The 115,343-nt window shown below is 69.7% G+C and carries 85 protein-coding genes (2 of these 85 running past the window's edge); 38 read left to right on the plus strand and 47 right to left on the minus strand.

The window, feature by feature from the left end:
* The 6 genes from ACGFNP_RS05460 to ACGFNP_RS05485 all read left to right on the plus strand — a co-directional run.
* A protein-coding gene (locus tag ACGFNP_RS05460; protein ID WP_358327059.1) for an extracellular solute-binding protein crosses the window boundary here: on the plus strand, nt 1-89 show its final stretch. Its footprint begins 1,276 nt before the window's first position; only the last 89 of its 1,365 coding nucleotides appear in the window; its start codon lies beyond the left edge, outside the window; the stop codon is at nt 87-89.
* Complete coding sequence (locus tag ACGFNP_RS05465; protein WP_358327058.1) at nt 89-970, plus strand: sugar ABC transporter permease; 882 nt, start codon at nt 89-91, stop codon at nt 968-970. The genes ACGFNP_RS05460 and ACGFNP_RS05465 overlap by 1 nt, the downstream gene beginning before the upstream one ends.
* Nucleotides 967-1,869, plus strand: a complete 903-nt coding sequence (locus tag ACGFNP_RS05470) for a carbohydrate ABC transporter permease (protein WP_358327056.1) — start codon at nt 967-969, stop codon at nt 1,867-1,869. Before ACGFNP_RS05465 ends, ACGFNP_RS05470 begins: the two co-directional genes overlap by 4 nt.
* Nucleotides 1,870-1,882: 13 nt before the next feature.
* Nucleotides 1,883-3,793, plus strand: coding sequence for an Ig domain-containing protein (locus tag ACGFNP_RS05475; RefSeq protein WP_393315113.1), 1,911 nt, complete (start codon nt 1,883-1,885; stop codon nt 3,791-3,793).
* On the plus strand, nt 3,790-5,292 hold the full coding sequence (locus tag ACGFNP_RS05480) for an Ig domain-containing protein (RefSeq protein ID WP_393315116.1): 1,503 nt from the start codon (nt 3,790-3,792) through the stop codon (nt 5,290-5,292). Before ACGFNP_RS05475 ends, ACGFNP_RS05480 begins: the two co-directional genes overlap by 4 nt.
* Nucleotides 5,293-5,561: 269 nt before the next feature.
* Entirely contained in the window at nt 5,562-6,794 is a 1,233-nt protein-coding gene (locus tag ACGFNP_RS05485; RefSeq protein ID WP_358327050.1) for a transposase, read from the plus strand.
* A gap of 100 nt (nt 6,795-6,894) precedes the next feature.
* On the opposite strand, the gene ACGFNP_RS05490 is transcribed toward ACGFNP_RS05485, so the two are convergent.
* Nucleotides 6,895-8,280, minus strand: coding sequence for a glycoside hydrolase family 43 protein (locus ACGFNP_RS05490; RefSeq protein WP_393315119.1), 1,386 nt, complete (start codon nt 8,278-8,280; stop codon nt 6,895-6,897).
* A 216-nt stretch (nt 8,281-8,496) separates the two neighbouring features.
* Between ACGFNP_RS05490 and ACGFNP_RS05495 the strand changes: the two genes are divergently transcribed.
* Both ACGFNP_RS05495 and ACGFNP_RS05500 read left to right on the plus strand, forming a co-directional pair.
* On the plus strand, nt 8,497-9,684 hold the full coding sequence (locus ACGFNP_RS05495) for a cytochrome P450 (protein ID WP_358327046.1): 1,188 nt from the start codon (nt 8,497-8,499) through the stop codon (nt 9,682-9,684).
* Between the two features lie 44 nt (nt 9,685-9,728).
* Entirely contained in the window at nt 9,729-10,412 is a 684-nt protein-coding gene (locus ACGFNP_RS05500; RefSeq protein ID WP_358327044.1) for a TetR/AcrR family transcriptional regulator, read from the plus strand.
* Nucleotides 10,413-10,420: 8 nt separating this feature from the next.
* Here ACGFNP_RS05500 and ACGFNP_RS05505 read toward each other — a convergent pair whose 3' ends face one another.
* The 3 genes from ACGFNP_RS05505 to ACGFNP_RS05515 all read right to left on the minus strand — a co-directional run bounded on the left by ACGFNP_RS05505 (nt 10,421) and on the right by ACGFNP_RS05515 (nt 15,733).
* The gene (locus ACGFNP_RS05505) at nt 10,421-11,533 is read right to left on the minus strand and encodes a LacI family DNA-binding transcriptional regulator (protein WP_393315123.1); all 1,113 of its coding nucleotides are present in this window, start codon (nt 11,531-11,533) and stop codon (nt 10,421-10,423) included.
* Nucleotides 11,530-14,391 carry a glycoside hydrolase family 3 C-terminal domain-containing protein gene (locus tag ACGFNP_RS05510; protein WP_393315126.1) on the minus strand — a complete coding sequence of 954 codons (2,862 nt, stop codon included), beginning with the start codon at nt 14,389-14,391 and terminating at the stop codon, nt 11,530-11,532. Before ACGFNP_RS05510 ends, ACGFNP_RS05505 begins: the two co-directional genes overlap by 4 nt.
* A 157-nt stretch (nt 14,392-14,548) precedes the next feature.
* Entirely contained in the window at nt 14,549-15,733 is a 1,185-nt protein-coding gene (locus ACGFNP_RS05515) for an ROK family protein (protein WP_393315129.1), read from the minus strand.
* A gap of 303 nt (nt 15,734-16,036) precedes the next feature.
* Between ACGFNP_RS05515 and ACGFNP_RS05520 the strand changes: the two genes are divergently transcribed.
* From ACGFNP_RS05520 to ACGFNP_RS05530, 3 genes are read left to right on the plus strand one after another with little or no spacing between them, the layout of a single operon-like run.
* Entirely contained in the window at nt 16,037-17,692 is a 1,656-nt protein-coding gene (locus ACGFNP_RS05520) for a sugar ABC transporter substrate-binding protein (RefSeq protein ID WP_393315132.1), read from the plus strand.
* Entirely contained in the window at nt 17,679-18,695 is a 1,017-nt protein-coding gene (locus tag ACGFNP_RS05525; protein ID WP_358327035.1) for an ABC transporter permease subunit, read from the plus strand. The genes ACGFNP_RS05520 and ACGFNP_RS05525 overlap by 14 nt, the downstream gene beginning before the upstream one ends.
* A 2-nt stretch (nt 18,696-18,697) precedes the next feature.
* Nucleotides 18,698-19,588 carry a carbohydrate ABC transporter permease gene (locus tag ACGFNP_RS05530; RefSeq protein ID WP_393315135.1) on the plus strand — a complete coding sequence of 297 codons (891 nt, stop codon included), beginning with the start codon at nt 18,698-18,700 and terminating at the stop codon, nt 19,586-19,588.
* A 44-nt stretch (nt 19,589-19,632) separates the two neighbouring features.
* Here ACGFNP_RS05530 and ACGFNP_RS05535 read toward each other — a convergent pair whose 3' ends face one another.
* The 13 genes from ACGFNP_RS05535 to ACGFNP_RS05595 form a co-directional block, all read right to left on the minus strand.
* A complete protein-coding gene (locus ACGFNP_RS05535) occupies nt 19,633-22,344 on the minus strand; it encodes a cellulose binding domain-containing protein (RefSeq protein WP_358327031.1) in 2,712 nt (903 codons plus the stop codon).
* 177 nt (nt 22,345-22,521) lie between these two features.
* Entirely contained in the window at nt 22,522-25,449 is a 2,928-nt protein-coding gene (locus tag ACGFNP_RS05540) for a glycoside hydrolase family 3 C-terminal domain-containing protein (RefSeq protein WP_393315138.1), read from the minus strand.
* A gap of 11 nt (nt 25,450-25,460) precedes the next feature.
* On the minus strand, nt 25,461-26,273 hold the full coding sequence (locus ACGFNP_RS05545; protein WP_358327027.1) for a carbohydrate ABC transporter permease: 813 nt from the start codon (nt 26,271-26,273) through the stop codon (nt 25,461-25,463).
* Nucleotides 26,270-27,136 (minus strand): sugar ABC transporter permease, encoded by an 867-nt coding sequence (locus tag ACGFNP_RS05550; RefSeq protein ID WP_358327025.1) that lies wholly within the window; start codon nt 27,134-27,136, stop codon nt 26,270-26,272. The genes ACGFNP_RS05545 and ACGFNP_RS05550 overlap by 4 nt, the downstream gene beginning before the upstream one ends.
* On the minus strand, nt 27,126-28,433 hold the full coding sequence (locus ACGFNP_RS05555) for an extracellular solute-binding protein (RefSeq protein WP_358327023.1): 1,308 nt from the start codon (nt 28,431-28,433) through the stop codon (nt 27,126-27,128). Before ACGFNP_RS05555 ends, ACGFNP_RS05550 begins: the two co-directional genes overlap by 11 nt.
* Entirely contained in the window at nt 28,430-30,799 is a 2,370-nt protein-coding gene (locus ACGFNP_RS05560; protein WP_358327022.1) for a TIM-barrel domain-containing protein, read from the minus strand. Before ACGFNP_RS05560 ends, ACGFNP_RS05555 begins: the two co-directional genes overlap by 4 nt.
* Nucleotides 30,800-31,142: 343 nt before the next feature.
* Nucleotides 31,143-32,021: a hypothetical protein gene (locus ACGFNP_RS05565; RefSeq protein ID WP_393315143.1), complete on the minus strand. Its 879-nt coding sequence runs from the start codon at nt 32,019-32,021 to the stop codon at nt 31,143-31,145.
* 77 nt (nt 32,022-32,098) lie between these two features.
* Nucleotides 32,099-33,409, minus strand: coding sequence for an alpha-L-fucosidase (locus ACGFNP_RS05570; RefSeq protein WP_393315146.1), 1,311 nt, complete (start codon nt 33,407-33,409; stop codon nt 32,099-32,101).
* Nucleotides 33,406-36,540 (minus strand): glycoside hydrolase family 2 TIM barrel-domain containing protein, encoded by a 3,135-nt coding sequence (locus tag ACGFNP_RS05575; RefSeq protein WP_393315149.1) that lies wholly within the window; start codon nt 36,538-36,540, stop codon nt 33,406-33,408. Before ACGFNP_RS05575 ends, ACGFNP_RS05570 begins: the two co-directional genes overlap by 4 nt.
* Complete coding sequence (locus ACGFNP_RS05580; protein WP_358044082.1) at nt 36,533-37,360, minus strand: carbohydrate ABC transporter permease; 828 nt, start codon at nt 37,358-37,360, stop codon at nt 36,533-36,535. Before ACGFNP_RS05580 ends, ACGFNP_RS05575 begins: the two co-directional genes overlap by 8 nt.
* Nucleotides 37,360-38,361 carry a carbohydrate ABC transporter permease gene (locus tag ACGFNP_RS05585; protein WP_393315152.1) on the minus strand — a complete coding sequence of 334 codons (1,002 nt, stop codon included), beginning with the start codon at nt 38,359-38,361 and terminating at the stop codon, nt 37,360-37,362. The genes ACGFNP_RS05580 and ACGFNP_RS05585 overlap by 1 nt, the downstream gene beginning before the upstream one ends.
* Nucleotides 38,362-38,375: 14 nt before the next feature.
* On the minus strand, nt 38,376-39,665 hold the full coding sequence (locus ACGFNP_RS05590; RefSeq protein ID WP_358327010.1) for an extracellular solute-binding protein: 1,290 nt from the start codon (nt 39,663-39,665) through the stop codon (nt 38,376-38,378).
* Between the two features lie 2 nt (nt 39,666-39,667).
* Nucleotides 39,668-40,648, minus strand: coding sequence for a carbohydrate kinase family protein (locus ACGFNP_RS05595; RefSeq protein WP_358327008.1), 981 nt, complete (start codon nt 40,646-40,648; stop codon nt 39,668-39,670).
* 142 nt (nt 40,649-40,790) lie between these two features.
* On the opposite strand from ACGFNP_RS05595, the gene ACGFNP_RS05600 reads away from it, so the two are divergent.
* The 3 genes from ACGFNP_RS05600 to ACGFNP_RS05610 are packed head-to-tail and all read left to right on the plus strand — an operon-like array spanning nt 40,791 to nt 45,948.
* On the plus strand, nt 40,791-41,543 hold the full coding sequence (locus ACGFNP_RS05600) for a DeoR/GlpR family DNA-binding transcription regulator (RefSeq protein ID WP_393315156.1): 753 nt from the start codon (nt 40,791-40,793) through the stop codon (nt 41,541-41,543).
* Nucleotides 41,540-42,880 carry a 6-phospho-beta-glucosidase gene (locus ACGFNP_RS05605; protein ID WP_358327005.1) on the plus strand — a complete coding sequence of 447 codons (1,341 nt, stop codon included), beginning with the start codon at nt 41,540-41,542 and terminating at the stop codon, nt 42,878-42,880. The genes ACGFNP_RS05600 and ACGFNP_RS05605 overlap by 4 nt, the downstream gene beginning before the upstream one ends.
* A gap of 8 nt (nt 42,881-42,888) precedes the next feature.
* On the plus strand, nt 42,889-45,948 hold the full coding sequence (locus tag ACGFNP_RS05610; RefSeq protein ID WP_393315159.1) for an alpha-mannosidase: 3,060 nt from the start codon (nt 42,889-42,891) through the stop codon (nt 45,946-45,948).
* A 3-nt stretch (nt 45,949-45,951) separates the two neighbouring features.
* On the opposite strand, the gene ACGFNP_RS05615 is transcribed toward ACGFNP_RS05610, so the two are convergent.
* A complete protein-coding gene (locus ACGFNP_RS05615) occupies nt 45,952-46,761 on the minus strand; it encodes an ABC transporter permease (RefSeq protein WP_393315162.1) in 810 nt (269 codons plus the stop codon).
* Complete coding sequence (locus ACGFNP_RS05620; RefSeq protein ID WP_393315165.1) at nt 46,758-47,747, minus strand: ATP-binding cassette domain-containing protein; 990 nt, start codon at nt 47,745-47,747, stop codon at nt 46,758-46,760. The genes ACGFNP_RS05615 and ACGFNP_RS05620 overlap by 4 nt, the downstream gene beginning before the upstream one ends.
* A gap of 227 nt (nt 47,748-47,974) precedes the next feature.
* On the opposite strand from ACGFNP_RS05620, the gene ACGFNP_RS05625 reads away from it, so the two are divergent.
* The gene (locus ACGFNP_RS05625; protein WP_393315168.1) at nt 47,975-51,118 is read left to right on the plus strand and encodes a S8 family serine peptidase; all 3,144 of its coding nucleotides are present in this window, start codon (nt 47,975-47,977) and stop codon (nt 51,116-51,118) included.
* Here the strand turns inward: ACGFNP_RS05625 and ACGFNP_RS05630 are convergent.
* Nucleotides 51,103-51,279 carry a hypothetical protein gene (locus ACGFNP_RS05630; protein ID WP_393315171.1) on the minus strand — a complete coding sequence of 59 codons (177 nt, stop codon included), beginning with the start codon at nt 51,277-51,279 and terminating at the stop codon, nt 51,103-51,105. The two genes, ACGFNP_RS05625 and ACGFNP_RS05630, sit on opposite strands and share 16 nt — an antisense overlap.
* Before the next feature lie 10 nt (nt 51,280-51,289).
* Complete coding sequence (locus ACGFNP_RS05635; RefSeq protein ID WP_393315173.1) at nt 51,290-51,781, minus strand: TetR/AcrR family transcriptional regulator; 492 nt, start codon at nt 51,779-51,781, stop codon at nt 51,290-51,292.
* An 85-nt stretch (nt 51,782-51,866) separates the two neighbouring features.
* Between ACGFNP_RS05635 and ACGFNP_RS05640 the strand changes: the two genes are divergently transcribed.
* A complete protein-coding gene (locus tag ACGFNP_RS05640) occupies nt 51,867-52,925 on the plus strand; it encodes an FAD-dependent monooxygenase (RefSeq protein ID WP_393315176.1) in 1,059 nt (352 codons plus the stop codon).
* A gap of 164 nt (nt 52,926-53,089) precedes the next feature.
* Here ACGFNP_RS05640 and ACGFNP_RS05645 read toward each other — a convergent pair whose 3' ends face one another.
* A complete protein-coding gene (locus tag ACGFNP_RS05645; RefSeq protein WP_393315179.1) occupies nt 53,090-56,263 on the minus strand; it encodes a S8 family serine peptidase in 3,174 nt (1,057 codons plus the stop codon).
* Between the two features lie 203 nt (nt 56,264-56,466).
* On the opposite strand from ACGFNP_RS05645, the gene ACGFNP_RS05650 reads away from it, so the two are divergent.
* The gene (locus ACGFNP_RS05650; protein ID WP_393315182.1) at nt 56,467-57,384 is read left to right on the plus strand and encodes a UTP--glucose-1-phosphate uridylyltransferase; all 918 of its coding nucleotides are present in this window, start codon (nt 56,467-56,469) and stop codon (nt 57,382-57,384) included.
* 178 nt (nt 57,385-57,562) lie between these two features.
* Here the strand turns inward: ACGFNP_RS05650 and ACGFNP_RS05655 are convergent, their stop codons facing one another.
* Together ACGFNP_RS05655 and ACGFNP_RS05660 are read right to left on the minus strand one after the other, a co-directional pair.
* The gene (locus ACGFNP_RS05655; RefSeq protein WP_393315185.1) at nt 57,563-59,047 is read right to left on the minus strand and encodes an RCC1 domain-containing protein; all 1,485 of its coding nucleotides are present in this window, start codon (nt 59,045-59,047) and stop codon (nt 57,563-57,565) included.
* Between the two features lie 306 nt (nt 59,048-59,353).
* Complete coding sequence (locus tag ACGFNP_RS05660; RefSeq protein WP_393315188.1) at nt 59,354-59,713, minus strand: winged helix-turn-helix transcriptional regulator; 360 nt, start codon at nt 59,711-59,713, stop codon at nt 59,354-59,356.
* Nucleotides 59,714-59,792: 79 nt separating this feature from the next.
* On the opposite strand from ACGFNP_RS05660, the gene ACGFNP_RS05665 reads away from it, so the two are divergent.
* Nucleotides 59,793-60,362, plus strand: a complete 570-nt coding sequence (locus ACGFNP_RS05665; protein WP_393315191.1) for a carboxymuconolactone decarboxylase family protein — start codon at nt 59,793-59,795, stop codon at nt 60,360-60,362.
* A 16-nt stretch (nt 60,363-60,378) separates the two neighbouring features.
* Here the strand turns inward: ACGFNP_RS05665 and ACGFNP_RS05670 are convergent, their stop codons facing one another.
* Both ACGFNP_RS05670 and ACGFNP_RS05675 read right to left on the minus strand, forming a co-directional pair.
* Nucleotides 60,379-61,707, minus strand: a complete 1,329-nt coding sequence (locus ACGFNP_RS05670; RefSeq protein WP_393315194.1) for an MFS transporter — start codon at nt 61,705-61,707, stop codon at nt 60,379-60,381.
* 696 nt (nt 61,708-62,403) lie between these two features.
* Nucleotides 62,404-63,414, minus strand: a complete 1,011-nt coding sequence (locus ACGFNP_RS05675; protein WP_358326980.1) for a LacI family DNA-binding transcriptional regulator — start codon at nt 63,412-63,414, stop codon at nt 62,404-62,406.
* Nucleotides 63,415-63,543: 129 nt separating this feature from the next.
* Between ACGFNP_RS05675 and ACGFNP_RS05680 the strand changes: the two genes are divergently transcribed.
* The 5 genes from ACGFNP_RS05680 to ACGFNP_RS05700 are packed head-to-tail and all read left to right on the plus strand — an operon-like array spanning nt 63,544 to nt 70,448.
* Nucleotides 63,544-64,905, plus strand: coding sequence for an ABC transporter substrate-binding protein (locus tag ACGFNP_RS05680; protein ID WP_393315197.1), 1,362 nt, complete (start codon nt 63,544-63,546; stop codon nt 64,903-64,905).
* Nucleotides 64,905-65,819, plus strand: a complete 915-nt coding sequence (locus ACGFNP_RS05685) for a carbohydrate ABC transporter permease (RefSeq protein ID WP_393315200.1) — start codon at nt 64,905-64,907, stop codon at nt 65,817-65,819. The genes ACGFNP_RS05680 and ACGFNP_RS05685 overlap by 1 nt, the downstream gene beginning before the upstream one ends.
* The gene (locus tag ACGFNP_RS05690) at nt 65,816-66,658 is read left to right on the plus strand and encodes a carbohydrate ABC transporter permease (protein ID WP_393315203.1); all 843 of its coding nucleotides are present in this window, start codon (nt 65,816-65,818) and stop codon (nt 66,656-66,658) included. Before ACGFNP_RS05685 ends, ACGFNP_RS05690 begins: the two co-directional genes overlap by 4 nt.
* 31 nt (nt 66,659-66,689) lie before the next feature.
* A complete protein-coding gene (locus ACGFNP_RS05695; protein WP_393315206.1) occupies nt 66,690-68,750 on the plus strand; it encodes a glycoside hydrolase family 2 protein in 2,061 nt (686 codons plus the stop codon).
* A 48-nt stretch (nt 68,751-68,798) separates the two neighbouring features.
* On the plus strand, nt 68,799-70,448 hold the full coding sequence (locus ACGFNP_RS05700; RefSeq protein ID WP_393315209.1) for a ricin-type beta-trefoil lectin domain protein: 1,650 nt from the start codon (nt 68,799-68,801) through the stop codon (nt 70,446-70,448).
* Here ACGFNP_RS05700 and ACGFNP_RS05705 read toward each other — a convergent pair whose 3' ends face one another.
* From ACGFNP_RS05705 to ACGFNP_RS05730, 6 genes are all read right to left on the minus strand, one after another.
* Nucleotides 70,449-71,321, minus strand: a complete 873-nt coding sequence (locus ACGFNP_RS05705; protein ID WP_393315212.1) for a carbohydrate ABC transporter permease — start codon at nt 71,319-71,321, stop codon at nt 70,449-70,451. It lies immediately after the preceding gene.
* Nucleotides 71,318-72,196, minus strand: coding sequence for a sugar ABC transporter permease (locus ACGFNP_RS05710; protein ID WP_358044062.1), 879 nt, complete (start codon nt 72,194-72,196; stop codon nt 71,318-71,320). The genes ACGFNP_RS05705 and ACGFNP_RS05710 overlap by 4 nt, the downstream gene beginning before the upstream one ends.
* Nucleotides 72,197-72,200: 4 nt before the next feature.
* A complete protein-coding gene (locus ACGFNP_RS05715; protein WP_393315215.1) occupies nt 72,201-73,523 on the minus strand; it encodes an ABC transporter substrate-binding protein in 1,323 nt (440 codons plus the stop codon).
* A 17-nt stretch (nt 73,524-73,540) separates the two neighbouring features.
* The gene (locus tag ACGFNP_RS05720; protein WP_393315217.1) at nt 73,541-75,670 is read right to left on the minus strand and encodes a glycoside hydrolase family 36 protein; all 2,130 of its coding nucleotides are present in this window, start codon (nt 75,668-75,670) and stop codon (nt 73,541-73,543) included.
* Nucleotides 75,671-76,095: 425 nt separating this feature from the next.
* Nucleotides 76,096-78,249, minus strand: a complete 2,154-nt coding sequence (locus ACGFNP_RS05725) for a CBM35 domain-containing protein (protein WP_393315220.1) — start codon at nt 78,247-78,249, stop codon at nt 76,096-76,098.
* Between the two features lie 161 nt (nt 78,250-78,410).
* Nucleotides 78,411-79,463, minus strand: a complete 1,053-nt coding sequence (locus ACGFNP_RS05730; protein ID WP_393315223.1) for a LacI family DNA-binding transcriptional regulator — start codon at nt 79,461-79,463, stop codon at nt 78,411-78,413.
* A 486-nt stretch (nt 79,464-79,949) separates the two neighbouring features.
* Between ACGFNP_RS05730 and ACGFNP_RS05735 the strand changes: the two genes are divergently transcribed.
* Nucleotides 79,950-80,261: an STAS domain-containing protein gene (locus tag ACGFNP_RS05735; RefSeq protein ID WP_358326959.1), complete on the plus strand. Its 312-nt coding sequence runs from the start codon at nt 79,950-79,952 to the stop codon at nt 80,259-80,261.
* Between the two features lie 46 nt (nt 80,262-80,307).
* Entirely contained in the window at nt 80,308-80,724 is a 417-nt protein-coding gene (locus tag ACGFNP_RS05740) for an ATP-binding protein (RefSeq protein WP_393315226.1), read from the plus strand.
* A 111-nt stretch (nt 80,725-80,835) separates the two neighbouring features.
* Here the strand turns inward: ACGFNP_RS05740 and ACGFNP_RS05745 are convergent, their stop codons facing one another.
* Nucleotides 80,836-81,951 carry a hypothetical protein gene (locus ACGFNP_RS05745; protein WP_393315229.1) on the minus strand — a complete coding sequence of 372 codons (1,116 nt, stop codon included), beginning with the start codon at nt 81,949-81,951 and terminating at the stop codon, nt 80,836-80,838.
* 387 nt (nt 81,952-82,338) lie between these two features.
* Here ACGFNP_RS05745 and ACGFNP_RS05750 point away from each other — a divergent pair, with 387 nt between their 5' ends.
* The 5 genes from ACGFNP_RS05750 (at nt 82,339) to ACGFNP_RS05770 (ending at nt 91,341) form a co-directional block, all read left to right on the plus strand.
* On the plus strand, nt 82,339-83,664 hold the full coding sequence (locus tag ACGFNP_RS05750) for an SWIM zinc finger family protein (protein WP_393315232.1): 1,326 nt from the start codon (nt 82,339-82,341) through the stop codon (nt 83,662-83,664).
* The gene (locus tag ACGFNP_RS05755) at nt 83,664-86,819 is read left to right on the plus strand and encodes a hypothetical protein (protein ID WP_393315235.1); all 3,156 of its coding nucleotides are present in this window, start codon (nt 83,664-83,666) and stop codon (nt 86,817-86,819) included. The genes ACGFNP_RS05750 and ACGFNP_RS05755 overlap by 1 nt, the downstream gene beginning before the upstream one ends.
* Nucleotides 86,816-89,644, plus strand: coding sequence for a hypothetical protein (locus ACGFNP_RS05760; protein WP_393315238.1), 2,829 nt, complete (start codon nt 86,816-86,818; stop codon nt 89,642-89,644). The genes ACGFNP_RS05755 and ACGFNP_RS05760 overlap by 4 nt, the downstream gene beginning before the upstream one ends.
* A 44-nt stretch (nt 89,645-89,688) precedes the next feature.
* Nucleotides 89,689-90,027: an ATP-binding protein gene (locus tag ACGFNP_RS05765; RefSeq protein WP_393315241.1), complete on the plus strand. Its 339-nt coding sequence runs from the start codon at nt 89,689-89,691 to the stop codon at nt 90,025-90,027.
* Nucleotides 90,028-90,225: 198 nt separating this feature from the next.
* Entirely contained in the window at nt 90,226-91,341 is a 1,116-nt protein-coding gene (locus tag ACGFNP_RS05770; RefSeq protein WP_393315244.1) for a methyltransferase domain-containing protein, read from the plus strand.
* 225 nt (nt 91,342-91,566) lie between these two features.
* Here ACGFNP_RS05770 and ACGFNP_RS05775 read toward each other — a convergent pair whose 3' ends face one another.
* Nucleotides 91,567-93,096 carry an isopeptide-forming domain-containing fimbrial protein gene (locus ACGFNP_RS05775; protein ID WP_393315247.1) on the minus strand — a complete coding sequence of 510 codons (1,530 nt, stop codon included), beginning with the start codon at nt 93,094-93,096 and terminating at the stop codon, nt 91,567-91,569.
* 311 nt (nt 93,097-93,407) lie between these two features.
* Between ACGFNP_RS05775 and ACGFNP_RS05780 the strand changes: the two genes are divergently transcribed.
* Together ACGFNP_RS05780 and ACGFNP_RS05785 are read left to right on the plus strand one after the other, a co-directional pair.
* Complete coding sequence (locus tag ACGFNP_RS05780) at nt 93,408-94,127, plus strand: DUF4429 domain-containing protein (protein ID WP_393315250.1); 720 nt, start codon at nt 93,408-93,410, stop codon at nt 94,125-94,127.
* Nucleotides 94,128-94,269: 142 nt separating this feature from the next.
* The gene (locus ACGFNP_RS05785) at nt 94,270-95,454 is read left to right on the plus strand and encodes a DUF2786 domain-containing protein (protein ID WP_393315253.1); all 1,185 of its coding nucleotides are present in this window, start codon (nt 94,270-94,272) and stop codon (nt 95,452-95,454) included.
* A 796-nt stretch (nt 95,455-96,250) separates the two neighbouring features.
* Here the strand turns inward: ACGFNP_RS05785 and ACGFNP_RS05790 are convergent.
* The 3 genes from ACGFNP_RS05790 to ACGFNP_RS05800 form a co-directional block, all read right to left on the minus strand.
* Nucleotides 96,251-96,538: a hypothetical protein gene (locus tag ACGFNP_RS05790; RefSeq protein WP_393315256.1), complete on the minus strand. Its 288-nt coding sequence runs from the start codon at nt 96,536-96,538 to the stop codon at nt 96,251-96,253.
* Between the two features lie 56 nt (nt 96,539-96,594).
* The gene (locus tag ACGFNP_RS05795) at nt 96,595-96,939 is read right to left on the minus strand and encodes a hypothetical protein (protein ID WP_393315259.1); all 345 of its coding nucleotides are present in this window, start codon (nt 96,937-96,939) and stop codon (nt 96,595-96,597) included.
* A gap of 138 nt (nt 96,940-97,077) precedes the next feature.
* Nucleotides 97,078-98,112 (minus strand): RHS repeat-associated core domain-containing protein, encoded by a 1,035-nt coding sequence (locus ACGFNP_RS05800; protein ID WP_393315262.1) that lies wholly within the window; start codon nt 98,110-98,112, stop codon nt 97,078-97,080.
* On the opposite strand from ACGFNP_RS05800, the gene ACGFNP_RS05805 reads away from it, so the two are divergent.
* Nucleotides 98,041-98,694 carry an IS3 family transposase gene (locus ACGFNP_RS05805; RefSeq protein WP_393315264.1) on the plus strand — a complete coding sequence of 218 codons (654 nt, stop codon included), beginning with the start codon at nt 98,041-98,043 and terminating at the stop codon, nt 98,692-98,694. The two genes, ACGFNP_RS05800 and ACGFNP_RS05805, sit on opposite strands and share 72 nt — an antisense overlap.
* A gap of 116 nt (nt 98,695-98,810) precedes the next feature.
* Here ACGFNP_RS05805 and ACGFNP_RS05810 read toward each other — a convergent pair whose 3' ends face one another.
* From ACGFNP_RS05810 to ACGFNP_RS05825, 4 genes are all read right to left on the minus strand, one after another.
* The gene (locus ACGFNP_RS05810; protein ID WP_393315267.1) at nt 98,811-100,433 is read right to left on the minus strand and encodes an FAD-dependent oxidoreductase; all 1,623 of its coding nucleotides are present in this window, start codon (nt 100,431-100,433) and stop codon (nt 98,811-98,813) included.
* A gap of 223 nt (nt 100,434-100,656) precedes the next feature.
* Nucleotides 100,657-101,421 carry an MFS transporter gene (locus ACGFNP_RS05815; RefSeq protein ID WP_393315270.1) on the minus strand — a complete coding sequence of 255 codons (765 nt, stop codon included), beginning with the start codon at nt 101,419-101,421 and terminating at the stop codon, nt 100,657-100,659.
* On the minus strand, nt 101,415-101,648 hold the full coding sequence (locus tag ACGFNP_RS05820) for a hypothetical protein (RefSeq protein ID WP_393315273.1): 234 nt from the start codon (nt 101,646-101,648) through the stop codon (nt 101,415-101,417). The genes ACGFNP_RS05815 and ACGFNP_RS05820 overlap by 7 nt, the downstream gene beginning before the upstream one ends.
* Nucleotides 101,649-101,686: 38 nt before the next feature.
* Nucleotides 101,687-102,484 carry an alpha/beta fold hydrolase gene (locus ACGFNP_RS05825; protein WP_393315276.1) on the minus strand — a complete coding sequence of 266 codons (798 nt, stop codon included), beginning with the start codon at nt 102,482-102,484 and terminating at the stop codon, nt 101,687-101,689.
* Between the two features lie 160 nt (nt 102,485-102,644).
* Here ACGFNP_RS05825 and ACGFNP_RS05830 point away from each other — a divergent pair, with 160 nt between their 5' ends.
* A complete protein-coding gene (locus ACGFNP_RS05830) occupies nt 102,645-102,851 on the plus strand; it encodes a 2TM domain-containing protein (RefSeq protein WP_393315279.1) in 207 nt (68 codons plus the stop codon).
* A gap of 3 nt (nt 102,852-102,854) precedes the next feature.
* Nucleotides 102,855-103,454, plus strand: coding sequence for a class I SAM-dependent methyltransferase (locus tag ACGFNP_RS05835; RefSeq protein ID WP_393315282.1), 600 nt, complete (start codon nt 102,855-102,857; stop codon nt 103,452-103,454).
* A 23-nt stretch (nt 103,455-103,477) separates the two neighbouring features.
* On the opposite strand, the gene ACGFNP_RS05840 is transcribed toward ACGFNP_RS05835, so the two are convergent.
* On the minus strand, nt 103,478-106,051 hold the full coding sequence (locus tag ACGFNP_RS05840) for an FAD-dependent oxidoreductase (RefSeq protein ID WP_393315285.1): 2,574 nt from the start codon (nt 106,049-106,051) through the stop codon (nt 103,478-103,480).
* A gap of 164 nt (nt 106,052-106,215) precedes the next feature.
* Here ACGFNP_RS05840 and ACGFNP_RS05845 point away from each other — a divergent pair, with 164 nt between their 5' ends.
* Complete coding sequence (locus ACGFNP_RS05845) at nt 106,216-106,929, plus strand: alpha/beta fold hydrolase (protein ID WP_393315288.1); 714 nt, start codon at nt 106,216-106,218, stop codon at nt 106,927-106,929.
* Between the two features lie 108 nt (nt 106,930-107,037).
* Here ACGFNP_RS05845 and ACGFNP_RS05850 read toward each other — a convergent pair whose 3' ends face one another.
* Nucleotides 107,038-110,073 (minus strand): BTAD domain-containing putative transcriptional regulator, encoded by a 3,036-nt coding sequence (locus ACGFNP_RS05850; RefSeq protein WP_393316600.1) that lies wholly within the window; start codon nt 110,071-110,073, stop codon nt 107,038-107,040.
* On the opposite strand from ACGFNP_RS05850, the gene ACGFNP_RS05855 reads away from it, so the two are divergent.
* Entirely contained in the window at nt 110,065-110,232 is a 168-nt protein-coding gene (locus ACGFNP_RS05855) for a hypothetical protein (RefSeq protein ID WP_393316645.1), read from the plus strand. The genes ACGFNP_RS05850 and ACGFNP_RS05855 overlap by 9 nt on opposite strands.
* Before the next feature lie 91 nt (nt 110,233-110,323).
* Here the strand turns inward: ACGFNP_RS05855 and ACGFNP_RS05860 are convergent, their stop codons facing one another.
* From ACGFNP_RS05860 to ACGFNP_RS05875, 4 genes are all read right to left on the minus strand, one after another.
* Complete coding sequence (locus ACGFNP_RS05860; protein ID WP_393315291.1) at nt 110,324-111,214, minus strand: bile acid:sodium symporter family protein; 891 nt, start codon at nt 111,212-111,214, stop codon at nt 110,324-110,326.
* Between the two features lie 312 nt (nt 111,215-111,526).
* Complete coding sequence (locus ACGFNP_RS05865; protein ID WP_393315294.1) at nt 111,527-112,201, minus strand: GntR family transcriptional regulator; 675 nt, start codon at nt 112,199-112,201, stop codon at nt 111,527-111,529.
* Nucleotides 112,198-113,346, minus strand: coding sequence for a CaiB/BaiF CoA transferase family protein (locus ACGFNP_RS05870; RefSeq protein WP_393315297.1), 1,149 nt, complete (start codon nt 113,344-113,346; stop codon nt 112,198-112,200). The genes ACGFNP_RS05865 and ACGFNP_RS05870 overlap by 4 nt, the downstream gene beginning before the upstream one ends.
* Nucleotides 113,343-114,788: an aldehyde dehydrogenase family protein gene (locus ACGFNP_RS05875; RefSeq protein ID WP_393315300.1), complete on the minus strand. Its 1,446-nt coding sequence runs from the start codon at nt 114,786-114,788 to the stop codon at nt 113,343-113,345. Before ACGFNP_RS05875 ends, ACGFNP_RS05870 begins: the two co-directional genes overlap by 4 nt.
* Nucleotides 114,789-114,856: 68 nt before the next feature.
* Between ACGFNP_RS05875 and ACGFNP_RS05880 the strand changes: the two genes are divergently transcribed.
* Nucleotides 114,857-115,343: the 5' portion of an acyl-CoA dehydrogenase family protein gene (locus ACGFNP_RS05880; protein WP_393315303.1), read on the plus strand. 674 nt of this gene lie beyond the right edge of the window; the window shows 487 of its 1,161 coding nt (coding positions 1-487); its start codon is at nt 114,857-114,859; its stop codon lies beyond the right edge, outside the window.

Genomic DNA, 115,343 nt, shown 5'->3' on the forward strand with positions numbered 1-115,343 from the left:
GCAAGCGCCCGGCGGCCGAGATCCTCAAGGCCACCGCGCCGAAGATCACCGGGATGCTGCAGGGCTGGCAGCACACGCAGGCGCTCTGATGCGCAGGTTCGAGACGCGATGGGGCATCCTCATGGCGTTGCCGGCCATCCTCGGGTTCGCCATCTTCACCATCGGCCCGATGGTCGCCTCGTTCTTCTTCAGCCTGACCGACTGGCAGATCGGCGGCAGCCCGTCGTTCGTCGGCCTGGACAACTACACCGCGATGGTGAACGACGAACTGTTCTGGAAGTCGCTGAGCGCCACGACGTACTACACGCTCGGCGCGGTGCCGCTCACGCTGATCGTCAGCTTCGCGGTCGCCATGCTGCTCAACCAGAAGGCCCGCGGTCTGTCACTCTGGCGGACGATCTTCTACCTGCCGACGCTGGTCCCGGCGATCGCCAACGTGGTGCTCTGGATCTGGATCTTCAACCCGGACTTCGGGCTCCTCAACTCGCTGCTGCGCCAGGCCGGGCTGCCGACCTCCCAGTGGGTCTACAGCGAGCAGATGGCCATCCCGTCGCTGATCATCATGAGCACGTGGGGCTTCGGCAACACCATGGTGATCTTCCTGGCCGGGCTGCAGGGCGTGCCGCGCCACCTGTACGAGGCGGTCTCGATCGACGGGGGCGGCCCGCTGCGCCGCTTCTGGCACGTGACGCTGCCGATGATGACGCCGACCATCTTCTACAACCTGGTGGTGGGCGTGGTCGGCACGTTCCAGGTGTTCAACCAGGCGTACGTGATGACCGAGGGCGGCCCCAACCACGCCACGCTCTTCTACGTCTACTACCTCTTCCGCAAGGCCTTCACCGAGAGCGAGATGGGCTACGCCAGCGCGCTCGCCTGGGTGCTCTTCATGATCATCATGGTGGTGACGTTCCTGATGTTCCGCAACGCCCGCCGCTGGGTCTACTACGAGATGGCAGGTGCCCGATGACCACGCTGGCGGCGCGGGAGAGGACCCGCGCGAAGGGCGTGGCGCCGACCCAGGGCCTGCGGCGGCCACGCAAGTACGGCAGGGCGCTGCTGTACGTGGCGCTGGTGGCGGGCTCGATCCCGACGCTGCTGCCGTTCGTCTGGCTGGTGCGCAGCGCGCTGATGGCCGACAGTCAGATGTTCGTCGCCCCGCCCGAGTGGATCCCGCGCCCGTTCCAGTGGTCGAACTTCAGCGAGGCGCTCACCGCCCAGCCGTTCGGCCTCTACCTGGTCAACACGGTGATCATCGCGGTGATCTGCGTACTCGGCACCGTGTTCACCTGCTCGGTGGCGGCCTTCAGCTTCTCGCGGCTGCGCTGGCGGGGGCGCAACGTCGTGTTCGCGCTGCTGCTGAGCGGCGTCATGCTGCCGTACGCGGTGACGATCATCCCGACGTTCGTCATGTGGCAGGAGCTGGGCGCGCTGGACACGTTCGTCCCGCTCACGGTGCCGGCCTGGTTCGCCGGGGCGGGCGGGGGCGTGTTCAACGTGTTCCTGCTGCGGCAGTTCTTCCTGACGATCCCCTTCGAGCTCGACGAGGCCGCCTACATCGACGGGGCGTCGCCGTGGCGGGTGTACTGGACGATCGTCATGCCGCTGTCCAAGCCGGCGATCATCGTGGTCACCATCTTCACCTTCATCGGCACGTGGAACGACTTCCTCGGCCCGCTGCTCTACCTGCAGGACGAGGAGAAGTACACGCTCTCGCTCGGGCTGGCCTCGTTCCAGAGCGTCTTCATCACGCAGTGGGGCTACCTGATGGCGGCCTCGGCGGCCGTCATCGTGCCGATCGTGGCGCTGTTCTTCTTCCTCCAGCGCTACTTCATCGAGGGAGTCACACTCACCGGCATCAAGAACTGAGAGGTGGCACACCATGAAGCGATTAACCGTCGCGCTCCTGTTGCTGAGCTCCTTGTTCGTCGGAGTGCAGCCCGCGCACGCCCTGTCGGCGGCCCAGGTCGTCGACATGTTCGGCAGGACCGTCAACACCTACGGCGTCAAGCTCGTCGACTGGGAGGGCTACCTGGCCAACCCGTACATCCAGCTGACCGTCAAACCCCCGCAGGACGCCCAGTTCCCCGTCACGATCGACCTCAAGGCCGAGGGCACCTCCCGGCTGATGATGGACCTGCCCAGCCAGCTGACCGCGACGGGCGCCACCAAGACGCTGACGTTCGCGAACGCGTCGGAGCAGAAGACGTTCAAGCTGGAGATCGCCTCCAAGCGCGGCGCGGGCCAGGACGAGCTGCACACGCTGCGGCTGGCGATCAGGGACGGGAGCGGCGCGACCCTCCAGCAGTCGATGCCGATCAGGGTCCAGCAGGACGAGAAGACCGCCCTGCAGCCGACGATCCCCATCACCTTCGACTACCGCTATGACACGATCACCGGCTACTTCAACGCCCCGGCCTTCAGGACCGCCGCCGAAGAGGCCGTCAAGGACTGGTTCAGGTTCTTCGACGTGGCACCCTTCGACACGGTGGCGGCCGGGACGGAGAACAACCACCTGCCGGGCAACGACTGGCAGAACGAGATCACGGTCACCAACAACGCGGCCTACAACGGCATGTACGTCTTCTTCAGGGGCATCCAGTCGCCCTACTCGACCGGCTACCCCGCCGCGAACGGCAAGTACTCCACCCGGAACGGCCAGCAGGTCGCGGGCCCGATGCACCGGTCCACCGCGATGATCTTCGAGTACGACGAGGCGAACAAGCAGCTCTTCACCTCCCTGGCCGACGAGGACTGGTACAAGACGGACATCGCCGGCTCGGTGCTCGACGTGCACGGCCTGGTCATGCACGAGTACGGCCACGCGGTCGCCTACCACAGCGACTGGGCCGGGATGCGCTCCTACGTCGCCGGCGGCGGCAACGACCCCGACGTCGTCGCCTATCAGGGCCGCGCCGTGCCGCTGGACAGCAGCTACCACATCCCCGGCGACCAGCCCAACTGGGACCGGCTCAGCGGGCAGAGCGGCGGCTGGACGCACCTGTTCCCGACCCGCAGGTGGATGCTCACCAAGCTCGCCCTGCTGGTGGCCGAGAACGCGGGCTGGAAGCTCAACCGCAACCTCACCCCGTTCCTGGCGCCGTCCATCGTCACCACCTCCCTGCCCCAGGCCACGCCGGGCACCGCCTACCAGCAGACGCTGTCGGCCAAGGGCGGCGTGCCCTTCTACGACTGGCAGGTGACCAGCGGCTCGCTGCCCGCCGGGCTCAGCCTCGACCGGTTCACCGGCACGATCAGCGGCACGCCGACCACGGCCGGGACCTCGGCCTTCACCGTGCAGCTGCGTGACTACGACAGCAGGAGCACGCCGGTGACCAGGTCGTTCCAGCTCCAGGTCGGCGGCACCACCACGCCGACGAACCTGGCCAGGACCGCGACGCCGTCCGCGTCGTACACCTCGCCGTGGGAGAGCGTCGCGGCGATCAACGACGGCATCGACCCGCCCGGCTCGAACGACACCGTCAACCGCCGCTGGGGCACCTGGCCCAACACCGGCCAGCAGTGGGCCGAGCTGACCTGGCCGGCCGCGCAGACGATCCGCTCGGCGGACGTGTACTTCTTCGACGACAACGACGGCGTGCGCCTGCCCGCCTCCTGGAAGCTCCAGTACTGGAACGGCACCGCGTACGTGGACATCCCCGGCACGTACCCCACGGCGCTCAACGCCTACAACCACGTGAACTTCGGACCGGTCTCCACCACGCGGCTGCGCGTGGCCCTGCAGAGCGGACAAGCGTCCATCGGACTCCTGGAAGTGAAGGCTTTCGCTTGAGGAAGATCATCATCACCACCGTCCTGGCCGGGCTGGCGGGCGCGCTTTCCGTGCCCTCCCCCGGCCTGGCGGCCCGCCAGGCCGCCCCCGCCCTGGACGTGTTCGACATCTTCTACCGCAACGTCAAGGACTACGGCGTCAAGCTCGTGGACTGGCAGGGCTACCTGGCCAATCCGTACGTCGAGCTGACGGTCAGGGCGCCCAAGACGCCCGGCATCGCCTACCCGCTGACCGTGGACCTGAAGGCCGAAGGCACCTCCAGGCTGATGCTCAACATGCCGAGCGAGCTGACGGCGACCGGCGCGACCAAGACCTTCACCCTCACGGGCCCGGCCGACCGCGAGGTCGTCCGGCTGGCCATCCACTCCAAGCAGGGCCCCGGCCAGGACGAACGCCACAAGTGGGTGATGCGGACGACTGACGCGACCGGCGCCACGATCACCCAGAGCATGCCGATCATGGTCCAGCAGGACGAGAAGAAGAAGCTCGAGCCGACGATCCCCATCGACTTCGACTACCGCTACGACACGATCACCCGCTACTTCTCCGGCCCGGGCGTGCGCACGGCCGCGGAGACGGCGGTCCGGAACTGGTTCGCCTTCTTCGACCTCAAGCCGTTCGACACGGTGCCCGCCGGTGACGAGGTCAACAAGCTGCCGGGCGACGACTGGCAGAACGAGGTCGAGGCCACCAACGCCAAGCCGTACAAGGGCATGTACGTCTTCTTCCGTGGCATCCAGACGCCGTACTCGACCGGCTACCCGACGATCAACGGCAAGTTCCACACCCAGAACGGCAAGCCCACCCCCTACCACCGCTCGACCAGCATGATCCTGGAGTACGACGAGCAGCTCATGAAGCTGGTCAGCTCGCTGGCCGACGAGGACTGGTACAAGACCGACCTCGGCCAGGTCATCGACGTGCACGGCCTGGTCATGCACGAGTACGGCCACGCGGTCGCCTTCCACAGCGACTGGGAGGGGATGGCGAAGTACGTCGAGAGCAAGGGCAGGGACGACCAGGAGGTCATCGACTACCAGGGCTACCCCGTCCCGCTCGACACCAGCTATCACGTGCCCGGTGACGAGCCGTACTGGGACCGGCTGAGCGGCCAGAGCGGCGGCTGGCGGCACGTCTTCCCGACCAGGCAGTGGGAGCTGACCAAGCTGACGCTGCTGATCGCGGAGAACGCCGGCTGGAAGCTGAACAGGAAGCTGACCCCGTTCCTGGCGCCCTCGATCGAGACCGCCTCGGTCAAGGCGGGCAAGGCGGGCGCGGCCTACGACCAGCGGCTCCAGGCCAAGGGCGGCGTGCCGTTCTACGACTGGCAGGTCACCGGCGGCGCGCTGCCCGAGGGGCTGACGCTCGACCGGTTCACCGGCGCGATCACCGGCAAGCCCGTCAAGGCGGGAACGTCGGCCTTCACCGTCCAGCTCAGGGACTACGACAAGCTGAGCACGCCGGTCACCCGCGAGTACTCGCTCAGCGTCAGCGCCTGAGAAGCGCGGTGGCCCCAGTGGCCGCCGCCCCTCCTTGGTCCTACAGCCCGTAGCGGCTCTTCAGGTGCCGCCACCAGTCGCGGAGCATCCACGCGTCGAACTCGGTGATCGAAGTGGCGCTGCCGCTTTCATCTGAATTGTGGCGCGGAGACTCGGCCTTTCAGGGCCGGGAGGAAGCGTCACGCCTCCTTTCGAAAACAGTATGGAAAGACTCGGTCACGTTCGGTAATGTGTGCGGTGGGTGAGAGCAATGTGACAGGAGGTGCGCAATGGCGATCCGCCGCTCCGCCACCAAACGCCACGGCCTGCCCACCGTCGTGCAACTGCGGCTCACACCCACCCTGGCTCAGGCCGAGGCGCTGGCTGCGGCGGTGCTGCTGCTGTGCAATCAGGCGGCCACTGTCGTGTCCCGGCTGGCCTGGCAGCACCGCACCTTCGCCGTGGTGGAGTTGCATCGGCTGGCCTACTACGAGGTGCGGGCGCAGGTGGCCGGGCTGGGTGCGCAAGCGGCGGTGCGGGCGATCGCCCGGGTCGCCGGCGCGTACACCAACCGGCGCGCCACCAAGAAACGCGCCCACATCTTCCGGCCGCACGGCGCCGTCCCCTACGACGCCCGGCTGCTCAGCTGGAACCGTGACGCCCGCACGGTATCGCTGTGGACTCCCACCGGCCGCGTCACCGTCCCCTACACCGGCCGACCAGAAGATCTCAAGGCCGTGGATACGCTGCCGGTGGGAGAGGCCGACCTGATCTGCCGGCGCGGCGTGTGGCTGCTGCAGGTCGCCCTTACCCTGCCCGCACCGGCGGTGCGTGAGCCCGCAAACGGCTTCGTCGGGGTGGATCAAGGGGTGGCGAACCTGGCGGTCACCTGCGACGGCGCGGTGCTGCCCGGCCCCGCGCTGCCGGGGCCGATTGGTGGTAACGGCCACGTCCGCACCCTGCGGGAGCGACGGCACCGGCAACGCCGACGGTTGCAGAAGAAGGGAACGTCGGCGGCGCGGCGGGTACTGCGCCGCCTTGCCGGGCGTGAGCATCGGATGATGACCGACCTCAACCATCAGATCAGCACGTTTGTGGTGCGTGAAGCCGAACGCACCGGCCGCGGTGTCGCCCTGGAAGACCTCCAAGGCATCCGCGGGCGGGCAAGGGCTCACCGGCTCCAGCGGCGCACCCTGCACACCTGGTCCTTCGCCCAGCAGATCACCTTCACCCGCTACAAAGCCGCACGAGCCGGAGTCGCCTTCGTCCTGGTCGACCCCGCCTACACCTCGCAGGGGTGTCCGGAGTGCGGGAACGTGGCCAGGGCGAATCGGCCGGCGCGGGGCCGGTTCGTCTGCACCCGGTGCGGCCTCGCTGGGCACGCCGACCACATCGCGGCCCGCAACATCGCCACACGCGGCGTAGCGGGCTGGGCTGCTGTCAACCAGCCACACGCAACCGGCCTCCCCTCACCCAGACGGGACCGCGAGAGCAAACCACCGGCTTCAACCGGTGGTAGTTGACCAGGAAGCAGCACACCCCCATGGGAGTCCAGTCGTAGAAGTCATCCAGACCGAACCCTGCGTGGGAAGAAGCAGTTTCATCGCACCTCTGGTGAGGGGGTCATGCCTGAGCGGTCCACTCCAGGACGCCGGTCGAGAAGCCGCTCCTCGACGTGATGCTGAGCCGGAGCCTGGTCGTCGAGACCGCCGGGAACGTCGTGGTGTTGAAGGTGTTGGCCGCCACCCCGCAGGCCGACTGTCCCGGCACGTCCACGTACGCGCTGCCGTTCCAGTACTGGACCTTGCAGGAGGTCGGCAGGTCGATGCCCTGGTCGTCGTCGAACCAGTAGACCCCGACCCGGCCGACGGTCTGCGCGGACGGCCATTGGTATTCCAGCCACTCGGTGCCCTGGTGGTTCCAGTTGCCGTAGGCGCCGTGGCTGTGGTCGGCCGAGTTCGCCGGGGTGAAGCCGTCCTTGATCGCGCCGAGGGTCTCCCACGGCGAGACGTACGAGGTGGACGCCGTCGCGCTCAGCGCCAGGTTCGAGCTGGTGGGACCGGTCGTCTGCACGACCTTCTGCATGGTGCCGTCGGCGTTCCAGTAGAGCTTGTCCAGGGTGACGGAACGGCGGAAGTTGCCACCGCCGGGGCTGTTGGCGTTGTGGTAGACCATGTACCACTGGCCCTTGAACTCGATGATCGCCGGGTGGTTGGTGGTCGAGGTGACCTGGTCGAGCACCACGCCCCGGTGGGTCCACGGCCCCAGCGGGTTACTCGCGGTGGCGTAGCGGATGCACGCGTAGCCGGGCGCGGAGCAGGCCGAGTCGTTGGCGGAGTAGGCGAGATAGTAGGTGCCGTTGCGCTTGAACATCCAGGGGGCCTCCCAGAAGTTCGACACGCCGCTCGGGGTGACCACCCCTCCGTCGAGGTTGATCATGTCGGGCTTGAGCTTGGCGGCGCGCAGGCCGTAGTAGGAGCCCCAGTAGATGTAGGCCTGGCCGTCGTCGTCGGTGAAGACGGTCGGGTCGATGTTGAGCGGGGAGGAGTTCGGGGTGCTGTCGCTGATCAGCGGGCCGCCCTTGGCGTCGTGGAAGGGGCCGAGCGGGCTGTCGCCGACCGCCACGCCGATGTCCATCCAGCCGGCGCCGTTTCCGTTGACGGGGGCGTACCAGTAGTACTTGCCGTTGCGCGGCTCGACCTCGCCCGCCCACGCGTCGGCGCCCGCCCACGGGAAATCTGAAAGTTTCAGCTTCGCGCCCTGGTCCGTCCAGGCCGTCGCGTCGCCGGAGGTGAACACGTGCCAGTCGCGCATGACGAAGTTCGTGCCACCGGCGGGGGCCTCGTCGTGGCCCGTGTAGAGGTACATCGTGTCGCCGACCACCAGGGCGGCCGGGTCGGCGGTGTAGATCGAGGTGGTGATCGGCGCGGCGGCGGGCGCCGGAGCTGCGGTGATGAGGACCAGCCCGGCGGCGGCCGCGGAGAGGGTCACGGCTCTCAGGCGTAACATGGCAACGAACTCCCTATTAGAGCTAGCGGTAGCTTGGTTAGCGCTAACATTTTGACTGCCGGATATGCGGCGGTGTCGGGGCGTGTTGAGTGTTAGCGATACCACAAAGATCGTCAAGGCCTAATGTTTGCGCTCGATGCTCTTGCGGCTAAGCGATAGGTTGCTATCGTTTCTTGTCAGGGCACTTCATGACGACTGGTCATTCCTGGGGGTTGTATGAGCGACATCTCGACGCTGCCTCTGTACATGCGGCGAGCGCAGTTCGATCCCGTTCCCGAGCTGGCGGAGGTGCGGGAGAAGGAAGGGATCACCCGCGTCACCACCTCCTTCGGCATCGAAGCCTGGATGGTGACCCGCTACGCCGACTCGCGTGCGGTACTGGGCGACGCCGAGCGGTTCAGCAGCGCCCGTCAGACCTTCTTCCAGCCGCCCGGCGCGTCGGAGGAGGAGATCGCCGCGCTCCGCGCCGGCAACCTGCTCGCCTTCGACCCGCCCGAGCACACCCGGCTGCGCCGGTTCCTGACGCCGGAGTTCACCATCCGGCGGATGCGGCGGCTGGAACCGCGGATCAAGGACATCGTCGAGCAGCACCTCGACGCCATGGAACAGGCCGGCTCGCCCGTCGACCTGGTGCAGTCGTTCGCACTGCCGATCCCGTCGCTGGTGATCTGCGAACTGCTGGGCGTGCCGTACGAGGACCGCGCGGACTTCCAGCGCAGGACCGGCCGGCTGCTCGACGTGTCGCTGCCCATGGAGGAGCGTTTCAAGCTGCAGCTGGAGTCGCGCGCGTACATGACCGAGCTGGTCACCCGCATCCAGGCCGACCCCGGCGAGGAACTGCTGGGCATGCTGGTGCGCGAGCACGGCGACGACCTGACGACGAACGAGCTGATCGGCATCGGCAACCTCCTCCTGATCGCCGGGCACGAGACCACCTCCAACATGCTCGGCCTGGGCACGCTGGCCCTGCTCCGGCAGCCGGACCAGCTCGACCTGCTCCTGAAGGAGCCCGAGCGGATCGACGCCGCCGTGGAGGAGCTGATGCGCTGGCTCAGCATCCTGCACGCCAGCCTCGCCCGGGTGTGCACCACGGAGACCGAGATAGCCGGTCAGACGATCAAGCCCGGCGAGGTGGTGGTCTGCTCGCTGCCCCTCGCCAACCGCGACCCGGCCTTCATGGAGGAGGCCGAGGGGCTGGACATCACCCGCGGCGCGCCCGGCCACCTCGCCTTCGGCCACGGCGTGCATCACTGCCTGGGCGCGCCGCTGGCCCGGATGGAGATGCGGATCGCCTTCCCCGCCCTGTTCCAGCGCTTCCCCACGCTGCGTGCCGTCACGCCCGTCGCGGACTTCCGCTCCTTCCACCTCGTGTACGGCGTGGCGTCACTCGAGGTGGCCTGGTAACGCTGCCATGGAGTGACCGCGTGGATGCTGCTAGCGTTCGGCGTGTGCCAGAGCAGCGACGTCGTGCGGACGCACTGCGTAACTCCGACAGGATCGTCAGGGCGGCGATCACGGCCCTGCACGAGTCGGGCACGGCCGTCCCGCTGGAGGAGATCGCCCGCCGCGCCGGGGTCGGCATCGCCACCGTCTACCGGCGCTTCGGCGACCGCGACGGCGTGATCAGGGCGTCCTTCGAGACCTACTTCGCCGAGGAGATCGAGCCGGTCGTCCAGGCCGCCCGCGTGGCCGCCGACCCCAGACAGGGGCTGGCCGACGCGCTGGCGGCCACGGTCGGCACGCTGGCCGGCCACCGGTCGCTCCTGTCCGCGGCGAAGGAGGCCGGGGCGTTCACGATCGGTATCGCCGAGCGGTTCATGGGACCGCTCGGCGACGTGCTGGCCACCGCGCGGGAGCGCGGGCTGGTCCGCGACGATCTGCAGGTCCGCGACCTGGCCGCGATCGTGGTGATGGTGATGGCGACGACCGTCCACCGAGGGGCCGACGACGGCGCCGACCAACAGCGCTACCTGGCGCTGCTCCTCGACGGCACCCGCCCGTCGGACGTGCCGCTCCCCCACCCCTCCGCCGTCTCCCTGTTTCCCCCCGAGGCGTTTCCCTCCGAGACGTTTTCCCCCGAGACGACGGACCGCTGCCCGGCGAAGGGCGCCACGCGGCACCGCCGCGCCTGAGCCGATGCTCAGGTGCTCGCCCGTACGGTCAGGCGCGGGACCAGCAGGGTCGCGGCCGGCACCGTGCGGCCCGCCAGTTTCTCCATCAGCAGCCCGACCGCCTCCCTGCCGACCTCCTCGGCCGGGATCAGCACCGAGGTGAGCCGGGCGGGCTCGGCGATGTCGTCGGGGCAGATCGCCACCACCGCGAGGTCCTGCGGCACCTTGCGCCCCAGTTGCCGCAGCGAGCTCAGCACGTGGTTGACGGCCGCCTCGTTGTGCACGACCAGCCCCGACAGGCCGGGCCGGGCCGCCAGCAGCCCGCTCACGGTGGCGTGCACCTCCTCGAAGGTCTCCTCGCACGGCAGCGCCGTGCCGTCGAGCCCGTGCTCGGCCAGGGCGGCGGTGAAGCCTTCGAGCGTGCGGCGGGCGAACCCGGTCCCCCGCTCGTAGACCACCGACGGCGCGCCGAGCAGGGCCACCTCGTGGTGCCCGCGCTCGGCCAGGTGCGCCACGCACAGCTCCCCGGCGGCGGCGAAGTCGAGGTCCACGCAGGTCACCCCGGCAGGATCGGCGGGGAAGCCGATCAGCACGCTCGGCTCGGCGAGCCGGCGCAGCAGCGGCACCCTGGGGTCGTCGAGTTCGACGTCCATCAGCACCAGGCCGTCGACCAGCGCGCTGGCCGCGGCCCTGCGCAGCCCGTCGAGGCCCTCGTCGGCGGTCAGGAGCAGCACGTCGTGGTCGAAGTGGCGGGCCGCGGTGACCACCGAGGTGGCGAAGCGCATCAGCACCGGCACGTGCATCCCGGCCCGCAGCGGCAGCACCAGCGCGATCACGTTGGCCCGCTTGCTGGCCAGCGCCCTGGCGCCGGCGTGGGGGTGGTAGCCGAGGGTCCGCACGCTGTCGAGCACCCGCCGCCGGGTGCCCGCCGAGATCGCCCGCTTGCCGCTGAGCACGTAGGACACCGTGCTCACCGCGACGCCCGCGTGCCGGGCGACCTCGACGATGGTGACCGCCCTGCCGGTCGCGTGCCCGCCCTCGCCGGGCCCACCTGCCGAGCCGTCCGCCCCGTGACCGCCTGGCACGTGGCCGTCCGCCCCGTGACCTGGCACGTGGCCGTCCGCCGGGTGACCGTCTGTCATGTAGCCGCCCGTCCGGTGCCGGCGCGGCCTCTGCCCATGCGCCCCCTGCCTGCTCGTCCCCGGTCGGCGCGTGCGGCGCCGGTCGTTCTGAGGCCCGCCCGTCCGGTGCCGGTCAGCTCCAGACGGCCCAGCGTGATGCCCACGTTCTCGAACACGACATAAAGATCGTGCACCCCCGAGGCTTCCGCAAGCTCGGCCGAGGTGGCCGCCGGCGCGTAGCGCCCGGCCGGGGGCACCGGGATCGCGCCCAGCGTGGGGCCGTGCAGGAGGTCGTCCAGCCGGAGCGTGACGACGCCGCCCTCGGTGCTCGCGGCCTCGATCAGGCACGCGGCGGCCCCGGTGAGCTCGACGTCGCGGAACAGGATCCACGCTCCCTCGGCCTCGGACCGCACGGCGTCGCCCGCCACCTTGGCCGCGTCGACGAAGGCGACCGCGTCGTAGGCGTCGTGGTCCGCCGCGGGCAGAGCGCCCCTCCTGGGCGGGATGGTCTCGCCCTCGACGTGGAAGGCCGCGCTCAGCCGCAGGTCGGTCGCGCTGCGGCCGACCATGAGCTGGTGCGGCGCGTCCTCGACGGCGAACCTGCCGCGGGTGACGTCCCAGAAGGCCAGGTCCCGTACGGGGAAGGTGAGCGTGACGGTACGGCTCTCACCGGCCGCCAGGCGGGCCCGCTCGAAGCCCCGCAGCCGGCGCAGCGGCTGCTTGACCCGGGAGCGCCGCTGGTGCGTGTAGAACTGCACGACCTCGGAGCCGGGGCGCGAGCCGGTGTTCGTGACCGTGACCGTGGCGGTGACGCTCTCGCCGTCGACGGCGACGGTCAGGCCGGAGTAGTCGAACGTCGTGTAGCTGAGGCCGTGGCCGAACGGGTACAGCGGGGTGCCCCGGTAATAGAGATAGGTGGCGTCCGTGGCGATGACGTCGTAGTCGAGCAGGTCGGGCAGCTCGCTGGCCGAGCGGTACCAGGTCTGGGTGAGCCGCCCTTCCGGGTCGGCGTCGCCGAACAGCACGTCGGCCAGCGCGTGGCCGTACTCCTGGCCGCCGTGGGCGGACCACAGCACCGCGGGCACGTCCGGGTCCGTCCAGGTGACGGGGTAGCCACTGGTGATCACCATGACCGTGCGCGGGTTGGCCGCCCGTACCGCCCGGACGACCGCGTCCTGGGCCGGGGCCAGGGCCAGGTCCGCACGGTCCTCGGTCTCACGGCCGTTGACCAGCGGGTGGTCCCCCACCACCACGACCGCCACGTCCACGGTGGCCGCCAGCCGGGCGGCCGCCGCGGCGCCGCTCTCGACGACGTCCACGGTCAGCCAGGTGGCGGCGTCGGCGTCGTCCACCAGCCGGAAGACCCCGTCGGAGGCCAGGCCGATATAGCGGCCCGTGGAGATGTGGCGCAGGACGACGGCGCCGCGGGTGCGCTGTTCCAACCGGAACGTCTGGCGCACCTCCCAGCCGTTGGGGCCCGGCTGGTCGTTGACCAGCACGCCGTCGTCGTCCACGGACAGGAAGCGGCCGGTCGCGACCGCGCGGAACGCGAAGGACCCGCCGCCCCAGTCGAACAGGTCGAACCGGCCGCCCGGCGTGCCGATGCCCAGGGGGCCGCCGTCGAGGCCGGCCACCACCGGGCCCGCGTCGGCGGTGAGTGTGACGCGGTCGACGGCCTCGCAGAAGATCGTCTCGCCGCGTTCGGCCAGACCGGCGCGGGCGGTCACCTCGTACGGCAGCGTGCCGCTGTACCAGTCCTCCATCAGGGTGTCGCCGAGCTGGCCGATCACCGCGATCCGGGCCGGCGCCCCCAGGGGCAGCAGGCCGTCGTTCTTCAGGAGCACGATCGAGCCGCGGGCCGCCCGCCGGGCCAGTGCCTGGTGTTCGGGGCAGTTGACGACCGCCTCGGTGATGTCGTCGTACGGCGTGGCGGGGTCGAACTCGCCGAGCCGGAAGCGGATCGACAGCGTGTGCCGCACGGCGGTGTCGATGTCGGCCTCGGTCAGCAGGCCGCGCTCCAGCGCCGCGCGCAGGTGGCCGAGGGTGGCCTCGGCGCGGTCGTCGTCCTGGGTGAAGCTGTCGAGCCCGGCCCGTACGGCATGCGCGTACGCCTCGGCGGGGTCGTCGTAGTAGCCCTGCAGCCCGGTGAGGTTGCCGGGGGCGTAGGCGTCGCTGACCACGAGCAGGTCGTCCGGCGCCCAGGCCCGCAGCACCTGCTCGATCAGCGGGCTGAGGTGCGCCGGGCGGCCGTTGACCAGGTTGTAGGAGGGCATGATCGCGACGGCGGCGCCGCTCTCCAGGGCCGGCCGGTAGGCGGGCAGCTCGTACTCGTGCAGCACCCGCGGCGGCAGGTTGCTGGAGGTGACGCAGCGGTAGGTCTCGTTGTTGTAGCCGAGGAAGTGCTTGAGGGTGGGCGCGGTCCGCATCACGGGAGCGCTCCCACGCAGCCCGTGCGCGTAGGCCGTGGCCATGACCCCGGTCAGCAACGGATCTTCGGAGTAGCCCTCCTCGTTGCGGCCCCAGCGGGGATCGCGCAGGAGGTTGACCACGGGGGCCCACACGTTGCGCCCGGCGCCCGACGGGTCCTTGTGGTGGAAGGCCAGGACCTCCTCGCCCGCGGCCTCCCCCACCCTGCGGACCAGCTCCGGGTCCCAGGTCGAGGCCAGCCCCACGGCCTGCGGGAACACCGTCGCCGGCCCCAGCCAGGCCAGGCCGTGCAGGGCCTCGGTGCCGGTGCGGAAGGCGCCCACGCCGAGCCGTTCGACCGGCGCCTGGTACTGGTGGAGCAGGCCGAGCTTCTCGGTCACGGTCAGGCGGGCCTGCAGATCGGCGATCCGCTCGGCGAGGGGGAGGTCCGGGTCGCGGAACGGTTCGTTCATGGAGCCATCCTCTGAGAGCGTCGAAACGCTTCGACTAGCGGGCGGGAGCGCGCCTCTGTCGAAGCGCTTCGATAGCCGGTCCAGAAAAACCCCGCCCGGTTACACGAGTGTTTCGGAACGGAGTTCTTCTGAAGGGTGCACGCGTCCGCGAGCGGGGTCAAGAGATTCGCGGCAATCTTCCTGAATCGACGGAGTCGAGCACCCGGGCCGCCCCGCCGAGCGCGGCCGCGTCATAGCCGAGGGACGACATCACCACCTGGCAGCCGCCGGCCTCCGGTGCGATCGTGCGCTCGCGTACCTCGGCCTGGACCGCGGGCAGCAGCCAGGGCGCCAGCGGCACGTAGTAGCCCCCGAGGATCACCACCTGGGGGTTGAGCAGGTTGGCCAGGATGGCCACCCCGCGGCCGAGGTCGCGGCCCACGCCGCCGAGCAGGGCGAGGGTGCGGGCGTCGCCCGCGCGGGCCCGCCGGACGACCTCCTCGATCTCCAGCTCCACCTCGACCGGCGAGGGCGAGGCGTGCTCCAGCACCGCGCCGATGCCGGCCACCGCTTCGAGGCAGCCGATCCGGCCGCAGCGGCACTCCGGGCCCTGCGGGTCGATCTGGATGTGGCCGATCTCGCCGCTGTAGCCGCGGCCGCCGCGCCGCAGCCGCCCGTCGAGGATGACCCCGGCGCCCACGCCCATCTCACCGGTGAGGTAGACCAGGTCGGAGACCGCCCCGTGGGGGCCGAACCGGTGCTCGGCCAGGGCGCCGAGGTTGGCGTCGTTGTCGGCCTGGATGGGGAAGCCGGGATCGCGCAGCGCCTTGGCGAGGTCGCCGCTCACGTCGGTGTCGAGCCAGCCGAGGTTGGGCGCCACCCGTACGACGCCCTGCCCGTCGACCAGGCCGGGCACGGCCACGGTCAGGCCGAGGATCTGCTTGTCCTCCTTGGCCATGCGGTTGACCACCCGCCGGACGATCGCGGCGACGGCGGCCACGGAGCCGGGGAAGGCGCGCCGCCAGGACAGCAGCCGCTCCCCCGCCAGGTCGACGGCGACGGCCGTCACGTAGTCGACGTTGATCTCCAGCCCGATCGCCGCGTACGGCGAGCCGTCCAGCACCAGCATCGTGGCCGGCCTCCCCACCCGGTTCTCGGTCAGGCCGGTCTCCCGGACGAGCCGGCGGTCGATCAGGTCGGCCACCAGGCTCGACACGGTCGCCTTGTTCAGGCCGGTGGAGGCCGCGATGTCGGCCCGGGAGCAGGGCGCGTGCTCGCGGACGAAGCGCAGCACGACGGCCAGATTGGTGGCCCGCACATCGGCGAAGTCGGCCGGCTGCGGGTCGGTCGATGAGGTGATCACAGTCAGTCCCGTCCGTCAGGCCGTCGCGGGCGGTCATGCCGCGCTACCAGTGTGCGCCGTTCCTGGGTGTTCCCACGCCATCGGCGAGAGCCGGGCGGGCCCTCGTGGGCGGCGGCAGCTCTCCGGAGGGAGCCGGCAGGGAATCTCATCTCACTCCCGACATCAATCTGTGACCGGCGGCACACCTTGTGGTGAGCGTGGCCTCGGGTTTAGTTTGTTTGGTCATTAGACGAACTAATTCTAGCCCGTAGGCATCCGGTTCCGACACCCCTCATCCTGCTCCGACGAACGAAGGGAGCCGTCATGACACCGTCGATGACTCGCCGTGGATTTCTCGGCCTGGCCGGTCTCACCACACTCGCCGCCTGCTCCGCCCCGACCGGGACCAGGCCCGGCTCGAGCGGCGCGACCGCGGCGGCCGCCGACAAGCTGACCAAACTGGCGCCGGCCTACATCGAGTTCGCCGGCGTCAAGCCCGATCTGGCCGGTACGGTCTCCAACCTGCCGGGCGTGCCGGGCATCGCCGGCGGCTTCACCACCTACCCGGCCAGCCCCACCGCGGCGCTCACCCAGAAGGCGGGCAAGGGCGGCAGCTACAAGGCGATGACCCCGCTGTGGGGGCCGCCGCCGCCCGGACTGGCGAGCAACTCCTACTTCCAGGCGGTCAACGCCGACATCGGCGCGACGCTCGAGTTCCAGATCGCCGACGGCAACACCTACGCCGACAAGGCGATCGCCCGGCTGGCCTCCGGCGACCTGCCCGACATCTTCGCCCTGCCGAGCTGGGAGATCGACAAGATGGCGGACTTCAACACCGCCGTGGACAAGGCGTTCGAGGACCTCACTCCCTACCTGCAGGGCGACAAGGTCAAGCCGTACCCGCTGCTGGCCAACCTGCCGACCGCCTCATGGGAGTGGTCGGTGTGGAACGGCAAGCTGATGGCGGTCCCCTACCCCACCGAGCCCTTCCCGTACGGCCTGCTCTACCGCAAGGACCTGTTCGAGAAGAACGGCTGGAACCAGAACCCCAAGACCGCCGACGAGCTCTACCAGCTCGGCAAGACGATCACCGACCCGAAGGCCAAGCGCTGGGCGTTCGGCGACATCCACGAGATGGCCTGGCCCATCTTCGGTGTCCCGCAGGAGTGGCGCTACGCGGGCGGCAAGCTGGTGAACAAGTACGAGACGCCGGAGTTCGAGGAGATGCTGGCGTGGATGCGCAAGCTCTTCGCCGAGGGGCTCATCCATCCGAACGTCGCCAGCAGCAAGGGCGCCAACGAGAAGGACCTGATCGGCGCGGGCCAGATCACGGTCTACCGGGACGGCTTCGGCGCCTGGAAGGAACTGCTCCAGCAGCACACCGCCAAGAACCCCGACTTCGCGCTGGGCGTCTTCCCGCTGTTCGCGCATGACGGCGGCACGCCGATCATGTACCACAACAACGCGGCGGGCATGTTCACCTTCATCAAGAAGGGGCTGCCGAAGGAGAAGGTGGAGGAGATCCTGTCCATCTTCAACTGGTGCGCCGCGCCGTACGGGACCAAGGAGTACGAGCTCTCCAACTTCGGGATCAAGGACAAGCACTTCACCCTGGACGCCAAGGGCATCCCGCAGAGCACGGACCTGGGCCGCAAGGAGGTCGCCTACACCTACGGCTTCCTGGGCGGCCGCCCCCTCTACGTGGACTGGCCCTTCCCCGAGGCGGCCAAGGCCAACATCGAGTGGCAGAACACCTCCTTCAAGTACATCGAGAAGACGCCGTTCGACGGGATCAGGATCCAGCGGCCCGCCAAGTACGCGGGTCTGCAGGTGCCGACCGAGGACAAGTTCACCGACATCATGCGTGGCCGCCGGCCGGTCAGCGACGCCAAGCAGATCGCGGCGGAGTGGCGGCGCGACGGCGGCGACGAGGCGCGCGAGTTCTACATGAAGGTCCTGCGGGACAATGGCCGCGCCTGACCACGTCGCGGTCGAGCGTTCCCCGGCCGGAACTCCGGCTTCACCCGGCCGCCCGCGCACCACCCGGACAAGGGCTCAGCAGCGGGCCAAGCACGGCTCGCTGCGGACCCGGTTCCGGCGCGACTGGCAGCTGCTGCTCATGACCGTGCCGGCGATCGGGCTGCTACTGCTGTTCCACTACGTGCCGCTGCTCGGCAACGTGATCGCCTTCCAGGACTACTCCCCCTACGTCGGCATCAAGGACAGCCCGTGGGTGGGGATGTCGAACTTCCAGTGGCTGATGTTCGACGAGAGCTTCTGGGACGCGACGATCAACACGCTGTCGATCACCACGTTCCAGCTCATCTTCTACTTCCCGCTGCCGATCCTGCTGGCCATCCTGCTCGACAGCGTCGTACGTCCCCGCCTGCGGCTGTTCATCCAGGGCATCGTGTACATGCCGCACTTCTTCTCGTGGGTCCTGGTCGTCACCCTGTTCCAGCAGATGTTCGGCGGCGCGGGGCTGCTCGCGCAGATCCTGCGCGACCACGGCTTCTCGGGCCTGGACATCATGACAAATCCGGACACGTTTATGCTGCTGGTCACCGCTGAGACGGTCTGGAAGGACGCGGGCTGGGGGACGATCATCTTCCTGGCGGCGCTGGCGGCCATCAACCCCCACCTCTACGAGGCCGCCGCCGTGGACGGCGCCTCCCGCTGGCGGCGGCTGTGGCACATCACGCTGCCCGGCCTGCGCCCGGTGTTCGTGCTGCTGCTGATCCTGCGGCTGGGCGACGCGCTCAACGTCGGCTTCGAGCAGTTCTTCCTGCAGCGCGACGCCGTCGGCCGGGACGCCGCCGAGGTGCTCGACACGTTCATGTACTGGCGCACACTGCTGACCGGCGAGTGGAGCTACGGCGCCGCGGCCGGCCTGGTCAAGGGCGTGGCCGGGCTGATCCTGATCCTCATAGCCAACAAGGTCGCCCATCGGTTCGGCGAGCAGGGAATCTACAAACGATCATGACTATGCCTGCCTGGGCCGAGCGGCCCACCCGGTTCGGCGCGAGTGTCAAGGGGCTGGTGCTGGCCCTCATCGTGGCCGCCGTGCTGTTCCCGATCTACATGGTCGTGCTGACCAGCCTGTCCACGCAGGAGACGGTGTCGAAGGCGGGTGGCCTGGTCACCGTGCCGGGCGAGCTGTCCTTCGCCGCCTACGAGCAGCTGTTCGCGGGCGGGGTGGTGAGCCGGTCGATCGCGGTGAGCCTCGGGGTGACCGTCGTCGGGACCCTGCTCAGCCTGTCGGTCACGGTCCTGGCGGCCTACGGGCTGTCGCGGCCCGGTTCGCTGCTGCACCGGCCGATGCTGTTCCTCGTGCTGCTGACCTTCCTGTTCGGGCCCGGCATGATCCCGAGCTACCTGCTGGTCAGCTCGCTGGGGCTGATCGACTCGTACTGGGCGCTGATCCTGCCGACCGCCGTCACCGCGTTCAACCTGGTCGTCATGCGGGCCTTCTTCATGAACATCCCGGAGGAGGTCACCGACAGCGCGCGGATCGACGGGGCGAGCGAGTTCCGCATCCTGTGGCGGATCGTGCTGCCCATGTCCAAGGGCGTCACGGCGGTGATCGGGCTGTTCTACGCGGTCGGCTACTGGAACGCCTTCTTCAACGCGACCCTCTACCTCAACGACAACACCAAATGGCCGCTGCAGGTGGTGCTGCGGCAGTTCGTCCTGCAGGGGCAGTCGATGTTCGTCGGCCAGACGGGTGACACCGCCGTCGGGGGGCACGCGCTGCCGCCGAGCCTGGCCATCCAGATGGCCATCGTGACGCTGGCGCTGATCCCGGTGCTGGTGATCTACCCGTTCGTGCAGAAGCACTTCACCAAGGGCGTCATCATCGGGGCCGTCAAGGGCTGACCGAGGGAGGGGCGCCGGGGACGGGCCCCTCCCTCTTCGTGTTGTCAGGCGGGCGTGCAGGTGACTGTGGTGGGTGGGTTGTTGGCAGTGGTCCAGCTGCCGTTGAAGCCGAACGTCGTGCTGGCACCGGAGTCCAGCGCGCCGTTGTAGCCGGCGTTGACGACCTTGACGGCGGCGCCGGTCTGGGTGTGGACGCCGTTCCAGAGCTGGGTGATCGTCTGGCCGCTGGGGAAGGTCCAGTTGACCGTCCAGCCGGTGATGGCGACCGTGCCGGAGTTCTTCACCGTCACCCCGGCCGAGAAGCCGCCCTGCCACTGGGTGCCCGGCGCGTAGGTCGCCGCGCACGCCTTGCCCGGAACCGGCGTCGGCGTGGGTGTCGGGGTGGGCGTGGGTGTCGGCGTCGGGGTGGGCGTCGGGGTCGGGGTGGGCGTCGGGGTCGGGGTGGGCATGGGGCCGGTGCGGTCGCCGTAGATGATGCCGCGGCCGTTGGTGCCGAAGTAGACGCGGCCGTAGATACGCGGGTCGCCGGTGAGCGCCTCGCCCATGTTGGCGTACTGGTGCTTGTCATCGTTGATCCGCACCCATGAGGCGCCCGCGTCGTCGGAGCGGAACAGCCCGTGCACCCCGTCGACCAGGCCGACCAGATAGATCGACAGGTAGGAGGCGCCGGGTGCCGCCTTGCCGAAGCCGACGTTCTCGGCTGCGGTGACGTTGGCGAGCCTGGTGAAGGTGGCGCCGGAGTCGGTCGAGCGCCACAGGCCGTACGTGCCCGCCGGGTCGTACTTGCCGGTCGACGGGGAGCCGCCGGCCAGCCAGATGTGGCCCTCCTTGCCGGGTACGGCCTTGAACTTGACGGTGGCGGCGCCGGTGGGCAGACCGGTGGCGGCGGACTGGGTGAAGGCGGCGCCCGCGTTGGTGCTGACGTAGAACTTGCCGCCGGACCAGCCGTAGAACTTGTTCGGGTTGACCCGGTCGGAGCGCACCTGCGCGGCGGCCGGGATGCCGGTGGAGGCGGTCCACGAGCTGCCCGAGTCGGTCGAGCGGCTCACCGCGCCGCCGGTGGGCGACCACACCGTGGCGCCGGCGTTGGCCGAGATCGCGACGCTGCCGCCCTGGGTGACCCCACCCGGTTCGCTGCTGGCCTGCCACCAGTTGGCGCCACCGTTGGAGGAGAAGCCGAGGCGGGTCACCCCGGCCGTGTCGTTGTCACCGGCGCGGACCATGTTCGACGGGCTGAGCTCGGCGTAGTCCATGCTCCTGGTGGTGACGTGGTTGGGCTGGGTGTACATCATGGGCGGCACGGCGTCGAGGTTGCTGTGCACGAAGCCGCCGATGTCGCCGACCGCCGAGAGCAGCGGCGCCCCGGACGGCGGGCTGATCAGGTCGAGGACGGCGGTCTCCTCCAGCCCCTCGATGAACGGCTTGATGGTGATCTTGCCGCCGGCGACGTCCCACTGCTTGAGGTTGGTGGTGCCGTAGATGGTGGCGCCGGTGCCGTACAGCAGCCGGTTGGAGTCGAACGGGTCGATCTCCATCGCCTCGGTCATCCAGCCGAGCTTGGGGGTGATCTCGGGCGGCTGCGGGTTGCCCATGGCCAGCCACGGATGCGAGGAGACGTCCTGGGTGTAGCGGAAGGTCCGGTTGGGGTAGCCGTTCCAGTCCCAGATCCGCGTCCAGGTGGCGCCGCTGTCGGTGCTGCGGAACATGATGTTGTCCGGCCACCACGACACCTGGCTGGCGACCATGATGGTGCTCGGGTTCTGCCGGTCGATGGTCATGCCGCTGAAGCCGTAGTAGCGGTCGGCGTCGGGGGTCGGGGTGATCTCGGTCCAGGTGCCGGTGGCGGTGGCGTAGCGCCACACCTCGCCGTCCTCGCCCACGTACGGGCCGCCGGTGTTGCCGGTGGCCAGGTAGAGGTAGCCGTTGACGGCGTCGAGCACGCCCTTGTGCGGGATGTAGCCGGTCGGCTGTCCGGCCACCCGGCTCCAGGTGGCGCCGCCGTCGGTGGAGCGGTAGACGTTGTTGTCCTTGTCCGCCACCCCGGCGTAGATCGTCTTGGTGGCGGTGCCCGCCGAGCCGGTGCGCGGGTCGAAGGTGATCCAGGGGATGCCCTGGGTCATCGTGTTGTAGTTGTAGGTGGTGTCGTTCGGGTCCTGGGCGAAGTTGCCGACGTTCGGGAAGCTGGTGACCTTGGCCCAGGTGACGCCGTAGTCGGTGCTCTTCCACAGGCCGTTCTTGTTGGCGGTGCCGTAGAACAGGATGTTGTTCTTGTTCGGGTCGATGACCAGGCGCTCACCCATACCGCGGCCCGGCATGTTGCCGAAGCCCTTGAACGGCAGCTCGGTGGCGGCCCAGGTGGCGCCCCGGTCGGTGGAGCGCAGGATCGCGCCGTTGTTGGGGTCCCAGTCGTTGGTGTACATGCCGGTGGCGACGTAGACCCGGTTCGGGTCGACGGGGTCGGTGGCGACGCTGACGCCGCCGACCCAGTTCCACTTGTCCCAGCCGATCGAGTCGAGCAGCGGCACCCACTTGGTCTTGTCCCAGCGGTAGACGCCGCCGATGTCGGTCCTGGCGTAGATGAGGTCCTTTTCCTTCTGGTTGAAGATGATGCCGGGGACGAAGCCGCCGCCGCCGATCTTCACTCCCTTGAACGCGTACGGATCCGCGGCGACGGCGCCGACCGGCGCCATCCGCACGACCACCATCGTCACGACGACGGCGGCCATCGCGAGCAGGCTGAACAACCTTCTTCGCATGAGCGGTTTCCCTCTCCGGGGCGTGCGGGCCCCACAGCAGCAGATGACCGCCATGCACGACCGGGTACAGGACCCTGCCGTCGCCGTTCCAGCGCGCATGGTATCGAGGCCCCGAAACCTCACTCAGAGGCTCACACAGCCTCCGAGTGAGGTCAATAGTTTGGTTATTAACCAAACTTACTTCGTGAGTGCCAGATCCCTGATCCGCAGGTCGCCCTTGAAGACCACGTAGAGGTCCCGGACCCCGGTGGCTCCGGACAACCTCGCCGACGCCGTGCCGTACTGGTAGATGCCGCCCGTGGCCGGGACCGCGACGGTGGCGAGCAGCGCCCCCGACGGAGAGCCCGAGCGGACCTCGAAGGAGCCGCCGGCCACCGAGGACACGCCGGCGGTGATGCCGGTGAGCCCGCCGCGCAGGTCGGCGCCGGCGAACTTCAGCCAGTCGCCGGCGGACGCCCCGATCGCTTCGCCGCGCTCCTTCGAGGTGTCGACCAGGTCGACGCCGGAGTAGTCGTCGAAGTCGATCGCCCGGGTGCTCCTGGTCAGGTCGCGGGGCGGGATCCGCTCGCCGCTCACCTGGAGCGTCGTGCGCTGCCTGATGGCCGAGGAGGAGGAGCCGACCAGGACGTCGTGGGTGGCCGTCTCCACGGCCCACTTGCCACGGGTGACGTCCCACAGAGCCAGGTCGGCCTTCTTCACGGTCAGCTTCACCGTACGGCTCTCGCCGGGCCGCAGCGAGACACGGGTGAAGCCGCGCAACTGCTTGATCGGCTGGCTCACGCGCGAGCTCTGCTGGTGGGTGTAGAGCTGGACGACCTCGTCACCGGCCCGCGACCCGGTGTTGGTGACCTTGACGGTGACGTCGTAGGAGTCGCCGCGCGGGGTCACCTTCAGGCCCTGGTAGCCGAAGCTGGTGTAGCTGAGGCCGTGGCCGAAGGCGTAGAGCGGGTCACCCCGGTGATAGAGGTAGGTCATCCCGGTCTTGGTGATGTCGTAGTTCAAAATGTCGGGCAGGTCGTCGGACCGGTACCAGGTCTGGGTCAGCCGGCCGCCCGGGTCGCGGTCGCCGAAGAGCACGTCGGCGAGCGCGTGCCCGGTCTCGGCACCGGCGTGGGTGGTCCAGAGCAGGGACGGGGTGTCCACGTTCATCGTGGTGGGGTAGCTGTCCTCCAGGACGACCACGGTGTTGGGGTTGGCCGCCCGTACGGCCTTGATCAGCTCCTGCTGGCCCTGGCCGAGCGCGAGACTGGACCGGTCGTGGTTCTCCCGGCCGTAGACGAACGGGTTGCTGCCGACCACGACCACCGCCGCGTCGGCGCCCTTGGCCGCGGCCGCCGCGGTCTCGGCGCCGCTCTGGACGACCTCCCTGGCGAAGTGCGCCGCGGCGGCCTTCGTCCCGGTGCCGAGCGTGCCGTCCGCGCCGACGGTCACGTAGTGCTCGGGGAAGGGCCACCAGCCCTCGTTGACCTCGTAGCCGACGTACTGGATCAGGTACGTGCCGTCCGCCTGGCGCTCCATCCGGAACTGCTGCTGGACGAACCAGCCGCCCGGTACGTCGGAGTTGGTGACGTACGGCCCGAAGTTGCCGGTCAGCAGCTTGCCGTTGCCCGCGTTGCGCAGGGTCGAGACGTCACCGGTCCAGTCGGTCTGGTCCCAGGTCGAGGCGCCGCCGGGGGCGGTGTCCGACACGACGACGTTCTGGCCCGTGGTGCCGGTCGCGGTCACGTACTTGCCGCTGGCCAGGTCCTTGAGCGCGATCCGGTCCAGCGCGTCGGCGCCGGTCACCGCCGCGTTCGCGCCGAGCCGCTCCTTGATGCCGTCGAGCGGGGTCACCTGGTAGGGCATGGTGCCGCCGTACCAGTCGCTGAACAGGGTGTCCTGCAGCGGCCCGAGCACCGCGACCTTCTTGAGGGAGGGCGAGAGCGGCAGCGTCTTACCGGAGTTCTTGAGCAGGACCATCGCCTTGCCGGCGGTCTCCCTGTTGAGCCGCTGGTTCGCTGCCGAGTTGATCACGTCCTTGGTGATCTTCGCGTACGGCCCGCCGTCCGGGTCGAGCTGGCCGAGCCGGATCCTGATCGACAGCACGTGCCGTACGGCCTGGTCGATGTCGGCCACGGTGATCAGGCCCTGGGAGAGGGCGGCGGTCAGGTTCGCGGTCATGGGGGCGGGGTCGTCGCTGTTGACCGTGAAGCTGTCGAGCCCGGCCTTGAGCGTCGCGGCGACGGCCTCGGGCTTGGTGTCGTAGTAGTGCTCGTACTCCTGGAGCGCGTCGGGCGCCCAGGCGTCGCTCACGTTGTAGAGGTCCTTGTCCGTCCACGAGCGCACGACCTCGTCGAGGTCGGGGTTGACCGTGTTCGGGCGCCCGTTGACCAGGTTGTAGGAGGCCATGACGCCGGTGGCGGCGTCGGCGGAGATGGCCGGCTTGAAGGCGGCCTCGTCGTACTCGTGCTTGACCCGGGGCCGCAGGTTGGAGGAGGTGAGGCCGCGCAGGTACTCGTTGTTGTTGGCCAGGTAGTGCTTGAGCACCGGCGCGGTCTTGAGGTAGACGGGGTCGTCGCCGGACAGGCCCTTGCCGTAGGCGGTGGAGATGGCGCCGGTCAGCAGCGGGTCCTCGGAGTAGCCTTCCTCGTTGCGCCCCCAGCGTGGGTCGCGCAGCAGGTTGACCACCGGCGCCCATACCTGGGTGCCCCACAGGACCGGGTCGATCGCGTTGTAGCCGCGCACCTCGTCGCCCACGGCCGAGCCGACCCGCTTGATCAGCTCCGGATCCCAGGTGCTGGCCAGGCCGACGGCCTGTGGGAAGACCGTGCCGCTCGCCAGCTTCTGGTTCCAGGCGTCGTTGTGGTCGTTGGACCAGGCGACGCCGTGCAGGGCCTCGGTCCCGGCCTTGAAGTACGGGATGCCGAGCCTGGGGATCGCCCGCTGCGACTGGTGCAGCAGCGAGATCTTCTCGTCGAGGGTGAGCCGGCCCAGCAGGTCGCCGACGCGCTGGTCGAGCGGCAGGGCCGGGTTCTGGTACGGCAGGACGTCGGCGGCACGCGCGGCGTTGACGGGCGCCCCGCCCATGGTGACCGCCAGTAAGACGGCCGCTAGGACTCGCTTCATTGTGGAAGCTCCTACTTGATGGCGCCGACCGTGATGCCCCGGGTCAGCGTCCGCTGGAAGATGAGGAAGAAGGCGACGGCCGGGACGATGCCGAGCAGCGCCGAGGCGCTGGACATGGTGGCGTCCATGTACTTCTCGCCCTGCAGCACGCCGAGGGCGACGGGGACCGTCTGGGTGTCGTTGGAGACCAGGAAGATGAGCGGAAGGAAGAACTCGTTCCAGGTCCAGATGAAGAAGAAGATCACCAGGACCGACAGCGTGGGCCGGCTGATCGGCACGACGATCCGCCACAGCGCCAGGAACCGCCCCGCGCCGTCCATCCGCGCCGCCTCGAGGATCTCGCGCGGGAACTGGCCGAGCACGGCGCTGAGCAGATAGGTGCCGAAGGCGGCCTGGATGACGGTGAACACGATGATCACCGCCAGTTTGGAGTCGTACAGGCCGGCCGCCTTGGCCAGGTAGTAGAGCGGGTAGGCCAGCGCCTCCTGCGGCAGCGTGTTGGCCACCAGGAACAGCACCAGGATCCAGAGCCGCCCCCGGACCCGGCCGATGCCGAGGGCGTAGGCGTTGAGCACCGACAGCACCACGGCGAGCACGGCGACGGAGCCGCTGATCACGAGGCTGTTCAGCAGCTTCTCGCCGAAGTCGACCCGGGTCCAGAACGCGATGATGCCGTCGAGGTCCAGGCCCTGCGGCGGGCTCAGCGGGCTGCCCGCCGAATACTCGGCGGGCGTCTTGAAGGCGTTGAACGTGACGATGACGAACGGGAACAGCATGACGGCGGCGAGCACCGTCATCGCGGCCAGGATCGGGTAGCGTCTCACGACTCCCGCTCCTGGACCCGCAGGAAGGCGAAGGTCACCACGACGATGATCAGCGCCAGGATGGTGGCGATGGCCGAGCCGTACCCGACGTTGGACTTCTGGAAGAAGTTCAGATACGAGAAGTACGAGGGCACCATCGTGGCGTTGGCCGGCCCGCCCCTGGTGAGCACGAAGATCGGCCCGAACACCTTGAGCGCGGCGATCGTGCAGGTCAGCAGCACGACGAAGATCTCAGGACGGATCTGCGGAATCGTGATGTGCCAGAACCTGCGCCACCACGAGGCCCCGTCGATCTCCGCCGCCTCGTGCAGCGCGGGATCGGCCCGCTGCAACCCGGCCATGAAGATGACGACCGGGTAGCCGAGCTGGAACCACACCATCACCGCCATCACGGTGGCCAGCGCGAAGTCCGGATCGCCGAGCCAGTTGACCTTCAGCCCGAAGATCTGGTTCACCGCGCCGTAGGTCGGGTGCAGCATCCAGCCCCACACCACCCCGGCCACCGCGACGGGCAGCACCTGCGGCAGGTAGTAGGCCGCCCGCAGGGCCGAGGCCGTGCGGGGGCCGAACCTCTTGCCGATGTAGTCGAACAACGCGGCGGCCAGCACCAGGCCGAGCACCGTGGGGATGATCGCCATGGCGACGATCAGCGCCACGTTGTTGGCGAACGACGTCCAGAACCGCTCGTCCCGGAACAACCGGGTGTAGTTGTCCACTCCGATCCAGGTGGGGGTGCCCACCCCTGACCAGCGGGTGAAGCTCGTCGCGACGTTCATCACGAACGGCACGACGATGACCGCGGTGAACAGCACCGCGCTGGGGATCAGGTACGGCCAGTAGCCGCGTGCCGCTCTAGTTGCCAAGGTCCGCGAGGTTCTCGGTGTAGGGCTGGGCGATCTCGTCGAGCACCTTGGCCGGGGGCTTGCTGCCGTTGATGAGGTTCTGGACGCCGGCCACGAGGACGTCGTAGTAGCCGGGGGCGGGCCAGTCGGGGTAGAAGGCCAGCTGGTCCTGCGAGGTCAGCTTGTTGAAGTTGTCGATGAGCTCCTTGCTCTTGGGGTCGGTGATGGCGGCGGCGTCGGCCGCGACCGGGACGCCGCCGGAGTTGCCGAGCAGGTTCTGGATCTCCTTGCTCATCGTGATGTCGATGAAGTCGTAGGCCAGGTCCTTCTGCTTGGACTTCTCGGGGACGACCCAGATGTTGCCGCTGGAGCCGGGGGCGAGCTGGTTGCCGGGCCACAGGAACGAGCCCCACTCGAACTTCTTGATCTCCGTCTGGAACCTGCCGTACCACCAGCTTCCAGACACCATGATCGGGAACTTGCCGCCGATGAACGCGGTGGCCATGTCCTCGGCCTTGATCCCGGCCGAGTCCTTGGCGATGTAGCCCTTCTTCACCCAGTCGGCCATGGTGTCGGCGGCGTAGGTGAACTCGGGACCGTGGAAGTCGACCTTGCCCTTGTAGAGCTCGTAGGAGTCGACCCAGGCCCGGTTGGCCTTGCTCAGCGCGAGCAGGTAGAAGATCTGCTGGGCCGGGTACTCGGCGCCGGCCGTGGAGATCGGCGTGACGCCGGCCTTGGCGAACTTGTCGAGCACGGCCGTGAACTCGTCGAAGGTCGTCGGTACCGTGACGCCGTTCTTCTTGAACAGGTCTTTGTTGTAGTAGACCATCACGTACTCGCCGTAGTTCGGCACCCCGAACCACTTGCCCGAGCCCATGATGCCCCGGTCGTCATATTTGGCGGTGGTCTGCAGGCTGGCGGAGAGCAGCTTGTCCCAGCCGCGCTTCGTCGCCTGCTCCGACAGGTCCGTCAGCAGGCCCTGCTTCGACAGCAGTCCGGCGGTGGCGTTGCCCTTGTTGTACTCCATGATGTCGGGCGCCTCGTCGGAGTTGAGCACCATGCTGGCCGTCTTCTGGATCTGCTCGAAGCCCTTCTCCTCGAACTTCACCGTCACACCGGGATGGGTCGCCTCGAACTTCTTGATCGCCGCCGCCCAGGCCTTGCCCATCGCGCCTTCGGCGCTCTCGTAGTGCCACAGCTTGAGCACGCGCGGCTGGCCGCTCGCGGCGGGCTCCTGCTTGTCCGAGCCGGAGCCGCAGGCCGTCAGGGTCAAGGCCGCGACGGCGAGCGCCGCCGCGGCACTTCTCAGCTTGATCATGGTGTCTCCTGGGAGGTGATGACCGCGCGGACCGGGGCGCCCGCCACGGGGGCGAACTCGACCCCGGCGATCCGCTTCGGCCCGGTGACGGTGACGTGCAGGGTGTCGCCGTCGCGGGTGGCGTCGACGACGGTCTCGCCGTCGAGATCGTGGACTGTGGTACGACTGTCGCCGCCCCCGAAGGCGACAAGCGTGATCTCCGAGGGGACGTCCACGGTGTCCCCAGGCGTGTCCTCGGGCGTTTTCCCGGACACGTCTCCGGGCGTTTTCCCGGACATGTCCCCGGGCGTTTTCCCGGACGCCGTAACCGGGATGAGCGCGCCGTACCGGACGAACAGCGGGATCCGGTCCAGCGGCGCGGAGACGGCACGGTAGCGCCCGCCCTCCAGCACCTCTCCGGTCCAGTAGTCGACCCACCGACCCTCCGGCAGGTACACCTGCCGGGTGCCGTCGGGCGAGGTCATGGGCGCGACCAGCAGGTCGCGGCCGAGCAGATACTCCAGGTCGGCCTGCCAGGCGACGGGGTCGCCCGGATGGTCGACGCACAGTGCCCGCATCATCGGCGCACCGGTCCGCGCCGCCTCCACGGCCGCCGAGTAGAGGTAGGGCATGAGCCGGTACCGCAGCCGCAGCGCGGCCACCGCCTCGGCCTCCACCTCGGGGAACTCCCACGGCTCCCGGCTGGTGGTGCCGTGCAGCCGAAGCAGCGGGGAGAGCGCGCCGAACTGAGTCCAGCGGACATAGAGGTCGTCAGCCGGGCGGCCGGTGAAGCCGCCCGCGTCGTGGCTCCAGAACGGCACGCCCGACAGGCCGTGGGCCAGGCCGCCGCGCAGCGTGCTGCCCATCGCCGGGTAGCTGGTGTAGGTGTCGCCGCCCCACTGGGCCGAGTGCCGCTGGCCGCCCAGGAACGACGAGCGGGCCCAGACCAGGCCGTGCCCGTTGATCTCGCGGGTCACCTCGGCGACGGCGTCGTTGAACAGCAGTGTGTAGACGTTGTGCAGGTCAGTGCCGGTCATGCCGTTGAAGGCCGTCGCGTCGTGCGGCACACCCTCGGCGAAGTCGGTCTTGAACGCCTGGACGCCCTGCTGGAGCAGGGGGCGGAGCAGGCCCTGGAACCACGCGACGGCGGCCGGATTGGTGAAGTCGACGATGCCGCAGGCCGGGTAGGAGCCGTGCCAGCAGTCGGCGACGTACGCCTCGCCGTCCGGATTCTTCAGGAAATATCCGGCTTCGGCGGCGGGGGTGAAGGCCGGGCTCAGGTGGGAGATGTAGGGGTTCATCCAGAGGCAGACCTTGAAGCCCATCCCGTCGAGCTCGTCGAGCATCCCGGCCGGGTCCGGGAAGCGGGCTTCGTCCCAGCGCAGGTCGGACCAGTGGCCGTCGGTCTGCCAGTAGGTGTCCAGGTGCAGCACGTCGCACGGGATGCCGCGCTCGCGGATCTTCCGCGCCCGCGTCATGACCCGCTCCTGGCTGTCCACGAAGAAGCCCGAGGAGATCCAGGTGCCGAACGCCCACTTCGGCGGCAGCGCCGGGCGGCAGGTCAGCCGGTCGTAGCGGTCGAGGATCTCCGGCGGCGTCGGCCCGGCGAGCACGTAGTAGTCGATCAGGTCGTCGGGGACGACGATCTGCACGACGCTGTGCGTGGACTGGCAGACGTCGAACTCCGTCGGCGCCCCACTGTCGACGACGATGCCGTATCCCCTGCTCGACTGGTAGAAGGGCACGTTCTTGTAGGCGCGCTGCGACTCGGCGCCGAAGGCGTCGAAGTTCCACATGACGGGCCGCTGGCCGCGCTTGTTGAGTGGGGTGAACGACTCCCCGAACCCGGCGAACGCCTCGTCGGCCGGTGCGGCGAAGCTCTCGTGGTAGGCCACCGTGACGCCGTCGGCGTGGGAGCGCCCGAACGGCAGCGTGCGCATCCGCCCGCTGATGTCGGTGTGCCCCGGGTCCTGCTCCACCAGCGTGGCACCGGCCGCGTCGGTGAACCGCAGCCGCCACGGGTCCAGGGTGATCTCCGCGCGCAACGAGCCCGCGTCGATGGTCAGCCCGCCGGACCGGGTCTCCACCCGGGCTTGCGCGTACGTGCCCGGGGTCACCAGGGAGATCGCCCGCGCCGAGCGGGTGCGGGCGTCCACGTCCTGGCCGAGCCGGACCCGGATCACCCCCTCGCCCGCCACCCGCACCTGCACGACCAGGCTCTCCTCCGCCGAGGTCACGCCCTTCAGCGTCACCCCCGAGTCGTCCACCGCCACCGGCTCGGCGGCGGTCAACGCGGACAGGCCCTGTTCGCCACGTGTACGGACCGGCAGCTCCGGTGGGTCGGCGACGAAGTACTCGTGCGCGACCAAGGGCGGGCGGTAGGGCATGAAAGCTCCTTCAACTGACCGGCACAGGCTCGCGAGTTAGTTTTCCGTCCCAACGAACAAACGTCAACGGTCGTCCGCCCATTAGTTTAGGTGCCAGCCAAACAAAGGAAGAGGTCATGCGATGGCCCGGACTTCGGCGCGCGGCCCGCAGACGCACGGGCGCACAGGTCCGCACACCCGCACACCCGCACACCCGCAGGCGACTGGACCACCGCGAGCTGACCACCCAGGCCGCGCTGGACGCATGGGTCCTCGCGCAACGCCCGGGTCCTCACCGTAGGCGCGGGTCCTCACCCCGACGGTGGGTGCTCGACACAGACGCGGGTCCTCGCCGTAGGCGCGGTCAGAGTCTCCGGATGCAGGTGATCGCCGGGTAGGGATCGGGGCCGAAAGGCAGCCCGTACGTGGTGGTCGAGCTCGTCACCGAGTAGTCGGCGGGCCGCCGGCACTCCAGCTCGATGCTGACGTACCCGACGACCTTGCCCCACGCCTTCTTGGCCTTGCAGGACACCTTCTTCAGCCCGCCGACGATGGCGTTCTCGGTGCCGAAGACCGTCTTGCGCTTCTTGGTCTTGGGCGCGGTCAGGCAGGTCGCGAGCTCGTACTGAGGGCCGACCTTCTTGGCGTCCTCGCCCGGACCGACGCACACGTAGGAGCCTTGCCACTTGTAGGCGTAGGACCAGATCTTGCGCGTGCACGCCTTCTTCGTCTTGGTGAAGGACCTGACCCTGCCGGGGCCATGACCGTCGAAGCAGGCCCGCTCCTCGACGCTGACGACAGGCTCGTCCTCGATGAGCGTGCAGTCACCGACGCGCAGGATCCCACCGCCCTTGCCGACGTCCCCGGGGTGCGGGGCGCGGCGGTTGCGCAGGCAGGCCGTACGCGGCGGCTGCTGGCCGATCGGGGTGTCCAGCATCCCGTCGGTGTCCTTCGGGCACTCCACCGGGCCGTTGCCCTGGTAGACGAGCTTGGTGATCTGGGCTCCGGCCGTCGAGCAGTCGGCAAGCGCGGGGACCTGGCTGTCCGGCTTGGGCAGGTGAACGTCGAGGCAGAGCCCGGCCGCCCAGGTGGTCGGCTGGGTGGGGGACGGGGGCGGATTCGGCGGGAGCGAGCTCGCGGCGGAGGGCTTGGGCGTGTCCTTGGGCGGGGTGTCAGCGTTACAGGACGGCATGGTCATGACGACCGCCACGAGGGCCGCTACCGTCCATAACCTGCTGCTCACGTCCCGCCACCCCCGCCAGATCGCCGTCGGGGAGATCATCGTCCACGGCCCGCCACCTGACAAGGCGCCGCCGGTGGCTACTCACCCCTTAGTAGGGCGAATCGAACCACCGCGGGCAGCGGTCCGCCGAGTCCGGCGGACGTGACCAGGATGCCGTCCGGCACGGCGTCGGCCTGTACGGGACGGCTGTCCAGGCGGACCGCCGTGGCGGGATCCAGCAGTCCCGGCCGGGCCCTCAGCAGGACCTGGCCGCGGGAGACCGGGACGTCGGCCAGGAACGCGTAAGCATGACGGTCGTCGCGGGTCCAGCGGATCCACGGGGTGCCATCGCGAGGCATGGCCGCATCGGGCGCCAGCGGCCTGGTCGCGTACACGGCGCCCTCGTGGCCGGCCGTCCACGACGCGATGCCCTCCAGGACGGCGCGCTGCTCGCCGGGCAGGGTGCCGTCGGCCTTCGGGCCGACGTTGAGCAGCAGGTTGCCGCCGCGAGAGACGACGTCCACCAGCAGGCGGACGGCGGCCGCCGGGTCCAGCAGGTGTTCTGGGCCCTCGTTGCGGTTGTAGCCGAAGGACAGGCCGATGCCCCGGCAGTTCTCCCAGTGGGCGGCCGCCTCGTTCTGGCGGTTCGCCTGGTATTCGCTGGTCAGGTAGTCGGCGTGGGCACCGTCCCAGCGGTCGTTGACCACGCCCTCCGGGACGGTGGCGTAATAGTGGGCGAACAGGTCCGGCAGGTCGGCCATGCCCATGTCGGGCCAGCCGATGTCGTTCCACAGCACGTCCGGCCGGTAGCGGTCGATCAGGTCGCGCACCTGACGCAGCGCGTAGGCGGCGTAGGCGGCCTCGTGGGGACGGCCGTAGTCGTCGATCAGATCCTCGTGCCGGATGACGGCCCGGCGTCCGGCGTACCAGTCGAGGCCGCCGGAGTAGTACGCGCCGAAACGCAGGCCCCGGGCCCGGACGGCGGTGGCGAGATCGGCGACCAGGTCGCGGTGCGGGCCGCGGCGGACCGTGTTGCGGGTGCCGGTGCCGGGAGCGTCCCACAAGGCCACGCCGTCGTGATGCTTGGTGGTCGCCACGACGTAGCGGGCGCCGGCGCGGGCGAACAGCTCGATCCAGTCCGCGGGGTCGAAGGACTCGGCCTGCCACGCGTCAAGGAAGTCGTCATAGGGGCGGCCGCCGTGGACGGCGCGGTGGTGTTCGCAGGCGGGGCTGCCCTCGATCTGGCTGGTGTTCCAGTACCACTCGGCGTACGGGTTGTGGGCGAACCACCTCTCCGGGTCCACGGCCCCCAGCTCACCGGTGGGCTCGGCCCACGCCGGCACCGAATACGGACCCCAGTGGATGAACACCCCGAACTTGGCGTCGGTGAACCAGCCGGGAACGGTCATGGCGCGCCCCATTCTCCATCACTCCAGGACAGGATCCAGGACCATCGGTGGGCACCGGGCCCGATACGGTACGGCGGCAGCGTGTCGGGGCCGCAGGAGGCGGTGCCCAGGCCGCGGTGGGCGGCGTCGATGTGCACCACGCACCGCTCGCGCCGGACGAGCTCGTCATGGTGGGCGGCCGCGTCGAGGTCGGCCGCCCGGAAGCGGGTGATGCCGACCTGCCCCGGCTCGTCAAGGTGCACCGCGATGCCCCGCCCGCTCCCCCTCAGCTCGAACCGGCGTACGGCGTGCCGTCCACCGCTCTCCTGCGGCCGGAGGTACGGCGTGAAGAGGTCGTCGACGCGGGCCCGGTAGCCGCCTACCGGCGCTCCGGTGCACCGATCGGGATAGCTCTCCCACGGGCCCTGTCCGAACCACTCGACCTCGTCGAACCCGGCCACCGTCTCCCAGACGACGCCCACGCGGGCCACGTCGTCGAGCTCGCCGGGCAGTATGGCGAGCTCATGGATGAGCAGGCCGTCGCGCAGCGGGACCAGGACCTGTTCGTGCGGGACGACGATCCCGGCACCGGTCCGGTAATCAGCACGAACGGTGATCCGGCCGTCCCGCCGTACGACCTCGACGAGCGAGCGGGACAGCTCCGGCAGGCCCTGTGCCGCCCAGCGGGCCGCGTGCCCGCCGAGGCGGTCGTTGTCGGTCGGCGCGCGCCAGAGGCTGAGCATCGGAGGGCTCGCGAGCAGCGGATGCGCGATCAGCCCGTCGTGATCGACCTCGACCGGCTGCCAGGGAATACCGCTGTCACGGGCGTGGACCGCCCCCGCCCCGGTGTCGCGGGCGTGGACCGTCCCCGCCCTGGTCAGCAGGTCACGATCCTCCGCCCGCAGGCGGATCTGGGGCATACAGACGACGCTTCCCGCGCCCGCCCAGAGCTCGTCATCGCGGGTGGTCGCCACGAGCGTGAGCCAGGCTTCGCCTCTGGCGGGCAGAGCGGCCATCAGCCGGGCGGGCAACTCGACGACCGCGGACGCGCCCGGCTGGATCGCCGGCAGGTCGGCGGCCCAGGTCAGGCAGTCCCGGTGCCGAGTATCCAGGCCGTCCCGGTCCCGAGCATCCAGGCCGTCCCCTCGCCGGTCGGGTGAGTCCGTCACCAGCTTCCATTCACCCACGAGCCAGGACAAGTCGCGGAACTGCTGCCGATTGTGCACACGCACGAGGCCGTCGCCGACGAGCGTCAACCGGATCGGCGTGGCCAGCTCCCGGTGCTCGTACATCACCGGCTTGGGTGTGCGGTCGGGGAACACCACACCGTCGGCGCAGAAGCCACCGTCGTTGGGCACGTCGCCGAAGTCTCCCCCGTACGCCCAGCGATGGCCGGGCGGCACGACGCCCTCGGCACCTCCACCGGCATCGGGTTCGACGCCCGGGCGGCCGTCCGACAGCCGCTGCGACAGGCCGTGGTCCCAGAACTCCCAGATGAAGCCACCTTGCAGGCCGGGCGTGGACTCGATCGCCGTCCAGTAGTCGGCGAGCGAGCCGTTGCTGTTGCCCATCGCGTGGGAGTACTCGCACAGGATGAGCGGCCGGTTCTGCCGGCCGGATCGGGCGTGGCCGACGATTTCCTCGATCGAGGCGTACATGGGGCAGACGATGTCGCTGGCCGCCGCGCCGTCGGTGAAGTCGTACTTGATCGCGCCCTCGTACTGCACGGGCCGCGTCGGGTCATGGTGACGCAACCAGCCGGCCGCGGCGGCGTGGTTGGCTCCGAAGTCGCTCTCGTTGCCGAGCGACCAGATGATGACGCTCGGGTGGTTGCCGTCCCGCAGGGCCATCCGGGACACCCGGTCGAGGAAGGCGGGCAGATAGGCCGGATCATCGGCGATCTCGACGGCATGGGCGTGGCTCTCGATGTCGGCCTCGTCCACGACGTACAGCCCGAGCTCGTCGGCCAGATCGAGCAGCGCCGGATCGTTCGGGTAGTGCGAGGTGCGCAGGGCGTTGAAGCCGAAACGCTTCATGGTCACCAGATCGGCCCGCATGTCCTCGACGGACACCACGCGCCCGGTGACGGGGTGGAAGTCGTGCCGGTTGACGCCTCGCAGGAGGACCCGCGTGCCGTTGACGAGCAGGTCCCGGCCGTCGATCTCGACGTCCCGGAAGCCGACGCGCAGGCGGGTCTCGTCCGCGACGGTCCCGTCGGGACGGTGCAGGCGCACGGTGAGGCCGTACAGCACGGGGGTCTCGGCCGACCAGGGCTGGACGCCGGGCAAGCCCGCGCGCAACCGGGTCCGCCCCAGCCACGGAGAGTCCTGCTCGCGCTCGGCGAGCAGCGCGGCGAACTCCTCGTCCACCCGCAGGTACACACGCTCGGCGTTACATGGGCCCGTGGGGCGAACCGGACCGGTCAGCGACGCGGCAGCCCACCAGCCTTCGGGCAGCGACCCGGCCGCCGAGCGCGCCGTCGCCTCCACCGACAGCTCGCCGTCGGAACGGGCCGTGACGCGCACGTCGGCGAGATGGAGAGGGTCGGTCGAGTAGAGGAACACCGAGCGGGTGATGCCGCCGTGCCACCACTGGTCCTGGTCCTCGATGAAGCTGGCGTCGGACCATTTGACGACCGTGAGCCGCACGGTGTCGACCTCGCCAGGTCGTACGACCTGCGTGACGTCGAACTCCGCGGCGAGGTGGGAGTCCTTGCCGATCCCCACCTGAACGCCGTTCACCTGGGCGATGAGCACGCTCTCCGCCGCGCCCACGTGCAGCACGATCCGGCGCCCGGCCCACTCGGCGGGCACCTCCACCGTACGTTCGTAGACGCCGGTCGGGTTGGCGGGCGGCGGCGCCGGCGGCAGCTCGGGCCAGGGCATGGTGACGTTGGTGTACTGCGGCAGGTCTCTGACACCGTGAATGTCGTCGAAGTCGCACATGGTCCAGCAGGACGGCACCTCGATCGACGTCCAGTGGGCCGACAAGGGTGCCTCGGGGCACGGCAGCAGTTGGAACCGCCACCGGCCGTTCAGCGACGTCCCCGTGCGCGGGACCGCGTGGGCGGGCAGGCGCCGCAGGCCCGTGAGCTCCGGCGCCGACCAAGGGCGGGCCAGTGGGACCGGGCCTCCGGCATGAAGATCACCCACGCAGCGCGCCTTTCATGGCGTCGCGGATGAAGCCTCGGGCGAACAGGACGAACATCACCGCGAGCGGCACCACGCCGAGCAGCGCTCCGGTGAGGACCAGGCTGTAGTCCAGGGCGTGGACGGTGTTCAGCTGGGAGAGCGCGACCTGCAGGGTGAGGTTCGACGGGTCGACCAGGACGATGAGCGGCCAGGTGTAGTCGTTCCAGGCGCTGATGAACGTGGTGATGCCGAGGAAGGCCAGGCCGGGACGGATGGCGGGCAGCCCCACGTGCCAGTACTGCCGGAAGAAGCCGCAGCCGTCGATGCGCGCCGCGGCGAGCACCTCGTCGGGCACCGCCCCCGTGATGTACTGGCGCATCCAGAAGATGCCGAACGCGTTCGCGGCGGCCGGGATGATCAGCGCGTTCAGCGTGCCCACCCAGCCCAGCTCCACCATGATCACGAATTGCGGGATGAGGGCGAGCTGCATCGGCAGCATGTACGTGAGCAGGAGCAGCCCGAACAGGATCCGCCGCCCGGGAAAGTGGTACTTGGCGAAGGCGAAGGCGGCGATCGAGTCGAAGAACAGGACCAGAGCCGTCGTGCCGCACGCGACGATCAACGTGTTCAGCATCGAGCCGAAGAAGTCGATGGAGCCGAGCAGTCGCCCGATGTTCTCGAACAGGGCCGGGCCGAAGGTCACCTTCGGCGGCATCCGGTACATGTCCTTGGTGGTGTTGGTCGCCATGACGGCGGTCCAATAGAACGGGAACAGCGAGATGAGCGCACCCGCGACCAGGCAGAGGTGCAGGGCGGCGCCCCTGAGGCGCGTGGCGGTCATCACAGGCCCCGTTCCCGGCGCTGCACGAGGCGCCAGTTGATCGCGGTGAACAGCAGGATGACCACGAACACGGCCCACGCGATCGCGGCGCCGTAGCCGTAGTCGTTGTTGTTGAACGCCTCGCGGTAGAAGTACAGGATCGCGGTGAGCCCGGCACTGCCCGGCCCGCCCGAACTGGCGTTGTTGGCGGAGTTGATGCCGAACAGCACCTGCGGCTCGGTGAAGGTCTGCATGCCGTTGATCGTCGAGACGACCACCGTGAACAGGATGATCGGCCGCAGCATGGGGATCGTGATGCGGAAGAAGAGCTGCACGGGGCCCGCGCCGTCGATCCTGGCGGCCTCGTACAGCTCGCTGGGCACCGCCTGCAGGCCGGCGAGGTAGATGATCGCGTTGTAGCCGGTCCACTGCCAGCAACTGATCGCGGCGATGACCATCTTGATCGTCCACTCGTTGACCAGCCACGGGACCGGCGAGGCCGACAACCACTGCAGGATGGCGTTGATCAGGCCGAAGTTCGTGCTGAACACCGAGCCGAAGAAGATCGTGACCGCCACGACGGAGGTGACGTTCGGCACGAAGTAGGCGATCCTGTAGAACCCGCTCAGCCGGACGGCCGAGTTGAGCATGTTCGCCACGAGGAGGGCCAGGAACAGCGTCGGGACCGTGGACATGAACCAGATCAGGAACGTGTTCTTCAGCGAGAGCCAGAACGTCTGGTCCTGCAGCAGCGACTCGAAGTTCTGCAGGCCGACGAACTTCATCTCGCCCAGGCCGTTCCATTTCTGGAACGCCAGATAGAACGAGAACAGCACCGGCACCAGCATGAACACCGCGAAGAGCAAGAAGAACGGTGAGATGGACAGGTACTGCGGCCAGTACCGGCCCAACAACCCCTTCGGCCGGGCCCGCCGGGCATGGGCGGGGCCGCCGCGGCCGGACGCGGCCGAGGCGGGGTCCGGCAGTCCGGCGGACGCCGGCGCGGATGTGCTGGCGGACATGCGTGACACCCTTCTCAGCTCACGCCCTGCCGCCCGGCGATCTGTTTGGCCGCGCTCACCGCGTCGTTCCACGCGGTGGCGGAGTCCTTGTTCTTGGTCCAGATGTTGACGATCTCGTCCTTGAAGGGCTGGGCCACGGCCGTGTCAGCGGGCGCCTCGTACTGGATCGGGATCTTCTTCGCGGCCGGCCCGAACACCTCGATCGTCTTCTGGCCCCCGAAGAACGGGTCCCCGCCGGTCAGCGCCGGCATGTCATAGGAGGCAGGCGTGGAGGGGAACAGCGCCGCGTCGGTGAAGCCGCGGGCCTGGTTCTCCGCGTTGAGCAGCCAGGTGACGATCTGGAACGCCAGCTTGGGGTCCCGGCAGTCCTTGGTCAGCGCCAGGAACGACCCGCCGATGTTCGCCGGTCCTCCCGGCATGGGGGCCACCCGCCATTTGCCCGACGTCGCCTCCACGCCGCTCTTGAGGTCCAGCGCGAACCAGGCGGCGCCGACGGTGCCGGCCACCTTGCCCTGGGCGGCGGCGGCGTTCCAGTCCGGGCCGTCGTATTTGGGGGCGACGATGCCCATCTCATTGGCCTTGACCGTCATGTCCCAGGCCTGGCGGATGTGGTCCTGGTCGCCGATGAACTTGTTGCTCTCGTCGATGAAGCGCTTGGTCCCCTGGCCGAGCATCTTGTCGAAGAGCCCCTCGGCCGAGTCGATGATGAACGCTTCCGGGTTGGCCTTCTTCAGCTTCACCCCGGCCTCGAAGAACGCCTCCCAGGTGGACATGGACGTGCCGACCTCGGCGGGGTCCGCGGCCAGGCCCGCCTTCTCGAAGATGTCGTGGCGATAGAACAGCGCGGTGGGTCCGATGTCGATCGGAAAGCCGATGAGCTTGCCGTCGGTGGTGGAGCCCTGCTTCCACTTCCACTCGACGTACTGTGAGGCCAGCTTGCCGGCGCCGAGGCTGTTGAGGTCGATGAACCGGTCGGGCTCGGCCAGCAGGGAGGCGATGTTCTCGCCCTTGATGCCGGTGATGTCGGGCACGAACTTGCGGCCGTTCATCGTGGCGATCAGCTTCTGCTTGAAGTCGCCGCCGATCACCGACGGCTTGATCTTGGTCTGGGCGAACTGCTTGACGGCGTCGGCCACGACCTTGTCGCTCAGGCCGCCGCCCCAGTACCAGAGGGTCAGTTCCGCGGCGCCGCCACCGCTCGCGGCGCTGCCCCCCGAGCCGCCGCAGGCGGCCGTGCTCCCTGCGCCTGCCGCCGCGAGGGAGAGCAGTCCGGCACGAATCAGCCCTCTGCGCGAAAGTTCCATTTCTAACCCTCCGGGTTATGGGGGATGACATCGAGGATGAAGCCGTAGTCGCGGCGCAGCCGCTGGTCGGTGAGGTCGCGCCACCAGCCGGCCACGTCGGCCCAGCGGGGCGCGGAGGGTGCGCCACCCACCCGCCGTACGGACAGGGCCGCGACGAGGTTGGCGAACCGGATCCGCTCGGCGAGCGGCCAGCCGGCCAGGGTCGCCGCGACGAGGCCGGCGCCGAAGACGTCTCCCGCGCCGGTGGGGTCGCGGACGTCCACCGGCAGCGCGGGGATGTCCGCCGCCTCGCCGGTGGTCGCGTCGACCGCGAGGACGCCGTCGCCCCCGCGGGTGACGACCGCGAGCGGCACCAGGTCCCCCAGCCTGGACAGCGCCGCCGCGGGGGTGTCCGTTCTGGTGTAGCTCATGGCCTCGTAGGCGTTGGGCATGAAGGCGTGGCACCAGGCGAGCTGTTCGAGCATCGCCGACGACCACTCCTCCGTGGGATCCCACCCCACGTCGGCGAAGACCAGACCACCGGTCTTCGCCGGCCACGCGACGGGCTGCGGGCCCAGGTGGACGATCGCCGCCCGGGCCGCCGGAGGATCACCGATCATCTCGTCGGGCCCCATGGGCGGGGGGAAGCCGTGGGTCACCAGCGCGCGGTCGCCTTCGTAGGCCAGGGAGGCGGTGGTCGGGGTGGGCCAGCCAGGCAGCAGCCGGGACCGGCTGAGATCCACTCCCTCTTCCACGCCGAGTGCCGTCCAGCAGTATCGGCCGAAGGGATCGTCGCCGAAGGCCGCCGCGACACCGGTCCGCAGGCCGAGCCTGGCCAGCGTGAACGCGAAGTTCGCGATCCCGCCGGGTCCCGAGGTCATTTCGGTGGTCCAGATCTCCGTTCCCGGCTTGGGCCCCTGCTCCAGACCGGCGAAGGCCACGTCGAAGAAGAGCAGGCCGGACACGAAGACATCGAGCTGTGGCTGGAGCGCGTGGTATGGCATCACTTCGCCTACTTCCGGCGCATTAGCACCTTTCGATTTAGGCAGGATCGTGCACCCTCGGTGAGCGACTATGCAAGAGTTCGCTCGAAAATTTTCCAATTCCCTCTGGAGATGATCGAGTTTGCGCGCTACTGTCCGTGTCATGCTCCGGGACCGACGCCACGAACTGATCGTGCACATCCTTCGCTCAGAGGGCACCGCCACTGTCGAGGCGCTGGCCGAGCGCCTCGACGCCAGTCCCGCGACGATCCGCCGGGACCTCGTCCAGTTGCACGAAGACGGCCTGCTCCGGCGGGTGTACGGCGGCGCCATGCCGATCGACGAGCGAGACGACCCGTTCGTCGACGTGGCGGCGGTACGCGGAGCGGAGAAGGACAAGATCGCGCAGAGGTGCGCAGAGATGGTCAAGGACGACGAGACGGTGTTACTCGACATCGGCACGACCGCGCACCGCGTCGCCACCCACCTGCGCGGCCGGTCCCTCACGGTCGTCACCAGCAGCCTCGCCGTCTTCGAGGAGCTTCAGGACGAGGAGGACATCCAGCTCATCATGCTGGGCGGCATGGTCCGTCGCGACTACCGGTCGCTGGTGGGCTTCCTGACCGAGGACAACCTCCGCCAGATCAAGGCCGACCGGCTCTTCCTCGGCACCAGCGGGGTGCGTCCCGGCGGGCACGTCATGGACACCACCGTGGTGGAGGTGCCGGTCAAGCGCGCCATGATCGCGGCGAGCGACCAGGTGATCCTGGTGGCGGACGTCGGAAAGTTCCCCGGCACCGGGATGGCCCGGGTCTGCGGCCCCGAAGATCTCGATGTCATCGTCACCAACGCCCCAGGCGACCAGGAAACGCTCACCGCCATGCGGGAGGCGGGAGTCAAGGTGATCACAGTATGAGGCTGACCATTCTCGGCGGCGGCGGGTTCCGCGTCCCGCTCGTCTACCGCGCCCTGCTCGCCGATCGTGGCAAGGGCCGGGTCACCCACGTGACCCTCCACGATCTCGACTCCTCCCGGACAGCGGCGATCCGGCGGGTGCTGTCCGAGCTGGCGGAGGGCGTGCCCGACGCGCCCGAAGTCCACGCGACCACCGACCTGACCGAAGCCGTCACAGGGGCCGACTTCGTCTTCTCCGCCATCCGGATCGGCGGTCTCGAGGGCCGGGCCATCGACGAGCGGGTGGCGCTCGACGAGGGCGTGCCCGGCCAGGAGACCGTCGGCGCCGGCGGCATCGCGTACGGCCTGCGCACGGTCCCCGTCGCCCGCGAGCTCGCGAAGCGCATCGCCGAGGTGGCCCCCGAGGCGTGGGTCATCAACTTCACCAACCCGGCGGGCATGGTCACCGAGGCGATGTCCCACTATCTCGGCGACCGGGTCATCGGCATCTGCGACTCGCCGATCTCGCTGGGCCGGCGGGCGGCCTGGGCGCTCGGCGTGGACCCCGCGACGGTGTGGCTCGACTACGCCGGGCTCAATCATCTCGGCTGGCTGCGCGGCCTCCGCGTCGAGGGCCGCGACCTGCTCCCCGGCCTCCTGCGCGATGACGACGCGCTGGGCTCCTTCGAGGAGGGCAAGCTCTTCGGCGCCCGGTGGCTGCGCGCCCTCGGCTGCATCCCCAACGAATACCTGCACTACTACTACTTCACCAGGGAGGCGGTGGCCGCCGCGCGCGCCGCCCGGCAGACCCGTGGCTCCGTGCTCATCGAGCAGCAGCGGCGCTTCTACGCGGACACCGGCGGCCCGGCGCTGGCGGCGTGGGAGAGCGTCCGGCTGGAGCGGGAGGTCACCTACATGGCCGAGGCCCGCGAGGCCTCGGGTGTGGGCGAGCGGGCGCCCGGCGACCTTGAGTCCGGCGGCTACGAGCAGGTCGCCCTGGCCCTCATGCGCGCGATCGCGCTGGACGAACGGACCACGCTCATCCTCAACGTCCGCGGCCGCGGCGCGATCGGCGTCCTCGATCCGGACGCGGTGGTCGAGGTGCCCTGCTTCGTGGACGCCAACGGCGCCCGCCCCCTCTCGGTCGATCCGCTCCCCGGCCACGCGCTCGGCCTGGTGTCCGCCGTCAAGGCGGTGGAGCAGGCGGTCATCGAGGCGGCCGCCACGGGCTCCCGGGCGGCGGCGCTGCGCGCCTTCGCCATCCACCCGCTGGTCGACTCCGTCGCGGTGGCCGAGCGCCTCCTCGACCGATACCAGCGCGAGCACCCCCAGCTCGACTACCTCCGTGGAAGGAGCTGACGTCCCCGATGCACGACGACAGGAAACTCGTCGAAGAGCGGATCGACCGGGTGCTCCGGGAACGCGTCACACCCGCCCTGTACGCCGAAAGCAGGCCGCTGGAGCTGGCCGCCTGGCACGTCCCCGACGAGCCGGTGCCCGTCGCGCAGGCGCTGGCCGCCCGCTACGAGCCGTTCGAGGTGGGCTCGCGCTGGGGGCGGCCCTGGTCGACGACCTGGCTGCGGGCCACCGGCTCCGTTCCGGCGCGGTGGGCGGGACGGCGGGTGGAGGCCGTCTTCGACCTGGGCTTCGTCGGCGACTGGCCGGGCAACCAGGCCGAGGCGCTCGTGTACGACCTGACGGGCCGGCCGATCAAGGGCATCGAACCGCGTAACCAGTACGTCCCGATCGCCGGGGACCAGGCAGGGCTGCTGCTGGAGATGGCCGCCAACCCGGACATCCTCGCGAACGGCTTCCTGCCGACCCCCCTGGGCGACAAGGCCACGGCCGGCGACGAGCCGCTCTACCGCCTCGCCCGCGCCGAGCTCGCCGTCCTCGACGAGGAGGTCTGGCACCTGCGGCTGGACCTCGAGGTGCTGCGCGAACTGATGGCCGAGCTGCCGATCGGCGATCCCCGGCGGCACGAGATCCTCCGCGCGCTGGAGCGGAGCATGGACGCCCTCGACCTCCACGACGTGGCCGGTACGGCGGGGGCCGCCCGCTCCCGCCTGGCCGCCGTGCTGTCCTCTCCCGCCCATGCCAGCGCCCACACCATCTCGGCGGTCGGCCACGCGCACATCGACAGCGCCTGGCTCTGGCCGATCCGCGAGACCAAGCGCAAGACCTCGCGCACCTTCGCCAATGTCACCGCCCTGGCGAAGGACTATCCGGAGTTCGTCTTCGCCGGGCCGCAGGCCCAGCAGTACGCGTGGGTCAAGGAGCGTCACCCGGAGATCTTCGAGCGCATGCGCGAGGCGATCAAGGCAGGGCAGTGGGTGCCGGTCGGCGGCATGTGGGTGGAGGCCGACGGCAACCTGCCGGGCGGGGAGGCCCTGGCCCGGCAGCTCGTGCACGGCAAGCGCTTCTTCATGGAGGAGTTCGGCGTGGAATGCCGCGGCGTGTGGCTGCCCGACTCCTTCGGCTACACCGCGGCCTACCCGCAGATCGCCCGGCTCGCCGGGATGGACTGGTTCCTCACCCAGAAGATCTCCTGGAACCAGACCAACAAGTTCCCGCACCACACCTTCTGGTGGGAGGGCATCGACGGCACCCGCATCTTCACCCACTTCCCGTCGGCCGACACCTACAACGGCACGTTCGAGGGCGCCGAGCTCGCGCACGCCGTACGCAACTATGCGGAGAAGGGCGCGGGAACCCGCTCGCTGCTGCCCTTCGGGCACGGCGACGGGGGTGGCGGTCCCACCCGGGAGATGCTGGAGAAGGCACGGCGGCTGCGCGACCTGGAGGGCTCCCCGGCCGTCGTGATCCAGAGCCCGGACGAGTTCTTCGCCGCCGCCCGCGCGGAGCTGGGGGACGCGGCCGTCTGGTCCGGTGAGCTCTACCTGGAGCTGCACCGCGCCACCTACACCAGCCAGGCCAGGACCAAGGCCGGCAACCGGCGCAGCGAGCATCTGCTGCGCGAGGCCGAGCTGTGGGCGGCGACCGCCGCGGTGCACGCGGAGTTCCCCTACCCGTACACGGACCTGGACCGGCTGTGGAAGACGGTGCTGCTGCACCAGTTCCACGACATCCTGCCCGGCAGCTCGATCGCCTGGGTCCATCGTGAGGCCGAGGCCACCTACGCCCGCGTACGCACGGAGCTCGAGGAGATCATCACCGCGGCCGTCTCCGCCATCGCCGGCGACGGCGAGGCGACCTGGGTCTGCAACGCCGCGCCACGGCCGCGCGCCGAAGTGGTGACCGCCCCCGACGGCTCGGCCGTCTTCGTCGAGGTCCCGGCATCCGGCGTGGTCCGCCTCAGCGCGGCACCGTCCCCGGCTCCCGCTCCCGTCACCGTGACGACCAGCGGGACCGGCACGGTGCTCGACAACGGTCTGATCCGCGTCGAGTTCGACGCGGCCGGTCTGTTCTCGTCGGTCCTCGACCTGACGACCGGCCGCGAGCTGCTCGCCGCCGGCACCCGGGGCAATCTGCTGCAGTTGCACACCGACCTGCCCAACCAGTGGGACGCCTGGGACATCGACGCGCACTATCGCCGTCAGCGCACCGACCTCACCGACGTCGACGCGATCACCATCGTCGAGTCGGGCCCGCTCATCGGCGCGGTACGCGTCGAGCGTTCCTTCGGAGCGTCCAGGGTCGTCCAGACGGTCCGCCTCGCGGCGGGCGGTTCCCGGCTGGAGATCACCACCGAGATCGACTGGCACGAGCGAGAGAAGATCCTCAAGGTCGCCTTCCCGTTCGACGTCCATGCCGACCGCACGGCCGCCGAGATCCAGTACGGCCACATCTTCCGGCCCACGCACACCAACACCAGCTGGGACGCGGCCCGGTTCGAGATCTCCTGCCACCGCTGGATCCATCTCGGGGAGCCGGGGTACGGCGTCGCGCTGGCGAACGACGCCACCTACGGCCACGACGTGACGCGCACCACCCGGGCCGATGGCGGCACCACGACCACGGCCCGGCTGAGCCTGGTCCGCGCGCCGCGCTGCCCCGATCCGGAAGCCGACCAGGGCCGCCACGAGATGACCTACTCGCTGGTCCCCGGCGCGACGATCGGCGACGCCGTGGCGGCCGGCTACGCGCTGAACCTCCCGCTCCGCGTGACGAGCGGCGGCGCGGTCACGCCGCCGCCACCGCTCGTCACGCTCGACGGCACCGCCGCCTGCGTCGAGGCGGTCAAGCTCGCCGACGACCGGTCCGGTGATGTCATCGTCCGGGTCTACGAGGCGCTCGGCGGCCGGGCCACCACCCGGCTGCGCGCCTCCTTCCCGGTCACCGGTGTGACGATCACCGACCTGCTGGAACGTCCGCTGCCCGGACAGCCGGTCGCCGTAGCGGCCGACGGCGCCGTTCCGATCTCCCTACGGCCGTTCCAGGTGCTCACGCTGCGGCTGTCCCGGTGACCGTTATGTCGCCTTCCGGTAGGTCCGGAACGCCCGTGTGGCCAGGAACCCCATCACGAGGACTGCCGCCGTGAGCAGCCCCAAATGGGTCCAGACCGTGCTCCAGTCGGTGCGCGCGAGCATCGCCTGCCGTGCCGCGACGACCGCCAATTCCATGGGGTTGTACCTGGCGACGTCCCCGACCCAGCCCGGTGCGAGATGGAGGTCCATGACGGCGGAGCTCAGGAACATCAGCGGCAGCGTGGTGAACTGGGAAATCGCGATCAACGTCGCCTGCTGACGGGTCAGCAGGGCGACGGCATTGGACAGTGCCGAGAAGATCAGCGTCAGCAGCACCGCCGCCAGGACGGTGACGCCGACGCCGGCGATGCCACCAGGGAAGCGGGCACCGGCGACCAGCGCGATGACCACGATGATCAGGCTTTGGATGACCGTCTGGATCGCCTGGTAGGCCATGGTCGCGTACATCATGGCGCTTCGGCTGGCAGGTGAGGTGAGCAGCCGGTCCATCACGCCGCGGTCGATGTCCTGAAGGTAGGTCGTCCCCGCCCACGCGCTCGCGAACAGCGCGGTCATCATCACCACGCCCGGTGTGAGGAACCGCAGGAACCCGCCGCCGTACGCGAACCCCGGCAGGTTCACCACCGAGCGGAACAGCTGCCCGAACAGCAGCAGCCAGATCACCGGCTGTACCAGCCCGATCACCAGGAAGGTGGGCATCCGCCACAACGTGCGCAGCAGACGGCCGGTGAGGAACGCGGAGTGCGTGATCATGCTCAGCGGACGCGTGCCGAAGACGTTCGCCGTGGTCATTTCGCCACCTCCAGGCGCTTCGGGCCCTCTGCGTCCCCGGTCTCAAGGCTGTGGCCGGTGTGCCGGAGGTAGACGTCATCGAGCGAGGGGCGGGCGAGCGTCGCGGAGGTCACGACGATGCCTGCTTCTTCGAGCGCGGCCAGCACCGGCGGCAACGCCCGCGCTCCGTCATCGGTCCGGCCACGGACCGTGCACCCGTCCATGGTGATCTCCCGTAGCTCCGGCACTCGTCGCAGCACCGCCGGCGCCGTGCTGTCGGCCTCGGCGAGCTCCACCAGTACCGCGTCGCCGCGCAGGTCGCTCTTGAGCTCTTCCGGAGTGCCCGCGGCGACCACCGCGCCGTTGTCGACGATCGCGAGCCGGTCGGCGAGGTGATCGGCCTCGTCGAGGTAGTGCGTGGTGAGCAGTACCGTCATCTGCTCGTCACCGGCCATCCTGGCGATCTCGTGCCACATCTCGCTCCGGGCCTGGGGATCGAGGCCCGTGGTCGGCTCGTCGAGGAACAGCACCTGCGGGCGGTGCATCAGCCCGAGCGCGACGTCCAGCTTGCGCGCCATGCCACCGGAGTACGTGCGCACCAGCCGGTCCGCGGCTTCGGACAGACCGAACTTCTCGATGAGCTCACGAGCCCGCGCCTTGGCGTCCCGGCGGGACATGCCGTGGAGGCGGCCCGCGAGCAGCAGGTTCTCGGTCGCGGTCCCCATCGGGTCCGTACCGGGCTTCTGGGCGACGAACCCGATCGCCTGGCGTACCCGGTCCGGCCTCGCCGCGACGTCGATGCCGGCGACGCGTGCCGATCCCGAGTCGGCGACCGACAGCGTGGAGAGAATCTTCACCGTGGTGGACTTACCTGCCCCGTTCGGGCCGAGCAGCCCGAAGACGGTCCCCTTCGCAGCGGAGAAGCTCAGCCCCCGCAACGCTGTGACCGGGGGTCTGTTCCTGCCTGCCGAGTAGGTCTTGACAAGATCAACGGCTTCCAAAGCCATTTCTGCTCGCCGAAACGCAACCATCGCCGCACACCTTTTCAGAATCTGGTGTGACTCCCACCTTCCTGGTGTCACTGGACACGAGGAGGCTTGATGGCGAGGGCGGAACCCTACGGTGAGATGTCGCAGCCGACCCTAGCAGGTGCAAACGGCGCCCATGAACCCGAATGCGGCCTTCGGCGAATACAGGAGAGGAAGATCGCTCTCCTACGTCTATGAGGTAGCTCGTGACTTTAGGCAAGTCGCTCATCGCCGCTCTCGCGGCGGGGGCCATCAGTGCCACACCGGCGCCGGCCTCGCCTCCCCAGGGGGACGGGGTGACTCTGATCACCGGTGATCGGGTGGTGGTCACCGGGCGGGGGCACCTGGTGAAGCCCGGTCCCGGCAGGCAGGTGGATTTCACGAGTCAGGTGCTCGGAGGCCACCTGTACGTGATTCCCGCCGACGCCACGCCGCTGATCGCCCAGGGTGTGCTGGACCGGCGGCTGTTCGACGTCACCCAGCTCCTGGCCTGGAAGTACGGCGACGCCGACACCCCCGACATTCCCGTGATCTCTCAAGCGATCTCCGGGCAGGCCATCGCACCGCAGGGCGCTCAGCGCGTCCGGCAGTTATCCGGTCTCGGCATGAGCGCGGCCCGCGTGCCAAAGGCGAACGCCGCCCAGACCTGGAAAGACCTGACCGGCGGCGGCACCCGCGCCCTGGCCGCCGGACGCACCAAGCTATGGCTGGACGGCCGCAGAACGTACCTGCTGGATGAGAGCGTCAAGCTGATCGGCGCCCCGCAGGCGTGGCAGCAGGGCATGACCGGCAAGGGCGTCACGGTCGCGGTGCTCGACGGCGGTTACGACCCCGACCACCCGGACCTGAAGGACGCGGTGGCGCAGGAGCGCAACTTCACCAAAGACCCCGACATCCGCGACTCGAAGGGGCACGGCACCCATGTGGCCTCGATCGTGGCGGGCCGGGATGAGAAGTACCGAGGCGTGGCACCGGAGGCGACGCTGGCCATCGGGAAGGTGGGCACCGCCGCGGGGCTCATCGAGTCGGACATCATCGCCGGCATGGAGTGGGCGTCCGCCGAGGTCAAGGCCAAGGTCGTCAACATGAGCTTCGGCGCTCCGGACACCCCCGAGCTGGACCTGGTGGAGCAGGCGGTCAACACGCTGTCGGAGCAGACCGGCACGCTGTTCGTCGCGGGGGCCGGAAACGACGGCCGCGAGCAGTCGATGTACAGCCCCGCCAGTGCGGACGCGGCTCTGGCCGTGGGCTCGGTGGACAAGCAGCGCGTGATGGCGCCGGACTCCAGTGCGGGGCCGCGCGTGGGCGACCACGCGATCAAACCCGAGGTGACCGCGCCCGGTGTGGCCATCACGGCGGCAGCCATCGGGGGCGGCTACGTATCGAAGAGCGGCACCTCGATGGCCAGCCCGCATGTGGCCGGGGCGGCGGCGATCCTGGCGCAGCGCCATCCGGACTGGACGGGCGCGCAGCTCAAGGCCGCACTGATCGGCAGCGCCGCGCCCGCCCAGGGCCCGACGCTCTATCAGCAGGGAGCCGGGCTGATCGACCTGGTACGCGCGCTGAAGCAGCAGGTCGTGGCCGCGCAGGGCAACGTATGGGCGGCCTTCCCCTGGAACGCTTCCGGCGAGCGGGTGGCCACCAAGACGATCACGTACGCCAACGCGGGCGACACCCCGGTCACCCTGAACCTGTCAGCGCAGGGCGAGGCACTGAAACTGCCGGCCGATCAGGTCACGGTCCCGGCCAAGGGCGAGGCCTCGGTCACGCTCACCATCGACGCCACCGGCAAGGCCCCGGGCGACTACCCGGGAACCGTCACCGCCAAAGCAGGCGACACAGTGATCCGCACGCTCGCCGGCGCCTACGTCGAGCCCGAGTCCTACGACGTCACCCTCACCGTCATCGGCAAGCAGGGCCAGCCGGTCGATCCCTGGATGAGCGAGATCTACGACGCGAAGACCGGGAAGAAGTATGACCTGTTGTTCGCCGACGGATCTGCCACGGTACGGCTGCCCAAGGGCGACTGGAACCTCTTCGCCAAGATCGCGGAGACGGTCGACGGAAAGCGGATCAGGACGGTCGCCGTCTCCCCGTTCAAGGTCGACGGCGGTGGCCGGCGAGTGACGGTGGACGCGCGCCAGGGCAAGCAGGCCAAGGTCGCTCTCGACGACCCGAGCGCCGCGCTCCAGAGCGGTTACACCTTCGAGCTGACGCATGGGGCTTGGAACGACTCGGCGTCGACCAACGGAGACGCCAACAGCGAGCTCTTCGTCGTTCCCATCCGTCTGCCGGGTCTGGACTACACACTGGAGACTGTTTGGCTCAGCAAGGACATCTCGCCCAGCCCGTACGTCTACAGCATCGTCGACCACCGCACCGGCGGCATTCCCGACGATCCCACCTATCGCGCCAAGCAGCAGGATCTCGCGAAGGTCACCACAACCTACCGAGCGCTGGGAGCGACGGCGACGGGCTCGGCGATGGTCTCGCTGGGGAGCGACAACGCCTCTGCCAGCTCGTTGACAGCGCTGGTCGAAAATATCCCCCTGCCCGGCACGCTCATCCACTACCGCACCCCCGGGATGACCTACCAGAGTGGGCTCGAGGTCGGCACCTCGCTGATCTTCGACGTCGGCCGGCTCGCCAAGCGCGGCGAAACCCGCGAAGTCTGGAACGCCGCGGTCATCGGGCCGTCGTTCCTGCTGCCGGGCGGTAACCGTACCGGTGACAAGCTGACCTTCTCCGCGGCGGGACTGTTCGCCGACGGGCAGCCTGGTAGATCGGGGTTCGACACCGGCGCCACCGGCACTGCCACCCTCGCCAAGGACGGGCAGGTGCTGGCCACCGCCGACCTCGCCAACTGCGCGGTCTACGAGCCGGAAGGGTGCGAGTTGCGCGCCGACCTGCCCGCCGGGTCCGGGTCCTACACGCTGACGGCATCGATGCGTCGGCAGGCCACGCTCTCCACGGAGGTGAGCACGGCCTGGACGTTCCCGTCCGCGACCACCGCCAAGGAGCAGCCGCTGCCGTTGACCGCGATCCGTTACAGCCCGCAGGGCCTGGACACCTCGAACCGCGCCAAGCCGGGCAGCGTGACCAGCATGCCTCTGTGGGTTGAGCGCAATCCCGGCGCCGCGAAGGCGGAGGCGAAGTCGATCCGGCTGGAGATGTCCGCCGACGACGGCAAGAGCTGGCGGTCCGTCCCGGTCACCCGCACCGAGTCGGGCTGGACCGCCGGGGTGCCGAACCCCCGTACGGCCGGGTTCGTCTCCCTGCGCGCGGTGGTCACCGACAGCGCCGGCAACGGGGTGACCCAGACGATCACCCGCGCCTACGCCGTCGGCTGACCGGCGACCACACCCCCAGGTCCTGCCCTCACCGGCCGGGCCTGGGAACCCGCCCATCCGACCTTCCGGTGGATGCGCACGCCGTACTTGGCGGGGGCCGGTACGGCGTGCTTGCCGAAGCTGGAGCAGGCGCCGTTGATCGATGAGAGGAGGACGTCCACCGCTCCGCTGTCAGAGTTCGGTGGCGAGTGATCGAAGCTCGGCGATCACATCCGCGCCGCTGGGCGCATGGTCCGGGTCCACCAGCCACTGCAGCATCAGGCCTGTCAGCAAGGCGAGCGGTACCGAGCCGCCGAGTCCCTCGCGTGCCTCGCGCTGCCCTTTGGCGAGGTGTTCGCGTACCTCCGGTGACCGCTCGGCCTGCACGACGGCCTCGAGTTGGGCCACCCACAACGCCCGATGAGTGGTGAAGCTGTCGATCAGCGCCTGCCAGCGCTGGTCCGGCTCGTCGGACGGGGTGCGCCGGGCGAGTTCATCGCCGAGCTCGTCGACCGCTTCCACCAGGGCTTGGGTGAGCAGGGCGTCCTTGGAGCCGAAGTGATAGCCGATGGCGGCATGGCTGACTCCGGCGGCCGAGGCGATGTCCCGGACGGTCGTGTGAGCCCAGCCGCGTTCGATCAGGCACCGCTTGGCGCCGGCCAGCAGATCCTCTCGGTTTCCCATGCAGAGCAGCATATCGGAGTGCTTGACCAAACGGTCTATCCATATGGTTTGACCAAATGGACAAGAAATGGCTACGGTCGTACCCATGACCAAGACGAAAGTTCTGATCTCGGGCGCGAGCGTGGCGGGACCCGCCCTGGCCTACTTTCTGCACCGCGACAAGTACGACGTGACCGTGGTCGAACGCGCGCGGGAGCTTCGCGACAGCGGCTACGCGGTGGACTTCCGCGGCGAGGCGCTCGACGTGCTGGAGGAGATGGGCATCCTCGCCGAGCTTCGCGGGCACGACACGAAGATGAGCGGCACCGTCCTGGTGGACGAGCGGGGCGTGGAGACCGGGCGACTGCCCGCGGAGGCGTTCGCCGGCGAACTGGAGGTGCCGAAGCAGGACCTGACCCGGATCCTGCACCGGATCACCGCCGACGGCGTGAAGTACGTGTTCGACAACTCGATCAGCGCGCTGACCCAGCACGAGTCCGGCGTGACGGTCGAGTTCGAGCGCGGCGCCGCCGGCGAGTTCGACCTGGTGATCGGAGCCGACGGCGTGTACTCGAAGGTTCGGCAGCTGGCCTTCGGCCCGCACGCCGACGCGCTGCGGCACCTGGGTCTTTCCGGCGTCGGCTTCAGCACCGCCAACTACCTCGGCCTGAGCCGCAACGGACTGCTGCGGCAGACCCCGGACACGGCAATCTACCTGTTCAGCCTCGGCGCGGCTGAGCGGCTCACGGTCAGCCTCTCCTTCGCCACCGCCTCACCCGCGCTGGACCGATGCGGCCGGGACGAGCAGGAGAAGGCGGTGCGCGCCGCCTTCGCCGGGCACGGCTGGGAGACGCCCAGGCTGCTGGAGGCGATGAGCGAAGCGGACGACTACTACTTCTCCTCGACCTGCCAGGTCCACCTGGACCACTGGTCACGCGGCCGGATCACGCTGGTCGGCGACGCGGGGTACTGTGCGGCGCCGACCAGCGGCATGGGCACCTCCCAGGCGCTGATCGGCGCGCGTACCCTCGCCCGAAACCTGGCCTCGGCGGGCGGCGACCATGCGACCGCGTTTGCCACGTACGAGGCGGAACTGCGGCCCTACGTCGCGGAGAACCAGGCGACAGGCCGGCAGACCGCGAAAATGTTCGGCGGTGGAGTGTAGCTCGCAGGCTCACCACCTGCTACGCCGCCGATGCTGGAGGTCACGCCCACGGACATGGTGTACGCCCATCAAGGCCCCAGCGCGGCGAGCATTGTCCGCGAGAAACGGGCCGGGTTCCCGGGCCCGGCCGGTGAAGGGCCGGGCCCGGGTGGTGTCGTCGCCGGTCAGCCGACGGCGTAGGCGCGGGTGATCGTCTGGGTCACCCCGACGCCCGCCGTGTCGGTCACCACCGCGCGGAGTGAGACGAATCCGGCCGTAGCCGGGTTCGGCACCGTGGCGGTCCAGCCCGAGCCGGTGCGGACGACCGGGATCTTGCGCCAGTTCGCGCCGTCGTCGGTGGACATCTCCAGCCGGATCGACTTCGCCTCCGCCTTCGCGGAGCCGGGGTTGCGTTCGATCCGGACGGGCACGCGGGTCACGCTGCCCGGCTTGGCACGGTTCGAGGTGTCCAGACCCTCGGGGCTGTAGCGGACCGCGGTCAACGGCAGCGGCTGCTCCTTGGCGGTGGTCGCGGATGGGAACGTCCACACGGACTCCACGCCGGTGGACAGCGCCGAGTGCTGGACCTGCCTGCGCATCGACGCGGTCAGCGTGTACGAGCCGCGCCCGGAGGGAAGGTCGGCGCGCAGCTCACACCCTTCCGGCTCGTAGATCCAGCAGCCGGCGAGGTCGGCGGTGGCCAGCACCTGCCCGTCCTTGGCGAGGGTGGCTCCGCCGGTGGCGGCGGTGTCCGACCCCGTCTTGCTCGCTCCCCCGTCGGAGAACAGCCCCACTCCGGAGAAGGTCAGCTTGTCGCCGGTACGGTTACCGCCCGGCAGCAGGAACGACGGCCCGGTGACCGCGGTGTTCCAGACCTCGCTGGTCTGGCCGCGCTTGGCGAGCCGGCCGCCGTCGAACATCAGCGAGGTGCCGACCTCGAGCCCGCTCTCGAAGGTCAGCCCGGGGGTGCGGTAGTAGATGAGCGTGCCGGGCAGGGCGATGTCGCCGACGAACGGCGTCAGTGTCGCGCCGGGGAAATCAGGGTCGCGCAGGCCGCTCAGCGGCGCACCCGTAGCCGCCACTCCTGAGGCCCTGTAGGTCGCGGTGACCTTCGCCAGGTCCTTCTGCCTGACGTTGTAAGCAGGATCTTCGGGGAAGCCGTCGGTGCGATGGTCGACGAGTTGGTAGACGTACGGGCTGGGGGAAGTGTCCTTGCTGAGCCACGTGGTCTCCAGACCGTACGTCAGACCTGGCCGGTGGCTGGGAACGACGAAGAATTCGGTGTTGACGTTGCCATTTGTCCACCACCAGGAGTTCCACGCGCCGTGGGTCAGCCCGAGGGCGTAACCGCGCTGAAGTTCGGCGCTCGGATCGTCAAGCGTGATCTTGGCCGCCTTGCCCTGGCGCGCGTCCACCGTCAGCTGCTGGTCGCCGCCGTCGATCTTCAGCACGGGGTCGGCGATCGTCGTGAACCAGTTCCCGTCGATCTTCTCCAAGGTCTCGGTGTAGACGTTCCAATCGCCCTCGGGCAGTCGTACCTTGGCCACACCGTTCCGGAAGGCCGGCTGGTGGATGGTGCCGGTCTTCGCGTCGTAGATCTGGCTGTCCCTGGGGTTGATCGGCCGGCCCTGCTTGCCGATGACGGTGAGGGTGACGTCGTAGGACTCGGGCTCGACGTAGGCGCCGGCGAGCGTGCGGATCACTGTGTCGCCTGCTTTGGCGGTGACGGTTCCCGGGTAGTCGCCCGGGGCCTTGCCGGTGGCGTCGATGGTGAGCGTGACCGAGGCCTCGCCCTTGGCCGGGACCGTGACCTGATCGGCCGGCAGTTTCAGTGCCTCGCCCTGCGCTGACAGGTTCAGGGTGACCGGGGTGTCGCCCGCGTTGGCGTACGTGATCGTCTTGGTGGCCACCCGCTCGCCGGAAGCGTTCCAGGGGAAGGCCGCCCATACGTTGCCCTGCGCGGCCACGACCTGCTGCTTCAGCGCGCGTACCAGGTCGATCAGCCCGGCGCCCTGCCGGTAAAGCGGGACGCCCTGGGCGGGCGCGGCGCTGCCGATCAGTGCGGCCTTGAGCTGCGCGCCCGTCCAGTCCGGATGGCGCTGCGCCAGGATGGCCGCCGCCCCAGCCACATGCGGGCTGGCCATCGAGGTGCCGCTGAGCGCCCGGTGGAGGCCACTGGCGGTGCCCGCGGCGGCCGCGGCAACAATGTTCACGCCCGGTGCGGTCACCTCGGGTTTGATCGCGTGGTCGCTCACTCGCGGCCCCGGGCTGGAGAACTCGGCCAGCAGGCCCTTCTTGTCCACCGCGCCCACGGTCAGCGCCGCCTCAGCGCTACCGGGGCTGCTCACCTTGCTGTCAGCGCCGCCGTTTCCCGCCGACACGACGAACAGCGTGCCGGTCTGCTCCGACAGCGTGTTGACCGCCTGCTCCAGCGGGTCCAGATCGGGGCCGTCCGTGTCGCCGAAGCTCATGTTGACGACCTTGGCCTTGACCTCGACGGCCGCCCACTCCATGCCGGCGAGGATGGCCGAATCGGTCGGGCCCGAGGCGGTGCCCACCTTCCCGATGGCCAGCGTCGCCTCCGGCGCCACGCCCCGGTACTTCTCATCCCGGCCTGCGACGATCGAGGCGACATGGGTGCCGTGGCCGAGGGTGTCGCGGATGTCGGGGTCGTCGCTGAAGTTGCGCTCCTGCGCGACCGCGTCCTTCAGGTCGGGGTGGCCGGCGTCGTAACCGGAGTCGAGGACCGCGACGGTGACGCCCTTGCCGGTCATGCCCTGCTGCCATGCTTGCGGGGCGCCGATCTGCTTGACGCTCTCATCCAGCGAGAACGATCTGCGGCCGTCCAGCCATAGCTTGGTGCGTCCGGCGGCCAGGGCGCGGGTGCCGCCGCCGGTCAGGTCTTTCCAGGTCTGGGCGGCGTTCGCCTTTGGCACGCGGGCCGCGCTCATCCCGAGACCGGATAACTGCCGGACCCGTTGGGCGCCCTGCGGCGCGATGGCCTGCCCGGCGATCGCCTGAGAGATGACCGGGATGTCGGGGGTGTCGGCGTCGCCGTACTTCCAGGCCAGGAGCTGGGTGACGTCGAACAGCCGCCGGTCCAGCACACCCTGGGCGATCAGCGGCGTGGCGTCGGCGGGAATCACGTACAGGTGGCCTCCGAGCACCTGACTCGAGAAATCCACCTGCCTGCCGGGCCCGGGCTTCACCAGGTGCCCCCGCCCGGTGACCACCACCCGATCACCGGTGATCAGAGTCACCCCGTTGTCCTGCTGAGGCGCGGCCTGCAAGGCCGACGCCGGTGTGGCGCTGATGGCTCCCGCCGCGAGAGCGGCGATGAGCGACTTGCCTAAAGTCACGATCTACCTCATTGACGTAGGAGAGTGATCTTCCTCTCCTGTATTCGCCGAAGACCGCATTCGTCTTCCCAGTCGCACATTTGGCGGTGTCTGAGCATGAACGCGCGCAAGTACGAACAGCGACTGCGCGCCGAGGAGCCTTGCTAGCGTCGGACCATGCCGTGCTGGTCGGCGCGGTGTGCCGCTCAACAGAAAGAGACCTGATGCGCCCGACGATCCGCAGGGCAGTGATCCCCGCCGCCGGACTCGGCTCCCGCCTCCTGCCGCTGACCAAGGCCATCCCCAAGGAGATGCTGCCGGTCGGCGACAAGCCGGTGATCGAGCACACCGTCCGCGAACTGGTCGCATCTGGCATCACGGACATCACCATCGTCGTGTCCGGCGGGAAGTCCCTGATCCAGGACCACTTCCGGCCCAACCCCGCGCTGGTGCAGCAGCTGCGCGCCGACGGCAAGACCGCCTACGCCGACGCGGTGGAGGAGGTCGCCGAGCTTTCCCGGCAAGGCCACATCACCTACCTCGACCAGCACGGCCCGTACGGCAACGGCACCCCGGTCTTGAACGCCGCGCACGGCATCGGCGATGAGCCGATGCTCGTCCTGTGGCCCGACGATGTGTTCGTGGCCGAGGTGCCCCGCGCCCAGCAGCTGATCCGCGCCTACGAGGCGACCGGCTGCCCGGTGCTGGCCCTGATGCCCATCGACAGGAAGGACTCCGCGCGCTACGGCGTGCCCGTGGTCAAAGAGAACCTCGAGGACGGCCTGCTGCGGATCACCGGTTTGGTCGAGAAGCCCAAACCCGCCGACGCGCCCTCCGCGTACGCCGCCATCGGCGGCTACGTCGTCACCCCCGCCATCATCGACGAGCTGCGCGAGCAGACCAACCGCTGGTATGAGCACCGTACCGGCGAGGTGTACCTGACCGATGCCATCAACGCCTACGCCGCCGGCCACGTCGTATACGGGCAGGTCATCTCCGGCCGCTGGTACGACACCGGCAACCCAGCGGACTACCTCACCGCCCAGTTCGCCTCCGCCCTGGCCCACCCCGAGTACGGGCCGCTCCTGCGCCGGCTCGCCCACGAGCTCGGCGACAACAACCGCCCCGGCACCGGCACCTGATACGCCACTCCTGTCCTGTCCTGTCGAACGCTTGCACCTGGAGCCGGAAAACCCGTGGCCGCGATGATCCATCGCGAGAGCACGTCCGGCGGCGCGCAGGTCGGCCCTTGACGGCACCCAATCGTTCATCTCGACGCCTGACCACCTGGCCTGGAGAGCAAGCTCCAGGCCAGGGTGCTCAGGATGTGGTGATGTTGCCGATGGTGAGGGTGTACGGCGCCGCCTTGGTGATCGAGTCGGCCGCCGCGGTGATCAGGATGCGGAATTGGCCGCGCGGGGTCCTGATCGAGGTGTGCAGCGTGATGGTGACCGGGTGGTCCTCGCTCACCTTCGGGGCGGACAAGGTGGCGGTGACCCCGGGCGGCAGGTTGGTGACGCTGACCGCCGCGGTGGAGGTGAAGCCCTTCGACGGGATGAGGGAAACCACGGTGGTGGTCGAGCCGCCCGGTTGGACCGAACCGAGCTTGGGGTCGAGGGTGATGGAGAAGTCGGTGGGGATCGCCTGGATCGCCAGCGCGTGCAGGGCGGTCGCGCCCGAGCCGAGATAGGTGGCGTGGCTCACCCCGAAGACGGGGCTGGGGTTGGGGTTGTTGGGCGCGGTCGATCCGGTGCCCAAGCCGCCCAGGGTGTTGTCGCCCCAAGCCAGCACCGTGCCGTCGCCGCGGCGCGCGTAGCCGTTCACCGCGCCGACCGCGAGTTGGGTGGCGCCGCTGACGGCGGTGGCCACAGGGGGATAGACCGGGGTGGAGATGGTGCCGATGCCCAGCTCGCCGCGGCTGTTGATGCCCCAGCTCCACACCGTTCCGTCGTTGCGTAGCGCGCTGACGTTGCCTGAGCCGATGCCGATCTGGGTCAGGCCGGCGATGCCGGCGGTGAATCCCGGGGTGGGGCGGTCGCCGGGGCCGCCAGGGCCCAGTTGGCTGACGCCGTTGTCGCCCCAGCCGAACACCGTGCCATCGGCGCGCAGGGCCAGGCCGTCGAAGTCGGCGGCGGCGACGTCGATGATGGTGGTCAGGCCCGCCAGCTTGGCCGGAGTGGCGCGGAAGCCGCCGACCGTTCCGTTGCCCAGTTGGCCGTCACTGTTGCTGCCCCAGGTCCACACCTCGCCATTGACGTCACGCGCCACGACCGAGCGCTGGCTGGTCTCGACATCGGCCATGGGCGGCAGGCCGAGAACCTGCTTGGGTACGGGGTTGGTCGCGGGCACGTTGTCGCCCAGGCCCAGGTTGCCGAATCCCGAGCCGTTGAAGCCCCAGGCCCACAGTCTGCCGCTGGAGTCGATGGCGAAGCTGCTGCCCGCGCCCGCGGAGACGTCGATGATGTCCGTCAGTCCTGGCACGTGCACAGGGGTGCGGCTGGGGGTGGTGGTGCCGTCGCCCAGCCCGCCGAAACCGTTGGTGCCCCACGACCAGATGGTGCTGTCGGCGGCGATGGCCAGGGTGTGGGAGGTGCCGGCCTCGACCTTGGTGAAGGCGATCTGCCCGGCCACGGTGACCGGGGTGTTGGCTTGCTGGGTGGTGCCGTCGCCGAGCTGGCCTTGTTCGTTGTGGCCCCAGGCGACGGTGAGGATCTGGTCGGTGGGATCGGCGAGCGCCGGCGTTGCGGCCGCCACCATCGTCGTCGCCGAGGCGGCGGCCAACGCCAGAGCCACAAGGGTGGACACCGGCCGTCGGCGCTGGGAGCGGGCCGCCCCGTCCCGAACCGGCGCCTCCCCACATGATCGTGAGCTGAACATCGTGATGTTCTCTTTCGAAAGGATCGCACCGCACGAGGTGTCGACGTCCAGCCGGATTCATCCGTCTCCCGGACGGCTGGGCGCGCCGAACCGCGCTCAACGCGGCCGGAGCCGGACGGCCCCGTGCTCTAAGGGCGTGACAGCACGTTCCACCCCGTGACATCGCTGCGCATTCCGGCAATGCCTCTCGCCCGCAGCCGAGGTCGCCGGTGCTCGACCCGATCTGGAGTCGGCTCAGTGGGGCTGTTCGGGTGAGCGTGCATGGATGGCCTCGGCCCAGGTGTCGGCCCAGACGTTGAGCTCCTGGAGGGCGGGGCTGAGGGACATCCCCACGACGGTCAGCGTGTAGCCGGCCTCGCTGGGGGCGACCAGATCGGCGGTCGTCAGTTCGTCGAGGCGCTGGTACAGGACGCTGGAGGACAGGCCTTCGCAGCGTGCGAGCAGAGGGCGCGCGCCGAGCGGGCCGTCTCGCAACTCCCAGATGATCCGCAGAGCCCAGCGACGGCTCAGCAGGTCCATGGCGGCCATCAACGGCCGACCGGTCGTGGAGCCGCGGACAGGCCGGCCAGGAAGTGGAGTCCGATTCGTGGACATGCCCCTCCTTGTGTTTCGTTTTTCGAAACATTAGCATCGAGGCGACCGTTTCGATTTCCGAAACACCTCAGGAGGGTGGATGTCGCGCATAGCGCTTGTGGAACCGCCGTACGAGCCCGAGGTCGGGGCGCAGCTGGAGAGCATGATGCCGACGGGTGTTCCGCCGATCGGGCTGTTCAGGATGTTCGTGCGTAATCTTCCGATGACCGGTGCGATGCAGGGATGGGGCCGTTACGAGCTGGGACGTCAGCTGACACTGACCATGCGGGAGCGGGAGATCACGATCGCCCGTACGTGTGCGCGGTGCCGCTGCGAGTACGAATGGGGCGTCCATGTGGCGATGTTCGCCGAGCGGGTCGGGCTGACCACCGCGCAGATCGTCTCGGTGACGCACGGGACGCCCGACGATCCGTGCTGGGAGTCCCCGCGGGAACGCCTGCTGATCGAGGCCGTCGACGCCCTGCACGCCACCTGCGACATCGACGACGCGCTGTGGGCCCGGCTCGCGGAGGTCATGGACGACGGCCAGCTCCTCGATCTCCTCCTGCTCTGCGGCTGGTATCACGCGATCAGCTTCGCCGCCACCGCGGCACGCGTGCCCCACGAGCCGAACACCCCAAGGTTCGCCGACTTCGCTCCCGCGAGCTGAGAGGTGCATCGCGGGACTATGTGTCGCGGGAGGGGACGGCTTGCTGAACGATGAGGGCGGCGGTGAGGCACACGGCTCCAGCGACTGCCATCCCGGAGGAAGGGCCGAGAGCCGCCATCACCCCGGTGGCAGCGGCCAGGGTGAGTGTTTCCAGGCTCATCCGCGTCGTACTGAACAGTGCGGCGCCCGCCCCTCCGCGCTGGGAGGGCACATAGGTGAGCGCCTGCCCGTCCGGGACGCCTTCGGTCAGCCCAAGACACAGCCCGATGACCCCGGCCGCGACGAGAAGGGCGGCAGGATGGTCGGTCACCTGGAGGGCGACGGCGATGACGGCGCAGGAGAACAGGCCGGTTGCCACCAGTTGCCGTGCCAGCCGACGCGCGAGCCGAGCGGCGAGAAGCGGAAGAACCGTCGATGGCACGGTCAGCAGACTGAGCATGATCGCCGCCTCGCCCGGACCCATGTTCTGGACGGCGCCGAGCTGCGGGAGCACGGTCAATCCCACCACGAGCATCCCCATGAAGGCACCCGTCGCCACGGCGTACGCGCGATAGGCGGGGATCCGCAACAAGTCCACGGGGATCGCGGGATCAGCCGCGCGCCGCTCCACGCGGATAAGCCCGGTGGCGCTGATGGCCGCGACCAGGACGAGTCCACCCGGCGCCCACCACGGGACGCCGGGCCCGAGGCCAAGCCCGAGTGCGGTCACCACGGCGGCGATGGTCACCCCGAACAGGACGGCGCCGGCAAGATCGAAGTCATCGGACACCTCGGGGCTGCGAAGATCCGGAAGCCCGAGCGTGACCAAGGCCGCGATGGCGGCCACAACCCCTGGCACGACGAAGACGAGGGGCCAGCCTCCGACGGCCATGAGGGCCTGGGCGACGATCGGTCCCAGCGCCAGGCTGCTGCCCAGCACGGCGCCCGCGTAGCCGTACACCCGGCGCCGCTCCGAAGGCGGGTACACGGCCAAGACCATCGACGACCCACCGGCGGCGCACATGGCCGCCCCGACACCGCCGACCGCGCGCAGGGCCACCAGAGACGACAGGTCCGTGGCGAAGGCGGACAAGACCCCGGTGGCCGCGACGACGATGTTGCCGACGGCGAAGAACCGGGTGCGGGCGCTACGATCCGCCATCGCCCCCGCCAGCAGCAGAGCCGCGGCGAAGAGCCCGTTGTAGGCCAGGACGATCCACGGACCCAGGGCATCCGCACCGGGCAACTGCGCGGCCGCAGCGGGGACAGCCGCTGTCGCGCCGGTGATGGCGAGGGGGAACACCGCGGTGGAGATGAGGTCGGCGACAAGGACCCGCCGACGTTGACGAGAAGACAAGGCGAACATGGGTGCGCTCCGGAACAAGGGACATCCGAGCGCCACGAAGGCGCTCCTGGCCAAGGGTCAGGAGCGACGGCGAGAACGGGGGTTTTGCGCCGTCGCTCTCAGCGACGGCGCACCTTGTCTGTCTTCGGCACGAGCACACGCTAGCAGCAGCCTCGGGTGCGGGTTAACGCGCCGAGATCATCAACTGCTGCGCTGGTCCGACGAGGTGGCGGCCCGATATTGGCTTGGGGTGGTACCAAGCCGGCGTCTGAACGCGACGCTGAGCGCGAACTGATCTCGGAGGCCACCGGCCGGCCGAAGATCGATGCCATTGCAGCGAAACGCTCGGCGAGGTCTCCCCGCCGAGCGTCTTTCTGGGTTGAGCCTTGAATCAGTGGCGGTGACGGCGACGACGGCGCGCAAGTTCCGCACCAGAGCTGCCGCCTGAGAAGATATCCGGAGGCATAGGCACCGGCGGGCGGGTCATGCCGAGATAGCGCAGAATAGACACAATGGTCTCCGTGGAATTTCTGGTGTCAGCGGGGATGGTTACTGACCCCGCTCTCCACGGCTACAACCCATCGGATGCCCCCATCCTGCCCCCCAAGAGGGCTTCTGACCTGGATTTTTACCACCTGGGCCCATGCCGAGACCCAGGCCGGGTATCCCCCAGCCGGGCTTTACGCCGTGAATACAGGCACGTGAAGGAGGGGTCGGTCAGGTCGCGGTGCTCTCCCGGACGATGAGGCGGTGCGGGACGACGGTCTCCGACGGGGTGGTGGCCGTGCCGTTGATCGACTGGAGGAGGATGTCCACCGCTCTGCGGGCGATCTCCGCCTTGTCCGGGGCGATCGTGGTGAGGCTGGGCGTGCTGTACTGGCCCTCCTCGATGTCGTCGATGCCGATCACCGCGACGTCGTCAGGGATCCGGCGGCCGGCCCTGGTCAGTGCCCGCATCGCGCCCAGAGCGAGCAGGTCGTTGTAGCAGAACACGGCGTCGGGCGGGTCGGGCAGCGCGAGCAGGTGCTCCATCGCCTCCAGGCCCAGGCGCCGGTGGAAGCGGGGGGTCGGGACGATGAGCCGCTCGTCCACGTCCAGTCCCAGGCGGGCGTGGGCCTGGCGGTAGCCCGACGTGCGGAGCTGGGCGGTCTCGCCGGTGGCGTACGGCTGGTCGCCGATCGCGGCGACGCGGCGGCGGCCCTGCTCCAGCAGGTGCGCGGTGGCCTCGCGGGCGGCGGCGACGTTGTCGATGGCGACGTGGTGGAAGCTGCCGTTGAAGATGTGCTCGCCGAGGAGCACGATCGGGACCCGGTTGCCCCGCCCGCGCAGGTCCTCGGCGGAGATGGCCAGCGGGCTCAGCAGGAGGCCGTCGAACATCGTCGCCCGCGAGTCGCGGGCCAGCAGCTCCCGCTCCCGCTCGGCGTCGCCGTCGGTCTGGTCGACCATCACCACGTAGCCGTGCGCGCGGGCCGCGGTGATCACCTCGCGCACCAGCTCGGCGAAGTAGGGGACGTCCAGCTCGGGGACGACCAGGGCGATCATCCCGGTACGCCCCTGCTTGAGGTTGCGGGCGATGAGGTTGGGGCGGTAGCCCAGCTCGTCCAGCACGACCTGCACCCGGGCCCGCAACTCATCAGAGACCGGCGCGTAGCCGTTGACCACGTTGGACACCGTGCGGATCGAGACATTCGCCCGTTTGGCGACGTCGCGCAGCGTTGGGCCGGCCATGTTCCTCCTCGGTTGGCGTTATCGATCATAACTCACACTTGCATCGTTGCAGAGGAGTATGCATGATGTCTGCATCGTTGCAGAGCATTTACCCGATGCTGTGCCGTACCCCCGCCGGAGGAGTTAGAGATGTCCACACCCGCCATGGCCCGCCGCGGCTTCCTCAAGGGAGCGCTCGGGATTGGCGCGCTGGCCGCGGCCGGCGCCTGCGCTCCCGGCGGCGGCACCAGCGCGGCGCCGAGCAAGCTGGCCAAGCCGACCACGACCGCGTCCACGTCCGCCAAGGGCGAGATCACCATCTGGAACCGGTCCGGAGACCTGTACAAGGTGTTCGACGCGGCGATCGGGAAGTTCCGCGAGGCCTATCCCGGGGTCAAGGTGAACCACCAGGCCGTCGACATCGACGCCAAGCTGGCCAACACCCTGATCAGCGGCACCGACGTGCCGGACGGCAGCTTCTGGGACGACGCCAAGATCGGCGGCCAGTCCGAGCACCTGTACGACCTGACCGACCTGATCTCCCCGCACCGCGACAAGATCGCGCCGTACAAGCTGTCCGTCAACACCGTCGGCGGCAAGATCTACGGCGTGCCGTGGGATCTGGACCCCGGGTTGCTCTGGTACCGCGAGGACATCCTCCAGGACGCCGGGGTCGACCCGGCCGGGATCGGCACCTACGACGACCTGCTGACCGCCGCCCGGACGATCAAGGAGAAGGACCCGAAGACCAGGCCCATCCACCTGGACAAGAACCCGTTCCTCAGCCAGCTCTGGCTGGAGATGCTGGCCAACCAGCAGGGCACGAGCCTCACCGACGCGCAGGGCAAGCTGCGGCTGGAGTCGGCCGAGTACCGGCGCACTCTGGGCTGGATCCAGGACGCGGTCAAGGGCGGGCTGGTCACCCACGCGCCCTACCTGGAAGCGGCCGACATCAACACCCTCGACAGCGGGCAGCAGGTGTTCGTCCCGTGGGCGATCTGGTGGTCATTCGCGCCGCAGCAACTCCTCAAGGCCACCAAGGGCAAGTGGCGGGCCGCGCCGCTGCCCGCGTGGACGCCCGGCGGCGCCCGCAGCGGCGCCATGGGCGGCAGCAGCTTCGTCATCCCCGCCAAGGCGAAGAACCCGGAGCTGGCCTGGCTGCTGTACGAGTTCCTGTGCTTCACCGAGCCCGGCTGCACGGCCGTGTACGGCCCCAACAGCATCTACCCCGGCGGCCTGTCCACCTCCGTGCCCTCCTTCACCCCGGCGCTGAAGCCGGACAAGCCGCTGTTCAAGCCGATCGACGCGCTCGGCGGCCAGGACCTGTGGAAGGTCGCCGTCGAGGCCGCCGCCACCATCCCGGCCGCCGCGCCGATCCCCGTGTGGTGGGCCCAGTCCGTCGACTACCTCGGCGACAACACCCAGCGCCTGATCGAGGGGAAGATGTCCCCCGACGACGTGATCGCCGAGTCGGCCAAGAAGATCCAGCGCAACCTGATCGACCGCTCCTGATGGCGGAACTCACCGCCACGACGGCCAGGCGGGCCGCCATCGGCTCCCGGCGCCCGCCCCGGCTGTCGCCGTACCTGTTCATCGCCCCGTTCTTCGCGGTCTTCGCGGCCTTCGGCGTCTATCCGCTGGTCTACGCGCTGCGGCTCAGCTTCACCCGCTGGCGCGGCGCCGGCGAGGCCACCTGGGTCGGCGTGGGCAACTACGTCTACCTGCTGACCAACCCCGACTTCTGGGCCTCGCTCGGCAACAGCGCGGTGATGTGGCTGCTGATCGTGCCGATCCAGGTGGTCGCCGGGCTGGGCGCGGCGGTGCTGCTGGCCAACGCGCGGCTGCGGCTGCGCGGGTTGTTCCGGGTGGCGTTCATCGCGCCGTTCGTGACCCCGCTGGTGGCCATGGCGCAGGTGTGGATCGTGGTGTTCGACGAGGACTACGGGCTGGTCAACCACGTGCTCGGCCTGGTGGGTCTGCCCGCCGTCGGCTGGCTGACCGCCACCGCGTGGGCCAAGCCGACGCTCGCGCTGCTGTTCCTGTGGAAGACCACCGGATTCGCGATCATCATCCTGCTCGCCGGGCTGCAGGCCGTGCCAGGCGCCGTGTACGAGGCCGCCTCGATCGACGGCGCCTCGCGGTGGCGGCAGTTCTGGTCGCTGACCGTCCCGCTGGTCCGGCGGAGCATCGCCTTCCTGGTGGTCGTGCAGACGCTGGCGGTGTTCCAGATGTTCGCCGAGCCGTACGTGGTCACCGAAGGCGGCCCGTACGGCTCCACTACCACGGCCGGCCTCTACCTGTATGACCACATCTCGGCATCCGACCTGGGCACCGGTGCCGCCAACTCCTTCCTGCTGGTGCTGCTCGTGTTCGGCCTGTCGCTGGGCGCGGTCCGGCTGCTGCGCCCGAAAGACGAGGTTTCATGAAGCAGGCCAGGCCCGGCCCGGTGCAGTACGCGGTGCTCGTGCTGCTCGCCATCGCGTTCCTGTACCCGATCTGGTGGGCGCTCAGCTCCTCGCTCAAGCCGGCCGCCGAGATCATCACCAGCCCGCTGTCGGTGGGCGCCGTGACGCTGGACAACTACCGGGCGATGTTCGCCGACGTGCCGATCGGCACCGGCTTCGTGAACACCACGCTGGTGCTGGCGGTCAAGGGCGCGATGACGATGGTGTTCTGCCCGCTGGCCGGGTACGCCTTCGCCAAGTACACCTTCCCCGGCAAGAACGCGCTGTTCGGGGTGGTGCTGCTCACGCTGATGCTGCCCACCCTGGTGCTGATCATCCCGCTGCTGCTGGAGATGAGCGCGCTTGGCTGGGTCAACACCTACCAGGCGCTGATCCTGCCGGGCAGCGTCGACGCGTTCAGCATCTTCTGGATGCGCCAGGTCATCGCCGCCATCCCGGACGAACTGCTGGATGCCGGCCGGGTGGACGGCGCGAGCGAGTTCGGGGTCTTCTATCGGGTCGTCATCCCGGTGATCCGGCCCGGCCTGGCCGCGCTGGCCGTGCTGACCACCATGAACATCTACAACGACTTCGTCTGGCCGGTCGTCGCCGTCAACGACACCGAGCACCAGACCCTTCAGGTGGTGCTGTCGACCCTGGCGCAGAACGTCACCGGCAATCGCGTCGGCGCTGACTTCGCCACCGTCTGGGGTGAGCTGCTCGCCGCCGGCAGCATCGCCATGCTGCCGCTCCTGGTGATCTTCATCCTGCTGCAGCGCCACTTCATCAGCGGAATCCTCGCCGGCAGCGTCAAGGGCTGACCGGACACCTCTCACTCATGATCGGAGCACCATGACGCCGCGTGCGGAATACCCCCGGCCCCACTTCGACCGGTCGCACACCTGGTCGAGCCTGAACGGCGACTGGGACTTCCGGGCCGACGCCGACGAGGACTGGGACCGGAGCATCACCGTGCCGTTCGCCTGGGAGACCCCGGCGTCCGGCATCGAGGCCCACTGGCTGCCGGTGGCCTGGTACCGCCGCCGGGTCGCCGTACCCGCCGGATGGTCGGGGCAGCGGATCGTCCTCCACTTCGGGGCCGTGCACCACGAGGCCACCGTCTGGGTCAACGGCACCGAGGTGGCCCGGCACGTGGGCGGCTACACGCCGTTCGAGGCGGACATCACCGACGCGCTGCGCGACGGCGAGCAGGAGATCGTGGTCCGGGTCTCCTCCCCCGCTGACAAGCGGGAGATCGCGCACGGCAAGCAGCGCAGCGTGCCGCGCGACGACTTCGACGGCGTGTGCTTCACCCCGTCGTCAGGCATCTGGCAGAGCGTCTGGCTGGAGGCCCGGCCCGCGACCTACCTGGCCGCGCTGAAGCTGCGCCCGGCCGAGGGGCTGGACGGCATCGCCGTCGAGGCCCGCGTCGAGGGACCGGCTCCGGCCACGCTCCGGCTGACCCTGCGCGGCACCGGAACGACGGTGGACACGACGGTCTCCACCGCCGCCGGGCCGCAGGCCGACGGGGGCGTCGCGAGGGCCGTAGTGCCGGTCGCCGAGCCCCGGCTGTGGTCGCCGGACGACCCGCACCTCTACTACGTGGACGCCGAGCTGGTATCGGCCGACGGCATCGACCGTGTCACCGGCTACACCGGGCTGCGCCGGATCGAGGTGTCCGGCGAGGACCTGTATCTCAACGGCCGCCGCCTGTTCGTACGCGGCGTGCTCGACCAGGGCTACTGGCCGCGTACCGGCATCACCGCGCCCGACGACGCCGCGTTGCGCCACGACATCGAGCTGGCCGCCGCGGCCGGCTACAACCTGGTGCGCAAGCATCTCAAGCTGGAGGACCCGCGCTTCGTCCACCACGCCGACACGCTCGGCATGCTGGTCTGGGCCGAGCCCGCCGCCACGGGCCGGTTCTCGGCGGAGTCGGTCGCCGCCTTCGAGGCGCAGATCGCCCCGATGGCCGAGCGCGACGGCAACTCCCCCGCGATCGTCATCTGGGGCCTGTACAACGAGGAGTGGGGCCTGGACTGGGACATCCCCGGCGACCCGGCCAAGCAGGAAGCCGTCGCCCGCGCGTACGACCTGCTCAAGGCCCTCGACCCGTCGCGGCCCGCGGTCGACAACTCCGGCTGGGCGCACGTGAAGACGGACCTGCTCGACTGGCACTACTACGACGAGTCCGCCGCCTCCTGGGGCAGGACGATCGCCGCGCTGCTCGACGGCGGGCAGGACGACTTCCCCGTGCCGCTCGGCCCCGACTTCGTGGTCCGTAAGAAGCTGGCGGGGACGCCGGCGCAGCCGCTGCGCGGCCTGCCCAACCTCAACAGCGAGTACGGGACCGGCTTCACCTCCGTGGAGCGGGGCTGGCAACTGCGCTGGCAGACCCAGGAGATGCGCCGCCACGACCGGCTGGCCGGGTACGTCTACACCGAGCTGTACGACATCGAGCACGAGTCGGCCGGGCTGCTGGACTTCGAGCGCCGGGCCAAGGACCTGGCCGGGGTGGATCCGGCGCACGTCAACGCGACGACGACGCTCGTCCTGGACGTGGTGCCCGTCGCCCCCGGCCGCGACCTGCTCAGCGACACCGGGCGGGTCACGGTCCCGGTCCGGATCTCCCACCACGGCACGGAGCCCGTCAGCGGTCACCTGCACACCGCCTGGTCCCCCGTCTTCGGGCCCGCTCCCGTGGGGCCGGGGACGGCCGGGGCGCCGGCCGAGGCCAAGCCGTTCCTGCTCGGCGAGCCCGCCGAGGTCCACGCCGAACTGCCCGACGGGTGGACCAGCGGCCGCCTGCACCTCGCCCTGGTGTCCGGCGGCGCCGTCCTGGCCCGCTCGGCCGTGGACGTGGACACCCACACCGCCCCGGTCATCGGCGACGACCCGCGCGCCCGCCCCTGAAACGTCCCGGTGAGATTCGCTCGCCGGGCCCGCACCCCAGGAGACACCGTGCAGTTCGCACCACCCCTCAGGCGTCCGTTACCGCTGGTGATGGCGCTCGCCCTGATCGCCGGGCTGCTCGCGGCCCTGACCGGTCCCGCCTCGGCCGCCCCGGCCGGACAGGTTCTCTACTCCCCCAATCTGACCACCTATCCGCAGGGTGACGCCAGCTACCCGAGGGCCGTCCGGCTCGACTACGACGGCTCGCCGAACGAGACCATGCTGGCCACATTCGCCCGCAACAACCACAACGCGCCCAACGCGTTCCCGGTCTACCGCAGCACCGACGGCGGTCGCACCTGGACCGCCAACCCCATCTCCACGATCACCTCGCACACCGCCGGCTGGGACCTGGGCGCACCGGTCCTCTACGAGGTGCCGCGCACCGCGAACGGGCTGAACCAGGGCGACCTGCTGGCGGCGGGCACGGCCTGGCACGTCGGCGACTTCACCGCGCAGAAGGTCGAGGTGTTCAAGAGCACCAATCACGGCGTGACCTGGACGTACCTGTCCAACTGCACGCAGAGTAGCGGCCAGCCCAACACGGTCGGGCACGGCATCTGGGAGCCGTGGTTCCTGCTCGCCCCGAACAACACGCTGGCCTGCTTCATCTCCGACGAGCGGCCCGCCGGCACCCCGACCAACAACCAGGTCATCGGCCACTACACCTCCACCAACGGCGGCCAGACCTGGAGCCCCACTCTCACCCAGGACGTGGCCTTCCCCGCCGACAATCTGGCCCGGCCCGGCATGTCCATCCTCACGGCGCTGCCGAACGGCACGTTCCTGATGGCGTACGAGCTGTGCCGCGACGCCACCGACCCCGACCACGCCTGCGAGGTGTACACCAAGACCAGCCCGGACGGCCTCAACTGGAGCGCGGCCGGGACCATCGTCCGCACCTCCGACAGCCGGGAGCTGTTGCACACCCCCTACGTCGCCTGGCTGCCCGGCGGCGGCCCCAACGGCACGCTGCTGATGTCCGGCCAGCGCGTGGTCGCCGGCCCCACCGGGAACAAGACCGTGAACGGAGAGTCGGGCCAGGTCGTGTTCGCCAACACCAACCTGGGCACCGGGGCGTGGACCGAGATCGAGGCCCCGGTCAACATCAATCCCACCGGCGGTTACGCCGCCGGGGCGCCGGCCTGCCCCGGCTACAGCTCCCCGATCGTGCCCTCCGCCGACGGCACGAGCTTCCTCTACCTGGCCGGAACCCTGCTCACCGGCGACCAGTGCCAGGTCCGCTACGGCATCGGCACGCTGGGCGGCCCGGTCGGCCAGATCACCGGCCCGGCCACGGCCGGCAAGTGCCTGGACGTCAACACCAACACCAACACCAACCGCAACGCCGTCCAGCTCTGGGACTGCGGCACCGCCACCGGCCAGCGCTGGTCCATGCACCCGAACGGCACGATCCGGGCGTTCGGCAAGTGCCTCGACATCGACGCCAACGCCACCGCGAACTTCAGCAAGGTCCAACTCTGGGAGTGCAACACCGCGGGCGGCCAGCAGTGGCGCCGGCAGGCCAACGGCTCGCTGCTGAACCCGCAGTCGGGCCGCTGCCTCGACAGCCCGGGCGGCGCCACGACCAACGGCACCCGCCTGCAGATCTATGACTGCAACGGCCTCGACCCGCAGAAGTGGAACGTCCCCCAATGATCACTTCACCGCGCCCCCGGTGATCCCGGAGATGATCTTGCGCTGCGCCACGGCGAAGACGACCAGCAGCGGCAGGCTCATCAGGATGATGTAAGCGAAGATCAAGTGCCAGTTGTTGAGGTAGAGCCCGGCGTTGGCCACCTGGAAGAGGTTCAGGGGCAATGTGTCCATCCGTCCGCCGATGACGAAGAACGCGTAGAAGACGTCGTTCCACACGTACAGGCAGATGAGGATCGTGGCGGTGGCCAGCACCGGGCGCAACATCGGCAGGATGACCGAGACGAACACCCGCACCGGGCCCGCGCCGTCCATGCGCGCGGCCTCCTCGATCGACAGCGGCACCGTACGGACGAAGCCGGTGACGAAGAAGACGACGGTCGACAGGTAGATGCCGACGTACACGCCGATCATGCCGGTGAGGGTCCCGGCCAGGCCGAGCTGGCGCAGCAGCAGCACGATCGTCACCACGGCGGGTGGCAGCACGATGCCGCTGATGGCCAGCGCGTACAGGACGGCGGTGAGCCGGCTCGCCCGGCGGGCCAGGATCCACGCCGCCATGGAGCCGAACGTCAGCACCAGGGCGACGGCCGGGACCACGATCAGCACGCTGCCGAGGAACGCGGCCGGGATGTCGCCCTGGGTCCACACCTGGGCGAGGTTCTCCCAGAGCCGCCAGCGCGACGGGAGCGACAGATTCGGCGACAGCGCCTCGGCCTGCGACTTGGCCGCCGTCGAGACGATCAGCCACAGCGGCACGCCCATGACGGTGACGACGAGCGCGACGACGGCGAAGGGCCGCAGCCGCGCCGCCAGGCCGGTCGCCCGGGGCGGCCGGACCCGGCGGCCCCGGACGCCGTACGCGGGGATGGTCACAGGATCTCCTCTCGCTTGCGCAGGGTCCGGATGACGGGGAAGGCCAGCAGCCCGACCAGCAGGAACAGCACCAGGCTCATGGTCGTGGCCTGCGCGAACAGGCCCTGGCCGAAGGTGCGGTAGATGAAGATGTTGAGGATCTCGGTGCTGCGCGCCGGCCCGCCCCCGGTGGTGGCCTGGACGATGTCGAAGCCGTTCATCGAGCCGAGCAGCGCGGTGGCGACGTTGAAGGTCACCGCGGGCGCGAGCAGCGGGAAGCGGATCGACCAGAACGCCTGCCAGGGCGAGGCGCCGTCCATCCTGGCCGCCTCGGTGATGTCCTCCGGCACGGTCTTCAGCCCCGCCAGGTAGATGAGCATGGACAGCCCCATCCATTTCCAGGCGTGGATGACCGAGGCCACGACCAGCGTCCAGGTGGTGTCGCCGAGCCAGGCGATGCTGACCGGATGGCCGAGCAGGCCGCCGAGCAGGCCGTTCAGGCTGCCGTTGGGTTTCAGCAGCGCCTGGAAGACGTAGCCGACCGCCAGGGCGGACATCAGCACCGGGATCAGGAAGAACAGCCGCGCGACCCGGTTCAGCCAGGTGTCGCGCTCCAGCAGCACGGCCAGGCCGAACCCGAAGAGGTTCTGGAACAGCGCCACCAGGACGGCGTAGACGACCGTGATGCGCAGCGCGGCGAACAGCGTGCCGTCCGACAACAGGTCGGTGAAGTTGTCCAGTCCCACCGGGCGGATCTCGCTCTTGAAGCTGGACCAGTCGGTGAAGGCGTAGATGAAGTTGAACAGGGTCGGCAGGAAGAAGAAGACGAACAGGATCGCGAAGGCCGGGCCGAGGAACCACATCGGATGCGTACGGCGCGCGCTGGTGTCGGTCATGTGGTCAGAACCCGGAGGCGCCGGCAGCCTTCGCGAGCTGGGCGAACTGCTTCTGGGTCGCGGCCGCCACCTGCTCGGGCGTCAGGCTGCCGGTGATCATGTCGGCCAGGTTGAGGTACAGGTCGGGGTTGGCCACGGCGAGCGCCTGCATCGACCCGACCGCGTCACCGAGCGACTTGTGCACGTCGAGCAGCGCCTGCGGCACCCCGGCCGGGCTGGGCACGTCGGCGCGCAGCGAGACGGTCTTCCGGTCGGCGATGAAGCTCTGGTAGCCGGGGCCCATCCAGTACGACAGCAGCTGGCGGGCCGCCGCCTCGCGCTTGGCGTCGCCGGTCCTGAAGGCCACCAGCGCGTTGCTCTGGTCGGGGATGAACGTGCCGACGTTGCCGGACGGCGAGATGGGGAAGAAGCCGATCTTCTTGTCCAGCGTCGCGGTGTCGGCCTTGGCCTGGAGCTGGCCGAAGAACGAGTTCACCTGGACGGCCATCGCCGCCTTCCCGGACAGCAGCGCCGCGCCCTGGTCCTCGAACGTCGCCGTCTTGATGTCGGAGTTGAACAGGCCCTCGCCGATCAGCGCCTTGTACTTCTTGATCGCGTCCAGGATGGTCTTGTCGGCGAAGGTCTCCTTGCCGGTGTTGACCCGGTCCCACAGGCCGTCGCGGGCGGCGTCGGCGAGCTGCACCTGCACCCACCACTGGGTGGCCCACTTGTCGCCGGCCATCTCGAAGAACGGGGTGACGCCCTTGCCCTTGAGCTTGCGGGCGATCTCCACCATCTCGTCGAAGTTCTTGGGCGGCGCGGTGACGCCGTTGGCGGCGAAGACCTCCTTGTTGTAGTAGACGCCTTCGACGGCCGGGCTGGTGATGAGGGCGGCGTAGCGGGTCTTGTCCAGCAGGCCGGTGATGTCGCGCAGCTCGGGCGTCATCGAGGCGAGCCAGGGGGCGCCGTCCAGCGGCTGCAGGTTGGTCCTGGCGTTCAGCGCGGTGAGCATGGACGCGGTCGGCTGCCAGAAGGCCAGGTCGGGCTTGTCGCCGGTGGCCACCTTGGTCTGCACGCCCTGCTCGTACGGGTCGGGGATGGTGACGACGTCGACCTTGGCGCCGGTGGCCTTCGTGAACCCGTCGATGACCTGCTTGGGCACGGTGTTACTGTTCTGCGCGGCCCAGATGGTGAGCGTGGTGCCGTCGAGCTTGCCGGTGGGCGCGGCCCAGGCGGCGGGCTGCCCGCTCCCGGCCGGGGTGGCGGCGGGTCCGGAGGCCGGGTCGCTGCACGCGGTGAGGGCCAGGAACGCGGTGGCGGCCGCGGCCGTGATCGCGGTGAGTTTCACGGTGTGCTTCCTTTGGTTCATTGGGGGGTGACTTTCAGGATTCGGGCGGTCGGGCCGGTGATGGCGCTGGTCACGGACAGCTCGGCGGTAGACGGATCCCAGGAGTGCCCCCAGCCTTCCGCGTACCCCGGGTAGCCGGTCTCGATCCGCAGGCGGCGCCCGGCCAGGTGCGGCAGGGACAGGATCGCGGTCTCGGCGGCGCCGGGGCGGCGCCACAGCCCGAGATGGGTGGTGTCCCCGGCGCGCAGGCCGAGGGCGAGCCAGGGGTCGTCCCAGCCGGGCAGGCCGAGCGGCCAGCACGGGACCGCGCGTACCAGGTCGGCGCGCAGGTCGCGGTGCGCGCGCACGCCTGCCCGCACCAGGTCGAGCTGGGCGGCGCTCATGGCGTGCAGGTTGCCGGACAGGTAGAGCCGCCCCAGCACGCCGGTGCACATGGTGAAGACGAGCTCCTCGTCCGTCATCTCCGGCTGCGGGTACGCCCAGCTCGCGGCCTGTTCCGGCAGCATGGACAGCGGTGCGGACACGGCGATCGGCGGGTAGCGGAGGAAGTCCTGCTGGTCGCTGGTCGACTGCAGGTTCAGCCGCGACAGCAACGCGTAGTCCATGCGCATCGCGCCCGAGGCGCAGTTCTCCAGGACGAGCTCGGGGTGCCGGTCCAGGACGCCGTCCAGCCAGGCGAGGTGGGCCCGGTTGCAGGCCAGCAGCCCGGCGCCCGCGCTGTCGGCGTCCAGGTCGGTGCCGGTGCCCGGGTTGATGTTGTAGTCGAGCTTGAAGTAGCCGACGCCGAGCTCCTCCACCAGCCGGTCCACCACCTGGTCCAGGTGCGCGACGGCCGCGGGGTGGCGCAGGTCCAGGTGATGGCGGCCGTGCTCGGTCAGGCGGTGGCCGCCGCGCTGGAGGAACGCCTCCGGGGGTAGTTTGTCCGCCATCGGGCTGCGTACGCCGATCACCTCGGGCTCCAGCCACAGCCCCGGTGTCATGCCGCGCTCCCTGATGTGGCCGAGCACCTCCTGGATGCCGCCGGGGAAGCGGGTCCGGGACGGCTCCCACTCACCGACGCTGTCCCACCAGGCGCCGTCGTCGTCGTACCAGCCGGCGTCGATGCAGAAGATCTCGGCCCCGGCCGCGGCGGCGGCGTCCACCAGCGGCAGCAGTTTGGCCGTCGTCGGGTCGCCCATCAAGGTGTTCATGTAGTCGTTGAAGACGACCGGCAGCGCCGACCTGTCGGGGTGCGGGCGCAGCAGCGCGCGGCGGTGCGCGGTGAGCGCGGCGACGGCGCCCTCCAGGCCGTCGGCTTCGGCTCCGGCTTCGGCTTCGGCTCCGGCTCCGGCGGAGACCGCGACCGAGACCGGGACGGTGGTGAAGGACTCCCCCGCCGCCAGGGTCTGGCTCCACTGGTGGTCGACGTCGGTGGGGCCGGTGGCCACGACGTACACGCCGTCCAGCCGCTCGCCGGTCTCCCACCCCCAGGCGCCGTTGTGCTCGATCTGCCACAGCCAGGTCTGGCCGGTACGCCGGTCGGCCAGGCCGCCCATCGGCACATGCCGCCCGCTGGACCAGGTGCCGGTGCTGCTCAGCGCGAACCGGCCGCGCCCGTGCTGGCCGTGCGCGGCCAGGTTGAGGTCGGCGATGTGGTCGCCGAGCGGCCGCCTGCTCCACCTGCTCTCACCCAGCCACTCGCTGTCGGCGGACAGGACGTCCAGCTCGCTCACGGAACGGCCGAGGAACCCGGCGGCGAAGGACGACACGGCGAGCAGCAGCACCGGGCCGGTGCCCTGGTTGGTCACCTTGACCTGGATCTGACAGGCGGCGACCCCTTCGTACGAGCGCAACGTCACCTCGGCCGCCAACCCGGACACCTCGTCTTTGAGCGCGATCCGCAGCGTGTGCCAGTCGCCGTCGCGGCCCTGCTCGGCACCCGCGTACCGCAACCGGCAGCCGACGGCCGTCTCCGACAGGCGCTGCGACGCCTTGGCCCGGCCTTCGCCGGGGATCAGCACCTCGACCAGCGGCTGTGACAACCGGCGCGGCTGCTCGCCGGGCGGGCCCAGCCGTTGCAGCGCCACCGGCCGATCCGGGTGGATCTCCACCACCGCCGCCAGGGCGTCATGTCCCCAGCGCAGGGTCTTGACCACGTCGACAGGCATCAAGAAATCTCCTTCGGTTGTGCGGGTGTCCGCAGGGCGCGCAGCCAGGTCGGCCGCGATCTACGGGGATCTTCGGGGGGCCGGGAGATCCGGTCCCGTGGGTCGGGCGGGGGTCGGTCAGGAGGTCGGGCCCTGGGACCGGTCCCGAAAGGCGGTCCAGGGCCGGTCCCGAGATCCGGTCCGGAGCCGGTCCCAAGGGCCCGGTCCGGGGCGTCGGTCCCAAGGGGCCGGTCCGGGAGATCCAGGTCCCGGGGGTCCGGAGGTCCAGGGGTCAGAGGTCAGGGGGCGGGGGCGGGGATCGGCGGACCTGGCGAGTCCGGCGGGTCCGCCAGGTCGGGCAGGTCCGCCGGGTCGGGCGGGTCGGGGTTAGGGGTTGGGGGTTCGGGCGGTGATCGCCCGCGTCGCTGTGGGCGCGGGCGGGGGTGTCAGCCGAGTGCCGCGGCGATCTGGATTCGGTCGATGTCGGGGCCGTACGCGGTGGTGTTGCCGAATTCGATCGTGTTGGCGCCGGCCCTGAGGTCGGCGGTCATCACGGTGGTGCGGAAGTTCGACCAGCCCAGCGTGTTGCGGAAGTAGACCCGGGTGGCCGCGCCGCCGTTGACGCTGACGTCGGCGTAGCGGTCCACGATGTTGGAGTTGTAGTTGGTCGCGCCCTCCCCTAGCTCCCCGTTGGCGTACGTGATCACCACGCGGTAGCGCCCGGCGGCCGGGGCGTTGACGCCGGTGAAACGTAAGATGTTGGCGGCGCCCCTGCCGATGTAGCCGACGTACGAGCCGCCGGACGCGGCGCTGTTGGCGCCGATCACGGCCGTGCCGCCGCGGACGTTGGCGCCGCTCTCGGCCTCGTAGGCGGTGATGGTGCCGGTGGTGGCCGTCACGTCCAGGTAGTCGAGATTGACGGCGTCGCGGTCGTCGGTGGTGAAGGCGTGCACGCCGATCCGGTTGACCCCGGCCTGCAGGAAGACCTTGGTCGTCACCGTGTTCCAGGTGTTCCAGTCGGCGGTTCCCGGCAGGGTGAGGTCGGTCAACGCGGTGCCGTTGAGCACCAGGCGGGCGGCCCGGCTCTGCGGCGCGCCGGTGTACGGGCCCGCCGAGTAACGCAGGCCCAGGTTGTAGTAGCCGTCACCGGGCGCGGTCACCACGAACGTGGTCGCGGCGGTGTTGCTGCCGCCGTAGCCCTCGGAGAAGGAGGTGCCGGAGTAGCCGGTGTTGGGACCGTAGGTGACGCGGGCGGTCCCGCCGAGCGCCGCGTACTCGGCCTGGTAGCGGGTGGCCGGGCCGGCGGGCGTCAGGTCGGTGTTCGGGGTGACGATGAGCTGGTACGCGGCGGCGCCGTTCAGGCCGGTGAGCGGGACGGTGATCTGGCCGCCCGAGACGGTGTAGTCGCCCTCGTGGATCAGGGCCGGGCCCGGGGAGGCGTTGAGGCCGGTGCTGTTCACCCCCCACACGGTCACGTGGACCGAACTGCCGAGGTAGGAGGCCGCGCTCATGCCCTTGACCACGACGTCGGCGGAGTAGGTGTCGGTCACGTTGAGCGAGCCGCCGAAGATCACCCGGGCCTGCTTCCTGGCCGGGTCCAGGGCGGCCAGTCCTTGGAGGGAGCCGTTCTTGGTGGGCGGGGTGACGGTGACCGTGTGGCCGGTCAGCTCGCCGTACCACTTGTAGAGCCACCAGCCGCCGGTCGCCTGGCTGTTCCTGGTCACCAGGTCGTTGAGCGCTCCGGCCGTGGTCCAGTAGGCCAGGCAGGCGTCCACCTTGCTGTTCTCGAACCGGGTCACGTACTGGACCAGGTTGCCGGGCACGCCGAGGTCGCCGGAGAAGCGGGCGTACTCGTTGATCGCGATGGGCCGGGGGCTGATGCCGAGGCTCGTCTCGATGGCCCGGTAGTCGGCGTGGTGGTCGTACCAGCCGGTAAAGAAGTCGTTGCCGAGCTCGTGCCAGGTGGTGACGTCGGGCAGCACGTTGTTGGCCTTGGCGTAGGTGAAGAACGTGCGGTAGTCGGCCGCGCGGTAGGAGGCGAAGTTCGGGCCCGCGATGCGCGCGGCGGGGTCGATCGAGCGGATCTTCTGGTAGACGCGCTTCCAGGCGTCGAGCAGGCCGTTGAGATTGCCCTGGTACCAGATCTGGTCGGGCTCGTTGAAGGGGACGTACACGTACGACGTCCGGTACGGATCCGCGACGATCTTGCGAGTCATCGTGTCGACCTTGGCCAGGTAGTCGTCGATGCCGAGGTTCTCGTACGGCCACTCGCGGTAGATGTCCTGCATGTAGACCTGGATGTCACGGCCGCCGGCGCGCTTGAACATGGACGCGACCTGGAGCGCGTCGCCGTTGGGGTGCTGGAGGCCGTCGGGCGCCTTCTGCGCGGTGACCTGGGGCTTGAGCGCCGCCAGCATGGTTTCGGTGGGGATCCCGTCGTTTCCCAGGCCGTACAGGAAGCCGGTCGCGCCGTACTTCAGCGGGCCCGTGTCCGAGGCGAGGTCGACGACGAGGGCGGGGGACGCGGCCTGCGCGGGGGCGGCGGCGCAGAGCAGCGTGCAGACGATGGTCGTGACACCCAGGAGCCGGAGCGATGTCAACGGGAGTACCTCCTGCCGGGAGAGGGGCGGTCATGTGACCGGTCACATGGAGTGTGAGCGGTCACATGCCAGGAGCGGAAGGGCCCTTTGCCGGATTGTTACGTGCTGATTTCAGCCTCGGTCTCGGCCTGGCGCACGGAGGTGCCGTTACGGCGCGGGTTTCAGGACCGGCGGCGCGGCGGGGCGGTTGATTCGCGCACGATGAGGCGGGGCGGTGTGAGTTCGGTCTCCGGTTGCGGCTGCCCGGTCAGCTCGGCCACCGCCGCCAGGAAGCACGCCCGGCCCAGCCCGACGAAGTCCATCCGCACGGTGGTCAGCGCGGGGATCCAGAACGCCGAGCCGGGAATGTCGTCGAACCCGACGATGCTCACGTCACCGGGCACGTCCCTGCCCGCGTCGTAGAGAGCGCGGCGCACCCCCTGGGCGATGTCGTCGTTGCCGCACAGCACCGCCGTGACGTCCGGGTCGGCGGCCAGCCGCTGCCCGGCCAGGTAGGCGGCGCGGATGTCCCAGCCCGAGCCGATCACCTCGGGGATCTCGGCGCCCGCCCGCGACAGCGCGTCGCACCAGCCGGCCTGCCTGCCGCTGGAGCGCCCCTCGGACGGGATCGCCACGTGGTGCACGGTCCGGTGGCCCAGCGCCAGCAGGTGCTCGGTGGCGTCGGCGGCGGCCCCCCGCTCGTCCAGCGCGATCGCCACCCTGCCCGTGTCGGGCGCCACCGGCTCGGTCGCGGCGATCGCCGGGATGTCCGGCGGCAACGCCGCCAGCACCGCGGTGCCCGCCGGGTCGAACGCGATGATGATCAGGCCGCCCGCGCTCGGGTCGCTCACGTAGTCGACCGTCTGCTTGACCTCGGCGAGCGAGTCCGACTCCACGACCCTGACCCCCACGGCCAGGCCCTCGGTCCGCGCGGCCTCCTCGATGCCCTGCAGCGTGGACGCGTAGCCGTACAGCATGGTGTTGGCGGTCACCACGGTGATGCCGGGAGCGCGCCCGAGACCGAGCGCCCGCGCGGCCCGGTTGGGGCGGAACCCCAGCGTCTCGATGGCCGCGAGCACCGCGGCCCTGGTGTCGGGGCGCACCCGGGGCGAGTCGTTGAGCACCCGCGAAACGGTCTGATAGGAGACGCCCGCCGCGGCCGCGACGTCGCGGATGCTGGGCACGGCCCCTCTGCGGGCGCCGGAGCGCGGCTCACGCCGGGGGCTGAAACTCACGATCACATGGTATGCCGCCCCGAACCACGACTCCGCCGGACTCGGCCGCTCGCGGATCGTCTGCCGGGCGGCCGACTCCGCCGGACTCGGCCGCCCACGGATCGTCTGCCGGACGGACCCACGGCCCACCTGGCCCGACCGCCCGCCCGTAGGCAGCCGGACGGACCGTGGTTCCGTCTGGTTCGCGAGAGGCCGCGCGACCGCCGCCCGTTGACCACCGGCGACAGCGCCAGAAACGGCGGTGAGTCACTCCGCCCGGGGCAGGCGAGCACGAATCAACAGCCCGGCAGACCGCCGATGTGCCCGGCTCAGGCGCGTGAACAGGCCGCTGAGAACCGTCCCGTGGGTGGCGTGGTGGGCGAGCCGGTGATAGATACCCGTATATACCGGGACAATGGTTCGTGCGAGCAGCCGGCCATACCCGACCGGCGGGCCGAAGTGCGTCACGGGGTGAGCCCGCCGTGCTCGGCAGAGGAAGGAATGCGCATGGACGTGGTGTCGGTCGGCACCGTAACCGACGGTCTGCTGGAGGTGGTGCTGCGCGGGGACATCGACTTCACCAACGCGGCCTGGGTACGGAAGACCGTGGCCTCCGCCGTGATCGACGAGCGTCCTTCCGTGGTGCGGATCGAGATGGGCGAGGTGGCCTTCCTCGACTCCTCCGGGATCGGCGTGCTCGTGGACGCGATGAAGGCGTCCGCCGAGGTCGAGGCGGCCTTCAGCGTGGAGCATCCCACTCCCCGGGTGTTCGACCAACTGCGCATAACGGGGCTGCTCACCGCGTTCGGGCTGGGCTGAGGGCGGCTGAATACCACCATGGTGTCCGCTCGGGGGCGAGGCGCCGATGAGTGAGCCCGACGAAGCCCTGGAGCTCCAGTACGACTTCGACTTCGACACGCTCGTCACGGTGCGGCGACTGGTGGAGCGGTACGCCGAGCGGCACCGTCTCACCGGGCAGGACCTGTACCGGTTCGTGGTCGCGGTCAACGAGATCACCACCAACGCGGTGCGCTACGGCGGCGGGGGCGGGCGGTTGAGCCTGTGGCAGGCCGACGGCCGGCTCTACTGCCGGGTCACCGACAACGGCCCCGGCCTGCCGCGACCGGACGAGCACGGCCACGATCCCGTACCGGCCGACAGCAGCAGCGGCCGGGGACTGTGGCTGGCCCGGCAGTGGGTCAGCCGCCTGACCATCGACACCGGCGTCGACGGCACCACCGTCACTCTGGAGGCCTCCGCTACGCAACCGAACCACCCCTGAGTAGGATCCTTCAGTTGAGCGGGGTGGGCTTGGTGATGATTTGTCGGCGACGAAGATCAGACTGACGACCTACATCGCCGCGAAAGACGGCATCGATGCGCGCTGTCCACATCAGTCATCATCTTCGCCTGGCGGCAGGGAGCGCACCCGCGTCGGCGGCGGATCGTCAGCGGCACCGCACCGCTCCAGCGCCTCGAGCACATTGCTCGGCTGCGTCATGTCAGCGCTGCGCTCCAGGTAGATGAGCTGACGCTGGGTCAGCGTACGCACCGCCAAGCGGCCCGCGTCCTTGATGACCAGGACTGACCCGACCAGTACCACCGCCTGCTCTGTGCCGTCGAGTGCCTGGATCAGCGTCGCCGCGGCCTGTGCCTGCTTGCTGTCGTTCTCGGCCTGTACGCTGTGCAGCGCTCGAAGTTCGGCGGCCCGGCGCAGCTCTTCGGCGATCTCCTTGGCGTCCGAGGACATCGCCAGGTCCGTGGCCTTCAGGCGAAACCGGCGGAACCACGAGCCCTCCAGCGGCTCAGAACGCGGCGTCACCTCCCATCCGAACGCCTCACCGAACTGCCGCAGCGCCTTCTCCACCGCCGGCGCGCTCTCCGCGTCCCCCAGATAGGCGAAGCCCTCCTGGGTGCCTCTGGGCAGCAGCGACTCGCGCAGTGCGTCCAGCACGTCGTCGTCCGGCCCGGCCGGCATCATCTCCAGAGCCGGATCCGGCTCCACCGCATCCCGCCTGACGTCGGCGAGCGCCTGCATGACCAACGCCCGGGAGAACGCGTCTTTCAACGGATCGGATGACGGCCGGTAGCCGAAGAAGGCGAGGAAGGCCCTTTCATACCCGTCGACAGGCCGAGCTCCCAGCCGAGGCCGCACCTCGTCCGGTGCCGGCACGAGCTCCGATATCCGGCGCTCCGGATTCAGTGCCGCCAGGGCGTGATCCACGTCAGGTGAGGTCGGCAGCCCGATCTGGCGAGTCACATCTCGCGAAATCTTCGCATCGCCCGCCAGGGTCGCGCCTCCGCCCGCGGCACGCGCGTCGAGCCACGCGCGCAGTATGAACCGCCAGCCGCCCGGAGTGATCCGTTCGGCGCCGGACAGGTCGAAGACCAGCCAGCGCTCACTCTGCTCCAGGCGCGCGCCCAGCAGTCGCGCAGCCTCCTTCGCCACACGGTCGTCAACGACCCCGCGCAGCGCTATCACGATTACCTGGGGCCTGGAACGAACCATGGCTCCTCCTTCGCGAATAGCCTGTATTGAGGATACGCAATCCCGCGACAGGACTAGCGATCAGATAACCCATATGAGTTGTTATGTAAGTTATCGACCCCTGTTGTCCCACTTGACGCTGATAAACCATCTAACGGCAAGTGGTCAGCGGGCTCGTATTTCGGTGGGCAAGGGGGTTGCGCCGCCATCGGGACCCGTACGCGGCCCGAACACCGCGCGGGAAGAAGTGCGGCCGCAGCCTCCTTTGGTCCCATGAGCGACTGAAGGCCACTCTCCTCGACAAATTACCCAGTTCGCCCGGCAGAGGGGGTGAATGTTCACAGGTTCTTTCATCTCCTCGACAGCTGCCGCGCCGGTTTGTCGGTGGGGCGATCTATTGTCCCGGCCATGACTTCAGCGACGCAGGCGTACACGTACGCCGCGCCCTCCTCCCTTGTCGACGGTCGTCTCGGATTGGCGACCTCCGGCGGCCGGGCCCTGTCCGGCCCGGCCGTGGCTCCCCGGTTCTTCAGCGGCGTGGTGACCCAGGCGGCCCCCGCCGCGGCGGGCCTGCTCGGCGTCGCCGATGTGGCACTGGCCCGCTACCACCAGCCGCAGGCGCGGCCCGGCTGGGTGCGGGACCCGGTGGTGACGTGCAACGGAGACCGGTTGCGGTTCGAGTCGTTCTCGGCCTGTGGCGGCGTGTACGCCCGGCTTGATCTGCTGAACGGCACGCTCGACGGCGAGGTGTTCGACCGAGGCACCACCAACGTCGACGTGAACGCGCCGCTCCGGGAGGCGCTGGCGCGCATCGGCGCGCGTGACCCGTTGCACCTGGGAGTGGGCCTCGACGAGCTGGTCGTGACCACGATGGACGGCGCGGTGGTGGAGAAGAAGGTGCCGCTGCCCGAACGCTGGTTGCGCGGATTCGCCGAGGTGCAGGTCATCGCCTCGGGCATGGACCAGCGCGGTGAGCTGGCCGGCATGGCGGCGGTGCGGTTCCTGCGCGGGCTGCCCAGGAAGGGCACGGTGTGGGTGGCGCAGGCGGGGCGTGAGCTGAAGGTCTCCGACCGTCAGGTTCCGGGCTCGGTCCAGCTCGCCGGCCCCAACCGGCTCGGCACCCTCCTGCCACTGCTTCGCTTCGCGAAGTCCCTGCGGGTGTACGGCCCGGCCGACGCCGCCTCCAGCGCCTGGGAGCTGGAGCTGCCGGGCATGCGCTACACGCTCACCCTCTCGCCCGAGCGCTGGCGCGGCTTCTCCGGCGAGGGCGCGGTGCTCGACGATCTGGCCACCGACGAGGCCGAGAACGACGCCGACGTGGTGGGCATGCTGCTCAACTTCGAGCCCGAGGTCGAGATCGGCCTGCTGGCCGACCGCGCGGGCATCCCCGCAGACCGGGTGCGGACCGCGCTGACGCAGCTCGGCGTGGCCGGCTGGGTCGGTTACGACCTGTCGGAGGCCGCCCACTTCCACCGTGAGCTGCCCTATGACAAGGACAACGTGATCCTGCTCAACCCGCGGCTGGCCAAGGCGCGCAAGCTCGTCGACGCGGGCGCCGTGCACCTCGAAGGCGAGTCGGCCACCGTCCGCACCTCGGGCGGCGCGCGCCGGGTCTCGCTGGCCGACGGCTCCTGCACCTGCGAGTGGTGGTGGGACCATCGCGGCTCCCGTGGGCCGTGCAAACACGTGCTGGCCGCCCGGATCGTCGCCCGCGCCGCCGTGGAGGTCTCCTGATGACCCTCTGGACGGAGATCTGCGATCTGATCACCGGCAACCAGGTCACCCGCCTGGCCGACCGGCTGGTCACGCTCACCGAGGAGGAGCGCGCCGAGCTGGGCGGGCGGTTGCCCGGCCTCGTCAAGGAGCTGCGCGGCGCCCTCACCGAGGAGCTGCGCGCCCAGCATCCCCACGACTTGGAGGAGATGGTCTTCTGGGATTTCGGCGACCTGCTGAACGAAGTGGCCGGCGCGCTGCTGCTGACCGGTGTCGGCGTCATCACCGGTCCGGCGGCCGCCGTGACGTGGATGACCAGCCGCGACGTCAACCGCCGCTGGGCCGAGGACCTGGACGTCGCCCAGGTGTGCCGGGTGGCGGCCACCCGCCCCTGGGAGTGGCGTCGCGATGTCGCGGTCCGGCTGGCCCAGCGGTTGCGCCGTCCCGCCGACCGCATCGCGCCGCTGGCCGTGGCGCTGCTGCGCGAGTCCGGAGCCGTGCCGCCCGACCACGACCCGCTGGTGGCCGCCTGGCTGGCCGCGCCGAGCGTGGCCGGTGACCCGCTGACCCCCGTGCTGCTGCCTCGTGTCTTCGCCGCCGACGGCGCGGGCCGCGCCCTCCGTGACGAGCGGCTGGAGCCCCGGCCAACCCGCTGGCTGGCCGCCACCGCCCGCGAACTGCCCAGGGAGCAGGTGCTCGATGGTTGCGTGAGCCGTTTCCTGCGCGGCGGCGAGGCGCAGGACCTGCGTTTCTTCGTACGGCTGCACACGCTCCTCGACCCCACGCCCGCGGAGTCCGCTCCCCGCCTGCGCGACTACCTGCGGTTGTTGCCGTCGGCTCCGGGCACGGTCGCCGAACTGGCCGCGGGGCAGGTGCGCGGGGCGATGCCGCTGGACCACGCCGACCTGGTCGAGGCGGTCGACGCGCTCACCTTCCGGGACGAGGCCAAGTTCGCCGCCATGGGCCTGCGCTGGCTCGACCAGGCGATCCGGGCCACGCCCGAGGTGGCCGCCGACTTCGTGACCGCGCTGACCACGGCGTACGCGCACAAGTCCTTCGATGTGCGCAACCGCGCGGTCGAGCTGACCCTGAAACACGCCGGCCTGTTCGCCGACCACGCCGAGGCGATCCTCGACGGCGTCCGCCACCTCCCCGCCGACCTGGGCGCGAAGCTGGCCGAGCAGTTCGGCGGGGAGGCCCCGGTCGAGGAGCTGCCGGCGCGGAAGGAGTTCCCGCCACTGCCCGAGCTGCCGGACGCGCGGCGGTTCCCCGAGCCGTCGATCTTCCCCGACCACCACGAGCGCTGGATCGGCCAGGAGCGCTGGCTGGCGGCCTTCGTCGCCGGGATCGCCGACGACCGGGCGAAACTGCGCCGCACGCTCGAGCCCCACGTCGAGCAGAACCAGCGCCACTGGCGGTCCAGGAAGGTGCGCCTCGACCCCGACGACTGGCAGTCGGCGCTGGCCGCCGAGCTCGTCACCCCCGGCAGCGTGCCGGAGCTACCGCCGATCGAACCGGAGAAGTTCTGGGACAGCGCGAACCACTCCGTAGAAGTGCGCGCCCTCACCCGTGGCGAGGAGCCCGACGCGGAGCCGTCGCCCCGGCGGATCATGGTGGGCGGCGCCTATCGGCCCGGCCGCCATCTCGACGACGACACCCCGCTGCGCGCCTTCTTCATCACCTGGACCAGCGACGACGGCCCGACCGGGGCGGTGGCCCACGAGGGCGACCGGCAGATCCCCTTCGTCAGAGGCCGGATCCACCTGAACGGCTCCCCCACCGACGACGGACTGCCGGGTCACCTCCGTCCGGCGCGGCCGAGGCCCGGCGTCTTGTACGACGACTCCGAGGAGGCCATGCCGTCCTCCATCCTCGACCACGCTTACGAGCGCATGGCCGAACTCGGCGTGGACCCCGACCGGATCGCGGCGATGCGGGCGGGAGAGCAGGTGCCCCCACCGAACCCGGGCGAGCCGCTCGTACAGGTGACCGTCGTCTTCGTGCCGCCCCGGCTGCGTTCCTTCATGCCCAAGGCGCTGCCCGAGCACGACGAGTGGCGGCGGGGCAACCAGCTGCCCCACCCCGATCACGTCTCCCCGCCCCACGACTTCCTGCTGCACCGCTACGCGGAACTCACCGAGGCCCTGCGCGACGGCACCCTGCCGCCGGTGCTGCTGGCCACCCCGACCTGGATGAGCGGCCACCTCGACCCCGACGTGCTGATCGACCGGCTGGAGACCTGCGCCGCCGCCGGCGTGGAGCCGCCCCCGGCCGACCTGGCGCAGGCGCTGCTGCGGCTGCCCCGGGGCGGCCACCCGGCCGCGGCCGACCGGGCCACCGAAATCGACTCGGCGGCGGCGCGCTCGGCCGCCCGCTGGCTCGCCGGTGACGGCATGGCCGACCCCGAGTGCGGCCACGTGTGGCGCCACATGGTCGAAGCGTCCATGGTCGAGTTCGGCGACGGCGAACCGGAACACTTCACCCAGGTCAGGCTGCAGCCCGTGCTGCGGGTGACGGCCCCGAGCGGGCATCGGCTGATCGACGAGGTGCTGCTGCGCCAGCCGTTCGACTGGACGACCGACGAGTTCGGCGGCGCGCTCAGGGCGTGGCCCGCCATGGTGCCCTCGCACCGCGAGGTCGTGGCCGTCAACTTCCTGCCCTTCCTGCTGCGCGGCCACTGGGGCGCGGGGATGGTTCCGGCGGACATCACCGGCCTGGAGATCGCCCAAGGCCCGATGGGCGAGTCCACGGCGGTGATCCTCGCCTTCCTCCTGGCCGACAGCATGCCCAGCGTGATCCCGCTGGTCCTGAGCATGGCCGCCAGGGGCGAGCTGCCCGCCGAGGCGATCGGCCGCCAGCTCGCGCTGATACTGCGCCGCACCTGGCAGGAGACCCGCCCCGCCATCGCGGCCCTGACCGAGCTGGCCGACGCCGGCGGCCACCAGGAGGTGTGGCGCATCCTGCGCGCCCTGCTGCCCGGGATGCTGCCGCGAGAGGGGCAGCGCATCACCGTCACCCACGCCGAACTCGTCGCCTTCGCCGCCGACGTGGCCCGCTGGACCGGCGCGCGCGGGGAGATCCCGATCGTCGGCGAGTTCGCGCGGAGCCGCCGGACGATCCGCTTCGTCCACGAGTGCAAGCGCCTGCACGCCCAGCTCACCGGAGCCACGTCATGACCTCTGACGACATCCGTACCGAGATCAGGGATCTCGTGCTCAACCACGACGCCGAGGGTCTGGCGTCGCGGTTGCCGAAGCTCACCGACGCCGAGCGGGGCGCCGTCGCCGCCGAGTTGCCGAGCCTGCTCGCCGAGCTCCGCGCGAACCCGCTACTGGCCGCCACCGTCGGCTGGGACGCCTTCGACTGGACCGCCGGCGACCAGGTCACCGGCTCGTCCGAGGTGCTGATGATGGTCGGCGCGGCGACCATTCCCGGCCCGGCCGGGGTGGCCACCTGGCTGATGAAGCGCGACCTCAATCCCCGCTGGTCCGGCGCGCCGAGCCCGCACCGGCTGGTGAAGGCGGTCTCCGGCCGCCCGGTGGCCTGGCGTGCCGATCTGGCGGTACGGCTCGCGCGCCGCATCCGCCGTCCCGACGACCGGATCGTACCGCTGGCCTTGGCACTGCTGCGCGACGGCGAGGCCACCCCACCCGACCACGAGCCGCTGGTGACGGCCTGGCTCTCGGCGGTGGGCGTGGCCAAGGACCCGCTGACGCCCCACCTGCTTCCGAAGATCTTCGAGGCGCCCGGCGCGGGCCGGGCGCTGGTCAACGAGACGCTCACCCCGAAGCCGTCCCGCTGGCTGGCCCTGACCGCCCGCACGCTGCCGCGCGAGCAGATCATCACCGGCTGCGTACGCCGTTTCCTGCTCGGCGGCGACGCGCAGGACCTGCGTTTCTTCGTCCGGCTGCACACGCTCGTGGCACCCACACCAGAGGAGTCGGCCGGGCGGCTGCGCGACTACCTGCGTCTGCTGCCCACCGCGCCGGGCCCGGTAGCCGAGCTGGCCTGGCAGCAGGTGCGCCAGGCGCGGCTCGACCCGGCGGACGTCGCCGAGGCCATCGAGGCGATGACCTTCCGCCAAGAGGCCAAGCTCGCCGTGAAGGGCCTGACCTGGCTCGACCGCGACCTAGGCCACCACCCGGAACGTGTGGCCGACCACGTCACCGCGCTGACCAACGCGTACGCGCACGCCTCTCACGAGGTGCGCGACCGCGCCGTCACCCTCACCCTCAAGCACGCCGGCGACCTCACCGACCCCGCCCCGATCCTGGAGGCGGCCGAACTGCTGCCCCCGGCCTCGGCCCGGCAGCTCTTCGAGCGCTTCATCGAAGGCTGGACCAGCGACTTCGCCCCCGGCCGCCTGCCCGAGGCAACCGTCCCCGGACCGTTCCCCACCTCCGGCCTGGAGAGCGGCCCACCGGAGGAGATCGGCTGGATCGACGTCGAGGCGTGGCTGGCGGCGGTCACGCGGGAGGCACATGCGAACCCGGAATCCCTGAAGGAAACGCTGGCCCGGCGCTTCGGCGAACACCTGCGGCCGGTGCTCTACGACGCGCCGACGTGGCAGTCCCCGCGTGACTGGTGCACCGCGCTGGCCAGGGAACTCGTCAACCCCGGCGAAGATCCGGGGCCGCCCGCGTCCCGTCCGCCGAGGCAGCGCCCGTCGTACCGGAGGATGATCTCCGAGGAGCAGCGGGCCGTCTCCGGCCTGTCCGGCGACCTCGGGCAGGCCCTGTACGACGGCATGGTGAACCTCGCGGCCACGGCCTTCGAGCTGTTCCCCGGCCTCCGCACGATCGTCCCGCTCCACGAGATGCCCGACTACGTACAGGAGGACATTCTGCGGACGACCGACGTCCAGACCGACCTCTACGACCCGAAGACGCGACCGGCGCCCGCCCCCTGGAACCGCCTCCCCCACTTGCGGGAGTGCGCCCGCCCCCACGCCTTCCTCCTGTCCCGCCTCGACGAACTCCTGCGCGCGGCGAAGGCCGGAGCCCTGCCCCCGATCCTGCTGGCCACCCCCACCCGCGCCGACGGCCACCTCGACCCCGAGACCTTGCTCAACCGCCTGGCCGTGTGCGCGGACTCCGGCTGCGAACCGCTCCCGCTGGACGTGGAACAGGCCCTGTTACGCCTCCCGCCCCATCCCGCCCCCGACCTGGCCGAACGCGCGAAGAGCATCGGCTCGGCGGCCGCCGCGATGGTGACCCGCTGGTTCGAGCACGGCGCGCCCCCACCTCCGGAGGTGGAGCTGACCTGGACCCTCGACCTCGGCTCCCGCGTCGTGCCCTACGACGACCAGGTCCTCGACCAGCGCGGCATCGCCAACGTGAGCTGGCAACCCGTGGAGCCCACCGGTCTCACCCACCTCGACGCCCTGCTGACCGCGCCCGAGATGCGCCCGTTCCGGCGTATGTCACGTCCCTTCTGGCCTGGCATGATGCCCCACCACCGGGAGCTCGCGGCGGCTCATCTGGCCATCGGCCTGATCGACCGTTTCGACCCGCCCGACATCGCGATCGACGACCTCCGCGACCTGACCCTGGCCGAAGGCGCGTCCGGCCCGGCGACAGCCCTGGTCCTGGCCTACTTCCTCACCATGGAGAGCGACGAAGCGGTGCCCCCACTGCTTCAGCTGGCGGCCAGGGGCGCGCTCCCCGCCGCCGAGACGGGCCGCCTGCTGGGCCTGCTCGGCCGGCGCACCCGCTACGAGGCCGGCCCCGCGTTGCCCTCACTGGAGCTGGCCGCCAAGCAGGGCGCGCACGCCGAGGTATGGACGATCATGCGCCACTTCCTGGCCGTCTTCCTCCCGAGAGAGGGCGAGCGGGCCCAGCGTCCACACACCGACGCCGTCGTACTGGCCACCGACATCGCCACGTGGGCCGGCGCGCGGGGCGAGATCCACGAGGTGGCCGCCCACGCGAAGAAGCGCGGTTCGTCCTCGCTGACCCGGGCCTGCCGGAGCCTCCACCGGTTCCTGACCCGGGAGACCTGATCGCCTCAGCCGGGACGACCACCGACTGTCGATCTTGACGGAGTGTGCGATTTCATGGCTTGATCAGGACATTTGGATCTTTCCCATTGCCTACCGAGCGGAGATCGTGGCAGGCCGACGGCCGGCTCTACTGCCGGGTCACCGACAGCGGACCCGGCCTGCCGCGGCCGTACAAGCACGGCCTGCCTCCCGTGCCACCCGGCAGCAGCAGCGGCCGGGGGCTGTGGCTGGCCCGGCAATGGGTCGACCGCCTGACCATCGAGAGCGACGCCAACGGCACCAGCGTCATCATGGTCCTCTCAGTGGTACGTGGGAGCCGACAGGTGCCCGGTACCGGGCACCGTCACACTGAGCGCGAGGGTCTACCTCATCCAACTGGATGACCTCTTGTCGATAACGGACGGTAGTCATATGGTCGCGGAGACGGTTCTTTCTAGGCGAGAAAAGGCTCTCCGCGTGGGCAAGCACGAAGGCGAAAAGCCCAAGTCGAAACCGCTCGAGCTCCCGAAGCATGACAAGAACACGGGCGATGGGGACGGAAAACAAAGGTGATGCCCGACCTCGAGGCAAGCATCGACGGCATGATCGCTGCGATCAGCGGGACCCGGGCCCCGATCCGCGGCACGATCGCCAACGCGCTACATGCGGTGCCAAGGCACCTGTTCGTGCCCTCGTTGGGGGTGGCTCTGACCCACGCAGGCCCCGAGCTGATCGACTGGCGCCGCGACCCAGAGGCATGGTGGGCGGCTGTGTACGGACCATCCGCCATCGTGACGCAACTGGACAAGGGTGCAACGGACATCCGCGACGTGGAAGGGCGCTACACCTCTTCCAACTCGGCCCCGGGCACAGTGGTCGACCTGCTCACGCTGCTCGATCCCGATCCCGGGCACCGCATACTCGAGGTCGGCACCGGTACCGGGTGGACGGCCGCGCTGTTGTCCCATCTAGTCGGCGACGCCGCTCGTGTGACATCGATGGAGGTCGATCCGGCAGTCGGCGAGCAGGCGGGAAAGGCTCTGGCCGCAGCCGGCGTGCACCCGCGCCTGATCGTTGGCGATGGGGCGGCCGGCTGGCCAGAGGGAGCCCGGTACGACCGCGTGCACGTCACGTGCGCCGTCCATACCGTTCCGTACGCCTGGATCGAGCAATGCCGTCCCGGCGCGGTCATCGTCACGCCGTATTCGCCCGGGTTCGACACCGACCATTCGCTACGGCTCGTCGTCCTGCCGGATGGCAGCGCCGTCGGGAGGTTCCCGGGCTACGCCTCGTACATGATGATGCGCTCCCAGGGCGCTACGCCGGGCGATCCGGACGACGGTAGCGGCCGACGGTTCACCACCGCCGTAGATCCCCGCACGATCACGTACGCGCCGGCCGGCGCCGGCCTGGTCATGTCGGCCCTGACTGGTTTGCGTATGCGGCTCGACGATGAGAAGAGGGTGTTCCTCGTCGACCCTGGCGACCCTGGCCGGTGGGGCGCCGCCATCCATGAGCCCGACGGCGAACCGTGGGTGTACGAGCTCGGCGACCGTCACCTCTGGGAAGAGGTCACCAACGCCTACTTCGAGTGGGTGAGCAGGGGTGAGCCGGGCCTCGATCGGTTCGGCATGACCGTCACCCCCGACGGCCAACAGCTCTGGCTCGACGCACCCGAGGCCACCATCGGCCCGCGCCGACGGTCGGCCGCCGCGTGACACATCAGACTTGAACGTCAACCACGACGACATGATCACCGAGTCGCTTCCTGGACGAGGCGCTCGGCGCTGACCTGCGCGAACGCGATCCTGTGCATCACCTGGATCGTCACCAAGGCCGAAGACGTGTCGCCCGGCTCCCGGCCTGGACGGCCGCGTCCCTGCCACGAGGCGATCGGTGGCAGGGACGCTTTCCGCACGAATGCGTCGACCGGCGGCCTGTTGTTAGCTCTTCGCTTCCTTGATGCAGTACGGGCAGAAGGGTTCAGGGTCGACGCAGATCTTGACGGTGTCGGAGTCGTTGGCGGGATCGAGATCCAGCTCCTTGCCGTCGGCGGTGGCCGTGTTGGTCGTCTCGCCGACCGCTGTGGCCTTGGCATGGACGGTCAACGTGGCCGAGGCGCCACTGGCCAGCGCGCCGACCGTCCACATCCCGCTCGCCGGCGCGTAGGTCCCGGTGGAGGCCATGGCGGACATGAAGGTGAGGTTGGACGGCAGCATGTCCTTGACCATGACCCCCGTCGCGCCGTTCGGGCCGGCGTTGCGTACGGTGACGCGGTAGGTGACGGTCTGGCCCACGGTCACCTTGGTCGAATCGGCGGACTTGACCACGCTCAGGTCCACGGCCGGATTGACCTCGGTAACGGCGTCGCCGCTGGTAGAGGTCAGCTGCTCCGGCTCCGGGCCGAGCCTGTTCTCGTAGTCGGCCGTCGCCTGGTTGGTCACCTTCCCGCCCGCGGCGTCCCGACCGACCTTGACCTTGAACTCCACGGTGGTGCCGCCGGGCAGGCTCGCGGCGTTGGGCAGCGAGCCCCCAGCCGTGGGGGTGGCGCCGTTCCCCAGGGTGAAGGAGACCTTGCCAGCGTCGAACTCGCCCTGGTCGTCGCCCATCTGATCGGTCTTGGTCCCGCTGCCCGGGCCGTCGGCCACCCGGAGCGAGCCGGGCACGTAGGTGGTCCCGGCCGGGACGGTGTCGGTGAGGCGCACGTTCTCCGCCGGGGCGCCGCCCTTGTTGACCGCGGTGACCCGGTAGGTGATCACATCGCCGACGTCGACCGGCCCCTGCGGGCTCGCGGTCTTGGTGAGGACAACGCATGGCGCGGTAGCGAAGGAGATGTCATCGAGCAGGTTGCCGAAGGTGGCGTTCCCTCCGGCCGCCGAGACGGAACGGAAGGCGAACCTGGTGGTCGTCTGGCCCGCGGGCACGACGTAGGTGCCGGAGTAGGTGCCCCAGCTCCCGGTGCCGTCCGACATGACCCGCTGTTGCACAGCGCCGATGTCCAAGGCCATCGTGTCGACCCCCAGCCGACCGCGGTGGGACAGCCGCCAGTACAGCTTCGTCCCCGGGGTGGTCGCGTGGTCCTGGTACAGGGTCGAGACCTGGTTGGCGTTCAGCTCGGCGAGTTGCCTGCCCTCCTTGGGCGGGGTGTTGGCCGGGTTCGGCGGGCTGGCCCACAGCTCGATCATGTGGTCGGTGGCGGTGGTGAGCCAGCCGGGCACGTGGTTCGGCGCGCCGGTCTGCGAGGCGTCGGGGAACGAGGCCCACGTCCCGCGGCTGACGACCGGCTGCTCGAAACCGCCGTTGACCAGCGACACCTGGTCGGGGCATGAGGCGGGATCCGGCGCGACCCGCGGAACCGCCGGGGCGGTGACGGCGGGTGCGGCCTCGGCCGGGACCGCGCCGAACAGCGTCAGCGGAAGGGCCACCGCCGCGAGGGCGGCGACCGGGTAACACATCCCTCGGATGTGCCTCATCATGATGTTCCTCTCGTCGCGGAGAACTGCCTTCAGCCACCGGGCCGGGAAAACCGGCACCGGCGCCGGACGGCAGCCTCGCCCGACGAGGGCACGCGGCGGCACGCGACACGTGCGGTCGCACCAACAGTTGGCTTGATCTTGTTCAGCGCATACACGGCCCTCGGCATCGCCGGCGGTCTGTCCGCCCCACTACTTCGTCCGGCCGGCGCCAGCGTGCGCCGGCGGGAGGGCTCCAACGCAGGCCAAGATCCCGGCGGTGGCCGCCCGTCTGCGCAGCCGCCAGTGTTCGGGCACCTATCCTTGCTCGCATGGGTGACGTACTGAAGGGGCGAGGTTGCGCGTGGGAGTTCGAGGACGGAGGGCTGCGCATTACGCCTGAGCCGGGTAAGGCGTCGAAACTGAGCATGGAGCTCGGTGAGCGGTTCGTGCCGTACGACGCGCTGGCCGATGTCATGCTGGAGCCTGGTGCACGCGGCAGGGTGGTGTTGCGGGTGGTTCCCCGGGAGGGAGCCGATCCGGTCATGTCCGCGGCAACGGGGCAGCTCCAGGAGTCGCTCGATCCGTACCGGCTGGTGCTGCCCGCCGCCACGAAGACGCTGGCCGACCAGTATGCCGACGAGATGCGCGCAGCCCTGTCCGAGCGAGGCCCGGCTGAGCGGTTCCTGATCGCCGGTCCTTCGGTGCCGCGTAGTTTCAAGGCGTGGGACGGTGAGGCCGCCTTCGACGGGCAGGCTGTCACCTTCACCTGGTTCTCGTCCGGAGCTTCCCCGGCCAAGTACACGGCAGGTGACCGGCGTTACCCGATCACCGAGATCGAGGGCGTCGAGTGGAATGCACTGGAGGACGCTCGCGGGTCGTTGCGGCTGCGCATCCGTGGGCACCAGGCCCTCTCCAACCCCAACAACGATCCCGCCTCCGTCGTGTTCGGCATTGGCTGGGGAGCCACGCATCACTCCCTGCCCTTCGCCGCAGCCGTGCTGGCCGCCGTACAAGCTCCCATAATCGAACAGGTCGCGGCGGAAGGCTGAGCTGCGAGCCGTCGTGGTTGCGTTTTGACGGGATACAGGGTCAGCCGGGGTCGGTCAGGACCTCGCCGCCTTCCACCGCGCCGGCGACGAGGTTCCGTCGCGGTAGGGTTCTGGCGGACTTTCTTCAAGGTGGACGGCACGTGTGAGTAAGGCTGATGAGCTGATCGGCGCGGCGACGGAGGCCCTTGCCCGCGAGGATGAGGCAGCCTTCGACTCCGCCGCCGCCTTCCTGGCCGACCGGGACGACGCCGATCGCGTGCTGGTGGAGGTTGTGACCCGTACGATCTCGGGGTTGTGGCGGAACGGCTGGCAGCCCGCCGACGTGGTCAGGATCGCGGCCAGGCGGCTGACCGACTGGCACGGGCGGGCGGCGGCTGACCTCATCGCCTGGGAGATGCGGGACTACGCGCCGGCCACGGTGGATGAGCGCTGGCGCGACCAACTCGCCGGCCTGGAGGCCGCGGTGTGGTGGAAGGGCGGCTACCTGGCGGCGCGGCAGGCACGCGACGGGGCCAGCCGACTGGTGACCGTCTCCGGTGGGCTGGAGCTGCTGGGGCTGCTGACCGGGCTGCCGCGGCTGGAGTCGTTGAGCCCGCGGCCCGGGGCCGCTCGCCGTACGGTCCAGGCACGCTCGCACGCGGTCAGCGAGAAGACGTTCGCGCGGGTGCGGGCGCTGCTTGCCAAGGCGGAGTCGACGACGTACCCGGCGGAGGCGGAGACGTTCACGTCGGCGGCGCAGAGCTTGATGGCGAAGTACAGCATCGACGCGGCGATGCTGGACGCGCAGCCAGGCGGAGGTGAGGCCCCGGCGGGCATCCGGATCGGCATCGACGCGCCGTACGAGCAGCCCAAGGCCGTGCTGCTCGACCTCATCGCCGAGGCCAACAGGTGCCGGGTGATCTGGTCGAAGGAGCTGGGGTTCGCCACCGTGCTGGGGTTCTGGGCGGACCTGTCCTGGGTGGAGGTGCTGTTCACCTCGCTGCTGGTGCAGGCGCAGACCGCGCTGGTGAACTCGGGCACCAAGAAGCACGGCACCGGCCGGTCGAGGAACAAGACGTTCCGCCAGTCGTTCCTGTCGGCGTTCGCCTCGAGGATCGGGGAGCGGCTCGCCGAGGCCACGGCGGGTGCGGTCTCGCAGGAGAGCGCCAGCCGGGGCACCGACCTGGTGCCGGTGCTGGCGGCCCGCGAACAGGAGGTGGAGCAGGCGGTCGAGCGCATGTTCCCGAACCTGGTCTCGCACGCGGTCCGCACGTCCTGGGACCGGGAGGGCTGGGCGGCCGGCCGTACCGCCGCCGATCAGGCCAGCCTCGGGGCGCGAGACCGATAGCGCCTGTATCCCTAATGCTGGGGATGTCGTTTTTCCCTAGCGGTAGCCGTCCAAGGACGCGACGACACGGATCCGACAAGACACGACTGAATGCTGAGCTTGAGAACCTCTCGCGCCTGCTCCTGCCGTCGTTGACGGTGGGGTGTGGAGGTGGCGCGGATGGCAAGGGCTCATGTGCAGGTCAGCAGGAGATGCGGTTGTGTCGATCCCGAGACCGGACGTCAGCGAGGGACGCAGCGTTCGCGCCTGTCGGTGGATGACGAGCACGGCAGCTCGCCCGCTGCTCCGTCGACCAGGCCAGGAGCACGTCGCGCACCCCATCAGCCAGCTCGGCGAGCCGGTCGGCCTTCTCGCCGTGGCGCATACGTGGCCAGCCCCACGGGCGGAGAGGATCACTGCCCCCTCCTGTCGTGACCCGCGCCCGCAGCCCTGGCCGTTCTGGCCGTCGGCCGCCTGCAGCCAGCCGACGGCAGCCCCCAGCAGGGCGACGTGCTCGACCGCCATCGCTTGTGTCTGTGCCAGCTTGTCGGCGTCCTGGTCGACGCTCACGGCTCACCCCGCCGACGTGGGCCAGCCAGCCTGCGTCGGCGGGTGCTCGCCTGCGCTGGTGTGTCCCAGGGACGTGACGGGCGCGGCCCCGACGGCGCGAGCGTGGCCTGGACGCCGCGCCGCGCGGACAGCTCACCCCACATTGGTCGCCCCGCATCCACCATCGGTGCCAGCCGCCTGCTCGTCCAGCAGCGGCACCCGGCCGCCATCCGCGCGCAGCCTTGGCCATGCCCGCAAGTGGGCACCTCTACAGACTCAGCAGCCCGACGAATCGGACGGTCACGATCACAATTATGACACAGGCCAAGAACCTCATCATCCAGGACTTTACCGGCAGAAAGACAGCCGCTATTGCGGGGATGTAGGAAAAGAACAAGAAAAGCTGCATGGCATCGACGGCATCGTGATCGATCCCATATGTGTCCGTGCCGTTACCGCTGATGTCGTAAATAGTGAAGAGGAACGCCGGCAGCGCGATCAGTGCACTGCCAATGAACGAGAGTAGCCACGCGGACCGCCACAGAAGGAGAGCCACCCGAGGATCTCTGGGGCGATCGAGCGGCGGCCGCTTTCGGGTCCTGCTCGGAGGCACTAGTTGACCACCGCCCCTCCAGGCCTCAGGACCGACTTAACCCAAGGGCGGTAGTGCATATAGTCTCCCGCGTATCTCTGCGCTTTAGGTGAGGTCCAGTTGCTTGGCCCTCCATTGTAGTGCGCAGCGATGTACTTTTCTTCCGTTTCGCTCCAACTCCTGGGGCTTTGATGGACGTCGGAGATGTACTTTGCGACGATGAACAGGTCGGCCGCCGGGTTTTGCAGGAGCCTCATGAGATCCTCTGCCAGTGCGGTAGAGACGCCAGTGTACCCAAGGATGTAAGCCGCCACGCGAAGCTGCATCTGGACAGGGCCGAACGATGCCGCCAGGGCTGCATCCAAGCCTCCTTGCGCGAAATTTTTGATGAATGAGGCTTCGTCGAAGAAGGTCGGGTCTCCGCCAACTGCGTTAAAGGCTATGCCGCCAAGAACATGGTTGGGGATTTTAAAGTACCCCGCTGCGGCATTGATGACGTCCCTCTATGCTTGCACCCATCTCTTTTTGAAGTCGTTCACGTATCGCGTCGCCCTATCTTTATCTCCCTTTAATTTTAGTAGATAGGCATAATTGGCGGCCATGTCATCCGTCCACACCGGACCCTTTACCTTAGCCCAGTGGCGTGCGAACTCTTCCGCCGCTCGATGCGTTGCCATTTTATTGTCGTTGTTCGGTCGACCCTCTGCGCAGGTGATATAGCAGCCGTCAGGGTGTGTCGGATACTGATTGTGGTAAGCGGCCGTCACGGCCCACATGATCTCAAGCGATTTATAGCTGAGACTGGGGTCATATTTCTCCATGAAGTCGAGCTGGGCTTCCCAGCTGGCGTCCCAGAAGTCGATGACCTGCCCGTCCGCCCTCTTCGGCACTGGCCGACCGTTAGGCATGACTTTCCAGCCCAATCTCTTGAGTTCGTCCTCACCGAACCAGTATTTCTTCTCCGTCTCCAGCTCGATGTACCGGGCCCAGCTCGGGTCGACGATGGCGCTGGCGCATGACCAGATGTCGCAGGCGATGGCACCGGCTGAGTAGTTGCCGATGGAGCCGCAACTGCCGATGCACATTCCGCTTCCTGTGCCGCCTCCTCCAATCACCATGCCGTGCTGAGCGTAGTAGTCGACAGCTGTTTGGTAGTCGATGCCTGGCGTGTAGGGCGAGTTCCAGGTGCCACCGACCGCGTCGCCGGAGATGACGGTGGCGTGGCCGGTCGGGTCGATGCCGGTCATCGGTGAGGCGTTGGCGTAGGTGTAGCGGTTGGCCTGCACGGACGGGTTCGGGTCCAGGGAGGCGGTGTCGCGGCTGGTGAAGGTGCTGGTGCCGGGCTGGTACCAGCGGGCGTGCATGTTGACCTTGCCAGTGTCCGGGTCGGTGTACTCGCCCTGGTAGCCGAGATTGGTCTTGGAGCCGGTCTGGGCGGTGACGGTGCCGAACGGGTCGCGCGGCTGATGGGCGAGCTGGGGCTGGAAGGTGCCAGGCGCGGCAAGAAGGTGCGGACCACCGTGCGAGATGATGGCCACGAACGCGCTGCTGACCTGCTGAACCGCGATTTCACGGCATCCCGTCCCAACCAGCGGTGGGTGGCTGATTTCACCTACGTGATGACCTGGGCCAGCGTGGTCTACGTCGCATTCGTGGTGGATGTGCACTCCCGCGCGATCGTGGGCTGGTCGGCGGCCACCACCAAACGGGCCAAACTCGTCCTGGATGCCCTGGACATGGCGCTATGGCGACGCGAGCGCACCGGCACCCCGCCCGAGCCCGGCCTGGTTCTCCACTCGGATGCGGGTAGTCAATATACCTGTTTCGCCTTCACCGCCCATCTGCTCCAGGCCGGGATCGACGCCTCGATCGGCAGCATCGGCGACGCCCTGGACAACGCTCTGATGGAATCCCAGATCGGCCTGTTCAAGACTGAACTGATCAAACCCCGACAGCCATGGAAAGGCCTGGCCGATGTCGAGCTGGCCACCGCCGAATGGGTCGACTGGTTCAACCGCCAGCGACTCCACACCGCGATCGGCGACGTCCCGCCCACCGAACACGAGGCCGTCTACTACGCTCAACACCAGCCCCAACCGGCGGCGGGAGTCAACCCATAGAGTCTCCATCGATCCCGGAGCGGTTCAGATCCGCCGTACCGGCCGCCGTTCAGTAATCTGAGTCGCTCTTCGAACATCAACAGAGGCCGAGACCCACAGCGGCGCCGATAGAGGCCTTATTCGCCAGCGAGCACCGCGTGGACGGATGAGACCGCGCCCGCGCCATCGCCGACAGCGCTGGCCACTCGTTTTGTCGAGCCTGAGCGGAGGTCGCCGACCGCGAAGACTCGGGGCGCGCTCGTCTGGAACGGCAGGGGCCTACTGGACGATCCGGCGAGCGGCCAACCGTCCGTGAGGACGAAGCCGTCGTCGTCCTTGGCCACGCCGGCCAACCAGCTCGACACCGGGTCGGCGCCGATGAAGCAGAACAGTACGCGGCAAGCCAGCCGGTCCTGGCGTCCGCCCGGCCGTTCGACGACGATCGACGCGAGAGTGCCGTCGCCGGCCAGTTCGCGAACCATGCTCCCGGTGTGGAGCCGGATCCGGGAATGCGCCCGGATCCGGTCAGTCAGATAGGACGACATCCGGGCCCCGAGATCGGCGCCCCGGATGATCAGATCCACCGTCGCGCCGCGGGCGGCAAGGGAGAGGGCTGCCTGCCCCGCCGAGTTGGCGCCTCCCACGACCGTCACAGGCTGATCCTCGTATCCTCGGACGTCCAGTTCGGTCGCCGCGTACCGGATGCAGCCCGACTTCTCGAATGTCACCCATTGTGGGATGTCGAGGCGCCGGTAGTGCGCCCCGGTAGCGGCGATCACCGCGCGGCACTCGATACGTGAGCCGTTCTCCAGCAGGACGGCCGGCCGTCGATCGTCGGAGAGATCGAGGCTCGCCACCGCACAGGGCGCGTAGATCCGTACGCCGAATTTGAGCGCCTGGACCATCGCCAGCCGCGTGAGGTGCGCGCCGCTGACTCCGTGCGGGAAGCCCAGGTAGTTCTCGATCCGGGCGCTCTTGGCGGCCTGGCCGCCGAGCCCGTCGCGGTCGAGCAACACGGTGACGAGGCCCTCGGACGCCCCGTACACGGCGGCGGCCAGACCCGCCGGGCCGGCTCCTACTACGACGAGATCGACGGGACTTCCGTCGGGCCGGTAGGTGAGGCCGAGCGCCTTCGCGATGGTGCCGGGCGTCGCGCGCCGCAGCACCGTACCGTCGACGATCGCCGCCGGGAGTTCGTCTTCTGTGAGCCCGGCCGAGGTCATCAGCGAGCGCCCGGGGTGTGAGGCCGCGTCGAGCCAGGAATGCGGCAGGAGCAGTTGCGTCACGTAGGTACGCAGATCGAGCGTCTCCGCAACGTCCGGGCGGCCGACGATCTCCAGGGCATTGCCGGCCACCGAGCGGATGAACTCGCGCCGTTCCTCGAACGCCTCAAGCAGGAGGTCGGCGATGTCGGGCTGCTCGGCGAGGACCCTGCGCAACGTGGTCGCGCCGATCCGAACGACAGTCCCGGCGGTCACCACGCGCGCGGTCAGGTAGACGTGCTGACCGGTCAGCAGGCTGAGCTCACCGAGGAAGTCGCCGGGGCCACCTCGGTAGACCAGATGTTCCGGCTCGATCGCCGTCGCGTCCCGGACGATGTCCACCGTCGCCGTCAGGAGCAGGAAGAAGTCGTAGGAGTCGTCGCCGGGCGCGTACAGCTCCAGGCCGACCTCGACGTGCTCCACGTCGCCGTACTCGACGAGTCGGCGAGACTGCTCGTCGTCCAGGACCGACCCGCGCTGCGCCGCACCGTCGTTCATGTGTTTCCTCCGTTTTGGTCGCAGTGCCCTCGCCAGGCGGTGTGGCACCTGACGGCAGGGATCTCATGCCGGCGAGAACATGGCTGGGCGAGGTGCGCCTACCGCTCGAGGCAGCGGACGAGGTCACACCGTCACACCGGGTCAGAACGCATCTCCGGATGAAGTTCCGCTCCGGCCGGGCCACTCGGCCAGGAACGGAGAGCGGGCTCGGCCCGGGCGACGGTCACGATGTACAGGAGCAGGCCGGCAGTGGTGAGGGCGAACCCGGCCCAGACGGTGGACAAGGTTCCCCAGCCGGCATTGAGGGTGCGCCGCCGATCGCGCCCAGCGAGTTGGCCAGGTTGAGTGCAGCCAGGTTGAGTGCAGCCAGGTTGAGCGCGCCCATCAGGGCCGGGGCGTCCGGCGCGAAGCCGGTCAGCCGCACCTGGATGGTAGGGATCGCGAACATCATGGTCGCGCCGACGCCGAACAGGCAGGGCAGCAGTATGACCAGGTCGCCCCCGGCCACGCCGATCAGCGCCAGCAGTGCCAGGACAGCGCTATAACCCCAGATCAGGCCGCGGTGCTCGTACCGGTCGGCGACACGTCCGCCGAGGTGGTTGCCGGCCGCCATGCCGAGGCCGAAGACGGCGAGCGCGATCGGGATGAGCGAAGCGTCCTGCGATGCCGCGTCGGTGATGAGCGGGCCGATGAAGGTGCCAAGCGGTGACCCGACGACGGTGGCGATGGTGAGCCCTCCCATGACGGTGGCGAATGCCTTGCCGCCCTTGCCGGGTCCGTACACGTACGCCGCGACGACAGCTCCGGCGCCGAAGAACGCGCCCTGCACGCTGCCGGCGACGAACCGGAAGGCGACGAGCAGCGCGATGTCCGGCGCCAGCGCGGAGAGTCCGTTGCCGATCAGGAACAGGGCGATCAGGCCGAGCAGCAGGGTGCGCCGGTCGACCCGGGCGGCGAACAGGGTGATCATCGGCGAGCCGATCACCACCCCGAAGGCGTACGCGGTGATCGCGTACGTCGCGACCGGGATCGACACGTTCGATTGGACGCGAACAGCTGGATGATGCCGTTGCTGCCGAACTCGCCGGTGCCGATCGCGAAGGTGCCCAGCGCCAGCGCGAACAGCGTCAGCTTCGGATGGCGGATAGGCGACTTGGCGGAGGTGTGCCGGTTCTCTTCGGCAGTGCATTGGCCTTCGTAGGCGCGCTGATGCAAGGTCCCGTCCTCGTGGAAGATCGGTGCGAGAAGCGTGGCTAACGTGCGGCGCGCTTGATGAGGTCAGCCGTCACGGCAGGTTGCGAGATCATCGCGACGTGCGAGGCCTTGACCTCGGCGGTATGTGCGCCGGCCCGCTGCGCCATGAACCGTTGCGCCGCGGCCGGGAGTACTTTGTCATCGCGGGCCACGAGGGACCAGGAGGGGATCTCCTTCCACGCCGGGGCCCCGGACGGCTCCTGCAGCGCGCGCACGTCGCTCGGTCGCTGGCCGGCCCACATCAGGTCGGTGGTTGCGCTCGGCAGGTCGCCGGCGAAGACCTCGCGGAAGACCTCGTGCTTGACGTACCCGTCGACGAGGCCCTCACCGTAGGGACGGAAGTCCAGCGCCGTCTCCCCCAGCTTGCTCCCGGGGTACTTCGTCTGGAGGCTCAGCAGCGTATCCCCCTGATCGGGGGTGAACGCGGCGACGTAGACCAGCGCCTTCACGTTGGCGTTGCCGGTCGCGGCGTTCGTGATCACCATCCCGCCGTACGAGTGCGCGACGAGCACCAGCGGGCCGCTGAGCGTGGCGAGGATGCCGGCCAGGTAGGCGGCGTCGGCGGCCACGCCGCGCAGCGGATTCGCCGGGGCGAGGACCGGGTAGCGGTCGCGGATGAGCCGGGCGGCGACGCCGTTCCAGCCGGAGGCATCGGCGAATGCGCCGTGCACCAGCACGACTGTCGGCTTGGACCTGCCCTCCGGCCGGGTGTGTGCCTGCGCCGCGGGCGCGCCGAGCAGGGCGCCGGCGGTGGCCGCGGCCGATCCGGCAAGCAGGGTACGGCGAGTTGTCGTCATGGATGTGGAACCTTTCGGCAGAGGTTGATCGCTGGTCAGCGTAGGGTCGGGGACTTGACGATCTCTGCACGGCCGGGTTCACGAACGGTTCCCTCCTCGTAAAGTGTGCCGATCTAGCCTGGCGCCGTCGTGCAGGTAGGGCGTCGAAGGACAGGTCGAGATGAGATCGAGAAAAAGCGAGCGTCAACTGAAGGTGGGCCTGCGGGTCCATGTCATCTGCTACGTCGTGGCGCATGTGGTGCAGGTCGTGGTGTGGTGGTTTTTCACCCCGCAGCACTTCTTCTGGCCGCTGTATTCGCTGGTCGCCTGGGGTATCGGGCTGGCGTTCCACATCTGGGCGGTCTCCTCGCCTTCCCGGCGGGATTGAACGGTGTCGTTCTTTCTCGAGTTCGTACGCGATCCCATGACGGTGGGCGCGGTCGCGCCGAGCAGCCCGGCATTGGCCAGGGTGGCGACGGCGGCCGTCCCCAGTACCAGCTCTCCCATCGTCGTGGAACTCGGACCGGGTACCGGCTCGTTCACCGCAGCCATCCAGCGGCGTCTCGCCGGACGCGGCCGGCACATAGCCGTCGAGGTCAATGCACGGTTCGCGCAGAAGCTGGCCGCCCTCCACCCGGAGGTCGACGTCGTTCATGCGGACGCGACCGACCTCGCCACGGTGCTGGCGCAGCGTGGGCTGCGCCAGGCCGACGTCGTGGTCAGCGGCCTTCCATGGGCGGCATTTCCCGAAAATCAGCAGCGCGACGTGCTGTCCTCGGTCGTGGCGTCCCTGTCACCGCACGGCGTGTTCACCACCTTCGCCTACGTGCATGCTCGATGGGCCCCGCCGGCTCGGCGCCTGCTGTGCTCCTTGCGGTCGCGGTTCGACGAGGTGGTCATCAGCCGGACGGTGTGGGCGAATCTCCCACCCGCTTTGGTCTACTACTGCCGTCGCCCGGGGGAGGTCGACGTGGACGTCACGGTGCGCTGACGATCAGTACCCGGACGCCACTGCTAAGGGGCGATCGTCAGGTCCTGGGTGGGTAGGGTCTGGCAGGCCAGCCGCCAGCCCGCGGCCAGCTCGTCGGTGGAGAACAATCCCCGGGTGTCGGTCTCGTAGGCGCCGGAGACGACCCGTACGCGGCAGGTGCCGCAGGCGCCTTCGCCGCACGACTGGGGCAGCAGGACGTGGGCGGCGTTGGCGGCGTCGAGGACAGACTGCCCGGGGCGGCAGGGAAAGGCCGGGCCGCCGTCGGCCATGCCGATGGTGAACTCGGTGACGCCGGCCGCCGCGGCGGTCAGGGCGATGGCGTGTGCCTTCTCCTGGCGGCTCTCCTTGCTCCGGCCGGACACGAACGCCTCGGTGTGGATGGCCTCGCGCGGCACCCGCAGTTCCGTTAAATGACCGATCAGGTCCTGCATCATCGATGCAGGACCGCAGAGGTGGACTCGGTAGGCGTCTTCGGCGTACGCGCGGAGCACGTCGACGCCGATCCGGCCGTTCCGCCCGGTCACGAAGATCGACACCTCGAGCCCGGTCAGGCGTTCCCGCAGCGCCTCGATCTCCGGCCGGAAGGCGACCTCGTCCTCGGTCCGATAGCTGGCCAGCAACACGATCCGCCCTGTGTGACCGGCGTCGGCGGCCGCGCCCAGCACACTCATCAGCGGCGTGATTCCCACGCCCCCGGCGATCAGCAACAGCGTTCCGGCCGTGAGGTCATGTGCGGGATCGCAGGTGAACTCGCCGTGCGGGCCGCTCACCCGCAACGCCTGGCCGACCGCCAGCTCTTCGTGCAGGAAGGACGAGCCGAGCCCGTCGGGCTCGTGCTTGACCGCGATCTCGACGAAGCCATTCGCCCCAGGGCCACTACAGATCGAGTACGAGCGTTCGATCGGCTCGATGGCGACAGGCAGGTCGATCTTCAGGTACTGCCCGGCGATGAACGAGAACGGCATCGCGTCGGTGCTCAGGGGTTCGAGGCGGATCCGCCGGACCGTCGGGGTCAGCGTCTCCATCGCGGCCACCCGCAGGTATCCCTGCCAAGGCGTGGCCGGGTCCGGGGCCACCCCGCCGGAGCGGATGGCTCGCCACATGGTTCCGAGCTGCCGCGGCTTGAGCACCGCGTTCGCGGCCATCAGCCCGCCGGCCAGCGCCCCAACCACGCCGGAGCCCCAGGCGTCCTGCCCGGCCACGAAGAGACCCTTGACAGGCGTGCGGCATCCCGCCCGTGGTGACCGCAGCCGTTGAGGAGTCGCCGCGAGACCGTAGAAGGAGCCGAGAACGCTGTGCTGATAGATCTCGAACGACAGCGGGGTCGCGAGCTCGGCGAACGCGATCGCGTCCCGGAAATTGGGCCATCGTTCCTCCAGGCGGGCGATCAGCCGCTCGGTCAGGTCATCCTTGAGCTTGCGGTAGCTTTCCGGCCGCTCTTCCGCAGGCGTCCCGCGCCACTGGTCGACCACCCTGGGATCGACGAGTTCCAGCACCTCCACCGTGTGGAAGCGGGCGGCCGGGTTGTTGAGCGAGGCGAACGAGACGTACAGCGTGCCTTCCCCGGGTGGACGACGGAAGCCGTCGTGGTCGTCGAGGTCCGGCATGAACCAGTGGTTCTCGCCGCGGATCCCGAACGCGGCCGGCGACCGGTCCATCCCGAGGAACAGCATGACCGCCGACGGTTCCCCGGGCAGATCCCCCAGCTCCTGGCTCTTCCCGATCAGGGCGTAGGTGTTGCGCACCCCGGCCGCCGAGACGACGGTGTTCGTCCGTACGCGGTAGCGCCGGCCGGTGGCGGTGTCCTCGACGTCGACACCGGCCACCTTGCCCCGCTCGACAGCGATCTCGCTGACCCGTTGCCGGGGGCGCAGCACCACGCCGTACCGCTGAAGGATCTCCAGAATGATCCGGGAGAGCTCCTTGGGCCCGCCCACGGGGTGCGCCGTCCCTTCCATGAAGAAGGTCAGCGGGACCGCGGCGTGATAGCCGAACGCACTCGACGAGGGCGGAATGCCATAAAGTCCCCACCGGGCGGCGAGAACGGCCCGCAGATGCGGATCGCGGAAGCTTCGGGAGAGCTGATCCGTCAACGATCGATACATCGACGGGAAGAGCTGCTCGACGATGGGCCAGCCCACCTTTCGTACGCCGGCGGAGAAGGACGCGAAGACATTGCGCGCCGCGAGCCCGGACATGGCCCAGCGTGTGGTCCGGAAGAAGCCGTCGATGGCGTCGGCCTCGGCCGGGAACCGTTCCGCGAGGCGCGCCCTGAACCGTTCCTTCGTGGCGGGGACGGCGAAATCGAACCCCGGGAAGTGCAGGATGTCGTAGTCGTCCGGCAGCGGCGAGAGCTGCACCCGCCCGTCCGTCATGAACTCGAGGAACGGGCCGGCATTCGCGCTGATGTAGTGCAGCCCGGTGCCGAACTCGTATCGCCCGGCCCGGGAGAACTCGTGCGTCATCCCGCCGAGCGTGTAGTGCTGCTCGAGAACAAGAACCCGTTTCCCGCCGAACTGCGCGATCGTACGGGCCGCGGCGAGACCGCCCATACCCGAACCGATCACAACGACGTCGGCTTCCTCGTACGAGACCATCCACACCCCCGGCTTGTCCGTCCTGCGGGGTCAGATTGGCGGAGCCGACTTGACGCGGACGGAACGATCTGGGAATTCCGTCGCGGAACGACGCTCGTTCACGTCCATTTCCCGTTCAGTCCGCCGCCGTAGCCTTCCACCATCACGTCCTGAGAGGTTGGGAAATGGCACACAGGAAACCGACGATCGTGCTCGTGCACGGAGCCTTCGCGGAAGGCAGCGGCTTCACCGCGATCGTCAACCGACTCATCGCCGCCGGCTATCCGGTCGTCGCCGCGGCGAACCCGCTTCGGGGGCTCTCCTCCGACGCGGAGCAGGTCAAGGCCCTGCTGAACAGCATCGAGGGACCGATCGTGCTGGTCGGCCACTCATACGGTGGCGCCGTCGTCTCCGCTGCCGCCACCGGGAACCCCGAGGTGAAGGCGCTGGTCTATCTGGCGGCATTCGTGCCGGAGACGGGCGAGAGCGTACAGGAGCTGGTCGAGAAGTTCCCGGGCAGCACCGTGGGCGAGTCCCTCAAACCCGTGCCGCTGCCCGGCGGGCAGGTCGACCTCTACATCGACCCGCGGGTGTTCCATCCCCATTTCGCGGGGGATCTGCCTGCCGAGGAAGCCGCGCTCTTCGCGATCACCCAGCGCCCGGCCACCGGCGCCGCCCTCGGCGAGCCCGCCGCCGGCCCGCAGGCCTGGCACACGATCCCGAACTACAACCTGATCAGCGGCGCCGACCGGATCATCCCGCCGGCCGCGCAGGAGTTCATGGCCCAGCGCTCCGGCGCGAAGGTCCAGGTCGTCGAGGGCGCCTCGCACCTGGTGTTCGTCTCACATCCGGGCCCGACCGCGGCCTTCATCGACAGGGCGGCGAGTGAAAACACCTGAAAGACGAGGCGCGCCATATCCGGCGGCAAGCGGCGTCTCTGCAACTGAGCAGGACGTGCGCCGACGGCCAGTTCGACGCAATGGGCGTTCTGGTGCTGAGCAGTGCGATCAAAGCTCGGCAAGGAACTTCTCGGCGCGGCGGGCGAAGAGGTGAGCCCCGCGTTCGTTGGACCGGTCGCGGGCCTTCTCGGCAGCGACTCGTACGACTTCGGCGGGTTCGCCGCGGGCGTGGAGCAGGCGCGCCCGCAGCAGCAGGATCAGTCCTTCGGCGTAGCGTTGACCGTAGGCATCAAGAGCCTGGTCCGCTCGGTCGAGGGCGATGCCCGCCTCGTCCGGCATCCCGGCGGCCAGCCGCATCTCGGCGATCAGTCCGTAGTGGTACGCGACGCCCCATCGCGGCGGGTCGACCAGCGTCCCGGCCATGAGCTGTTCGGCCTCCGCCGCGATACCGGCCGGGTCATCGCCGACGAGTGCACGGGCCCAGTACCAGCTCAGCCGTATGTAGTGCTCCTGCTGAATGGCGGCGCGGCCAGTGCCCACGGCCATCCACCGCTCGATCGTGCGCATCACCCAGCCCGCGTCACCGGCCATCGAAGCAATGATCGTGGTGTAGTAGGCCCAGGTGGCGACCGCATACGAGTCGTCGGGGCCGTTCCATTTGTCGATTATGGTCTCCGCCGTCCCGATGTCACCGTGCAGTGCGGTCACGACGGCCCGCCAGCCGGGCCATTCACCCGAGACATCACGCCGGATCGGGGTCTCGCTGTGCGGGGAGACGACCCCGTCGAGAAGGGCGGGGTTGTTCTCGCTGAAGCACTGGTATGCCTCGCCGATGTTGCCGATGTCCCACCGGTGCAGGCCCCAGGCTTGCCGGCCGTACACACGGACGACCGGATCGGAAGACGCCTCCCCTTGTTCGTACAGGCGGCGGACCAGGCGAACGCGGTCCCACTCCAGGAAGGTGTAGGCCCCGAACAGGCGAGCGAAGAGGAGGCCGGCGGCTTCAACCTCCCGGCCGAGTTGGCGGGCCAGACGTTCCGCACGCTCCAGCAGATCGAACGTGGTGCCGCCGAACCCGGCTTGCCGACGCGGGGCGATGGCGAGTAACGAGAGAGCGGAGAGCTCGAGTTCCGGGAGCCCGGCGGTCCGCGCGAGCTGGGCGGCCGACTCCAGGTGCCGATCGGCGGCAGCGAACGCGAGCTTGGTCGCCGCGCGACGACCGGCGCGCTTCAGCGCCTCCACGGTACGGACCGGGTCGGCGAGGGGGCCGGCGGCAGACAGGTGGAAGGCGAGACGTTCGGTGATGGACTCGTCGTTCGCTTGGCTTTCTTCGAGCGCGTCCGCGATACGCAGGTGCAGCCGGACGGCCCGCAGCTGCTCCGTTGTCTCCATGATCGATTCGCGAACCAGGTCGTGCGCGAAGCGCCACGAGAACGGATCGTCCGGCACCGTCGCGAGCAGGCCGAGCGCGCGCAGCGGTTCGAGGTATTCAAGGCAGGCTGCGACGTCGACACCGGCGGCGCGGGCGAGTAAGCCGAGGTCGACGTCGCGGCCGATCAGCGCGGCGACGCGCAGCAGGTCGCGAGCGCTGTCGTCGAGGCCCGTCATCCGATCGCGGACGACGTCTCGCACGGTCGACGGCACCCCGCCCCGGGCGGATGCGTCGCCGTCGCTGAGCGCGCCGCGGTCGCTGAGGAGCCGATACAGTTCGCAGACGAAGAAAGGATTGCCGGAAGTGCGAACGTGGATGTTGCGGGCGATGTCCGCTGCGGGTTCGTGGCCGGTCTCACGGCGGATGAGTTCGGCCACGTCAGCCAGGCTGAGCGGGCCGAGTTGGATCCTGCGATGGCTGGGCAGCCGGCTGGCGGCGGCCATTACCCGCGAAAGGTCGGGGCTGGGTGTGGGTGCGCGATCGCGAAGGGCGCAAATGATCGCAGTGCCAGCGGGTAGCCGGCCCGTCAGATGGCCGAACAGCTGGAGCGAGGTGGCATCAATCCATTGAAGGTCATCTAAAACGAGCAGCGTCGGCCGTCCGGCCGAGGCCTGGCCGATGAAGGTGACGACCTGTTCGAACAGGCGGAACTGGGCGCGGCCGCCGGAAACCGGCGGCGCGGTGTCATCGTCTCGAGGTTCGAGGAGGCGACCGAGTTCGCTGGCCAGCCACTTCTCGCGCGCCAACGCGGGCAGGCTGTCGAGGACAAGGGCGAGCGCCTGCTCCCATGGCCACATCGATGGTGTTCCGTCGCCCTCCAGACAGGAAGCCCAGACGACGAGCGCGCCACGCTGGTCCGCGGCGGCGGCGGCCTCTTCCAGCAGGCGCGTCTTGCCCACGCCCGGTTCGCCTTCGACGACAGCGAGCCCGGTGCGGCCGGTGAGCGCCGCCTCGATCGCCTGCCACAGCACGCCGAGTTCCTCGCCCCGGCCGACCAGTCCGGCTGCCTGCCTCGCCGGTGGGTGGTCACTCTCACTCTCCGTGCCCGTCACCACCGGCGATGCCGGCGCCTGCGTCAGCACTCGCAGGTGCGCAGCCTGCAGCGCCGAACCGGGGTCGATGCCGAGCTCTTCGGCGAGGCGGGCACGGACCGCGTGGAACGCTGACAGCGCCTCCGCCTGCCGTCCAACGGCGCCGAGGGCGGTGATGAGGCCGGCATGTACGGGTTCGTGGAACGGGGCCATCGACGCGGCCAGCTGCAACGGCCGGATCACCCGCTCCGGCCGGCGTAACGACACGGCCAGTTCGGCCGCTGCCGCACAGGCCGCGTAGAACTCGTCGTCGAGGGCGGCCAAGATCGACATCGCGGTCGATCCATAGGACAGTCCGTCCCCCGCGGGGCCACGCCAGAGGCCGAGTGCTTCGACGTAGTGGTCGAGCGCCGCTTCGTAAGCGTGCTGGGCGAGGGCGGCCTGAGCCGCTTTGAGGAGTTCCCGGAACGTGACGAGATCCAGCGTGCCGGGGCCGGCACTGAACACGTACGCGTTGCCGCGGCGATGCAGGTATGTACCGGCTGCCCGGGCGGGGACCGCGGGTTCGAGCACCCGCCGCAATGCCCCAATGTACTTCTGCACGACGTTGCGCGCGCTGGTGGGGGCGTCATCGGCCCAGATCAGGTCGATCAATTCGCTTGTGCTGACCGGATGGCCCACGCGTGCCAGGAGCAGGGCCAGCAGCTGCGCCTGCTGCCGGGGGCCGGCGTCCAATTCGGCATCATCGCGCCACAGCCGCAACGGACCGAGGACCTGCAGGCGCAGCGAGCCGGCACCGGTCGGCGGACCTTCGCCGTCGGGCCTGACGGGGTGGGCTAGCCTGGTCACGTCGACTCCCGGATGAACATGACAGATTTGTCCGCGTGTGACCTGTGCCAGATAGCAGCGTGCACCGAGTATACGGGCCTGTTCAGGAGGCTCCTACGACCGACCTTCGAGCTCGACGGCTGATCAACCAGCCGAACCCGGTCGCCGTGAAGAACATGACAATGCCGTACACCGCACCCGGAATAGCAATCTCGGCACTGTTCAACAGCGTCGGGCTCAGCGCGACCGTGATGGCGAGCCCGGTGTTGTGGATACCGATCTCAAACCCAGCCGCGGTCGCCGCTCTATGATCGACGCCCGCCAGGCGCGGCACGCTGTAGCCGATCAGCAGGCTCACGATGTTAAAAGCCAACGCGGCCAGCCCGACCGAGACGAAATAGCCGAGGAGATTCTCCCGCTCCGAGTACAGCACAGCGTAGATGACCCCGATCAGGACCACGACCGACAGTGCCCGGACGGGGAGGTTGAGCCGCTGCGCCACCTCCGGCGCCCTCGCACGCACGAGCATCCCGATCGCGACCGGTACGACCACCATCACGAAGACCTGCAGTATCTTGTCGAACTGCAGGCCGAGGGCAGCCCCATCGGGTAAGAAGTACCTGGCTGAGAGGTTCACCACGATCGGCAGGGCGACCACGGCCAGCACCGAGTTGATCGCGGTGAGCGTTACATTCAGCGCGACGTTCCCGCCGAACAGGTGGCTGAACAGATTGGCCGTGGGGCCACCGGGCGACGCCGCGACCAGCAACATCCCGACCGCCAACTCCGGCGGAAGCCCGAAGGCGAGCACCAGGCCGAAGCAGATCGTCGGCAGCAGCACGATTTGGCACAGCAGCGCGACCACGGCCGCCTTCGGATACTGTCCCACCCGCCGGAAGTCGTCCAGGGTCAGGCTGAGGCCCAGGCCGAACATGACGATGCCGATGGCAAAAGGCAGGCTGGCCAAGATCAATGAGGAGCCCATGGCGGACATTCTCGGGCATACTGACAAATCCTGGGAGGGTCCAAGGCTTGTCAGGTTCCAGGCTGACTGATCTAAAGGATGCAGGTCGAACGGCGCGTAGCGCGATCGACGACCCGGTCCGCCTGACCGGCGGTGCTGGTCCACGCTGACCTATGCAAGGGCGTTCAGCTGCTGGTATTCCGTCACGGAAATCAGATGCTCCGCCGTCAGCCCTGCAAAAGGCCGCGGTGGCAGCCCTTGAACCTCATCTCACCCGCATGGCTCGTGCGCGCTTTACCGCAGGTCACGAGGGCTAGAAGTCCGCCGCGCCGAACCCGCCGGTCAGCCGACCGTACCGGGAGCCAGTTGCGCCTCTATGGCGGTCACCGCGTGGGCACGATGCGCGGCCAGCACGCGCACCACGGCCTCCGCGTCGCGGCGGCGCAGGAGGTCGAGTGTGGCGCGGTGTTCCTCGATGACCCGCTGCCTGTTGGGCTCTTCGCCGTAGTACAGGGAGCGGTAGGCGTCGGTGGAGTCCCACAGTGTCCTGATCAGCCGGACCAGCCGCGGCAGCGCCGACCACTCGAAGATCATCATGTGGAAGCGGCGGTTGGCCTCGGCCATCTCCAGCACGTCGCCCGCCGCCGCGGCCCGCTCGACCTCGGCCTGCGCGCGTTCGGCGGCCTCCAGGCCGGCGTCGGTGAGGTGCTCGACGGCGCGGCGGACCGCCTCGGCCTCGAGCAGCTCGCGGATCAGGTAGACCTCGCGCAGGTCGTCGAGCGACAGCCGCTGCACGCAGTAGCCGCGGTGCGCCTTGTACGTGACCAGCCCCTCGCCCTCCAGCGTCTTCAGCGCCTCGCGCAACGGGACCCGGCTGACGTCGAACTCCTCGGCCAGCGCCTCCTGCCTGATCGGGTCGCCCGGGCGCAGGCGGCCCGTGGTGATCGCCCGCCTGAGCTCCTCCAGGACGAACTGCTGGGCCGTGGGCGGCCTGCGGTGCCCTTCTACCGAGGTCATTGCCCCAATATCTCACGGACCCAGTCCGCGTCCTGCCCAAGCGAGGGGGGCGGGAGGCGGTACGCGGGCGGTGTCGCGCCGAGGCCGATGGGGTTGGCCACCTGATCGCCGGCCAGTGGCTCCAGCCCCAGTTCCGTGGCGAAGGCGAACGCCGCGTCCAGGGTGTTGATCGGCCCGCACGGCACCCCGGCCGGGGTGAGCGCGGCGAACCACTCGTCGGCCGTGCGCGCCGCCAGCGCCCGGTCGAGCTCGCCCACGAGCTCCTCCCGGCAGGCGACCCGGCCGCTGTTGGCGGCGAACCGGGGATCTTCGGCCAGGTCGGCCCGGCCCAGCACCTCGCACAGGGCGCGGAACTGCCGGTCGTTCCCGGCCGCGATGACGATCGGCCGGTCGGCGGCCTGGAACACCTCGTACGGCACGATGCTCGGATGCCGGTTCCCCATGGCCTTCGGCACCACCCCGGCGGCGGCGTACCCGGAGGCGTGGTTGGTCAGGGCCGACAGCAGCGACGACAGCAGCGACACCGACACCCGCTGTCCCTGCCCGGTGGCGTCGCGATGGCGCAGCGCGGCCAGGACGCCGAGCCCCGCGTGCAGCCCGGTGATCACGTCGACGAGGGCAACGCCCGCCTTCGTGCCGGGACCGTCCGGCTCGCCCGTCACGCTCATGAGCCCGCCGACGGCCTGCGCGATCAGGTCGTACCCGGGCAGTTCCGCGCCCTTGCCCGCGCCGAACCCGGTGATCGAGCAGTAGACCAGCCCGGGGTTGGCGGCGCTCAATTCGGCGTAGCCGAGGCCCAGCCGGTCCATGGTGCCGGGCTTGAAGTTCTCGACGAGCACGTCGGCGCGGGCGGCCAGCGCGCGGGCCACCTCCAGGTCGGCCGGGTCGCGCAGGTCGAGGGCGATCGAGCGCTTGTTGCGGTTGACGGCCAGGAAGTAGGTGGCCACTCCCCCGGCGTGCGGCGGCCCCCACGAGCGCGTGTCGTCGCCGGCGCCGGGGCGTTCCACCTTGACGACGTCGGCGCCGAGGTCGGCCAGCAGCATGGTCGCGTACGGCCCGGCCAGCACCCGGCTGAAGTCGGCGACCAGCAGCCCGGACAAGGCGCCGCCGCTGTGCTCGCCGGTTCGCTCACTGCGCTCGCTCACGCCGGCGCCCCCAGGTAGACGGTCACGGTCTGGGTGAAGAACTCGCGGGCCGCCCGCCCCTGCTCCCTGGGCCCGAAGCCACTGAGCTTGGTCCCGCCGAACGGCACCCACGGGAAGGTGCCCGCCGACTCGGAGTTGACGTGCAGCACGCCGACCTCCAGGTGTTCGACGGCTTGGAGGGCGGCGCCGAGGTCCCTGGTGAAGATCGCCGCCGACAGGCCGTGCTCACTGTGGTTGGCCAGCCGCAGCGCCTCCTCGGGACCTGAGGCCCGCACGGCGCCCACGACGGGGCCGAACAGCTCCCTGCTCCACACGTCCACGTCGGTGCCCGGCAGCGCGAGCACGGTCGGCGGGGTGAACCAGCCGGCCGCGAGGTCACCCTCGGTGTACGGCCGCGCGCCCGCCAGCACGGTGGCGCCCTGCCCGAGCGCGTCGCGCACACCCGCCGACACCCGGTCCCTGGCCGCGGCGCTGACCAGCGGGCCCATATCCACCCCGGCGCCGAGTGGGTCGCCGACGACGAGTTCCGCCGCCCTGGCGGCCACCTTGCGCAGCAGTTCGTCGGCGACGGACTCTTCGACGACCAGCCGGGAGGTGGCTGTGCACTTCTGCCCGGTGGACCGGAAGGCGCCCGCGCACACCTGCTCGGCCGCGTGGTCGAGGTCGGCGTCGGCCAGGACGACGGCGGCGTTCTTGCCGCCCATCTCGGTCTGCACCGGCTTGGCCAGCTCGCCGCAGCGCGCGATGACGGCCCGGCCCACTTCGGTGGACCCGGTGAAGGAGACCACGTCCACGCCGGGGTGGCCGATGATCGCCGCGCCCGCGTCGGCCTCGCCGTAGACGAGGTTGAGCACGCCGGCGGGCAGTCCGGCGTCGGCGAGCGCGCCGGCCAGGCGGGCGGCGAGCAGCGGGACGAGCGAGGACGGCTTCCACACGACCGTGTTGCCGTAGGTGAGGGCGGGCGCCAGCTTCCAGGCGGGGATCGCGATCGGGAAGTTGAACGGGGTGATCACCCCGGCCACGCCGACCGGCTTGCGCATGACGAGGAGGTTCTCGCCGCGGCGGGGGGAGGCGTAGATCTCGCCGCTCTCCCGGTCGGCCTCGGCGGCGTAGTAACGCAGGATCCTGGCCGCGCCGCGTACTTCCGCCACACCCTCGGGCAGGGTCTTGCCCTCTTCGCGGCTCAGCTCGCGGCCCCACTCCTCGGCGGCGGCGTCGATCAGGGCGGCGGCCCCGGAGAGCACGGCCGCGCGTTCGTGGTGCGGGGTGGCCCGCCAGCCGGGGGCGGCGGCGCGGGCCGCCCGGATCGCCAGCTCCACCTGCTCGGATGAGGCGGCGTGGCCGCGGGCGACGACCTCATCCGGCCTGGCGGGGTTGGTGTCGGTGAACTCCGCGCCGGATCCCTCGATCCAGCGGCCGTCTACGAGGTTCAGGATGTCCATGGTCAACGCACCTTAACTGTGTCATATTGGATAATCAATATTGGATCCAAAATACAGGGAGCGTGGACATGCACCCCTCCGCCCTCTTCGCCATCGACGGTCTGCTCACCGACGAGGAGCGCGACATCCGCCAGACCGTCCGCCAGGTGTGCGACCGGGAGATCCGGCCGTACGTCGCGGACTGGTTCGAGGCGGGCGCGCTGCCCGCCCGCGAGCTGGCCCGCACGCTCGGGTCCGTCGGCGTCCTCGGCATGCACCTCGACGGGTACGGCTGCGCGGGCCTCGGCGCCGTCGCCTACGGCCTGGCCTGCCTGGAGCTGGAGGCGGCCGACTCCGGCCTGCGCAGCCTGGTCTCGGTGCAGGGTTCGCTGGCCATGTACGCGATCTGGAAGTACGGCAGCGAGGAGCAGAAGCACGAGTGGCTGCCCGCGATGGCGGCCGGTGAGCGCATCGGCTGCTTCGGCCTGACCGAGCCCGACTTCGGCTCCGACCCGGCGGGCATGCGGACGACGGCCAAGCGCGACGGCTCCGACTGGGTGCTGAACGGCACCAAGA

It is taken from the genome of Nonomuraea sp. NPDC049269 (genome assembly GCF_043197155.1).
Classification (GTDB): domain Bacteria; phylum Actinomycetota; class Actinomycetes; order Streptosporangiales; family Streptosporangiaceae; genus Nonomuraea.

What these genes read in the sequence shown, in the direction of transcription:
- ACGFNP_RS05530 (WP_393315135.1), top strand. Translation starts at nt 18,698, where the DNA reads ATGCCTGCCTGGGCCGAGCGGCCCACCCGGTTCGGCGCGAGTGTCAAG.
- ACGFNP_RS05665 (WP_393315191.1), top strand. Translation starts at nt 59,793, where the DNA reads ATGTCGCGCATAGCGCTTGTGGAACCGCCGTACGAGCCCGAGGTCGGG.
- ACGFNP_RS05570 (WP_393315146.1), bottom strand. Translation starts at nt 33,409, where the DNA reads ATGACCGTTCCCGGCTGGTTCACCGACGCCAAGTTCGGGGTGTTCATC.
- ACGFNP_RS05650 (WP_393315182.1), top strand. Translation starts at nt 56,467, where the DNA reads ATGCGCCCGACGATCCGCAGGGCAGTGATCCCCGCCGCCGGACTCGGC.
- ACGFNP_RS05615 (WP_393315162.1), bottom strand. Translation starts at nt 46,761, where the DNA reads ATGACCACGGCGAACGTCTTCGGCACGCGTCCGCTGAGCATGATCACG.
- ACGFNP_RS05860 (WP_393315291.1), bottom strand. Translation starts at nt 111,214, where the DNA reads ATGTCCGCCATGGGCTCCTCATTGATCTTGGCCAGCCTGCCTTTTGCC.
- ACGFNP_RS05635 (WP_393315173.1), bottom strand. Translation starts at nt 51,781, where the DNA reads ATGGGAAACCGAGAGGATCTGCTGGCCGGCGCCAAGCGGTGCCTGATC.
- ACGFNP_RS05590 (WP_358327010.1), bottom strand. Translation starts at nt 39,665, where the DNA reads ATGGAACTTTCGCGCAGAGGGCTGATTCGTGCCGGACTGCTCTCCCTC.
- ACGFNP_RS05745 (WP_393315229.1), bottom strand. Translation starts at nt 81,951, where the DNA reads ATGGTTCGTTCCAGGCCCCAGGTAATCGTGATAGCGCTGCGCGGGGTC.
- ACGFNP_RS05720 (WP_393315217.1), bottom strand. Translation starts at nt 75,670, where the DNA reads ATGCCTGTCGACGTGGTCAAGACCCTGCGCTGGGGACATGACGCCCTG.
- ACGFNP_RS05675 (WP_358326980.1), bottom strand. Translation starts at nt 63,414, where the DNA reads ATGGCCGGCCCAACGCTGCGCGACGTCGCCAAACGGGCGAATGTCTCG.
- ACGFNP_RS05830 (WP_393315279.1), top strand. Translation starts at nt 102,645, where the DNA reads ATGAGATCGAGAAAAAGCGAGCGTCAACTGAAGGTGGGCCTGCGGGTC.
- ACGFNP_RS05740 (WP_393315226.1), top strand. Translation starts at nt 80,308, where the DNA reads ATGAGTGAGCCCGACGAAGCCCTGGAGCTCCAGTACGACTTCGACTTC.
- ACGFNP_RS05750 (WP_393315232.1), top strand. Translation starts at nt 82,339, where the DNA reads ATGACTTCAGCGACGCAGGCGTACACGTACGCCGCGCCCTCCTCCCTT.
- ACGFNP_RS05510 (WP_393315126.1), bottom strand. Translation starts at nt 14,391, where the DNA reads ATGAACGAACCGTTCCGCGACCCGGACCTCCCCCTCGCCGAGCGGATC.
- ACGFNP_RS05710 (WP_358044062.1), bottom strand. Translation starts at nt 72,196, where the DNA reads ATGACCGACACCAGCGCGCGCCGTACGCATCCGATGTGGTTCCTCGGC.
- ACGFNP_RS05810 (WP_393315267.1), bottom strand. Translation starts at nt 100,433, where the DNA reads ATGAACGACGGTGCGGCGCAGCGCGGGTCGGTCCTGGACGACGAGCAG.
- ACGFNP_RS05465 (WP_358327058.1), top strand. Translation starts at nt 89, where the DNA reads ATGCGCAGGTTCGAGACGCGATGGGGCATCCTCATGGCGTTGCCGGCC.
- ACGFNP_RS05560 (WP_358327022.1), bottom strand. Translation starts at nt 30,799, where the DNA reads ATGCCCTACCGCCCGCCCTTGGTCGCGCACGAGTACTTCGTCGCCGAC.
- ACGFNP_RS05495 (WP_358327046.1), top strand. Translation starts at nt 8,497, where the DNA reads ATGAGCGACATCTCGACGCTGCCTCTGTACATGCGGCGAGCGCAGTTC.
- ACGFNP_RS05845 (WP_393315288.1), top strand. Translation starts at nt 106,216, where the DNA reads ATGGCACACAGGAAACCGACGATCGTGCTCGTGCACGGAGCCTTCGCG.
- ACGFNP_RS05775 (WP_393315247.1), bottom strand. Translation starts at nt 93,096, where the DNA reads ATGAGGCACATCCGAGGGATGTGTTACCCGGTCGCCGCCCTCGCGGCG.
- ACGFNP_RS05520 (WP_393315132.1), top strand. Translation starts at nt 16,037, where the DNA reads ATGACACCGTCGATGACTCGCCGTGGATTTCTCGGCCTGGCCGGTCTC.
- ACGFNP_RS05755 (WP_393315235.1), top strand. Translation starts at nt 83,664, where the DNA reads ATGACCCTCTGGACGGAGATCTGCGATCTGATCACCGGCAACCAGGTC.
- ACGFNP_RS05485 (WP_358327050.1), top strand. Translation starts at nt 5,562, where the DNA reads ATGGCGATCCGCCGCTCCGCCACCAAACGCCACGGCCTGCCCACCGTC.
- ACGFNP_RS05875 (WP_393315300.1), bottom strand. Translation starts at nt 114,788, where the DNA reads ATGGACATCCTGAACCTCGTAGACGGCCGCTGGATCGAGGGATCCGGC.
- ACGFNP_RS05600 (WP_393315156.1), top strand. Translation starts at nt 40,791, where the DNA reads ATGCTCCGGGACCGACGCCACGAACTGATCGTGCACATCCTTCGCTCA.
- ACGFNP_RS05470 (WP_358327056.1), top strand. Translation starts at nt 967, where the DNA reads ATGACCACGCTGGCGGCGCGGGAGAGGACCCGCGCGAAGGGCGTGGCG.
- ACGFNP_RS05580 (WP_358044082.1), bottom strand. Translation starts at nt 37,360, where the DNA reads ATGACCGCCACGCGCCTCAGGGGCGCCGCCCTGCACCTCTGCCTGGTC.
- ACGFNP_RS05505 (WP_393315123.1), bottom strand. Translation starts at nt 11,533, where the DNA reads ATGACAGACGGTCACCCGGCGGACGGCCACGTGCCAGGTCACGGGGCG.
- ACGFNP_RS05855 (WP_393316645.1), top strand. Translation starts at nt 110,065, where the DNA reads ATGGCCCACGCGTGCCAGGAGCAGGGCCAGCAGCTGCGCCTGCTGCCG.
- ACGFNP_RS05540 (WP_393315138.1), bottom strand. Translation starts at nt 25,449, where the DNA reads ATGAAGCGAGTCCTAGCGGCCGTCTTACTGGCGGTCACCATGGGCGGG.
- ACGFNP_RS05595 (WP_358327008.1), bottom strand. Translation starts at nt 40,648, where the DNA reads ATGCCATACCACGCGCTCCAGCCACAGCTCGATGTCTTCGTGTCCGGC.
- ACGFNP_RS05735 (WP_358326959.1), top strand. Translation starts at nt 79,950, where the DNA reads ATGGACGTGGTGTCGGTCGGCACCGTAACCGACGGTCTGCTGGAGGTG.
- ACGFNP_RS05610 (WP_393315159.1), top strand. Translation starts at nt 42,889, where the DNA reads ATGCACGACGACAGGAAACTCGTCGAAGAGCGGATCGACCGGGTGCTC.
- ACGFNP_RS05825 (WP_393315276.1), bottom strand. Translation starts at nt 102,484, where the DNA reads ATGACGACAACTCGCCGTACCCTGCTTGCCGGATCGGCCGCGGCCACC.
- ACGFNP_RS05690 (WP_393315203.1), top strand. Translation starts at nt 65,816, where the DNA reads ATGAAGCAGGCCAGGCCCGGCCCGGTGCAGTACGCGGTGCTCGTGCTG.
- ACGFNP_RS05525 (WP_358327035.1), top strand. Translation starts at nt 17,679, where the DNA reads ATGGCCGCGCCTGACCACGTCGCGGTCGAGCGTTCCCCGGCCGGAACT.
- ACGFNP_RS05640 (WP_393315176.1), top strand. Translation starts at nt 51,867, where the DNA reads ATGACCAAGACGAAAGTTCTGATCTCGGGCGCGAGCGTGGCGGGACCC.
- ACGFNP_RS05680 (WP_393315197.1), top strand. Translation starts at nt 63,544, where the DNA reads ATGTCCACACCCGCCATGGCCCGCCGCGGCTTCCTCAAGGGAGCGCTC.
- ACGFNP_RS05620 (WP_393315165.1), bottom strand. Translation starts at nt 47,747, where the DNA reads ATGGCTTTGGAAGCCGTTGATCTTGTCAAGACCTACTCGGCAGGCAGG.
- ACGFNP_RS05695 (WP_393315206.1), top strand. Translation starts at nt 66,690, where the DNA reads ATGACGCCGCGTGCGGAATACCCCCGGCCCCACTTCGACCGGTCGCAC.
- ACGFNP_RS05760 (WP_393315238.1), top strand. Translation starts at nt 86,816, where the DNA reads ATGACCTCTGACGACATCCGTACCGAGATCAGGGATCTCGTGCTCAAC.
- ACGFNP_RS05670 (WP_393315194.1), bottom strand. Translation starts at nt 61,707, where the DNA reads ATGTTCGCCTTGTCTTCTCGTCAACGTCGGCGGGTCCTTGTCGCCGAC.
- ACGFNP_RS05555 (WP_358327023.1), bottom strand. Translation starts at nt 28,433, where the DNA reads ATGATCAAGCTGAGAAGTGCCGCGGCGGCGCTCGCCGTCGCGGCCTTG.
- ACGFNP_RS05840 (WP_393315285.1), bottom strand. Translation starts at nt 106,051, where the DNA reads ATGGTCTCGTACGAGGAAGCCGACGTCGTTGTGATCGGTTCGGGTATG.
- ACGFNP_RS05770 (WP_393315244.1), top strand. Translation starts at nt 90,226, where the DNA reads ATGATCGCTGCGATCAGCGGGACCCGGGCCCCGATCCGCGGCACGATC.
- ACGFNP_RS05865 (WP_393315294.1), bottom strand. Translation starts at nt 112,201, where the DNA reads ATGACCTCGGTAGAAGGGCACCGCAGGCCGCCCACGGCCCAGCAGTTC.
- ACGFNP_RS05805 (WP_393315264.1), top strand. Translation starts at nt 98,041, where the DNA reads ATGGGCGAGCTGGGGCTGGAAGGTGCCAGGCGCGGCAAGAAGGTGCGG.
- ACGFNP_RS05475 (WP_393315113.1), top strand. Translation starts at nt 1,883, where the DNA reads ATGAAGCGATTAACCGTCGCGCTCCTGTTGCTGAGCTCCTTGTTCGTC.
- ACGFNP_RS05490 (WP_393315119.1), bottom strand. Translation starts at nt 8,280, where the DNA reads ATGTTACGCCTGAGAGCCGTGACCCTCTCCGCGGCCGCCGCCGGGCTG.
- ACGFNP_RS05585 (WP_393315152.1), bottom strand. Translation starts at nt 38,361, where the DNA reads ATGTCCGCCAGCACATCCGCGCCGGCGTCCGCCGGACTGCCGGACCCC.
- ACGFNP_RS05605 (WP_358327005.1), top strand. Translation starts at nt 41,540, where the DNA reads ATGAGGCTGACCATTCTCGGCGGCGGCGGGTTCCGCGTCCCGCTCGTC.
- ACGFNP_RS05780 (WP_393315250.1), top strand. Translation starts at nt 93,408, where the DNA reads ATGGGTGACGTACTGAAGGGGCGAGGTTGCGCGTGGGAGTTCGAGGAC.
- ACGFNP_RS05685 (WP_393315200.1), top strand. Translation starts at nt 64,905, where the DNA reads ATGGCGGAACTCACCGCCACGACGGCCAGGCGGGCCGCCATCGGCTCC.
- ACGFNP_RS05660 (WP_393315188.1), bottom strand. Translation starts at nt 59,713, where the DNA reads ATGTCCACGAATCGGACTCCACTTCCTGGCCGGCCTGTCCGCGGCTCC.
- ACGFNP_RS05535 (WP_358327031.1), bottom strand. Translation starts at nt 22,344, where the DNA reads ATGCGAAGAAGGTTGTTCAGCCTGCTCGCGATGGCCGCCGTCGTCGTG.